Origin of the sequence: Beijerinckia sp. 28-YEA-48, assembly GCF_900104955.1 — a bacterium.
GTDB lineage: Bacteria > Pseudomonadota > Alphaproteobacteria > Rhizobiales > Beijerinckiaceae > Terripilifer.
In genome coordinates, this window is the sequence record NZ_FNSI01000001.1 from 4,386,364 (window position 1) to 4,501,045 (window position 114,682).

At 61.6% G+C, this 114,682-nt stretch carries 110 protein-coding genes and 1 riboswitch (2 of these 111 running past the window's edge); of the genes, 62 read left to right on the plus strand and 48 right to left on the minus strand.

The window, feature by feature from the left end; all coding sequences use genetic code 11:
* Positions 1-415 carry the beginning of a 2-hydroxyacid dehydrogenase gene (locus BLW50_RS20575; RefSeq protein ID WP_090706019.1) on the minus strand. The gene continues 581 nt to the left of window position 1, outside the view, so the window shows 415 of its 996 coding nt (coding positions 1-415); the start codon lies at positions 413-415; its stop codon lies beyond the left edge, outside the window.
* A gap of 271 nt (positions 416-686) precedes the next feature.
* Here BLW50_RS20575 and BLW50_RS20580 point away from each other — a divergent pair, with 271 nt between their 5' ends.
* From BLW50_RS20580 to BLW50_RS20600, 5 genes are all read left to right on the plus strand, one after another.
* On the plus strand, positions 687-1,178 hold the full coding sequence (locus tag BLW50_RS20580) for an SH3 domain-containing protein (protein WP_090709451.1): 492 nt from the start codon (positions 687-689) through the stop codon (positions 1,176-1,178).
* 173 nt (positions 1,179-1,351) lie between these two features.
* Positions 1,352-1,876, plus strand: coding sequence for a 3-hydroxyacyl-[acyl-carrier-protein] dehydratase FabA (gene fabA, locus BLW50_RS20585; protein ID WP_090709453.1), 525 nt, complete (start codon positions 1,352-1,354; stop codon positions 1,874-1,876).
* Positions 1,877-2,014: 138 nt separating this feature from the next.
* The gene (gene fabB / locus BLW50_RS20590) at positions 2,015-3,238 is read left to right on the plus strand and encodes a beta-ketoacyl-ACP synthase I (protein WP_090706022.1); all 1,224 of its coding nucleotides are present in this window, start codon (positions 2,015-2,017) and stop codon (positions 3,236-3,238) included.
* 54 nt (positions 3,239-3,292) lie between these two features.
* Positions 3,293-4,105 carry an enoyl-ACP reductase FabI gene (gene fabI, locus BLW50_RS20595; RefSeq protein ID WP_170850274.1) on the plus strand — a complete coding sequence of 271 codons (813 nt, stop codon included), beginning with the start codon at positions 3,293-3,295 and terminating at the stop codon, positions 4,103-4,105.
* A gap of 37 nt (positions 4,106-4,142) precedes the next feature.
* Positions 4,143-4,823: a Rossmann-fold NAD(P)-binding domain-containing protein gene (locus BLW50_RS20600; RefSeq protein ID WP_090706029.1), complete on the plus strand. Its 681-nt coding sequence runs from the start codon at positions 4,143-4,145 to the stop codon at positions 4,821-4,823.
* Positions 4,824-4,829: 6 nt separating this feature from the next.
* Here the strand turns inward: BLW50_RS20600 and BLW50_RS20605 are convergent, their stop codons facing one another.
* Positions 4,830-5,732 carry a LysR family transcriptional regulator gene (locus BLW50_RS20605; RefSeq protein WP_090706031.1) on the minus strand — a complete coding sequence of 301 codons (903 nt, stop codon included), beginning with the start codon at positions 5,730-5,732 and terminating at the stop codon, positions 4,830-4,832.
* Between the two features lie 163 nt (positions 5,733-5,895).
* Here BLW50_RS20605 and BLW50_RS20610 point away from each other — a divergent pair, with 163 nt between their 5' ends.
* Both BLW50_RS20610 and BLW50_RS20615 read left to right on the plus strand, forming a co-directional pair.
* On the plus strand, positions 5,896-7,644 hold the full coding sequence (locus tag BLW50_RS20610; RefSeq protein WP_090706033.1) for an amidohydrolase family protein: 1,749 nt from the start codon (positions 5,896-5,898) through the stop codon (positions 7,642-7,644).
* A 121-nt stretch (positions 7,645-7,765) separates the two neighbouring features.
* Positions 7,766-8,479: a YczE/YyaS/YitT family protein gene (locus BLW50_RS20615; protein WP_090706035.1), complete on the plus strand. Its 714-nt coding sequence runs from the start codon at positions 7,766-7,768 to the stop codon at positions 8,477-8,479.
* Positions 8,480-8,626: 147 nt separating this feature from the next.
* On the opposite strand, the gene BLW50_RS20620 is transcribed toward BLW50_RS20615, so the two are convergent.
* The gene (locus tag BLW50_RS20620) at positions 8,627-9,745 is read right to left on the minus strand and encodes a glycosyltransferase (protein WP_210186109.1); all 1,119 of its coding nucleotides are present in this window, start codon (positions 9,743-9,745) and stop codon (positions 8,627-8,629) included.
* A gap of 189 nt (positions 9,746-9,934) precedes the next feature.
* On the opposite strand from BLW50_RS20620, the gene BLW50_RS20625 reads away from it, so the two are divergent.
* Together BLW50_RS20625 and BLW50_RS20630 are read left to right on the plus strand one after the other, a co-directional pair.
* Positions 9,935-10,810, plus strand: coding sequence for a Spy/CpxP family protein refolding chaperone (locus tag BLW50_RS20625; protein ID WP_139267697.1), 876 nt, complete (start codon positions 9,935-9,937; stop codon positions 10,808-10,810).
* 150 nt (positions 10,811-10,960) lie between these two features.
* Positions 10,961-12,802 (plus strand): hypothetical protein, encoded by a 1,842-nt coding sequence (locus BLW50_RS20630; RefSeq protein WP_090706042.1) that lies wholly within the window; start codon positions 10,961-10,963, stop codon positions 12,800-12,802.
* 203 nt (positions 12,803-13,005) lie between these two features.
* Here the strand turns inward: BLW50_RS20630 and pnp are convergent, their stop codons facing one another.
* The 9 genes from pnp to rimP all read right to left on the minus strand — a co-directional run bounded on the left by pnp (position 13,006) and on the right by rimP (position 23,534).
* A complete protein-coding gene (gene pnp / locus BLW50_RS20635) occupies positions 13,006-15,171 on the minus strand; it encodes a polyribonucleotide nucleotidyltransferase (protein ID WP_090706044.1) in 2,166 nt (721 codons plus the stop codon).
* Positions 15,172-15,368: 197 nt separating this feature from the next.
* On the minus strand, positions 15,369-15,638 hold the full coding sequence (gene rpsO, locus BLW50_RS20640; RefSeq protein WP_090706046.1) for a 30S ribosomal protein S15: 270 nt from the start codon (positions 15,636-15,638) through the stop codon (positions 15,369-15,371).
* Positions 15,639-15,842: 204 nt separating this feature from the next.
* Positions 15,843-16,124 carry an SH3 domain-containing protein gene (locus BLW50_RS20645; protein ID WP_090706049.1) on the minus strand — a complete coding sequence of 94 codons (282 nt, stop codon included), beginning with the start codon at positions 16,122-16,124 and terminating at the stop codon, positions 15,843-15,845.
* 79 nt (positions 16,125-16,203) lie between these two features.
* Positions 16,204-17,109 carry a tRNA pseudouridine(55) synthase TruB gene (truB, locus tag BLW50_RS20650; protein ID WP_090709455.1) on the minus strand — a complete coding sequence of 302 codons (906 nt, stop codon included), beginning with the start codon at positions 17,107-17,109 and terminating at the stop codon, positions 16,204-16,206.
* 1 nt (position 17,110) lies between these two features.
* Complete coding sequence (rbfA, locus tag BLW50_RS20655) at positions 17,111-17,596, minus strand: 30S ribosome-binding factor RbfA (RefSeq protein ID WP_090709457.1); 486 nt, start codon at positions 17,594-17,596, stop codon at positions 17,111-17,113.
* Positions 17,597-17,687: 91 nt separating this feature from the next.
* On the minus strand, positions 17,688-20,375 hold the full coding sequence (gene infB, locus BLW50_RS20660; protein ID WP_090709459.1) for a translation initiation factor IF-2: 2,688 nt from the start codon (positions 20,373-20,375) through the stop codon (positions 17,688-17,690).
* Between the two features lie 32 nt (positions 20,376-20,407).
* Entirely contained in the window at positions 20,408-21,106 is a 699-nt protein-coding gene (locus tag BLW50_RS20665; RefSeq protein ID WP_244544329.1) for an RNA-binding protein, read from the minus strand.
* A 24-nt stretch (positions 21,107-21,130) separates the two neighbouring features.
* Positions 21,131-22,732 (minus strand): transcription termination factor NusA, encoded by a 1,602-nt coding sequence (nusA, locus tag BLW50_RS20670; RefSeq protein ID WP_090706052.1) that lies wholly within the window; start codon positions 22,730-22,732, stop codon positions 21,131-21,133.
* 58 nt (positions 22,733-22,790) lie between these two features.
* Positions 22,791-23,534 carry a ribosome maturation factor RimP gene (gene rimP / locus BLW50_RS20675; RefSeq protein ID WP_090706055.1) on the minus strand — a complete coding sequence of 248 codons (744 nt, stop codon included), beginning with the start codon at positions 23,532-23,534 and terminating at the stop codon, positions 22,791-22,793.
* Between the two features lie 282 nt (positions 23,535-23,816).
* Here rimP and BLW50_RS20680 point away from each other — a divergent pair, with 282 nt between their 5' ends.
* Complete coding sequence (locus BLW50_RS20680; protein ID WP_170850275.1) at positions 23,817-25,010, plus strand: multidrug effflux MFS transporter; 1,194 nt, start codon at positions 23,817-23,819, stop codon at positions 25,008-25,010.
* On the opposite strand, the gene BLW50_RS20685 is transcribed toward BLW50_RS20680, so the two are convergent.
* Positions 25,007-25,810, minus strand: coding sequence for an alpha/beta hydrolase (locus BLW50_RS20685; RefSeq protein WP_090706060.1), 804 nt, complete (start codon positions 25,808-25,810; stop codon positions 25,007-25,009). The genes BLW50_RS20680 and BLW50_RS20685 overlap by 4 nt on opposite strands.
* A gap of 88 nt (positions 25,811-25,898) precedes the next feature.
* Here BLW50_RS20685 and BLW50_RS20690 point away from each other — a divergent pair, with 88 nt between their 5' ends.
* The 4 genes from BLW50_RS20690 (at position 25,899) to BLW50_RS20705 (ending at position 30,872) form a co-directional block, all read left to right on the plus strand.
* Positions 25,899-27,125 carry a glycosyltransferase family 4 protein gene (locus tag BLW50_RS20690; protein WP_090706062.1) on the plus strand — a complete coding sequence of 409 codons (1,227 nt, stop codon included), beginning with the start codon at positions 25,899-25,901 and terminating at the stop codon, positions 27,123-27,125.
* 146 nt (positions 27,126-27,271) lie between these two features.
* Positions 27,272-27,799, plus strand: coding sequence for a translation initiation factor IF-3 (gene infC, locus BLW50_RS20695; protein WP_090706064.1), 528 nt, complete (start codon positions 27,272-27,274; stop codon positions 27,797-27,799).
* Between the two features lie 319 nt (positions 27,800-28,118).
* The gene (locus BLW50_RS20700) at positions 28,119-29,588 is read left to right on the plus strand and encodes an MFS transporter (RefSeq protein WP_090706067.1); all 1,470 of its coding nucleotides are present in this window, start codon (positions 28,119-28,121) and stop codon (positions 29,586-29,588) included.
* A gap of 114 nt (positions 29,589-29,702) precedes the next feature.
* The gene (locus tag BLW50_RS20705; protein ID WP_090706069.1) at positions 29,703-30,872 is read left to right on the plus strand and encodes an MFS transporter; all 1,170 of its coding nucleotides are present in this window, start codon (positions 29,703-29,705) and stop codon (positions 30,870-30,872) included.
* Positions 30,873-30,913: 41 nt separating this feature from the next.
* Here the strand turns inward: BLW50_RS20705 and BLW50_RS20710 are convergent, their stop codons facing one another.
* Positions 30,914-31,879, minus strand: coding sequence for a class 1 fructose-bisphosphatase (locus BLW50_RS20710; protein ID WP_090706071.1), 966 nt, complete (start codon positions 31,877-31,879; stop codon positions 30,914-30,916).
* A gap of 322 nt (positions 31,880-32,201) precedes the next feature.
* Here BLW50_RS20710 and rpmI point away from each other — a divergent pair, with 322 nt between their 5' ends.
* The 9 genes from rpmI to BLW50_RS20755 all read left to right on the plus strand — a co-directional run bounded on the left by rpmI (position 32,202) and on the right by BLW50_RS20755 (position 40,431).
* Positions 32,202-32,402, plus strand: coding sequence for a 50S ribosomal protein L35 (rpmI, locus tag BLW50_RS20715; RefSeq protein WP_090706073.1), 201 nt, complete (start codon positions 32,202-32,204; stop codon positions 32,400-32,402).
* Between the two features lie 49 nt (positions 32,403-32,451).
* Positions 32,452-32,817, plus strand: coding sequence for a 50S ribosomal protein L20 (rplT, locus tag BLW50_RS20720; protein ID WP_090706075.1), 366 nt, complete (start codon positions 32,452-32,454; stop codon positions 32,815-32,817).
* Positions 32,818-32,975: 158 nt separating this feature from the next.
* Positions 32,976-34,058: a phenylalanine--tRNA ligase subunit alpha gene (gene pheS / locus BLW50_RS20725; protein ID WP_090706077.1), complete on the plus strand. Its 1,083-nt coding sequence runs from the start codon at positions 32,976-32,978 to the stop codon at positions 34,056-34,058.
* A 10-nt stretch (positions 34,059-34,068) separates the two neighbouring features.
* On the plus strand, positions 34,069-36,498 hold the full coding sequence (pheT, locus tag BLW50_RS20730; protein ID WP_090706079.1) for a phenylalanine--tRNA ligase subunit beta: 2,430 nt from the start codon (positions 34,069-34,071) through the stop codon (positions 36,496-36,498).
* A gap of 18 nt (positions 36,499-36,516) precedes the next feature.
* Entirely contained in the window at positions 36,517-36,930 is a 414-nt protein-coding gene (locus BLW50_RS20735) for a hypothetical protein (RefSeq protein WP_090706081.1), read from the plus strand.
* 226 nt (positions 36,931-37,156) lie between these two features.
* Complete coding sequence (locus BLW50_RS20740) at positions 37,157-38,059, plus strand: amino acid ABC transporter substrate-binding protein (RefSeq protein WP_090709463.1); 903 nt, start codon at positions 37,157-37,159, stop codon at positions 38,057-38,059.
* A gap of 88 nt (positions 38,060-38,147) precedes the next feature.
* Positions 38,148-38,882 carry an amino acid ABC transporter permease gene (locus BLW50_RS20745; RefSeq protein ID WP_090706083.1) on the plus strand — a complete coding sequence of 245 codons (735 nt, stop codon included), beginning with the start codon at positions 38,148-38,150 and terminating at the stop codon, positions 38,880-38,882.
* The gene (locus BLW50_RS20750) at positions 38,882-39,574 is read left to right on the plus strand and encodes an amino acid ABC transporter permease (RefSeq protein WP_090706085.1); all 693 of its coding nucleotides are present in this window, start codon (positions 38,882-38,884) and stop codon (positions 39,572-39,574) included. Before BLW50_RS20745 ends, BLW50_RS20750 begins: the two co-directional genes overlap by 1 nt.
* Before the next feature lie 119 nt (positions 39,575-39,693).
* Positions 39,694-40,431, plus strand: a complete 738-nt coding sequence (locus BLW50_RS20755; protein WP_090706087.1) for an amino acid ABC transporter ATP-binding protein — start codon at positions 39,694-39,696, stop codon at positions 40,429-40,431.
* 189 nt (positions 40,432-40,620) lie between these two features.
* Here BLW50_RS20755 and BLW50_RS20760 read toward each other — a convergent pair whose 3' ends face one another.
* From BLW50_RS20760 to BLW50_RS20775, 4 genes are all read right to left on the minus strand, one after another.
* On the minus strand, positions 40,621-43,014 hold the full coding sequence (locus BLW50_RS20760; RefSeq protein WP_090706090.1) for an acyltransferase family protein: 2,394 nt from the start codon (positions 43,012-43,014) through the stop codon (positions 40,621-40,623).
* Positions 43,014-43,172, minus strand: coding sequence for a hypothetical protein (locus tag BLW50_RS30760; RefSeq protein ID WP_170850276.1), 159 nt, complete (start codon positions 43,170-43,172; stop codon positions 43,014-43,016). The genes BLW50_RS20760 and BLW50_RS30760 overlap by 1 nt, the downstream gene beginning before the upstream one ends.
* A gap of 186 nt (positions 43,173-43,358) precedes the next feature.
* Complete coding sequence (locus BLW50_RS20770; protein WP_090706094.1) at positions 43,359-44,288, minus strand: methylenetetrahydrofolate reductase; 930 nt, start codon at positions 44,286-44,288, stop codon at positions 43,359-43,361.
* A gap of 17 nt (positions 44,289-44,305) precedes the next feature.
* On the minus strand, positions 44,306-45,763 hold the full coding sequence (locus BLW50_RS20775) for a hypothetical protein (RefSeq protein WP_090706096.1): 1,458 nt from the start codon (positions 45,761-45,763) through the stop codon (positions 44,306-44,308).
* 213 nt (positions 45,764-45,976) lie between these two features.
* Between BLW50_RS20775 and recF the strand changes: the two genes are divergently transcribed.
* The 3 genes from recF to gyrB all read left to right on the plus strand — a co-directional run bounded on the left by recF (position 45,977) and on the right by gyrB (position 51,540).
* Complete coding sequence (gene recF / locus BLW50_RS20780; protein WP_090709465.1) at positions 45,977-47,098, plus strand: DNA replication/repair protein RecF; 1,122 nt, start codon at positions 45,977-45,979, stop codon at positions 47,096-47,098.
* 44 nt (positions 47,099-47,142) lie between these two features.
* The gene (gene recQ, locus BLW50_RS20785; protein ID WP_090709467.1) at positions 47,143-48,957 is read left to right on the plus strand and encodes a DNA helicase RecQ; all 1,815 of its coding nucleotides are present in this window, start codon (positions 47,143-47,145) and stop codon (positions 48,955-48,957) included.
* A 141-nt stretch (positions 48,958-49,098) separates the two neighbouring features.
* A complete protein-coding gene (gene gyrB / locus BLW50_RS20790) occupies positions 49,099-51,540 on the plus strand; it encodes a DNA topoisomerase (ATP-hydrolyzing) subunit B (RefSeq protein WP_090706098.1) in 2,442 nt (813 codons plus the stop codon).
* 3 nt (positions 51,541-51,543) lie between these two features.
* On the opposite strand, the gene BLW50_RS20795 is transcribed toward gyrB, so the two are convergent.
* Positions 51,544-52,344: a TIGR02391 family protein gene (locus tag BLW50_RS20795; protein ID WP_090706100.1), complete on the minus strand. Its 801-nt coding sequence runs from the start codon at positions 52,342-52,344 to the stop codon at positions 51,544-51,546.
* 267 nt (positions 52,345-52,611) lie between these two features.
* Here BLW50_RS20795 and BLW50_RS20800 point away from each other — a divergent pair, with 267 nt between their 5' ends.
* The 4 genes from BLW50_RS20800 to BLW50_RS20815 all read left to right on the plus strand — a co-directional run bounded on the left by BLW50_RS20800 (position 52,612) and on the right by BLW50_RS20815 (position 56,350).
* Positions 52,612-53,058 (plus strand): DUF1810 domain-containing protein, encoded by a 447-nt coding sequence (locus tag BLW50_RS20800; RefSeq protein ID WP_090706101.1) that lies wholly within the window; start codon positions 52,612-52,614, stop codon positions 53,056-53,058.
* Positions 53,059-53,215: 157 nt separating this feature from the next.
* A complete protein-coding gene (locus BLW50_RS20805) occupies positions 53,216-54,238 on the plus strand; it encodes a uroporphyrinogen decarboxylase family protein (protein ID WP_090706104.1) in 1,023 nt (340 codons plus the stop codon).
* A 118-nt stretch (positions 54,239-54,356) separates the two neighbouring features.
* A complete protein-coding gene (locus tag BLW50_RS20810; protein WP_090706107.1) occupies positions 54,357-55,541 on the plus strand; it encodes a CaiB/BaiF CoA transferase family protein in 1,185 nt (394 codons plus the stop codon).
* Between the two features lie 14 nt (positions 55,542-55,555).
* The gene (locus tag BLW50_RS20815) at positions 55,556-56,350 is read left to right on the plus strand and encodes an enoyl-CoA hydratase (protein ID WP_090706110.1); all 795 of its coding nucleotides are present in this window, start codon (positions 55,556-55,558) and stop codon (positions 56,348-56,350) included.
* 74 nt (positions 56,351-56,424) lie between these two features.
* Here the strand turns inward: BLW50_RS20815 and BLW50_RS20820 are convergent, their stop codons facing one another.
* The 5 genes from BLW50_RS20820 to BLW50_RS20840 are packed head-to-tail and all read right to left on the minus strand — an operon-like array spanning position 56,425 to position 60,962.
* Positions 56,425-57,567: a thiolase family protein gene (locus tag BLW50_RS20820; protein WP_090706112.1), complete on the minus strand. Its 1,143-nt coding sequence runs from the start codon at positions 57,565-57,567 to the stop codon at positions 56,425-56,427.
* Positions 57,564-59,045 carry a class I adenylate-forming enzyme family protein gene (locus BLW50_RS20825; RefSeq protein ID WP_090706114.1) on the minus strand — a complete coding sequence of 494 codons (1,482 nt, stop codon included), beginning with the start codon at positions 59,043-59,045 and terminating at the stop codon, positions 57,564-57,566. The genes BLW50_RS20820 and BLW50_RS20825 overlap by 4 nt, the downstream gene beginning before the upstream one ends.
* On the minus strand, positions 59,042-59,611 hold the full coding sequence (locus BLW50_RS20830) for a biotin transporter BioY (protein WP_210186110.1): 570 nt from the start codon (positions 59,609-59,611) through the stop codon (positions 59,042-59,044). The genes BLW50_RS20825 and BLW50_RS20830 overlap by 4 nt, the downstream gene beginning before the upstream one ends.
* Positions 59,612-59,613: 2 nt before the next feature.
* The gene (locus BLW50_RS20835) at positions 59,614-60,234 is read right to left on the minus strand and encodes an energy-coupling factor transporter transmembrane component T family protein (protein ID WP_090706119.1); all 621 of its coding nucleotides are present in this window, start codon (positions 60,232-60,234) and stop codon (positions 59,614-59,616) included.
* Positions 60,231-60,962, minus strand: a complete 732-nt coding sequence (locus tag BLW50_RS20840; protein WP_244544330.1) for an energy-coupling factor ABC transporter ATP-binding protein — start codon at positions 60,960-60,962, stop codon at positions 60,231-60,233. Before BLW50_RS20840 ends, BLW50_RS20835 begins: the two co-directional genes overlap by 4 nt.
* 161 nt (positions 60,963-61,123) lie before the next feature.
* On the opposite strand from BLW50_RS20840, the gene BLW50_RS20845 reads away from it, so the two are divergent.
* Together BLW50_RS20845 and BLW50_RS20850 are read left to right on the plus strand one after the other, a co-directional pair.
* Positions 61,124-62,101 (plus strand): NADPH:quinone reductase, encoded by a 978-nt coding sequence (locus BLW50_RS20845; RefSeq protein ID WP_170850277.1) that lies wholly within the window; start codon positions 61,124-61,126, stop codon positions 62,099-62,101.
* A gap of 10 nt (positions 62,102-62,111) precedes the next feature.
* Positions 62,112-62,546 carry a YqaA family protein gene (locus BLW50_RS20850; RefSeq protein ID WP_090706126.1) on the plus strand — a complete coding sequence of 145 codons (435 nt, stop codon included), beginning with the start codon at positions 62,112-62,114 and terminating at the stop codon, positions 62,544-62,546.
* Positions 62,547-62,732: 186 nt separating this feature from the next.
* Here BLW50_RS20850 and BLW50_RS20855 read toward each other — a convergent pair whose 3' ends face one another.
* Positions 62,733-63,437, minus strand: coding sequence for a class II aldolase/adducin family protein (locus BLW50_RS20855; RefSeq protein ID WP_090706128.1), 705 nt, complete (start codon positions 63,435-63,437; stop codon positions 62,733-62,735).
* Between the two features lie 280 nt (positions 63,438-63,717).
* Between BLW50_RS20855 and BLW50_RS20860 the strand changes: the two genes are divergently transcribed.
* Positions 63,718-64,245: a DUF1993 domain-containing protein gene (locus tag BLW50_RS20860; protein ID WP_090706130.1), complete on the plus strand. Its 528-nt coding sequence runs from the start codon at positions 63,718-63,720 to the stop codon at positions 64,243-64,245.
* A 166-nt stretch (positions 64,246-64,411) separates the two neighbouring features.
* A complete protein-coding gene (locus BLW50_RS20865) occupies positions 64,412-64,762 on the plus strand; it encodes a RidA family protein (protein ID WP_090706132.1) in 351 nt (116 codons plus the stop codon).
* 3 nt (positions 64,763-64,765) lie between these two features.
* On the opposite strand, the gene moeB is transcribed toward BLW50_RS20865, so the two are convergent.
* The gene (gene moeB, locus BLW50_RS20870) at positions 64,766-65,563 is read right to left on the minus strand and encodes a HesA/MoeB/ThiF family protein (protein WP_090706134.1); all 798 of its coding nucleotides are present in this window, start codon (positions 65,561-65,563) and stop codon (positions 64,766-64,768) included.
* A 78-nt stretch (positions 65,564-65,641) separates the two neighbouring features.
* Here moeB and BLW50_RS20875 point away from each other — a divergent pair, with 78 nt between their 5' ends.
* The 4 genes from BLW50_RS20875 (at position 65,642) to BLW50_RS20890 (ending at position 70,128) form a co-directional block, all read left to right on the plus strand.
* Positions 65,642-66,316, plus strand: a complete 675-nt coding sequence (locus BLW50_RS20875; RefSeq protein ID WP_090706137.1) for a phosphatase PAP2 family protein — start codon at positions 65,642-65,644, stop codon at positions 66,314-66,316.
* Positions 66,317-66,440: 124 nt separating this feature from the next.
* On the plus strand, positions 66,441-67,679 hold the full coding sequence (locus BLW50_RS20880; RefSeq protein WP_090706139.1) for an argininosuccinate synthase: 1,239 nt from the start codon (positions 66,441-66,443) through the stop codon (positions 67,677-67,679).
* A 254-nt stretch (positions 67,680-67,933) separates the two neighbouring features.
* Positions 67,934-69,757 (plus strand): translational GTPase TypA, encoded by a 1,824-nt coding sequence (typA, locus tag BLW50_RS20885; protein ID WP_090709469.1) that lies wholly within the window; start codon positions 67,934-67,936, stop codon positions 69,755-69,757.
* 95 nt (positions 69,758-69,852) lie between these two features.
* Positions 69,853-70,128: a hypothetical protein gene (locus BLW50_RS20890; RefSeq protein WP_090706141.1), complete on the plus strand. Its 276-nt coding sequence runs from the start codon at positions 69,853-69,855 to the stop codon at positions 70,126-70,128.
* A 7-nt stretch (positions 70,129-70,135) separates the two neighbouring features.
* Here the strand turns inward: BLW50_RS20890 and mutM are convergent, their stop codons facing one another.
* A complete protein-coding gene (gene mutM / locus BLW50_RS20895) occupies positions 70,136-71,017 on the minus strand; it encodes a bifunctional DNA-formamidopyrimidine glycosylase/DNA-(apurinic or apyrimidinic site) lyase (RefSeq protein ID WP_090706143.1) in 882 nt (293 codons plus the stop codon).
* Between the two features lie 103 nt (positions 71,018-71,120).
* Between mutM and ubiE the strand changes: the two genes are divergently transcribed.
* The 8 genes from ubiE to dnaA all read left to right on the plus strand — a co-directional run bounded on the left by ubiE (position 71,121) and on the right by dnaA (position 79,391).
* Entirely contained in the window at positions 71,121-71,900 is a 780-nt protein-coding gene (gene ubiE / locus BLW50_RS20900; protein WP_090706145.1) for a bifunctional demethylmenaquinone methyltransferase/2-methoxy-6-polyprenyl-1,4-benzoquinol methylase UbiE, read from the plus strand.
* Between the two features lie 9 nt (positions 71,901-71,909).
* Positions 71,910-73,466, plus strand: coding sequence for a 2-polyprenylphenol 6-hydroxylase (gene ubiB / locus BLW50_RS20905; protein WP_090706147.1), 1,557 nt, complete (start codon positions 71,910-71,912; stop codon positions 73,464-73,466).
* Positions 73,467-73,506: 40 nt separating this feature from the next.
* Positions 73,507-74,742 carry a bifunctional phosphopantothenoylcysteine decarboxylase/phosphopantothenate--cysteine ligase CoaBC gene (gene coaBC / locus BLW50_RS20910; RefSeq protein WP_090706149.1) on the plus strand — a complete coding sequence of 412 codons (1,236 nt, stop codon included), beginning with the start codon at positions 73,507-73,509 and terminating at the stop codon, positions 74,740-74,742.
* On the plus strand, positions 74,739-75,209 hold the full coding sequence (dut, locus tag BLW50_RS20915; protein WP_090706152.1) for a dUTP diphosphatase: 471 nt from the start codon (positions 74,739-74,741) through the stop codon (positions 75,207-75,209). Before coaBC ends, dut begins: the two co-directional genes overlap by 4 nt.
* Complete coding sequence (locus tag BLW50_RS20920; protein WP_090706155.1) at positions 75,206-75,658, plus strand: RrF2 family transcriptional regulator; 453 nt, start codon at positions 75,206-75,208, stop codon at positions 75,656-75,658. Before dut ends, BLW50_RS20920 begins: the two co-directional genes overlap by 4 nt.
* Positions 75,659-75,715: 57 nt before the next feature.
* Positions 75,716-76,696 carry a cysteine synthase A gene (gene cysK / locus BLW50_RS20925; protein WP_090706157.1) on the plus strand — a complete coding sequence of 327 codons (981 nt, stop codon included), beginning with the start codon at positions 75,716-75,718 and terminating at the stop codon, positions 76,694-76,696.
* Positions 76,697-76,836: 140 nt separating this feature from the next.
* On the plus strand, positions 76,837-77,097 hold the full coding sequence (gene rpsT / locus BLW50_RS20930) for a 30S ribosomal protein S20 (RefSeq protein WP_090706160.1): 261 nt from the start codon (positions 76,837-76,839) through the stop codon (positions 77,095-77,097).
* 779 nt (positions 77,098-77,876) lie between these two features.
* A complete protein-coding gene (dnaA, locus tag BLW50_RS20935) occupies positions 77,877-79,391 on the plus strand; it encodes a chromosomal replication initiator protein DnaA (RefSeq protein ID WP_090709470.1) in 1,515 nt (504 codons plus the stop codon).
* A 218-nt stretch (positions 79,392-79,609) separates the two neighbouring features.
* Here dnaA and BLW50_RS20940 read toward each other — a convergent pair whose 3' ends face one another.
* Together BLW50_RS20940 and BLW50_RS20945 are read right to left on the minus strand one after the other, a co-directional pair.
* Complete coding sequence (locus BLW50_RS20940; protein ID WP_090706162.1) at positions 79,610-80,695, minus strand: polyamine ABC transporter substrate-binding protein; 1,086 nt, start codon at positions 80,693-80,695, stop codon at positions 79,610-79,612.
* 4 nt (positions 80,696-80,699) lie between these two features.
* Positions 80,700-81,866 carry an aminotransferase gene (locus BLW50_RS20945; protein WP_090706165.1) on the minus strand — a complete coding sequence of 389 codons (1,167 nt, stop codon included), beginning with the start codon at positions 81,864-81,866 and terminating at the stop codon, positions 80,700-80,702.
* Between the two features lie 76 nt (positions 81,867-81,942).
* Here BLW50_RS20945 and cobU point away from each other — a divergent pair, with 76 nt between their 5' ends.
* The 3 genes from cobU to BLW50_RS20965 all read left to right on the plus strand — a co-directional run bounded on the left by cobU (position 81,943) and on the right by BLW50_RS20965 (position 84,654).
* Positions 81,943-82,482 carry a bifunctional adenosylcobinamide kinase/adenosylcobinamide-phosphate guanylyltransferase gene (cobU, locus tag BLW50_RS20950; protein ID WP_090706168.1) on the plus strand — a complete coding sequence of 180 codons (540 nt, stop codon included), beginning with the start codon at positions 81,943-81,945 and terminating at the stop codon, positions 82,480-82,482.
* Between the two features lie 87 nt (positions 82,483-82,569).
* On the plus strand, positions 82,570-83,223 hold the full coding sequence (locus BLW50_RS20955) for a LysR family transcriptional regulator (RefSeq protein WP_090706171.1): 654 nt from the start codon (positions 82,570-82,572) through the stop codon (positions 83,221-83,223).
* A 402-nt stretch (positions 83,224-83,625) separates the two neighbouring features.
* A complete protein-coding gene (locus tag BLW50_RS20965) occupies positions 83,626-84,654 on the plus strand; it encodes a tripartite tricarboxylate transporter substrate-binding protein (protein WP_090706175.1) in 1,029 nt (342 codons plus the stop codon).
* A 52-nt stretch (positions 84,655-84,706) separates the two neighbouring features.
* Here BLW50_RS20965 and BLW50_RS20970 read toward each other — a convergent pair whose 3' ends face one another.
* Together BLW50_RS20970 and BLW50_RS20975 are read right to left on the minus strand one after the other, a co-directional pair.
* Positions 84,707-85,210 (minus strand): cupin domain-containing protein, encoded by a 504-nt coding sequence (locus BLW50_RS20970; RefSeq protein ID WP_090706177.1) that lies wholly within the window; start codon positions 85,208-85,210, stop codon positions 84,707-84,709.
* A 245-nt stretch (positions 85,211-85,455) separates the two neighbouring features.
* Positions 85,456-86,337: an ABC transporter substrate-binding protein gene (locus tag BLW50_RS20975; RefSeq protein WP_090706180.1), complete on the minus strand. Its 882-nt coding sequence runs from the start codon at positions 86,335-86,337 to the stop codon at positions 85,456-85,458.
* A gap of 15 nt (positions 86,338-86,352) precedes the next feature.
* Positions 86,353-86,549, plus strand: a riboswitch (cobalamin riboswitch).
* Positions 86,550-86,688: 139 nt separating this feature from the next.
* Here BLW50_RS20975 and BLW50_RS20980 point away from each other — a divergent pair.
* From BLW50_RS20980 to BLW50_RS20995, 4 genes are all read left to right on the plus strand, one after another.
* Positions 86,689-88,575: a TonB-dependent receptor plug domain-containing protein gene (locus BLW50_RS20980; RefSeq protein WP_170850278.1), complete on the plus strand. Its 1,887-nt coding sequence runs from the start codon at positions 86,689-86,691 to the stop codon at positions 88,573-88,575.
* Positions 88,576-88,673: 98 nt separating this feature from the next.
* Entirely contained in the window at positions 88,674-89,723 is a 1,050-nt protein-coding gene (locus BLW50_RS20985; RefSeq protein ID WP_090706186.1) for a FecCD family ABC transporter permease, read from the plus strand.
* On the plus strand, positions 89,720-90,505 hold the full coding sequence (locus BLW50_RS20990) for an ABC transporter ATP-binding protein (RefSeq protein WP_090706188.1): 786 nt from the start codon (positions 89,720-89,722) through the stop codon (positions 90,503-90,505). Before BLW50_RS20985 ends, BLW50_RS20990 begins: the two co-directional genes overlap by 4 nt.
* 21 nt (positions 90,506-90,526) lie before the next feature.
* Positions 90,527-91,003: an MmcB family DNA repair protein gene (locus tag BLW50_RS20995; protein ID WP_090706191.1), complete on the plus strand. Its 477-nt coding sequence runs from the start codon at positions 90,527-90,529 to the stop codon at positions 91,001-91,003.
* Positions 91,004-91,009: 6 nt separating this feature from the next.
* Here BLW50_RS20995 and BLW50_RS21000 read toward each other — a convergent pair whose 3' ends face one another.
* The gene (locus tag BLW50_RS21000; RefSeq protein WP_090706193.1) at positions 91,010-91,558 is read right to left on the minus strand and encodes an ActR/PrrA/RegA family redox response regulator transcription factor; all 549 of its coding nucleotides are present in this window, start codon (positions 91,556-91,558) and stop codon (positions 91,010-91,012) included.
* Positions 91,559-91,750: 192 nt separating this feature from the next.
* On the minus strand, positions 91,751-93,079 hold the full coding sequence (locus tag BLW50_RS21005; protein WP_090706196.1) for an ActS/PrrB/RegB family redox-sensitive histidine kinase: 1,329 nt from the start codon (positions 93,077-93,079) through the stop codon (positions 91,751-91,753).
* Between the two features lie 146 nt (positions 93,080-93,225).
* Here BLW50_RS21005 and phaZ point away from each other — a divergent pair, with 146 nt between their 5' ends.
* Positions 93,226-94,491: a polyhydroxyalkanoate depolymerase gene (phaZ, locus tag BLW50_RS21010; protein WP_170850279.1), complete on the plus strand. Its 1,266-nt coding sequence runs from the start codon at positions 93,226-93,228 to the stop codon at positions 94,489-94,491.
* 172 nt (positions 94,492-94,663) lie between these two features.
* Positions 94,664-95,383 carry a M48 family metallopeptidase gene (locus BLW50_RS21015; protein WP_244544331.1) on the plus strand — a complete coding sequence of 240 codons (720 nt, stop codon included), beginning with the start codon at positions 94,664-94,666 and terminating at the stop codon, positions 95,381-95,383.
* 33 nt (positions 95,384-95,416) lie between these two features.
* On the opposite strand, the gene BLW50_RS21020 is transcribed toward BLW50_RS21015, so the two are convergent.
* The 15 genes from BLW50_RS21020 to hslV all read right to left on the minus strand — a co-directional run bounded on the left by BLW50_RS21020 (position 95,417) and on the right by hslV (position 109,945).
* Positions 95,417-96,118, minus strand: coding sequence for a tRNA (guanine(46)-N(7))-methyltransferase TrmB (locus BLW50_RS21020; protein WP_090706200.1), 702 nt, complete (start codon positions 96,116-96,118; stop codon positions 95,417-95,419).
* Positions 96,119-96,253: 135 nt separating this feature from the next.
* Positions 96,254-97,441 (minus strand): methionine adenosyltransferase, encoded by a 1,188-nt coding sequence (metK, locus tag BLW50_RS21025; RefSeq protein ID WP_090706203.1) that lies wholly within the window; start codon positions 97,439-97,441, stop codon positions 96,254-96,256.
* A 211-nt stretch (positions 97,442-97,652) separates the two neighbouring features.
* Positions 97,653-98,120 carry a helix-turn-helix domain-containing protein gene (locus BLW50_RS21030; protein WP_090706204.1) on the minus strand — a complete coding sequence of 156 codons (468 nt, stop codon included), beginning with the start codon at positions 98,118-98,120 and terminating at the stop codon, positions 97,653-97,655.
* A 162-nt stretch (positions 98,121-98,282) separates the two neighbouring features.
* Complete coding sequence (gene lnt, locus BLW50_RS21035) at positions 98,283-99,950, minus strand: apolipoprotein N-acyltransferase (RefSeq protein WP_090706206.1); 1,668 nt, start codon at positions 99,948-99,950, stop codon at positions 98,283-98,285.
* 81 nt (positions 99,951-100,031) lie between these two features.
* On the minus strand, positions 100,032-100,529 hold the full coding sequence (gene ybeY / locus BLW50_RS21040; RefSeq protein ID WP_090706209.1) for an rRNA maturation RNase YbeY: 498 nt from the start codon (positions 100,527-100,529) through the stop codon (positions 100,032-100,034).
* Positions 100,526-101,599 carry a PhoH family protein gene (locus BLW50_RS21045; protein ID WP_090706211.1) on the minus strand — a complete coding sequence of 358 codons (1,074 nt, stop codon included), beginning with the start codon at positions 101,597-101,599 and terminating at the stop codon, positions 100,526-100,528. The genes ybeY and BLW50_RS21045 overlap by 4 nt, the downstream gene beginning before the upstream one ends.
* Entirely contained in the window at positions 101,592-103,028 is a 1,437-nt protein-coding gene (gene miaB, locus BLW50_RS21050) for a tRNA (N6-isopentenyl adenosine(37)-C2)-methylthiotransferase MiaB (RefSeq protein ID WP_244544332.1), read from the minus strand. Before miaB ends, BLW50_RS21045 begins: the two co-directional genes overlap by 8 nt.
* Positions 103,029-103,113: 85 nt before the next feature.
* On the minus strand, positions 103,114-103,785 hold the full coding sequence (locus tag BLW50_RS21055; protein ID WP_139267698.1) for a lysophospholipid acyltransferase family protein: 672 nt from the start codon (positions 103,783-103,785) through the stop codon (positions 103,114-103,116).
* Positions 103,786-103,966: 181 nt separating this feature from the next.
* Positions 103,967-104,449, minus strand: a complete 483-nt coding sequence (locus BLW50_RS21060) for a GNAT family N-acetyltransferase (RefSeq protein ID WP_090706217.1) — start codon at positions 104,447-104,449, stop codon at positions 103,967-103,969.
* Positions 104,446-105,174, minus strand: a complete 729-nt coding sequence (gene tsaB / locus BLW50_RS21065) for a tRNA (adenosine(37)-N6)-threonylcarbamoyltransferase complex dimerization subunit type 1 TsaB (RefSeq protein ID WP_348272860.1) — start codon at positions 105,172-105,174, stop codon at positions 104,446-104,448. Before tsaB ends, BLW50_RS21060 begins: the two co-directional genes overlap by 4 nt.
* Positions 105,175-105,332: 158 nt before the next feature.
* On the minus strand, positions 105,333-105,893 hold the full coding sequence (locus BLW50_RS21070) for a NifU family protein (protein ID WP_090706222.1): 561 nt from the start codon (positions 105,891-105,893) through the stop codon (positions 105,333-105,335).
* 86 nt (positions 105,894-105,979) lie between these two features.
* Entirely contained in the window at positions 105,980-106,474 is a 495-nt protein-coding gene (locus BLW50_RS21075) for a universal stress protein (protein ID WP_090706224.1), read from the minus strand.
* 221 nt (positions 106,475-106,695) lie between these two features.
* On the minus strand, positions 106,696-107,733 hold the full coding sequence (gene trpS, locus BLW50_RS21080; RefSeq protein ID WP_090706226.1) for a tryptophan--tRNA ligase: 1,038 nt from the start codon (positions 107,731-107,733) through the stop codon (positions 106,696-106,698).
* A 333-nt stretch (positions 107,734-108,066) separates the two neighbouring features.
* Positions 108,067-109,374 (minus strand): ATP-dependent protease ATPase subunit HslU, encoded by a 1,308-nt coding sequence (gene hslU / locus BLW50_RS21085; protein WP_090706227.1) that lies wholly within the window; start codon positions 109,372-109,374, stop codon positions 108,067-108,069.
* Between the two features lies 1 nt (position 109,375).
* On the minus strand, positions 109,376-109,945 hold the full coding sequence (gene hslV / locus BLW50_RS21090; protein WP_090706229.1) for an ATP-dependent protease subunit HslV: 570 nt from the start codon (positions 109,943-109,945) through the stop codon (positions 109,376-109,378).
* A gap of 218 nt (positions 109,946-110,163) precedes the next feature.
* Between hslV and hisB the strand changes: the two genes are divergently transcribed.
* From hisB to coaA, 7 genes are all read left to right on the plus strand, one after another.
* Entirely contained in the window at positions 110,164-110,757 is a 594-nt protein-coding gene (gene hisB / locus BLW50_RS21095) for an imidazoleglycerol-phosphate dehydratase HisB (RefSeq protein ID WP_090706231.1), read from the plus strand.
* Between the two features lie 17 nt (positions 110,758-110,774).
* Positions 110,775-111,251, plus strand: a complete 477-nt coding sequence (locus BLW50_RS21100; protein WP_090706234.1) for a DUF2628 domain-containing protein — start codon at positions 110,775-110,777, stop codon at positions 111,249-111,251.
* On the plus strand, positions 111,248-111,901 hold the full coding sequence (hisH, locus tag BLW50_RS21105; protein ID WP_090706237.1) for an imidazole glycerol phosphate synthase subunit HisH: 654 nt from the start codon (positions 111,248-111,250) through the stop codon (positions 111,899-111,901). The genes BLW50_RS21100 and hisH overlap by 4 nt, the downstream gene beginning before the upstream one ends.
* Positions 111,898-112,644 carry a 1-(5-phosphoribosyl)-5-[(5-phosphoribosylamino)methylideneamino]imidazole-4-carboxamide isomerase gene (gene hisA, locus BLW50_RS21110; RefSeq protein WP_090706240.1) on the plus strand — a complete coding sequence of 249 codons (747 nt, stop codon included), beginning with the start codon at positions 111,898-111,900 and terminating at the stop codon, positions 112,642-112,644. Before hisH ends, hisA begins: the two co-directional genes overlap by 4 nt.
* The gene (hisF, locus tag BLW50_RS21115) at positions 112,637-113,398 is read left to right on the plus strand and encodes an imidazole glycerol phosphate synthase subunit HisF (protein WP_090706242.1); all 762 of its coding nucleotides are present in this window, start codon (positions 112,637-112,639) and stop codon (positions 113,396-113,398) included. Before hisA ends, hisF begins: the two co-directional genes overlap by 8 nt.
* An 83-nt stretch (positions 113,399-113,481) precedes the next feature.
* On the plus strand, positions 113,482-113,808 hold the full coding sequence (locus BLW50_RS21120; RefSeq protein WP_090706245.1) for a phosphoribosyl-ATP diphosphatase: 327 nt from the start codon (positions 113,482-113,484) through the stop codon (positions 113,806-113,808).
* Positions 113,809-113,855: 47 nt separating this feature from the next.
* Positions 113,856-114,682 carry the 5' portion of a type I pantothenate kinase gene (gene coaA, locus BLW50_RS21125; RefSeq protein WP_090706247.1) on the plus strand. The gene runs 130 nt beyond the window's last position, so 827 of the gene's 957 nt are visible here — the first part of the coding sequence; the start codon lies at positions 113,856-113,858; the stop codon falls past the right edge of the window.

The window sequence follows — 114,682 nt, forward strand, 5'->3', positions numbered from 1 at the left end:
ACCAGCCGGCCCATTGGCCAGCGGGCACGATGTTGGCGCCTTCGACAATGCGGCGCGCGACGGCGAGAATCAGCGCCATGGTCATATCGGCCGTGTCGTCGGTGAGCACGCCCGGCGTGTTGGTGACGGTGATGCCGCGTTTTGCCGCAGCCACCACATCGATATTGTCGACGCCATTGCCGAAGTTGGCGATCAGCTTCAAACGCGGCCCGGCCGCTTCGATCATCGCCGCATCGATGCGGTCGGTGATGGCCGGCACGATCACGTCGGCGGTGCGCAGCGCTTCGGCAAAAGCCTCTGGCGCCATGGGCCCTTCGCCGAGATTGAGCTGTGCGTCGAACAGTTCGCGCATGCGCGTTTCGACGCTATCCGGCAGTTTCCGCGTCACAACCACGAGAGCTTTCCGGCCGGCCATAAATACGCTTCTCCGAGGCTGCCGCCACCTAACCATAATGTCAGGTGACATTGTCGATTCACCGAGATTTAACCGTAACGGGTGCAGATGAAAATCGCTCAATATTGTCCGGCCGCAGAAACCATGTCCAACCCATGGTCCTGCCTATCGGATCATCAGGTGGAAAGGAGCGTCCGGCGTGAATTCAGGCAGATCTGACGGACACGGCCTCAAAATGAAAACCAACATCGCTCCCGCCGGTATCGTTAAGGTTTCGCTGTTCGCGCCCCTGATGGCGGCCGCGTTTCTCGTCACCAGTCTGGTCACCAGCGCCAGCGCCCAACAGGTCGGCTCCGTCACCGGGCTGCCGCTGCCACGCTATGTCAGCCTGAAATCCGATCGCGTCAATTTGCGCGAGGGCCCGTCGAAGGAACACCGCACGGTCTGGCTGTTCCAGCGCGCCGGCCTGCCTGTCGAAATCACCGCCGAGTTCGACACCTGGCGGAAAATCCGCGACTCGGAGGGCTCGGAAGGCTGGGTGCTGCACTCGCTGCTGTCGGGACGGCGCACGGCCATCATCTCGCCGTGGAAAAAGGGCGCCGAAATGCCGCTCTTTGCCCGGGCAGCCGACAACGCCGACACGGTGGCCAATCTGCAGACGGGCGTCATCGCCAATGTGAAACGGTGCGATCGCGGCTGGTGCCGCATCTACGGCGTCGGATACGACGGCTACATGCAGCAGAAGCTGCTGTGGGGCGTTTATCCGGACGAGAAGGTCGAATAATCGCTCGGCCTCATTGACGCGCCCCGCCAAAACCCCGAAATAGCAGCGAATTGCGGCCATTTGGGCCGTCGCCCGTCCACCGGCGACGGTTTTCACCCTTGGCCACCCTGTGATAGGAAGGCGCGCGCTTGCCCGTCCGGGCGTCGATGCGTGATCGAGAAAGAGAAGCGATGATGGGCGAACGCCGCTCCAGTTTTGAATATGAGGACCTTCTGGCCTGCGGGCGCGGCGAACTGTTCGGCCCCGGCAATGCGCAATTGCCGCTGCCGCCGATGCTCATGTTCGATCGAATCGCTGAGATCGCTGAAACCGGCGGCGCCAATGGCAAGGGCCTGATTCGCGCCGAATTCGCCATCAAGCCCGATCTGTGGTTTTTTGGCTGTCATTTCAAAGGTGATCCGGTGATGCCGGGATGCCTTGGCCTTGATGCCCTGTGGCAGCTAGTCGGCTTTTACCTCGGCTGGCTGGGTGCGCCGGGCCGCGGCCGGGCGCTGGGGGTCGGCGAAGTGAAATTCTCCGACCAGGTTCTGCCGAGCGTCAAAAAAGTCGTCTATGGCATCGACTTCAAGCGCGTCTTCCGCGGCAAGCTGGTGCTCGGCATCGCCGACGGCTGGCTCGAAGCCGATGGCCGCAAGATCTACGAAGCCAGCGATTTGCGCGTCGGGCTGTTTCAGTCCAACGCCGCACCCGCGACTTAGGGCAAATGGCGTTTTGATCAAAACGCCATTTGCCAGGTTTTTTGTTTGACGCGTCTTTGTGACGTTTGACTTCGTCAAACTGCTAAACGCTATGTTCGAACAATATCCAGGCTTTATGGGTCTGGCCGGAGAAGTGGCATGAGACGGGTAGTGGTCACCGGGATGGGTATCGTTTCCTCCATTGGAAACAATACACAAGAGGTGCTGACGTCGCTGCGCGAAGCGCGGCCGGGGATCGTTCGCGCCGATAAATATGCCGAGCTCGGCTTTCGCTGCCAGGTTCATGGCGCGCCGACCTTGAAGCCTGAAGAGGTCGTCGATCGACGCGCCATGCGTTTCCACGCGACCGGAAGCGCCTGGAACCATGTGGCCATGGATCAGGCGATCGCCGATTCCGGCCTCGAAGAAAAAGACATCACCAACGAGCGCACCGGCATCATCATGGGGTCCGGCGGCCCGTCCGCCCGCACCATCGTAGAGGCGGCCGATACCACCCGCACCAAGGGGCCAAAGCGCGTCGGTCCGTTCGCCGTGCCCAAGGCCATGTCTTCGACCGCGTCGGCGACGCTCGCCACCTGGTTCAAGATCAAGGGCGTCAACTATTCGATCTCGTCGGCCTGCGCCACGTCGGCCCATTGCATCGGCAATGCCGCCGAAATGATCCAATATGGCAAGCAGGACGTGATGTTTGCCGGCGGCTGCGAAGAGCTGGACTGGAGCCTGTCCGTTCTGTTCGACGCCATGGGCGCCATGTCGTCTGGCTTCAACGATCGCCCGGCGGAAGCCTCGCGCGCCTATGACAAGGACCGCGACGGCTTCGTCATCGCTGGCGGTGCTGGCGTTCTGGTGCTCGAAGAATACGAACACGCCAAGGCGCGCGGCGCGAAGATCTATTGCGAGCTCGTCGGCTACGGCCTCAGCTCCGACGGCTACGACATGGTCGCGCCGTCAGGCGAAGGCGCCGAGCGCTGCATGCGCATGGCGCTATCGACCGTGAAAACGCCAGTCCACTATATCAACCCGCACGCGACCTCGACGCCGATCGGCGATCTCAAGGAAATCGAGGCCTTGCGCAATGTCTTTGGTTCGGGCGATAAATGCCCGCCGATTTCCGCGACGAAATCGCTCTCGGGCCATTCGCTTGGCGCGGCCGGCGTACAGGAAGCGATCTATTCGATTCTGATGATGCAGAACGGTTTCATCGCCGAAAGCGCCAATATCAAAGAAATCGACCCGGCCTTCGCCGACATGCCCATCGTCCGCACGCGCCAAGACAATGTGCAACTCGGCACGGTCTTGTCGAACTCGTTCGGATTTGGCGGCACCAATGCCGCTCTTGTTTTCAAACACATTGACGCCTGATGCACCAACGTCAGCCGCATTACGAGAAAGACTAAAACGATGCCAGCAGACCTGATGCAGGGCAAACGTGGTCTTATCATGGGTGTCGCCAACGACCACTCCATCGCCTGGGGCATTGCGCGCATGCTTGCCGCCCAGGGCGCTGAACTGGCGTTCACCTATCAAGGCGAATCGCTCGGCCGCCGCGTCACGCCGTTGGCGCAGAGCGTTGGCGCGACCATCATCGAGCCTTGCGACGTCGAGGATATCGCCTCGGTCGACGCGCTGTTCGAAAAGCTCAAGGCCAAATGGGGCGTGCTCGACTTCGTCGTTCATGCCATCGGCTTCTCCGACAAGAACGAGTTGAAGGGCCGCTATATCGACGCCACGACGCGCGAGAATTTCTCGCGCACCATGGTCATCTCCTGCTTCTCCTTCACCGAGATCGCCCAGCGCGCGGCGCCGCTCATGACCAATGGCGGCTCGCTGCTGACCTTGACCTTCGAAGGCGCGACGCGCGTGATGCCCAACTACAATGTCATGGGCATCGCCAAGGCCGGCCTCGAAGCCAGCGTGCGTTATCTGGCGTCCGACCTCGGCCGGCAGGGCATTCGCGTCAACGCTATCTCCGCCGGCCCGATGCGCACGCTCGCGGGCTCGGGCATCAGCGAAGCGCGGTCGATGTTCAACTATCAGACCGTCCATTCGCCGCTGCGCCGCAGCCTGTCGCTCGATGATGTCGGCGGCGCCGGGCTCTATCTGCTCTCGTCGCTGTCGAGCGGCGTCACCGGCGAAATTCATTTCGTCGATGCCGGCTACAACATTATCTCGATGCCCCGCCCGGAAGATCTGCGCGGCGACGACAGCCAGGATCAGGCGGCGGAATAATTCCGCTGTGCGGCAGCGTCCTCAGTAAAGGCCCGAAATGGCATTTCGTGTCTTGATCATTGGAGGCACGGGACAGGTCGGACATGCGGTGCTGCGCGCCCTCGTGGCCGAGCCGTCCTGCGCTGAAGTCGTGATGCTCAATCGCAGGGCGGCTTCGCCGAGCCCTCATTCCCGCGTGCGACAGATGATCTTGGATACGGCGGATGGCCAGTTTCCAGCCGAGGTGACCAAGATTGCACGGAGCATGATCGCGCGGGGTGATCCTGTCTACGGCGCCTCCTGCGTCGGCGTCGGCCAAGGCAGCATGAAATGGACTGAAGACGAGCTGAAGGCCCTTGAGATTGGTGTCGTGGGCGGATTTGCTCGCGGCTGTCATGCAGGCGGCATCACGCGGTTTTCTCTACTCTCGGCGGTCGGAAGCAGCGCGAAAAGCTGGATCCGTTACGCGCGGATCATGGGCCTCAAGGAAGAGACCATCCAGAAGATAGGCTTCCGACGCCTGACGATTTTTCGTCCAGGCATTATCGCAGGCAATGTGCACACCCCCGGCTACGTAGCCTGGTTGGGGCGTTTTATTCCGGGACCTTTTGGCGTCATTGAACAAGACGATATCGGACGCGCCTTCGTAGCTGAATTCATCGACAGTTCGGCCCCGAGCGGCACCGTCTATCTCGAAAACGAAGCGATGAGGCTGAGGTCTCGTGCTTTAACGCGATGACGAGCTCTAGTCTCCGGTGGCGCGCAAGGCGCTCATGAGTTCTTCGGCGACCATCAGGCTCGCCAAGCCGCGACCGCGCTTTTCGCGGTGGACGAGCGAGAGGACGTTCTTGCGGAAGAAGCGGTCGCGGATCGGCCGATAAGTCAGAACGCCATTGCGATATTCTTCGGCGATGTCGAACTTCGAGAGGAAAGCGATGCTATCGCCTGCGGTGGCGAGGCATTTCATCGCTTCGATCGAATTGGTGAGGAATGACGGCTCAACGACGAGCCCGGCCTCCGCGAAGGCATCCGCAACGATGCCGTGGATCAGCATCGAACGATCGGCGAAGATCAGCGGATAAGGCTGGCAGGCGGTGAGCGGCACAGCCTCCATTCCCGTTAGGGGATGTTCGGGCGAAAGCACCGCGCCAAGCCGCGTATCCATCCGCCAGAGCGTTTCAAGCTGCGGCGAAGCGGGCAGGTTGAAGGCCAGCCCCAGATCGGCCTCGCCATCCATCACCGCCTGGACGATGTCGCGGCTGAACATGACACGGATCGAAATCTTGATGCGCGGATGGCGGGCGCAAAAATGCGCCGCCGCCTTGGGCACGATGCCGCCGGCAAGACCGTTCATGGTGGCGATGATCACCTCGCCGGTTTGCAGCGCCTTGAGGTCGCGAATTTCGGCTTCAACTTGGCTGTATTCCTTCATCGTGCGGCGCACGTGGGCGATCAGGACATCGCCCGCCGGGGTCGGCCGCAGGCCGCGCGGCAGGCGCTCGAACAGCGGCTCACCCATCGCCTCCTCAAGCAGCAGCACATGCTTGTTGATGGCGGACGAGGCGACGTTCAGCCGCTCGCCAGCAGCGCGGATCGAGCCACAGCGCGCGACCTCGTCGATATAGCGCAGCACGCGCGAGTGCAGCATGGCCCATCCCTCCCGTACTGCTCTCGAAAAGCGAGCATTCTGCACAGAAAATACTGCTTTTCAGAAGCGGTCAACGGCTCTCATATCTCGGAACACAGCGGCAGCGGGCGGGAACCTTGAAAAAGGGAGCCTCACGAAAGCCGGCCAATCGCGGAGGACCCACATGAACCAGCATGTCTCGATCCAACATAATCAGGTCTCGGCCCAATACGACAAAGTACGGGCGATTTTCGAGATCCTGAACGGCCGGAAGGAAGCCGATCTGCTCTTGAAGAATCTGAACATCCTCGATGTTCACGGCGAGAGCGTCTATCGCGGCTCCATCCTTGTCTATGACAAGCGCATCGTGGCGCTGAACCCCGATGAATCCATCACCAAGGTGAAAGAGGTCTTCGACGGCAAGGGGCTCTATGCGATCCCCGGCCTCATCGACGCGCATCTACATTTCGAATCCCAGCTCGCCCATCCAACGGCGCTGGCCGCCGCCATGGTGCCCTGCGGCACGACCACGATCTATGCCGAATGTCTCGATCTCATCAGCGCGGCGGGCGAAGAAGGTGTCGAAGCGGCGAGAAACCTCTTCCGCGATTACGACAAACTGCCCTACCGGCTCTATGCCTTCGCGCCGGGCAAGAAGACGAGCGCCGCCGTGGCCGAAGCCATGCTCGAAATGGAGCCGGTGATCGGCCTCGGCGAATTCGAGCACTTCACCTACAGTTCCGGCGATGAGGATGACTTTCACAAGGCGGCGGCCGTGCGTGCAAAAAGCGGCTTCATGAACGGTCACTGGGGCGTGACCGCCCTTTCCGACATGCTCCTCAACTATCTGCCGGCGATCGGCGTCTCCAACAATCATGATGTCTGGAACGCCGATGATATCGAAAAAAGCGTCCGCTACGGCTTTCCAACGCATATCAAGTTCGGCGTCGGCAGCAGCGAGGTGATCAAAGTGCTGCTGCGCGCCATCGTCGACCGCAAATGGCCGACCGACAATTTCATGCTGTGCACCGACAATATCTCGGTCGAGCGCTTGCAGCGCATGGGCCACATGGACTGGATCATCTCACTGTGCGCGGAGATGGGCATCAATCCGATCCATGCAATCAAGATGGCGACCCTCAACACGGCCAAGTCATTCCACATGGAGGATCGGGTTGGTTCGCTCACCCCCGGCCGCTTCGCCGACATCGTGCTCACCGACAGTCTGTCGAAGATCAACCCGCTTTATGTGTTCAAGGATGGCGAATTGGTCGCGCAAGACCGCAAGCTGATCAAGAACGCGGACATCGATTATTCGGCCATGTGCAAGACCGGCGTTCGCGGCCTTGATGATTTGAAGGCGGAGCAGCTCGAGATCGTGCCGCTTGAAATTTCCGAAGACGGCAAGCGCGCCAAGGTCATCCTGTTCGATGTCTATGGCCGTGGCCATGCCAAATTCTTCCAGGAAATCTGGGTGCCGTTGCAGGACGGCAAAGTCATCGCTGAATACGAAGGCATCAAACTGAGCCGGCTCTCCGTCGTCCAACGCTATGCGAACGGTAAGCGCCATGTGGTCAACGGCCTGTTCAAGGGCGTCTATGTGGAGCGCGGCGCGGTTGCCACCTATTGGCCGGCGCCCAAGCCATATTTCGTCGTGGTGGGCCAGGACAGCGCCGAGATGCGCCATTGTCTTGGCGAAGTCGACGGCTATGCCGGCGCCTGCATCGTCACCGACAACAAGGCGCCGAAGGCGGTGATGCCGCTCGAAATCTATGGCGTGATGGCGAACATGAACGTCGACGAATTGACGGCAAGCGCCGCGGCCATCGATACGGCATTGGAGACATTGGGCAATCGCAACGAGGGCGAGCCGGTGGTCAACAAACTGCTCAGCCTGTTCATTTCCCTGCACCGGTTCCGGTTCATGGATTGACGTCGACAGCGCGGGCGCTGACGCGCCCGCGCATTTTCGTGACGCGCATTTTCTTGGGGAGCAATGTCGTAGCGACAGCAGATCTACATGATTTGACCGCGCGGCAGAGAGGGAGAGGACAATGGAACACAATCCTGAAGCCGACGCTGGCGTTGTCGATACGGGTAGCCTGACGCGGCGCTGGATCGTTTATGTGGTCGGCATTTATGTGCTGACCATCGGCGTGGCGCTGGCGATCCGCGCCGGCATCGGCATTTCACCGCAAAGCAGCCTGACGCGGACGATGACCCTGATCTATACGCCGCTGAGCCAGGGTACCTATAATTTCATCCTCGAACTGATCATGCTGGCGCTGACTTATCTGGTGCTGCCGAAAGACTTCAAGCTGCAGAACTTCGCGTCGCTGATCCCCGCCTTCGTGCTGGCGGTGTTCCTCGACTTCAATCTGCATCTCACCGCGGCCATCAAGCCGGAGGTCTATCAGCTGAAGTTCGCGCTTCTGGCCTTTGCCGATGCGCTGCTCGCCTTCGGCCTTTTCCTGATGATCCGCGCCAATCTCGTGCTCATGCCAATCGACATGTTCGTCAACACGCTGTTCAAGCGCACGGGCTGGAAATGGGGCAACATCAAAACCTGTTTCGACTGCACGCTTCTGCTGCTCTCAGCCGCGATCGGTTTTGCCTTCCTTCGCGATATCCCCTTCATCCGCGAGGGCACGGTGGTGAATGCCGTCCTGGTCGGCCAGTATATCCGGCTCTACTTCTTCCTCTTCAAGCGGTTCGGGGCCACGAAAACCGCCGCGGCACCAACCCAACTCGATCCCGTCACGAAGTAAGCCACGGGCACAAACGAAGGCCTCCGATTAAAGCGGAGGCCTTGCTTTGTTACAAAGCCAGAGCAAATCACGTTTTGGGGTAATTTACCTGGATTCTGTCATTTGGACGCGTCTTCATGGCACTCGACTAAGTCGAGCTGTGACACGCTATAGACGCCGGCGGCCGGCGAGGCCGGAGATCGCCAGATAGAGGATGCGTTTCTGTTCGACGCGTGATCGCGCCAGGGAATCGAGGATGAGGCCGCAGGTCATCATCAAGCCCGACAACAACATCAAACCGGTGCAGAGAATCGCCGTCGGCAAGCGCGGCACGAGACCGGTCTCAAGCCAGGTTTCGGCCAAAGGCACGGCCAGCACGACCGCGAGCACGGCCAGTGCGCCGGCCAACAGGCCGTAGAAAAACGCCGGCCGCGTCTCCTTGAGGAGATAAGCAAAGGTGCGCAGGATTTTGAGCCCGTCGCGAACGGAACGCAGCTTCGAGGCCGAGCCTTCCGGCCGCGCGCCATAGGGCGTGGCGATTTCGGCGCAAGGCAATTTCAACTGACTGGCGTGAACCGCAAGCTCGGTTTCGATCTCAAAGCCTGACGACAGCGCCGGAAAACTTTTCACGAAACGGCGCGAGAACGCGCGATAGCCCGAAAAGATGTCGCCATAGTCGGCGCCGAACAACGAGCAATAGAGGAAATTGAACAGCCGATTGCCGACCGCATGACCGGAGCGATGGGCATCCGCCATGATATTGGCCCGCGCACCGACCGCCATGTCGATCCGTTGGTCGACGACCTTGGCCACAAGCGCCGGCGCCGAACCCGCATCGTAAGTGCCGTCGCCGTCGACCATCAGATACACATCGGCATCCACATCGGCGAACATGCGGCGCACGACATTGCCCTTGCCGGCCTGCGGCTCGAACATGACTTCCGCGCCCGCCGCGCGCGCGACGTCGGCCGTAGCGTCCGTCGAGCGATTGTCGAAAACGATGATGCGCGCGTGCGGCAGCACAGCGCGGAAATCGGCGACAACCTTGGCAATCGTCTCCGCTTCGTTGAAGCAGGGAATAACAACCGCGACAGATGGCGAAGGTGAGGCGGAGGCTGCTGTTTCGCCGCGCCGCGCGGCGCCATCAAAATGACGCGTCGCGGTGTCGAGATGCGGAAAGGCCAAGCGCAAGGCTTCGGCCAACGCCGCTTCTTCGGGCAAACCTGCGCGGATGCCGCCGGACTGCGGAGTCTGGTCTGCCTCACGAATCGGTAGAGGTGCGGGCAATGAACGCTCCGGCTGAGAGATTTTGCAGCGCAATGAACCTTGATCATCGACGGCAAACGTTGAAACTCGATGAATCGGAAGGAACGCGATCGATGGAGGATCGTTCATAAAAATGGACGAAGCTTAATTTGAAGCCATGTGCCATCGAATCTAGCCTTCGCCGACATATCCCTGAAAGGAGACGGGTTCATGCCGCACTTCCTCCGCGCATCGTCCACCACCAAAAAGATCGTCTTTCCGTTGGCCTTCGGCGCCTTCGCGCTGGTGGCGGTCCATGCCGGCGCGCAACAGGCATCACCTCCGCCCGGCCCCCCGTCCGCGACCGGCGATCTGGCCAAGCCGGGTGGCGGCCCCGACGGCGCCCGGCCCGATGACAGCCGCAACCGTCCGCGATTTTCGGAAGAAGACCGGACGGCGTTCTTCAACGCCCGCCTCGCCTCGATCCGCGCCGGCCTGATGCTGACCCCCGATCAGGACAAGATGTGGCCGCCGGTGGAAGCCGCCGTGCGCGACCTGATCAAACTGCGCGGCGAACAGCGGGCACAGTTCCAAGCCCAACGGCAGGCGCAAAGCCAATCCTCGGGCCAATCTCAAGACCCGGCGCAGGCCCAACAATCCAATCCGCTGGAACGTCTGCGCCTGCGTGGCGAAGCGCAGATGAAACATGGCGAAGCGGTCAAGAAATTCGCCGAAGCGGCCCTGCCGCTCTATTCCAGCCTCAACGATGATCAGAAGCGCCGGTTGCGCTTTCTCGGTCGGGGTCTTGGCCAAGGTATGATGGGCCAAGGCATGCAGCAGCAAGGCATGCAACAGAACGACCGTCGTGGCCCGAACGATCGTGGATACGACGGGCGCGGCGAACGGCGCTGGCGCGATATGGATCAACGGCGCGGCGGCTATCGTGGCCGCGACGATGACGACCGCGATGACCGCCGTGGCTATGGTGATCGCCGTGGCTCCAATGACTTTCAAGGCTATCGCCAGCGCTCGCGGCAAGACTCACAAGACAGCAGCGACGGCTTCGACCGCGGCAATGGCATCGAGGACTGGCGCGACCGGTTCTGACCTATTCGCCTGGATCCGAGAGCTGGGAGCCGAGAGCAAAGCGCACTCAGCTCCCAGGGTTCGACTTAAGCTGGCAGCAAGGATTATCGCCGATGATTTGAAGCGTGCGGGCGCCGACAGGCCGCACGCTCCAGACACACGGATCAACCCTTGGGATCGCTTTCGGGATCGCCCGCGCCACATTCAGCTTCAATCTCAAGCTCGGTCGTCCCTGGCCCGCATCCCTCGCAATTCAGTCTGATCGGGGCAACGCCGCTGCTGGCGCTGATCGCCGCGCTGATCGTATTCGTGTTCTTTCGCCAGGCCTTCGTCGAGGTCTGGCAGACCGGCCGTTTTTACGACACCGACGACGCCATGCGCATGGTGCAGGTGCGCGACCTGCTGGCCGGCCAGGGCTGGTACGATCTGGTCGCCCACCGCCTGAATCCGCCCGATGGCATGCTGACGCACTGGTCGCGGATCGTCGACATTCCGCTCGCCGCGCTGGTGCTGTTCTTCTCCCTGTTCACCGATCGCCATCAGGCTGAAATTTTAACGCGGCTGGCGTTCCCGCTGCTGATGCACATTGCTTATTTCGCCACGCTCCTGGCGCTGGCGCGCCGGCTCACCGGCGACATCGGCGTCGTTACGACCCTCTTCCTCGCCATCTTCGCCACGATCACCAATGTGCAATTCGTGCCGGGACGCATCGATCATCATGGACCGCAGATTCTGCTGCTGGTTTTGATGGCATGGATGACCGTGCGGCTACTTCTCGATGGAGATAGACACGCGGCCTGGTGGCTTGGCGCTGAGATCGCTGTTTCCTTTGCGATCTCCATCGAGAACATGCCGTTTATCGCCGCGCTGCTGGCGGTCATCGCGACCGCCTGGGCCTGCGGGCTTGCTCCTGTGCAACGCACGCTACGGCCGCTGGGCTTCTCATTGTTGGTGTTGGTGCCGGTGGCCTTTGCCGCAACTGTGCCGCCCACACGCTATTTCGACCCTGTCGCCGATGCGTTCGGCCTCTCCTTCGTCGTCCTCTTGATGCTCGGCGGCGCGGCGGCGGTGGCTGCGGGCGCGATTGAAATCCAGGCGCGGCGCCTGAGATGGATCCTGCTCGTTGCCTTCGGCGGGATTTGTCTGGCGACGGTCGTCATCGCCTTCCCCTATCTGCTGCACGATCCGTTGACCACGGTCGATCCGCTCGTTCGACGGCTGTGGCTATCGCGTGTGCGGGAAGCGCGCCAGCTGCTGCCGATGCTGCTGCAGAATCCGCTCGGCTGGATTCACTACGTCGCGCCCTTGTTCTGCGGCGTGATCGCCGCCGGCTTCGCGATCTACACAAGTGCCGGCGAGAAGCGCTGGTCCTGGATCGCCATCGCCGCCCTGATCGTTGTGGGGAGCCTCGGCACGTTCTGGCAGATTCGCGTCATCACCTCGGTTCTACCCTTCGTCGTGATTGTCGGAGCCTGGGCCGTGACCGCGCTCAGCGAACATCTGATGCGTACTGGCGGCCGATACATCGCGCTCAAAGCAATCCTGCTTGCGACCCTGTTCAGCAGCTTCACCTGGGAAACGATGGCACGCCCGCTTCAGGCCAACGATCCGACCGCACCCCAGCAGGCCGATGACAGCGATGCCTGTTACGCCTCGTCGTCCTATGTCGCGCTCGGCAACCTGCCCGCGCAATTGACACTGTCGACGATCGATCTCGGCCCGCATGTGCTGGCCCATTCGCCGCATTCCGTCATCGCCGCCTCCTACCATCGCAACAATAACGGCAATCACCTGTTGATCGAGGCGATGATCTCCGATCCCGACATCGCGCGTGTGCTGATCGAAGGCGCCGGCGCGAAGCTGCTCGTCTTCTGTCCGGCGGCGCCCGAGTTCAAAGGCTATATCAAGGAAGCGCCGCACGGGTTGGCGGCGGCGCTGCGCGACGGCATCCCCACTTGGCTCACGCCCGTCGGCGACCAGACGGCACCGATCAGGATCTTGGCGGTGCGCTAGAGCAAATCACCTTTCGGTAGAAACGTGATTTTGCTTAGATCCTCTTATTTAGACGCGTCTTCATGGCGCTCGACGATTCCGTCGAGCTGTGAAACGCTATAAATTCCGCCCCGCAAGCAGCAAATCTCGATAATAAAAATCCCGGCACAGATGCTGCGCCGGGATTCAATTTTTAGCTGATGGCTTTTAGCCGATGGCCTGGCTTATTCGCCGGCAGCCGGCTCGTCGGCAGCCGCGGACTTGCGTTCCGCCGCTTCCTTGGCCTCGATGTCTTCGCCCGTCTCCTGATCGACAACGCGCATGGACAGACGCACCTTGCCGCGATCGTCGAAGCCGAGCAGTTTCACCTTCACCTTGTCGCCTTCCTTGACGACATCGGTGGTCTTCTGCACGCGGTTCTTCGACAGCTGCGAGATATGGACGAGACCGTCCTTCGAACCGAAGAAGTTGACGAAAGCTCCGAATTCCATGGTCTTGACGACCGTGCCTTCGTAGATCTGGCCAACTTCCGGATCGGACGCGATCGACTTGATCCAGTTGATCGCCGCCTTGATCGAATTGCCATCCGAGGAGGCAATCTTCACGGTGCCGTCGTCCTCGATGTTGACCTTGGCGCCGGTCTTCTCGACGATCTCGCGGATCACCTTGCCGCCGGTGCCGATCACTTCACGGATCTTGTCGGTCGGGATCTTCATGGTTTCGATGCGCGGCGCGAATTCGCCGAGCTCGGAACGCGCCGTGTTGAGCGCCTTGGCCATCTCGCCGAGGATGTGCAAACGGCCATCCTTCGCCTGACCGAGAGCGACCTTCATGATCTGCTCGGTGATGCCGGCGATCTTGATGTCCATCTGCAGCGAGGTGACGCCGTTTTCGGTGCCCGCCACCTTGAAGTCCATGTCGCCGAGGTGATCCTCGTCGCCAAGAATGTCAGAGAGCACCGCGAAGCGCTCGCCTTCAAGGATGAGACCCATGGCGATACCAGCGGTCGGCCGCTTCAACGGCACGCCGGCATCCATCAGCGCCAGCGACGCACCGCAAACGGTGGCCATCGACGACGAACCGTTCGACTCGGTGATCTCCGAGACAACGCGGATCGTGTAGGGGAATTCCGCTGCGCTCGGCAGCATCGGGCGAATGGCACGCCAGGCGAGCTTGCCGTGGCCGATTTCGCGGCGGCCGGGCGAGCCCATGCGGCCGGTTTCACCGACGCTGTAGGGAGGGAAGTTGTAGTGAAGCAGGAAGCGCTCCTTGTAGGTGCCTTCCAGCGAGTCGATGTACTGCTCGTCCTCACCGGTGCCCAGCGTAGCAACGACCAGCGCCTGGGTTTCGCCGCGGGTGAACAGCGCCGAACCATGGGTGCGCGGCAGAACGCCGACCTGCGCCAAGATCGGACGCACGGTCTTCACGTCGCGGCCGTCGATGCGCACGCCGGTGTCGAGAATGTTTCCGCGTACGACCTTCGCCTGCAGATCGTGGAAGGCTTCGCCAACCTTCTGCTTGTCGAATTTCGCCTCGCCGCCTTCCGGCAGCAGAGCGGCATTGACCTTCGCCTTCGCGGCGTCGACAGCCGCATAGCGCTGCTGCTTGACGGTGTGCTTGTAAGCTTCGCGCAGTTCGGCTTCGGCAACGACGGCGACGGCCTTCTCGACTTCGCTCTTGTCGACGACCTTGAGATCGCGCGGTTCCTTGGCGGCCTTTTCGGCGAGACGGATGATCGCGTCGATCACCGGCTGGAAGCCGCGATGGCCCACCATCACCGCTTCGAGCATGACCTCTTCGGACAGTTCCTGGGCTTCCGACTCGACCATCAGCACGGCGTCCTGCGTGCCGGCGACAACGAGATCGAGACCCGATTCCTTCATTTCGTCGAGGGTCGGGTTGAGCTTCAGCTCACCCTTGATCCAGCCGACGCGCGCGCCGCCGATCGGGCCCATGAACGGAATACCGGAAATGGTCAGCGCCGCCGAAGCAGCAACCATCGCCAACACGTCCGGATCGTTTTCGAGATCGTGCGAGAGCACGGTGACGACGACCTGGGTGTCGTGGCGATAGCCTTCGGGGAACAGCGGGCGGATCGGACGGTCGATGAGGCGCGAGACCAAGGTCTCCTTCTCCGACGGGCGTCCTTCACGCTTGAAATAGCCGCCGGGAATGCGGCCGGCCGCGAAGGCCTTTTCCTGATAGTTGACGGTGAGCGGGAAGAAGTCGACGCCCGGCTTCGGGGCCTTGGCGGAAACGACGGTGGCGAGAACGGAGGTCTCGCCCCAGGTGGCGAAAACCGCGCCATCGGCCTGGCGCGCGATGCGGCCGGTTTCGAGGACGAGCTTGCGCCCGGCCCAATCCAGGGTTTCGCGATGAATTTCGAACATGAGTCAGTCTTTCATGGTTACGGGAACGCAAAAGGCCATGAGCAAGACGGCGAGAAGCTGTCAGCGAGACGTCTGGTCCCAAGTCCGACAACTTCCGGCAATCCTGCCATGGCGCTATTTCTTTCCCGGACTGGGTGACGGCCCCATGCCACCACCCAAACTCCCCGCCTGCCCTCAGGCGGGGGTAGCATTCTTCGTTAGCGACGAATGCCGAGGCGCTCGATGAGCGTCTTGTAACGCGGCTCGTCCTGCTTCTTGACGTAATCGAGAAGCTGGCGGCGCTGGGAGACCAGCTTCAACAGACCGCGACGCGAATGGTTGTCCTTCACGTGGGTTTTGAAGTGGCCGGTCAGGTTGGCGATACGCTCGGTCAGGATAGCGACCTGGACCTCGGGCGAGCCGGTGTCATTGGCCTTGGTGGCGTATTCCTTCACAAGCTCCTGCTTGCGTTCAGCAGTAATCGACATCGGCGGTCCTTCTTAAAGAGAGTAAAATGCGGCCAACCTCAATAAAATCAGTTTGTTCCGCTTTGATTTCGCCGTCGGGGCCGGGCCGGGATGTCGTCCAGCGCGGTCACGCTCATGCGAAACGCCGCAGGATCATTCCCGCCGCGTTGGCGCGCTTATACACGAAATCCAGCGCCACGCCAGTCCGGTAGAAATCCGGCCAAGTCAGTAGCAGCTGACGAATTCGCGATAGACCCAGCCGACCGGGCGCCCGTCCATCCGGCTGATGAAGGCCCAGGTGCGGCCCCCGGCATCACTGTCCGTCGCCGTCATCTGCACCTGCGCGCCATTGGGCAGTTTGCCGACGACCTTGCCCTGGGGCGCGGTCCGCACATTGAGCGGCGTTCCGGTGGGATCGGTGACCTTGCAGCGATCACCTGCGGCAAGGGCTTCGGTGGCCAAAACGGCGCTGAGGCCAGCAGCGACTAAGAGTGCGGTCTTTCTCATGGGATACCTCCCGAGGCGTCCGAGCACGCCGCGAGAGGGATCCTGCGCAGCGCGAGGCAAAACCGCCTCGCGATTTGCCTTAAAACGGCAAATTAAATACGCGGCTTGGTACAAGCTCGCCGTGCTCAACCGCACCGAAGGCGACAGGGACGCCGCCGCAGGCCGCATAAGCGACACCGTCGGCTGGCGCATCACGGCCGCGCAGAATGAGCGACTGGCCACGGCGCAGCCGGGCGGCGCTGTCACGATCGACCACCACGCAGGGCAGTTCCGACAGGCCCGCTTCCACCGACAGCATGAAGCTGGCGGCCTCGGCAGCCGCCTCTTCGATCTCGGCCAGCGCATCGGAATCATCTTCGTAGAACGGACCGACGCGGGTGCGGCGCAGGGCCGTCACGTGGCCCAGGCAGCCGAGCAGGCGGCCGAGATCGCGGGCGATGGCGCGCACATAAGTGCCCTTGCCGCATTCGGCTTCCAAAACGGCTTCGTCCGATGTCAACGAGACGAGGCGCAGCGCATGAATGGTCACTTCGCGCGGCGCGATCTCGAAGGTGGCGCCATCGCGCGCCAGATCATAGGCGCGTTCGCCAGCGATCTTGATCGCCGAATAGGCCGGCGGCGTCTGCATGATCGTGCCGATGAAACGCGGCAGTTGCGCTTCCACATCCTCGCGGCTCGGGCGCAGATCGGAATGGCGGACCGCCGTGCCGTCAGCATCGTCGCTGTCGGTTTCGGTGCCCCATTGGACGGTGAAGCGATAGGCCTTCTCGCCATCCTGCACGAAAGGAACGGTTTTTGTCGCTTCGCCAAAGGCGACCGGCAGCAGGCCGGACGCCAGCGGATCGAGCGTGCCAGCATGACCGGCCTTCTTGGCGTTGAAAATGCGCTTCAGGCGCGACACCGCGTGGGTCGACGTCATACCAATCGGCTTGTCGAGGATGATCCAGCCATTGACCTCGACACGTTTTGACTTCGGAGCGCTCATCTCACTCTCCGCGCCCCGGCGCGTCGGGCGCCTGAGCGCTGTCATCGGCGTCGGGCGCAACATCTTCGGAATCTTCGCCCGTCTCTTGCTGCGTATCCTGGCGCAAATCCTGGCGCACTTGCGGCGAATTCAGCAGCGCGTCGATGCGCGATGAGTTCTCGAAACTGTCGTCCACTTTGAAGCGGACGTCGGGCGCGAATTTCAGATTGATCTTGCGAGCGACTTCGCCACGCAGAAACTTCTTGTGGTGCTCGAGCGCCTTCATGACCTCGACGGAATCCTTGCCGCCCAGCGACAGGACGTAAATCGTCGCCAGTTTGAGATCGGGGCTCATCTTCACCTTAGGGACGGTGACCACATGCGCGTCGATAACCGCATCATTAAGCGCTCCGCGCGCCAGCAGTTCCGACATGGCATGACGAACCAATTCACCGACGCGCAACATGCGCTGGGAAGGTTCTCCGCCCTTTTGATGGACTCGGGACATGACATTCTCCAACGCGCGGGAATTTCTCCCCGCGCACACAAATTCAGTCAACTAGCGAATTTTCTTGGTGCGTTCCTTTGGAACGAAGCGCTCACAGAGAGCGCTTCACTTCCTCCACGCGATAGCACTCAATGACATCGCCCTGGCGCATGTCTTGATAATTCTCGAAGGCCATACCGCATTCCTGGCCCGCGAGGACTTCCTTCACTTCGTCCTTGAAGCGCTTCAGAGTCGACAGCTTGCCTTCGTGGACGACAACATTGTCGCGGATCAGGCGCACGCTCGCGCCACGCTCGACCCGCCCGTCGGTAACGCGACAGCCGGCCACTTTGCCGACCTTGGAAATGTTGAACACTTCCAGGATCTGCGCATTGCCCAGCATTTCTTCGCGCAGTGTCGGCGATAGCAAGCCCGACATTGCGCTCTTCACGTCATCAACCAGGTTGTAGATGATGTTGTAGTAGCGGATTTCGATGCCGAGCCGCTCCGACGCGTCGCGCGCTTCCTTATGCGCACGGACGTTGAAGCCGATCAGCACGGCGCCGCTGGCTTCCGCCAGGGTGACGTCCGATTCGGTGATACCGCCGACGCCGGCATGAACGATCCGCGCCGCCACTTCGTCGGTGCCGAGCTTGTCGAGCGCCGCGATGATGGCTTCGACCGAACCCTGCACGTCGCCCTTGATGACAAGCGGGAATTCCTTCAGGCCCGCCGACTTCAGCTGGCTCATCATCTCGACGAGCGAGCGTCCGGCACCGGCGCCACGCGCCGCCGCCTTATCGCGCTTGAGACGTTCGCGATAATCGGTGACTTCACGCGCACGCGCTTCCGATTCGACGACGGCCACACGGTCACCCGCGTCCGGCGCGCCGGCAAAGCCGAGCACTTCCACCGGGAACGACGGCCCGGCGGTCGGCACATTCTTGCCCTTGTCGTCGAGCAGCGCGCGAACACGGCCCGATTGCGAACCAGCAACGATGATGTCGCCAACCTTCATCGTACCGCGCTGCACGAGCACGGTGGCGACCGGACCACGGCCGCGATCAAGGCGGGCTTCGATGACCGTGCCTTCGGCAGGACGATCGGGATTGGCCCTCAGGTCGAGCAGTTCGGCCTGCAGCGCAATGGCTTCGAGCAGCTTGTCGAGGTTCTGGTGCTTCAGCGCCGAGACTTCGATTTCCAGCGTATCGCCGCCCATGCTTTCGACCTGGACTTCATACTGCAGCAGCTCGGCACGCACGCGCTCAGGCTTGGCATCGGGCTTATCGATCTTGTTGATCGCCACGATGATCGGCACCTTCGCGGCGCGCGCATGGCTGATCGCCTCGATCGTCTGCGGCATGACACCGTCATCGGCGGCAACGACGAGAACGACAATATCCGTGACCTTGGCGCCACGGGCGCGCATGGCCGTGAACGCGGCGTGGCCCGGCGTATCGATGAAGGTCACTGGCACGCCATTGGGCGCGATGACCTGATAGGCACCGATATGCTGGGTGATGCCGCCGGCTTCGCCGGACACCACGTTGGCGGACCGGATCGCGTCGAGCAGGGAGGTCTTGCCGTGATCGACGTGACCCATGATGGTGACGACAGCCGGACGCGGCAGCATATGATCGTCGACATCCGGCGTATCGAAGAGACCTTCTTCGACGTCGGATTCGGCGACGCGCTTGACGGTATGGCCGAGTTCCTCAGCCACCAATTGCGCCGTGTCAGCATCGATCACATCGGTGATCTTATGCATCTGACCCTGCTTCATCAGCAGCCGCACCACATCGACGCCACGCTCCGACATACGGTTGGCGAGCTCTTGAATGGTAATGGTTTCCGGCAGAATGACTTCGCGCAACAGCTTTTCCTTCGGCTGGCCGAAAGCCTTGCCTTGCAAACGCTGCTGCCGGCGCCGGAACGACGCTTCCGAGCGCATGCGCTCGCCTTCTTCGGCGGTCGCGCTGGTCACTGTCAGGCGGCCGCGATTCTTCTGCTCGGCGCCACGGGTCGGGCGAACGGGCAACACCACTTTGACGGGCACGCCCGGGCGGCGAATGATCCGCTTGGCTTCTTCTTCGTTGGCGAGCGCGGGCCGGGGCGTGGCGGGCGCCGCAGCCATGGCCGCCGTGGCATCGGCCGGGGCCGAAGCCGGCGGGCGACGGTTGAGCGTTGATGGCGCCGGGGCCGGGGGGCCGCCAGGCTGGCCGTCCGTGCCGAGACGGCGCTTGGCCTCGTCCTCGGCGCGGCGCTTGGATTCGGTTTCCTGCAGGCGGCGTGCGTCTTCCTCGCGCTTGCGCGCTTCGGCAGCATCCCGCTCAGCCTTTTCAGCCGCTTCGCGCTCGGCGCGCGCCTTGGCCTCGATCTCGGCGATGCGACGCTCTTCTTCCTCGCGGCCGCGTGCATCGGTGAGCGCGCGCTCACGAATCTCGATCTCTCGATCGGTCAGCGTGCGCAGCACGACACCACTCGGCGCCCGGTTGTCGCCACCATGTTCATGGCGGCCCGAGTGCGGACGCGTGGCGCGACCCGACGGCGTCGCCGTGGGTGCAGCCGGAGGCGGCGTGACAGGCTTGGCGGGCGGCGCGACAGGTGCCTCGGCCCGAACGCTAGGCTTAGCAGCCGGCGGGCCGACAACACGAGTCTTCACCTTTTCGACGACGACCTGCTTAGTGCGCCCGTGCGAAAAGCTTTGCCGCACAGTGCCCTGTTCCACCGGACGCTTGAGGGTCAGCGTCTTCGATGCAACGTGCAGGGTCTTATCGCCAGAATCTTTCGTTTCACTCATACGTTTCATATCCCCGGGGCCATGCCCGAAATTCAGTCGTCCCGTCCACCGAAAGATGAGTCGCCGTGCGCGGTGTCATTTTTGATCTGACCCGCGTCGTGAACGCCGGAGAGATCGCCACGATAGCGGGCCAATCGCCCGCACCGACCAAGGAATGCCAAACTAGCGGCGCCCTGCCGGAGCGCAGCATGTATCACATTTGTCCGACCCAATGCCAAATCCAATTGCGACGACTGAAATAAATCGACAATCGGAACCGTTTCTGCCGCGCCGCCCATGGATCGCCGCAGGGCCTGCGCCATTTTTCTACCCCCGTCCGACCCGCCATCACGGGCCTGGAGCAGGCCGACAACGTCGCGGCGCGCGATCTGCGCTTCGACTTTAGCGGCCCCCAACACCACCAGACCGGCCTTATTGGCCATGCCCAAGCTTTGCAGAGCATCCCGCTCCAGCAGGACATCCACGTCCTCGGCCAGGGTTTCCGGCGCCTTGACCGCGGCTTTCAGCCCGCGGGCGAAAGCCCCGCCCCGGATCCCCTGGCGAACGATGGCGGCATCCGCGGAAACCCAGACGCCCCGGCCAGGGAGCCGGCGACGAATATCAGGAACCACCTCGCCAGCCGGGCCGGCGACGAAGCGGATCATCGCTTCGGGCGACAGGCGCGCACGGGTGACGACGCAAGTCCGTTCGGGACCCGCCTCCTCATCCATGTCGTTCGGCCGGGCCGTCACGACGCGCACTCCGCCTGAGGCCGATCAGCTGGCCTGTGCCGAATCGTCGGTCGACGGCTCATCAGCCGCCTCTTGCACCGGCGCTTCGATCCAGCCCGCCTTGACGCGCGCATTCATAATCAGGGCCTCGGCCTCTTCACGCGTCATTTCGAGACCATCGAAATAGCCCGCATGCTTGGTCGTCTCGCCATCCTTGCGCTCGCTCCAACCGACGAGATCATCGGTAGCGCAACCAGCCAGGTCTTCGATTGTCTTGACGTCATTCTCACCGAGCCGAACCAACATAGCGGATGTCAGTCCGTCGATTTCACGCATTTCATCGGCCACGCCGAGCTCCTTACGCCGCGCATCATTGGCGGCTTCTATTTGGGCCAGATGTTCACGGGCGCGGTTTTGGATTTCCTGCGCCGTTTCTTCGTCGAAGCCTTCGATCGAGGCCAGTTCGGCGATCTCGACAAAAGCCAGTTCCTCAACCGAACGGAAGCCTTCCGAGGCCAACAGCTGGCCAACGACTTCGTCGACGTCGAGCGCATTCATGAAGGCATTGGTGCGCTCAACAAATTCCTTCTGACGGCGCTCGGATTCTTCGGCCTCGGTCAGGATGTCGATATCCCAGCCTGTGAGCTGCGAGGCAAGCCGCACGTTCTGGCCGCGACGACCAATGGCGAGCGACAGTTGTTCGTCTGGCACAACCACTTCGATGCGCGATGAATCTTCGTCGAGAACCACCTTCACCACTTCCGCCGGCTGCAAGGCGTTGACGATGAACGTCGCCGCATCGGCCGACCAGGGGATGATGTCGATCTTTTCGCCCTGCAATTCGTTGACGACCGCCTGGACGCGCGAACCGCGCATACCGACGCAAGCGCCGACCGGATCGATCGAGGAATCGCGCGAGGTGACGGCGATCTTGGCGCGCGAGCCCGGGTCACGGGCCACCGACTTCACCTCGATGATGCCGTCGTAAATCTCCGGCACTTCCTGGGCGAACAGTTTCGCCATGAACTGCGGATGGGTGCGCGACAGGAAAATCTGCGGGCCGCGCTGTTCGCGCCGCACGTCGTAGACATAAGCGCGGACGCGATCGCCCGGGCGGAACATTTCACGCGGCACCAGCTCGTCGCGACGGATGATTGCTTCGCTGCGGCCGAGATCGACGATCACATTGCCGTATTCGACACGCTTGACGACGCCGTTGATGATATCGCCGATGCGGTCCTTATATTCTTGGTACTGGCGATCGCGCTCGGCTTCGCGCACCTTCTGCACGATGACCTGCTTGGCGGCCTGCGCGGGAATGCGGCCGAATTCGAACGGCGGCAGCGTTTCAGCGATCCAGTCACCAACCTGCGCGGCCGGGTTCTTCTTGTGCGCGTCGACGAGGAGAATTTCCTTGGCGTCGTTCTCGACCTTGTCGACCACCAGCATGAGGCGCGAATAGCGCGTCTCGCCGGTCTTCGGATTGATCTCAGCCCGGATCTCGGTTTCCTGGCCATAGCGCGAACGCGCGGATTTCTGCAGGGCATCCTCAAGCGAGCTCAGCACGATTTCGCGGGGAATCATCTTTTCCCGTGCGACCGCGTCGACGATCTGCAGCAGTTCAAGTCGGTTGGCGCTAACGGCCATAGGTCTGCTCCTCGATATCGGCTCGGTCCGAGCCGGGGGATTACTTCAGTCTGTTACTTCACTTGCGATTGCCCGAACCCCGAAACGGGTTCGGCTTGGCAGCCGCTTGTTTTTGAACCTTTTTCTGCGCGAACCGGCCCGGTCCACGGCGCGGCGCCTCAGCCGCTTCTTCATTCTCATCCGGATCGGACGCAGCGATCTTGCCGGCCCGCAGCGCCTCGCGGATCAATGCATCGGTGAGGACGAGGCGGGCTTCCTCGATGTCCGACACCGGCAGAACCACGTCCGCCTCTTCTTCCGCCTTGGCATCGATGCGGCGCAGCCGGATCGTCGCGTCGCGGCCAGCCCCATCAACCCCTTCGATCCAACCGCGAAAGCGCTTGCGGCCGAAATGCAGGCTACCGGTTTCCATCCGCGCTTCGTGACCGATGCCACGAACGAAATCGGACAGGCGCACCAGCGGCCGGTCGATCCCCGGCGACGACATTTCCAGGCGGTAGGCCTGGGTCAGCGGCTCTTCGAGGTCGAGCACCGGCGACAGGGCCATGCTGGCCTTCTCGCAATCATCGACGTTCATCGTCCCGTCGGCCCGCTCAGCCATAATCTGCAGCGTAACCTCTTGATTAGTCGATATCTTCACCCGAACCACACGATAGCCGAGATCAGCCAGCACGGGGCCAGCCAAGTTTGCGACACGGGCGGCAACCCCCGTCTCTTGGATGAGGCGCGGTTCCGCGAGGTCTGTGGTTTCAGGCGCCGGTCGGGCAGGCTGCCCTTCGGGTCCGCCGGACGTCTCGGTCAATATATGGGCTCCGGTCAGGCATTAAAAAAGAGCGGGTCCCGGAGGGCCCACTCTCAATAATGACCCTCAAAATGACGGTCCAGATGAGTAGTTGTGGGAGGCTTTTACTCCCAAACGGTGCGTCGATCAAGAAAAAGCTGGCCCGACGTTCCCGCGCGGCAGCGATGCCGCACAAGCATGGCCATCGGCATGGTCCTCCAGCTTGTCCCATCGACTTGTCACGCCCGCGCCTCTAAAGCTCGGCCCTGCCTGCCTGGCTTTCCCCGAGAAAAGTTCCTCCCTTTGCCGCTGAAACCAAACACGTTCGCGCTGACCTTTGTCCTCGCGCTGATGACCGCGATGGGTCCGATCGCCACCGACATCTATGTGCCGTCGCTGCCGCAACTGGCGCAAGAGTTCGGCGCTTCGACGACGAAGGTCCAGTGGACGCTGTCGGGCTATCTGATGGGCTATGCGGTGAGCCAGATTTTCTATGGCCCGCTGTCCGACAAGCTCGGACGCAGACCTCTGCTCATTGCAGGCTTCGCGATTTTTCTCATCGCCACCTTCGCCAGCATGATGGCGACGTCGATCGAAATGCTGATCCTCGCGCGCATCCTGCAAGGCGCCGGTGGCGCCGGCCCGATCATCGTCGTGCGCGCCATCGTGCGCGATCTCTACGAGGGGCCGCGCGCTGGGCAGCAGATGTCGGTAATGAGCTCGATCATGGGCGTGGCACCGATCGTCGCGCCGCTGATCGGCGGCATTCTCGCCATCTGGTTCGGCTGGCGCGCCAGTTTCGTTGCCATGTTCGCAATCGTCGTCGTGCTCATCACAATCGCCATTCTGTTTCTGCCAGAAACCCTGCGCCGCACCGATAAAGCGCCGCTGTCGCTGGGCGAGATCTTTCGCAGCTTCCGCGTCGTTTTCGCCAACCCGCGTTGGCGTGTCTATGGCGCGCTGAACTGCCTGGGACACACAGGCTTGTTCGCCTTCATCACCGCTTCGCCTTTCATTCTGCAAACGATCTACGGGCTGACGCCGCTGCAGTTTGGCGTTTTCTTTTCGATCTGTTCGATGGCCTTCGTCGGCGGTGCCTGGATCGGTTCGCGGCTCGTCATGCGGCGCGGCCTCGATGGCACGATCGCGATCGGCGTCGCCTGTTTTCTCGTCGGTGGCATTTTGCAGGCGCTCGGCCTGTTTCTGTTTCCCCGTGAGCCGATCGCGTTGCTGATTCCGGAGATGATCTATTTCGCCGGCGTCGGTTTCGTCGTGCCGCATTCCATCGCCGCCGCGCTATCGCCCTTTCCCGAACGCGCCGGTGCGGCGACATCTTTGCAGGGCTTTCTGCAGATGATGTTCTCGGCCTGCGTCGGCCTCGGCGTCAGCACGCTGCTGGGATCAAGCGCCGTGCCGCTCGTCGCCGTGACAGTGCTGCTTGGCACGAGCGCGGCAATCCTGTTTGTCGCGTCGGCGCGCATCCGCCGGCGCCGCTAAGATGCAATGCCCTCAATGGCCGCGAGCAGACGCGCGATGTCTTCTTCGCGCGACAGGCGGTGATCGCCGTCCTTGATCAAGGTGACGGCGACGGGATCGCCGGCGAGATGTTCGACGAGTTGCATCGCATGGCTCCAGGGCACGTCCGGATCCTGCATGCCTTGCAGGATATGGACGGGGCAGTGGCTGCGAATGGCCTGGCCGAACAGGAGATGGCGGCGGCCGTCCTCGATGAGGGCACGCGTCACCGGATAGGGATCGGGCGCATATTCGGACTGGCGCAGCCAGACGCCCTTTTCTTCAATGTCGCGGCGCGCCGCTTCCGGCATGTTGCACCACATCAGCGCTTCGGTGAAATCGACAGCCGGGGCGATCAGCACCAGGCCAGCGAGACGGTTGGTTTCGCCGCTTTCCGCGAAAGCCTTGGCCGCCAGCAGGGAAATCCAGCCGCCCATAGAGGAACCGACGAGAATCTGCGGCCCTTCAGTCAATTGGCGGATCATGGCGAGGCTGTCCTCCAGCCATTGGCCGATGGTTCCGTCCTCGAACCGCCCCTCCGATTCGCCATGGCCGGAATAGTCGAAACGCAGGAAGGCACGACCATTGCGAGCAGCCCAGGCGTCGATGCGCTCGGCCTTGGTGGAAAGCATGTCGGACTTGAAGCCGCCGAGCCAAACGACCCCAGGTCCGCGGCTTGGCTTGCTTCCTGCCCGTTGCCGGAAGGCCAGACGACGTGTATCCGGCGCAGTTCCTACAGTTACAAATTGTGGATGGGTCTCAATCAGATCTGTCACATTCATTGCCAATGGCAGGTCCGGCGGCCCAAAACAGGACGGGGTGGCGGCCAGACGGGTCGGTTCGCCAGCCTTGTACACGAATAGGAAAGCGATGCCATACGGCCCGCATGATCTGATCGAAACCGGCCACTTTCCGGCGCTTGCCGGCCGCACGGTTCTGCAGATCATTCCAGATCTCAACGCCGGCGGCGCCGAGCGCACGACGATCGATATCGCCAAGGCGCTTAACGAGGCTGGCGCCCGTGCGCTGGTCGCCAGCCAAAGCGGCCGGCTCGTCAGCGAATTGCAGGCGTGCGGTGGCATCTGGATCCCGTTTCCGGCGAAAACCAAGAACCCGCTGTCGATGATCTTCAATATCCGGCGGCTGGCGGCGCTGATCTCGCGCGAACGCGTCGATATCGTCCACGCCCGCTCGCGCGCCCCCGCCTGGGTGGCCCTGGGCGCGACCCGGGCCATGCGCACCCCCTTCGTCACCACCTATCACGGCGCCTATGCCGGCACGTCGAACATCAAAATCCGCTATAATTCGGTGATGGCGCGGGCCGACTATGTGATCGCCAATTCCGAGTTCACCAAGCGGCGCATTCTCGAGCTGCATCCGTTCGCCGCAGACCATGTCACCGTCATCCATCGCGGCACGGATTTCCGCGCCTTTACGCCGACAGCTGTAGATCCGGGCCGGGTGCGGCGGTTGCGCCAGCAATGGGGCGTCGAGCCGGACGAGCGCATCGTGCTGCTGGCGGCGCGGCTGACCGGCTGGAAAGGCCAGACCGTGCTGGTCGACGCGGCTTCGATCCTGCGCCGGCAGGGGCTGAGCGGCGTCAAATTCATCCTGGCGGGCGACCCCCAGGGACGTAATTCCTTCGTCAAGGACCTGGAAAGCCGGATCGCGGCGGCCGAACTTACTGACGCGGTCAAGCTTGTGGGACATTGCGACGACATGCCCGCCGCCTTCATGGCCGCCTCGGCGGTGGCCGTCCCCTCGACCGAGCCGGAGGCCTTCGGCCGCGCCGCCGTGGAAGCCCAGGCCATGGGCGCCCCGGTGATCGTCACCGAACTCGGCGCCGTGCCGGAAACCGTGCTGGGGCCACCCGACAGTCCGGCGCAGGAGCGCACCGGCTGGCGTATTCCGCCGGGCGACCCGCAGGCGCTGGCCGATGCCATTGCCGAAACGCTGTCGCTGGGCGCCATCGAGCGGGACGCGCTCGCCACCCGGGCCCGCCAGCATGTCGAGAAACATTTCTCGCTCGACCACATGTGCAAGCAGACCCTGGCGTTGTATGAACACATCATTCTTCCGCAAAGACACGGTTTCTAAGGCCGCGCGCCCCGCCAAGGTTGACTTCCAGCCCGACAGACCCGATTCTATGATCGGGTCCGGGTCCTGCCCAAGCAGGTGGAAGCCGTCTTAGCGACGCCCGGGTCCGGCTTATTCACAAAAGGAGTTTTGCCATTCGCCGTCCAATGAAAGCCCCCGTGGGTCCCCAGAAAGAAGGCCCCCGGACTAATCGGGAAATCCGTGTCAACGAAGTTCAGCTTATCGATGCCGAAGGTCAGAATCGGGGCAAAACCCCGATAGCCGAAGCGATGCAGCTTGCCGAAGAGGCTGGTCTCGACCTCGTCGAAATCGTTCCGAACGCTGAACCGCCGGTCTGTAAGATTCTCGATTTCGGCAAGTTCCGTTTCACGGAACAGAAGAAAGCCGCTGAAGCGCGCAAGCGCCAGAAGGTGGTCGAGGTCAAGGAAATCAAGCTTCGGCCCGGCATCGACGAACACGACTACGAAACCAAAATGAAAGCCGTGAAGCGGTTCTTCGACGAAGGCGACAAGGTGAAGGTCACCCTGCGTTTTCGCGGCCGTGAAATGGCGCATCAGGAACTCGGTTATCGCCTGCTCGAGCGCGTACGCCACGAAAATCTCGCCATCGCCAAATGCGAAGTCGAGCCCTCGATGGAAGGTCGTCAGATGGTGATGATCCTGTCGCCGAAATAACGGCGCGCGCATAGCGGCGCATTTGCATCCGCCAACGGGCTGAGGGGCGCGTGTCCCGCTCGGCCCCCTGGCGGGATCGCATTCTCCGACATCATTCTTTTCGACACCACTTTCCGACATGGCTGCCGTGCGTCCGAAGCAAATCGTGCTTCTCCGAAGCGCGATTTTGCCTTCGATCTTCCATTTTGACGCGTCTTTGTTGCGTTCGGCGATTCCGCCGAACTGCAAAACGCTATGCTACGGCACACATCACTCCATGGACTCTTTCGCTCCCTCGGCCAATCGTCCTATGACGGGGCCTTAGGCAGAACAGAGTCACGTGGAAACGCTCACGACACCCGCGCCAGCCGCATCGCAACTGACGCACCGCGAAACCTTATGGATCGTGGCCGGCGTGCTGTTGCCGGTGTTCATGGCCTCCCTCGATCAGTCGCTTGTGGCAACCGCGCTGCCGACCATCGGCCGCGAGTTTGACGCCACCGGCCAATTGTCCTGGGTGGTGACCGCATATCTCCTGACCTCAACGGCGGCGACGCCGCTCTACGGCAAGATCAGCGACACGCGCGGACGCCGCATGACCATGATGGTCGGCATCGGCATTTTCGTTGTTGGCGCAATCGCCTCGGCTTTGGCGCCCAATATCACCAGCCTCATTCTGGCGCGCGGCCTGCAAGGCATCGGCGGCGCCGGCCTGGTGGCGCAGGCGATGACCGTTCTCGGCGATATCGCGCCGCCGAAACAACGGGCGAAGTACTACACCTATTTCTCGATCATCTACACGACAGCCGCCGGCATCGGTCCGGTGATCGGCGGCCTGTTCGCCGAACATCTGCACTGGTCGCTGATCTTTTGGATCTCGGTGCCGATGGGCATCGGCGCCTTCCTGATAACGAGCAAGTTGCTGCGCAAGCTGCCGCGCTACGAGAAATACCATCGCCTCGACATCGCCGCCGCCGTCCTCATCGTTGCCGCCAGCTCGACCTTGATGCTGGTGATGAATACGGGTGGCAAGACCTGGCCATGGCTGTCGATCGAGATCGTCACATTCAGCCTTGTCTCTGTGCTGCTGTGGGTTCTGTTCCTCCGGCGCCTCTTGCGCACGGCGGAACCGCTGATCCCGCTTGGCATCCTCCGCAATCCGATCGTGCGCTGCGCGATCGTCGCCAACTCCTTCGGTTGGGCGGCGATGATCGGCCTGAACATCTATCTGCCGCTTTATCTGCAAACCGTGCTCGGCAAGACACCTTCTGAATCGGGCCTCAATCTGATGGTGCTGATGGTGACGGTGAATGCGAGCGCGCTCGTTGGCGCGCAAGTGGCGGCGCGGATGGAGCATTACAAACTCTATCCGCTGGTGACGCTGTTCATCTGCATTCTCAGCATCGCCTGGCTCGCCGTGCGGGTCGATACGATTTCGATGCTGGAATTCGAACTGGTGCTGGCGCTCGCGGGCCTCGGCTTTGGTCCGGTCGCGCCGGTGTCCAGCGTCGCTTTGCAGAATGCGGTGATGATGCATCAGCTCGGCACCGCCGTATCGGTGATGAGTTTCGCGCGCAGCCTGTTCGCCGCCGTGCTGGTGGCGGCACTTGGCGCCATCGTGCTGCATGCGGTGGGCACGGACACGCTGACCGGCGCCGCGGCCACGCTTGAGGCCAACCGCGACGGCGCCACCGCGGCCTTCCGTACCCTATTCTGGGTCACCGCCGGCAGCCTGGTCATCGCTTTCCTCGGTCTGCTGCTGATGGAGGAGCGACCCCTGCTGACCTCCAACGACGCGCGGGTCGGCTGAAAGTGGCTGGCCAAATGTGATTTCTAAATGTGATCTGCGTCAAAGCGCCATCCGCCAACTGGTCTATGAGCGGACACAAGCGCGCGGCAGCTCCGCGCTAACTGGATTGATCCGATGAATTTCCTGCTGCCATTCTGTGCCTTCACCAGTGCCGTCGCCACGCGCGCGATGGATCCCTTGGTCTCGTCCCTGGCGCAGGAGTTCGGCATCACCATCGCCACGGCGGCGGTGGCCGTCACCATGTTCGCGTTGCCCTATTCCATCGGCCAGCCGATTCTCGGTCCCGCCGGCGATCACTACGGCAAGATCCGCATTCTCAAGATCTGCCTGTGGGTGCAGACGTTAAGCCTGATCATCGTCGCCGTGGCGCCGACGTTCGAACTGCTGCTCGTCGGCCGCTTCATCGGCGGTATTGCCGGCGGCGGCCTGATGCCGATCGCGCTCGCCATCGTCGCCGACAAGGTGGCGCCGTCGCAGCGCCAAGCGGCAATCGCGCGCAATGTCACCGGCTCGCTCTCCGGCTTGATCCTCGCGGCCAGCGGCGCCGGCCTGATGGCAGTGTGGCTGAACTGGCGCGCCATTTTCGGCGTCGCCACGGCGATCTCGCTCACCGCCGCGATTCTCGTCGCGATGCAGCTCAAGGAAACCGTTGTGGCGACGCGGCACATCCGCCTGTCGGATGCCTTCGACAGCTATCGCCAGATCATCACCAAGCGGCGCGCCTGGATCTGTTTCATCGCCGTGATGTTCGAAGGCCTCGCACTGTTTGGCATGTTCCCGTTCATCGCACCGGTGCTGCAATCGCGCGGCATGGGCGGCCCGGCGGAAGCAGGCTTTCTGATCACCGCCTGCGGCCTCGGCTCGCTCGTCTTCACCTTGGTGGTGCGGCGGTTGTTGCGGGTGATGTCGCGCTATGGGCTGATGATTTCAGGCGGCGCGCTGGCGATGATGGGGCTGTTGGCGTTGGCACTGGCCGCGCCCTTGCCGTGGCTGGCGTTTTTCTTCGCTTTGTCGGGCTTTGGCTACATGATGGTGCACAATTCCATCCACGCCGAGGTGTCGGAACTGACCGACACGGCGCGCACGTCGGCCTTCGCCTTGCATTCCTGCTTCTTCTTTACCGGCCAGGCGATGGGACCGCTGATTTTCGGCGCCGGCATGCAGCTGATGGGAGCATCCGGCATTCTCATGGCCTATGCCGCCATCCTATTCCTGATCGGGCCGATCATTTCGGTGCTGCTGCGCCGGGTGCGTGCATTGGGAAGCGGCGCGCTGGCCCACTGAGGGGACAGCGTTTCACAGCCCGACGGAATCACGCCTGCGGTTCACCCGTTCGACAGGTTGCGCACCAATTCGACTTCGTTGGCCGAACCCAGCACCACCGCGACGCGCTGGTGCAGCGCCTCGGGCTTGGTATCGAGAATGGCGATGCGTGCGTCGGTGGCTGCACCGCCGGCCTGTTCGACCAGAAGCGCCATCGGATTGCCCTCGTACATCAGACGCAGCTTGCCCGGCCGCTCCGGCTCGCGCTTGTCCCACGGATACATGAAGATGCCGCCGCGCATCAGGATGCGATGCACATCGGCCACCATCGAGGCGATCCACCTCATATTGAAGTCCTTGCCGCGATCGCCCGTCTTGCCCTTGAGGCAGCCATCGACATAGCGCTGGATCGGCTCGGCCCAATGGCGCTGGTTCGACATGTTGATGGCGAATTCCTTGGTGTCCTTGGGGATGCTCAGGCGCTCGTGGGTGAGAAGCCACGCGCCGCCGGCGCTCAACGTAAAACCAAAGACGCCATCCTTGAGGGTAAGGACGAGCATCGTCTGCGGCCCGTAGATCGCATAGCCCGCCGCCACCTGGTTGCGGCCCGGCAACAGGAAATCCGCCTCGGCCGGCACGCGACCGGCGGGCGCGGGCAGCACCGAAAAAATCGTGCCGACGCTGACATTGACGTCGATATTGCTGGAGCCATCGAGCGGATCGAAGGTCACCAGAAAACCACCCTGGCGGCCCGTGGCTTCGATCGTCTCCAATTCCTCGGAGGCGAAGCCCGCGACCGCGGCGCAGGCCCGCAGCTTGTCGCTGAGCATGTCATTGGTGATGACATCGAGTTGCTTCTGCTCTTCGGCCTGCACATTGATATGGCCGGCGGAGCCCAGATTACCGGCGATCGCGCCGGCCGAGACAACACGGCTGATCTCAACGCAGGTCGCGGCCACGGCGGCGATGACGGATTTGAGTTCGGGCGCCGACGGATGACCGTCGAGGAAATCGTTGAGCGTGTTCACGGCGTTCCTTCTGGGCTCAAGACCACTGGGCGACGGGAGGGGGTACAATCAATAGCCCCACGCTCGTACCCAACTGCGCTTGAGCCGTCGAGTGCTCTACCGACCGATCGGCCCCATATCGCCTTCCCCGCGGGCTCTCCCCCTTGCTTTTCCTCCCGCTTTCCCCTTATAAGCCCGGCTCTGAACCGCCCGGCCAGTAAGGGCTGCCGTGGCGGTTCTTTTCGCTCACTTCCGATGCGAATAGCCGAAACCGGCCGGAATTTCCGGCTGCGTCGAGGCAAGTAATTGAAATTGGGACGTTATCGTCCCGCAGGAGAGCAAAATGCCCAAGTTGAAGACGAAATCGGGCGCCAAAAAGCGCTTCAAAATCACCGGCTCCGGCAAGGTGGTTTACGCCCAGAGTGGCAAGCGCCACGGTATGATCAAGCGCACCAATAAGCAGATCCGGAACCTGCGCGGCACCGCGGTCATGTTCAAGACCGACGGCGACAACGTCAAAAAGTACTTCCTGCCCAACGGCTGACGTTTCGCCTTACCGCCCTGTTCAAGCTTAAGTTTTAAGGAGATCTGCCATGGCTCGCGTTAAACGCGGCGTTACCGCCCATGCGAAGCATAAGAAAGTCCTCGACGCGGCAAAAGGCTTTCGTGGCCGCCGTAAGAACACCATCCGCGCCGCTAAGGCTGCCGTCGACAAGTCGATGCAGTATGCCTATCGCGACCGTAAGAATAAGAAGCGCACTTTCCGGGCCCTGTGGATCCAGCGTCTGAACGCCGCCGTGCGCGAACTCGGCCTGACCTACAGCCGATTTATTGCCGGCCTCGCGAAGGCGGGCATCGAGATCGACCGCAAGGTGCTGTCCGAAATGGCCATTCACGAACCGGCGGCCTTCAAGGCCATCGTCGAGAAGGTCAAGGCGGACCTGCCCGCAGCGGCGTGATCTGACGGACGGCGCGCATATGCGCCGTCCCTCCGTCTTTTCGAGGCCCCTTCGCCCGCGCGGTTAACCCCGCGCGGCGAAACGTTGTGCGGCCTGAGGTCGTCTCCCAAGGCCGTGTTGAGCGCTGGTGCAAACCGGTTTCATCGTCAGGCGGGAACATGTCCGACCTTCTCTCTCTCGAATCCACCACCCTTGCCGCCATTGCCGGCGCCGCCGATGAGGCAGCGCTCGAAACCGTGCGCGTCAGCGCGCTTGGCAAGAAGGGCTCTATCTCGGCGCTGCTCGCGACCTTGGGCAAAATGTCGCCGGACGAGCGCAAGAGCGCTGGCGCCGCCATCAATGCCCTGAAGGACAAGGTGAGCGAGGCGCTGACCACGCGCCGCACCGTCCTCAAGGACGCGGCGCTGGAACAGCGGCTCGCCTCGGAAACCGTCGACGTCACTCTGCCGGTGCGCGACGCCGCCAGCGAGCGCGGCCGCATCCATCCCGTCAGCCAAGTGATGGACGAACTCACGGCCATCTTCGCCGACATGGGTTTCTCGATCGCCGAAGGCCCGGATATCGAGAGCGATGATTACAATTTCACCAAGCTGAATTTCCCCGCCGGCCATCCAGCGCGCGAAATGCACGACACGTTCTTCTTCCAGCCCGACGCCAATGGCGAGCGCAAACTGCTGCGCACCCATACGTCGCCGGTGCAGGTGCGCACGATGCTGTCGTCACCGCCGCCGATTCGCGTCATCTGCCCGGGCCGCACCTATCGTTGCGACAGCGACCAGACGCACACGCCGATGTTCCATCAGGTCGAAGGCCTCGTCATCGACAAGGGCGCGCATCTTGGCCATCTGAAATGGGTGCTGGAAGAATTCTGCAAAGCCTTCTTTGAAGTGCCGAATGTGAAGATGCGCTTCCGCCCGTCGTTCTTCCCGTTCACGGAACCGTCGATGGAAGTCGACATTCAGTGCCGGCGCTCGGGCGGCGAAATCCGCTTCGGCGAAGGCGAGGATTGGCTGGAGATTCTCGGCTGCGGCATGGTGCATCCGAACGTGCTGCGCAATTGCGGCCTCGATCCCGATGTCTACCAGGGCTTTGCCTGGGGCATGGGCATCGATCGCATCGCCATGCTCAAATACGGCATGCCTGACCTGCGACCTTTCTTCGAAGGCGATGTCCGTTGGCTGTCGCACTACGGCTTCAAGCCACTCGATCTGCCGAGCCTGGCCGGCGGCCTGAGCGCTTAAGGAGAGACCCATGAAATTCACCCTCTCCTGGCTCAAGGATCATCTCGACACCACGGCCTCTCTTAACGAGATCGTCGAGACGCTGACGCGCATCGGCCTTGAGGTCGAACATGTGGTCGACCCCACCGAAAAGCTGAAAGACTTCACGATCGCTTACGTGATCGAAGCCAAGCAGCACCCCAATGCTGACCGTCTGCGCGTCTGCATGGTCGACACCGGCTCCGGCACGCCGGTGCAGGTGGTGTGCGGCGCGCCCAATGCGCGCACCGGCATGAAGAGCGTGTTCTCCCCGCCGGGCACTTACATTCCCGGCAAGGACATCACGCTCGGCAAGGGCGTGATTCGCGGCGTCGAATCAAACGGCATGCTGTGTTCGGCGGCCGAATTGCAGCTGTCGAGCGATCATGACGGCATCATTGATCTGCCCGAAGATGCGCCGGTCGGCACGCGCTATGTCGACTATGCCAAGCTCGGCGATCCGATGATCGAGATCAATCTGACGCCGAACCGGCCTGATGCCACCGGCGTGCACGGCATCGCCCGTGATCTGGCAGCCGCTGGCCTGGGCACGTTGAAGGATCACGCGATCAAGCCCGCCGATGGCAGCTTCCCTTGTCCGGTGAATGTGACGCTCGACTTCGCGGCCGAAGATAAGCATCTGGCGCCGCTGTTCGCCTTGCGGCTGGTGCGCGGCGTCAAGAACGGCCCCTCGCCCGAGTGGATGCAGCAGCGCCTGAAGGGCATCGGCCTGCGTCCGATCAATGCGCTGGTCGACATCACCAATTACGTCACCTTCGATCGCGGCCGGCCGCTGCATGTGTTCGACGCCAAGAAGGTGAGCGGCAATCTCACCGTGCGCCGCGCCAAGGATGGCGAAGAGGTTCTGGCGCTCGACGGCAAGACCTATCAGCTGAGGAGCGACACGGTCGTCATCGCCGATGACAAGGGCGTCGAATCGATCGCCGGCATCATGGGCGGCGAACAGTCGGGTTGCGACGACGCCACCACCGACGTGCTGATCGAATCAGCGCTGTGGGATCCGATGAACATCGCTCGTTCCGGCCGCACGCTCGGCATCGTCACCGATGCGCGCTATCGTTTCGAGCGCGGCGTCGATCCGGCCTTCTGCGTGCCCGGCGCCGAGCTCGCCACCAAACTGGTGATGCAGTTCTGCGGCGGCACACCATCGGAACTGATCGTTGCCGGCGAACAGCCGAAAAGCGACACCGCCATCGACTTCCCGTTGAGCGAAGTGCAGAGGCTGACCGGCCTCGAACTCGACTCCCCGGAAATGATCCGCACCCTGGAGAAGCTCGGGTTCGGCGTTATCAGCCAGTCGACCAATGCCGACCGTATCATCGTCAAGGTACCGTCATGGCGGCCTGACGTGGAAGGCAAAGCCGACATCGCCGAAGAAATCGTGCGCATCGCCGGGGTCGACAATGTCGCCTCCGTGCCGCTGCCACGCCTCGATGCCGCCGTTGCCAAGCCGATTCTGACGCTGCTGCAGAAGCGCACGCGCCAGGCGCGGCGCGCGCTCGCATCGCAAGGCCTGGTCGAAGCGATCACCTGGTCCTTCGTCAGCAAGGAACAGGCGGAAGCTTTTGGCGGCGGACAGCCGGCATTGGCGTTGGCCAATCCGATCGCTTCCGATCTTTCCGATATGCGCCCGTCACTGCTGCCCGGCCTGTTGAAGGCGGCGCAGCGCAATGCCGATCGCGGCTTCGGTGATGTGGCGCTGTTCGAAGTCGGCCAGATCTTCAAGGGCGATGGCGAAAAGGATCAGCGTATGGCCGCCGCCACAGTGCGGCGCGGCGGCAGCGGCCGGCAGTGGAGCGCCAAGGCGACCAGCGTCAGCGTGTTCGACGCCAAGGCCGATGCCATGGCGATGCTGGCGGCACTCGGCGTGCCGCTCGGCGGCCTCAACATCGTCTCCGGCGGGCAAGCCAATGTTCCCGCATGGTTGCACCCCGGCCGTTCCGGCACGATGCAGTTTGGACCGAAGAACGTGATCGGCTGGTTCGGCGAATTCCACCCGCGCGTGCTCGAAATGCTCGATGTGGCCGGCCCGGTGGCGGGCTTCGAGATCATTCTCGATGATCTGCCGGCGCCGCGCGCCAAGCCGACCAAGGTGAAAGCGAAGCTCGAACTGTCGGATTTCATGCCGCTGGAACGCGATTTCGCCTTCATTGTCGATCGTAATGTCAAATCGGCTGATATCCTGCGCGCTGTTCAGGCAGCGGAAAAGGTGCTCATCTCGGGGCTCAACGTCTTCGACATCTATGAAGGCGCTGGTATTCCCGAAGGCCGCAAATCGGTCGGTGTCACCGTCACCTTGCAGCCGCGCGAGAAGACTTTGACGGACGCCGAGATCGAAGAGGTTGCCGGCCGGATCGTCGCCGAAGTGGCGAAGAAAACTGGAGCCACGTTACGAGGCTGATTGGCGAGGCTGAGCTGAATGCGGATCGCGGCCTTCATCGTTACAGGTGTTCTGGCTTGCGGTTTGACGGCCTGCGTTCTCTTGACGCCACAAGCCGCCTTGGCCCAGCGCTCGCCGACCGATTGTGACAAGCTGACGAACGACGACGCCTACAACAAATGCCTGGCCTCCTTCGGACCGAAGCGTGGCCAGCATGTTCCATCTGGCAGCACCGCCTATCCCGATGCGGTCGACGCGCCGCCCCGGGCTGGCGCGTCGACTGCCCCAAATGCCCGAAGTGTCCGCGAAGGAAGTGGCACGCGCGCAAGGCGTGCCAGCGGCCGCCGAAACCTTGGTTATCGGGGTCTGCGCGGCAACGGAAGCACCGTCGTCGTGACACAGCTCAAAGGCGGCCGTCTGCGCTTCCAGATCGTCATGCCGCAGCGGCGGTAGGATCAGCGCGGCGCAATCTCGGCTGTAGCCTTTCGTATCATGCCCAATACACCGGCAGTGTGACGCGGGATCAGCCATGCCCCAGACTGGGAAACATGTGGCCCGGTCGTGCGTTGATGACAGGGGGAAAGCCGGGACATCGACGTGTCGCGTCGCAACTGTGATGTCGCCGCTTTTCAAATTGCCCGTATGCACCCATAGTCACGTCCGTGAAATGGAGGTTCGGATGAGGAAAGTTCTGATCGCAGCGACCATAGCCTTTGCTGCCATGGGAGCGGCGGCACAGGCCGACGGCACCTTAGATAAGATCAAATCCAGCGGCATCGTGACCCAAGGCGTGAGAGAATCCTCAGGGTTGGCCTATACGTTGGGCAATGGCGTCTACACCGGCTATCACTACGACGTCTGCCAGAACATTATCGCCGATATCAAGAAGAAGCTGGGTCTCCCAAAACTGGACATCCGCTACCAGCCCGTGACCTCGCAGAACCGCGTGCCACTGGTGCAGAACGGTACGGTCGATTTGGAATGCGGCTCGACGACGAACAACACGGCCCGTGCTCGTGACGTCGATTTTGCCACGACCGTCTATATCGAGGAAATCAAGATCGCCGTCAAAGCCAGCTCAAACATCGGAAAGCTGGAGGATCTGAACGGCAAGACGGTGGCCACCACGACGGGAACCACATCCGTACAAACGCTGCGCAAGAACAAGAGAGGCAAGGATCTCAAGTTTAGCGAGGTCTTCGGCAAGGACCACGCCGACAGCTTCCTGCTGTTGCAGAGCGGACGCGCCGACGCCTTCGTCATGGATGCCTCGATCCTCGCCGCGAACATCGCGCGGGCGCAGAACCCGAAAGACTACAAAATTCTGCCCGAGGTGCTGGCCGTCGAGCCGATCGCGATCATGATCCGCAAGAACGATCCGGAGTTCAAGAAAGCCGTCGACGAGAGCATCGCCGAACAGATCAAGGCTGGAACGATCGCCAAGCTCTATGACAAATGGTTCATGCAGCCGATCCCGCCAAACAATGTCACCTTGAACATGCCGGCCTCCGACGCCACGAAAGAGGCCTGGGCCAATCCCAACGACAAACCCACCGAAGACTACAAACAGCCTGGTGAATGAGCCCTTCTATCAGGCACGGCTTGCGCCGTGCCTGATGTCTCTTCGGCGCTGAACAAAGGCGTCGCGCGGTTCGAGCTGGCAGGTTTTCATGGCGTATTGGCAGGATGTCTGGGATCGCTGGCAATTCCTCTGGGATGACCGGGGAGACGGCGTCACTTACTGGCAATGGATGTTTTCCGCCTGGGGCTACACGGTCTCGGTCGCGGCTGTGTCCCTGGTCATCGCACTGGTAATCGGCTGCCTGGTCGGCACCTTGCGCACGGTCTCGCAGCATCGGGTCGTCTCGGCGCTCGCCAATGCCTGGGTGGAACTGTTCCGCAATATTCCCGTGCTCGTGCAGCTCTTCCTCTGGTTCTTCGTCATTTCGGAAATCGTTCCGGGCATGAAAGGCGTTCCCAGCTTCGTTCTGGCCTGTTGCGCCCTTGGCTTTTTCACTTCCTCCCGCATCGCCGAGCAGGTGCGCGCCGGCATCCAGGCACTGCCGCGCGGGCAGAGCCAAGCCGCGCTCGCCATGGGATTTACCCAGTTTCAAACCTACCGCTATGTGATTTTACCGCAGACGTTTCGCATCATCATTCCGCCGCTGACCAGCGAAGCGATGAATATCGTCAAGAATTCTTCCGTGGCTTTCGCCGTGTCGATTCCAGAGCTGATCAGTTTCGCCATGCAGACGCAGGAAGAAACCTCGCGCGGCATTGAAGTTTATCTGGCCGCAACCATTCTCTATGTCATCACCGCTTTGGCGATCAGCTTGATCATGTCCATGATCGAAAGGCGGATGCGCGTTCCCGGTCTCTTCTCGCAAGACCAGGGAGCTCATTAATGCAGGCGCTGGATTTTTCCTTCTACACCTGGGCGAACATATCCGCCTATTTGCTCAGCGGCCTCTATTTCAGCGTCGGCCTGACGATCGCCGCCACGATTGGCGGCATAACCCTGGGCACGATCATCGCCTTGATGCGTCTGTCCGGGATCAAGCCGTTGGAATATGCGGCGATCTGGTATGTGAACCTGATGCGCAGCATCCCGCTGGTGATGGTCATCCTGTGGTTCTTCCTGCTGATGCCATCGGCCTTTTATAATTTGTTCCCGGCGGGCATCGGTCAGAAATATCGCGCCGAGATTTGCGCGCTTATCACATTCATCATTTTCGAAGCCGCCTTCTTCAGCGAGATCGTGCGCGCGGGCATTCAATCCCTACCACGCGGTCAAAGCATGGCCGGCCAGGCGCTTGGCATGACCTATGCGCAGAACATGCGTTACATCGTTCTGCCGCAGGCAGTCCGCAACATGCTGCCGGTCTTCCTCACCCAGACCATCGTGCTTTTTCAGGATACGTCCTTGGTCTATGCCATCGGCGCCTACGACATCCTCAAAGGCTTCGAGATCATGGGCAACACGTTCGGACGGCGCGTCGAGACCTATCTGCTCGCCGCCGTCGTCTATTTTATCATCTCGTTTTCGCTTTCCATGTTGGTCAAGAGCTTGAACGAGAAGATCCGCATCGTGCGCTGACTAGAGCAAATTGCGTTTCGACAGAAACGCAATTTTGCTTAGTACCTTTGTTTTGACGCGTCTTTGTGGCGTTTGACTAAGTCAAACTGCAAAACGCTATGTGAGGGACGTCGACTGTCATGATCGAGATGAAGAACGTTTCCAAATGGTATGGCGCGACGCAGGTCCTCGATGACTGCTCGGTCAACATCAACAAGGGCGAGGTCGTGGTCGTCTGCGGCCCCTCGGGATCAGGCAAATCGACGCTGATCAAGACCATCAACGCGCTTGAACCGATCCAGAAAGGCGAGATCTGGGTTGATGGTTCGCCTGTCCATGACAAGGCCACCGATTTGCCGAAGCTGCGTAGCCGGGTCGGCATGGTGTTTCAGCATTTCGAGCTGTTTCCGCATCTCACCGTCACCGACAATCTGACCATCGCGCAGATGAAGGTTCTGGGGCGGGGCCAGGACGAGGCCAAGCAACGCGGCCTCAAAATGCTTGAGCGTGTCGGCCTCACGGATCACAAAAACAAATTTCCCGGACAACTCTCCGGCGGCCAGCAGCAACGCGTCGCCATCGCCCGCGCGCTGTCGATGGATCCGATCGTCATGCTGTTCGATGAACCCACTTCAGCGCTCGATCCCGAGATGGTGGGGGAAGTGCTCGACGTCATGGTCGGCCTGGCCGCCGAAGGCATGACGATGATGGTTGTGACCCATGAGATGGGCTTTGCCCGCAAGGTCTCCAATCGCGTCATTTTCATGGATGTCGGTGGCCATATTCTCGAAGATACCAGCAAGGATGAGTTCTTCGACAATATCGAGGCCCGGCAACCGCGCACACGGGAATTCCTCAATAAGATCCTGCCGCATTGAGGGCTTAGGCCGCGACCTTGGTGTCATCCCGTACACGCGCAGCGTGATCCGGAAACCAGGGGTGAGCGACGCCATGCTCATCGTGGTTTGTAGAACACGTATCGATGCCGGCCGAGGCTCTACCGTTTGCCCCTGGATACCGGATCGCCTGCGGCGTCCGGTATGACACCAAGATTGTAGTACGCGCGTCTAATTCACCGGCTTGCAGTTCATCGTCGGATCACGCCCCAGCTCGCTCGCCAGCTTATCGAACATGGTCGTGGCGATGATGTCCGAGCCCTTCTGGGTGAAGTGGACGATATCGACGAACAGATCCTTATCCCACTCACCATCGAGATGCGGGCGCGTATCAACGAAGGGCGTCCCGGTGCGCTTGGCCACGGCTTCCACCATGCGGTTATGCGCGGCGATGGCCGGCAGAATGCGCTCGATCGGCTGGAAGACGCGGCCGTAGAAATCGATCACTTCGTGCGGCGAACTTTCGTTGACGACGGCGGAAAGATTGGCGAGCACGACGCGGAAACCGTTGTCGACGCCCATTTTCACCAGCTCCGAATAGAGCTTGTCGTAGGTGTCGAGGAACTGCGTCTGCTTCGGCGTGCGATTATAGTCTTCGAGGCGTGCCTGATAGCCCTGCATGGCAATGCGGAAGCTGGCTTCGCCCAGCAGCGGCGATCCGCGCATGTGAAAAACCGGCTGTCGCGGCATGGCGGCGATTTGCGGATCGACGATCGCGAGCCCGTTATAGCCGTGATAGGAAATCACCATGTCGGGATGCAGCGGCAGGATGAAACGCTTGACGCGTTGCAGATTGTCGGAGAGGCCGGCAGCCGGCACGCCGGCGTTGATGACTTCGATTGGACGTTCGCAGACAAGCCGCGTACTGAGCTGCTTCTGCAGCACTTCCGGCCAGGTGGTCTCGCCACGGCGGAACATGGTGCCGAACACCGGCGATTCGCCGACGACGAAGATGCGATAGCGATTGCCCTTGTCGGCCGTCATGTCGGCGCCACGGAAGCCGAGATTGTTGATCGGCACGTCAGCATCGAAGAACTGGCCGCGCGCATTGGGCTCAAGAATGAAGGGCAATTCGCCCTTCGGATCGGGCGCCTGGATTTTGGCCAGAACGCCGCGGCCCCATTCGGCGACATATTGCGCCCACCACATGCGGAAGGCATCGGGATCGCCCTTGGCGTCGCGGAAGGAATAGACGGGCTCAGCGCGCGTCAGCACCGCGCCGACCGAGGTGCGGGCGAAATAGGCGTCGGCCATAGGCAGCAGAACGGCAAACAGCAACAGGGTCAGCGCGCCGGTGCGCGCCAGTCCGAAACGCCAGAGCCCGCTCAGCATCAACAAGGCGGTGAACAGGCCGAGGAAAACGAGCAAGGCGAGATAGAACGAAACACGCCAAGCCTCGAAGAAGAAATAGCGCGTCGCGATCGCCGCGATGACGAAGCCAACCAATGTCAACAGCAGCGCCAGCCAGGGCGTGGCCGGGCGCCTGGCCTTGGCGACCATCGCCACAGCCGCGCGGCCACGGCCAAGATAATGCGGGCGTGCCGCCAGAATCGGACCTTCGAAAGCGAAGAAGAAAATGGCGCAGAAGGCGACGAGAACAACGACGTAGAGAACGAGCTGCACGGTGAGCGGCAGATGCGCAACGCTCGGGCGCAGCAGCAGGATCGCCAGGGTGTGGAACAGGTAGATCGTGTAGGAGACCTTGCCGAGGAAGAAGCAGGGCTCGGCGATCCAAGCCAACCGATTGAAGGCCGCGCGATAGACATAGAGCGTGACGATGACGCTGGCGCCCAGAAGCGCTGCCGCGAAGGGGTAAAGCTCTTGCGCGATGCGGTTGGTATCGACCGTGGCCTGCCAGCCGATAACGCCAGCGAGGGCCGCGGCGGCAAGCGCGATGACGATCGACAGCACGCCGCCAAAGCGACGCAGTGCCTTGTCGATCGGATCGATGGCGCAATAAAGCAGGAAGCCGAAGGCAATCGCATCCAGCCGGAACAGAGTGACGCGGCGCACGTCCGCATCCCAATGGCTGAAATCGCCGAAGACCGAGCGCGCCACGGCGCTGGCGACAGCCAGCAGCACCATCAAGGTGATGAAGCCGCGCGCCCGCAAGCGGGCGACATTGGCGGCGACGACGATCACCGCCGCGACCACATAGAAACATTCCTCGACCGACAGGCTCCAGGCGACGGCGAAATAATCCTGCGCGTCGGACAGTGGCCGGAACAGATTCTGGATGTAGAACAGATATTGCGGAAACGAGGCGGCGCCGAGATTGCCGCTGACCACGGTAAGCGTGATCAAGGCGACGAGATAGGGCGGGATGGTGCGCATCCAGCGCCGGATCAGGAAGATCCAAGTGTCGGCCAGATGCGAGGAGGTGGCGCAATGAATGAGCTGCGGCGCCAGCACGAAGCCGCTCAACACGAAGAAAATCTCCACCGCCAGGATGGAGATGACATTGGCCACCGGCCAATCGGTCGAGCCGAGCATCACATAATGGGGGATCGCGACCGCGAGGGCCGCGACACCACGCAACAGATCAAGCGACGCGAGCCTGTGCATCAGCGGCCGGGATTGCTGTAGAGGAAGGGCACATCGATCTGGCCGCTGACCAGGACGAAAATGATCGCATAGAGCAGGGCGACAAGGACCACGGCAGCGAACAGGCTGCCGCGCAAATTATGTCCATAGGTCTGCCAAAAGATCTGAAATGGGTGCAACGGCCGCTCCGGCAGGCCGACAGGCGGCCTGAACGCGGCTTTCAATATAGCGTTTTGCAGTTTGACGGAATCGTCAAACGCCACAAAGACGCGTCAAAATAGCAATTCGAGGCAGAATCGCGTCGATGGGAACGCGGTTCTGCCCCGTGAAAGTCGCGCGCCAAGGCTAGCCGAACCGGGCCAGCGTCAGGCCGGATCGAAACCACCGTCCTTATTCAGCCTGATCGCGCCTGATATGGCCGGCTGGACCCATTTGGCGGTGGCCCCAATGCCGCCGAAAGCGAACAAATGCGGCGTGACGCCGTCGATCTGCTTGGCAGCGACCGCCGCCGCGATAGTGCGGATGATCGGATCGGGCGAAACCGCCTTGAAAGCATGGCGAACCAGGCCGCTGCGGGAGGCCAAAGCCTCGGCGGAGGCCTTCACGCCACATTTGCGGGCATAGTTGAGCCAGGTCATCAGGCTGGTCGGGCCAGCGAGGCCAACCCGGACGGGCGCATGCACGCCACGTTGGCGCAGCCAATGCAGCCAGGCGATGATGGAACGGGAATCGAAGCAGAATTGCGTGACGATATGCGGCTCAAGGCCGGCCTGCTGGGCGGCGGCGAGCTTGGTGACCAAATTGGCCTCGATCTCGTCTTCACCCATGGCCGGATGGCCATCGGGGAAGCCGGGCAGGCCGATGGCTTTCAAGCCCCGGCGCTGGAACAAGCCGTTCTCGATCACCGACAACGCCGTCTGGATTTCGCCGACACCGTGTTCCGCGTCACCGCCAATGAGCAGCGCCGTGCGCACGCCGGCTTCATCGACCATGCGGCCGACATGACGCTCGAGCACATCGAAACGCGGGAAGTGCCGCGCCGACAGATGCGGCACCGGCTCAAGCCCGGCCTGGCGGATGGCCACGGCGGCGGCCATCATTTCGTCGAGCGGACGATGCGGCAGCATGGTCAGATAGACCTGCGTGCCGGGCGCCAGCGTCTTGCCTAGCGCTGCGACGTCGCCGGCGGAGGGACGCGTCGCCTCGAAGGAACAATCGCGCATGAAGGCCGCGATCTGGTCGACGGTGGCGTCGATCGGATCGGGAGGCTTTGCCGCAACGGGAGCCGTGCTCATGTTCGAACTCCGCTACGCTAATCGCGCCGCTTCGAGATCACATAGGATTCATCGTAGAACCACAGGCCGTTGTTCTTACGCAGAACGTCTCGCGTCGCTTCAAGATAAGCGTCGTTGGCGACAACGGGACCTAAGCGATCGTCTTCGACTTGCGCGACATAGATCGCCGCGTTCCAGGCCGCGAACAATGTCGACGTACCAATCGACGCGCCTTCCACCTCGGTCGGCAGAGTGTGCATGTGATATTGAAACAGCGATTTGCCGTCGGCATTGGCGTTGAAATTGTAATCGCGCGCCGCCGGCCCCAACTCGTGTTTCACCTGTTTCAAGAGGTCGTGACGGTTATTGGTAGTGAACGGATTATCGTTGGGCCAGACCTTGTCGATGATTTCCATGCCTGGATCATTGCCGCAGGAATGGATGCCGATGAGGCGACCGCCGGGGCGCAGCGCGCGCGTCAGCGGCGCGATCACGCGCTTGGCCTTGAACTCGACGCTGGCGCGGGCGCGATAGGGCTGCGAGGCAATGACGAGATCGTAATCGGCCGGCGTCTGGCCGAGACGCGGAATGATCGGATCGAGCGCGAATTTGTGGTCGTCGCGATAGAGCACCAGGACCACCGGCCGATCATAAACCGAATTGCCGGTACGCGGGCTGGTGCGGGCGTTCCAGTTCTGCGCCAGGAACGGTTCCAGATCGGTGATCTGCTTGTCGAACGTATGGGCGGTGTCGCCCGTCAGCTTCACCTCATGCCAGACGAGACTCGACGCGGCGCTCATGGACTTCACCGTCAGCCAGGGCGCATCGGCATATTGCAGATTGGTCAGCACCAGCACGGTAGAGGGATGTTCGCAGAAGCGATCGACCATGCGCCGCAGCGACAGGCGCACGTCCTCAAGGCTGATTTCCTTGCCAACGACATAGAACGGCATCGTCGGATAGCGATCGTGCATCGAGCGCATCACATGGGCGAGCACGCTGCCGTCGCCGACGCCGGCATCGAACAAACGGAAGGCCGGCGGCTTGGGATGCACGTTGGTCAATTCCTGCGAGATGCGGTTGGCGACTTCCCATTTCTCGCTGCAGGTGTTGACGAACAGCAGGTATTTTTGCCGATTGTCATAGAAGCGGAAATTACGCTGGCCGTTGTCATCTTGTTGGCTGGCCGGCTTGTCGCCTCCGGGCGGTGGCGGCGCCGAGAGCGGCGGGGCGGGCGGCGGCGGTGGCGCCACAGGCCGAATCGCCGCCGGGACGGCAGGCGTCATGACCGTCATGCTGCGGGCCCGGCTCGACGGTGTGTAATTGACCATAAAGCCACGGATCTTATCGAGCGTGTCGGTGGTGATCCGGCCACCATTGCGCAACCGGCTGACCAGCTTGCCGTCGTTGATCGCGGCGCGGCCGAACGTCGACTCGGCCAGACCTGCCAAGCGGCAAAAATCGCTGATTTCCGTCAAAAGCTGCTGAGCGCTCATCAGTCTCCTCCCAGATGACCTCAAACTTCTATTCGAGGGGAAGGTTAGTCCCGGCAAAAAAGTGGGACAACAGGATTATATCCCACTTTCTGAGTGGGCATAATTTGATACTGCGTCCCACTCTCCGCCATTAGCCCTGGCGGGGCATTTGTGCCAAACAGGCGCATGCTTCTGTCCGAATCGCCTCAGCGCCCGCAGGCGGCCGCGCGACCAATGGTGCGACGGCTAAAGCTGAGTGATTTCCGCTCCTACGCCGCCCTCGATCTCGAGGTGAATGGCGATCTGGTCGTGCTGTTCGGCGAGAACGGCGCCGGAAAAACCAATGTTCTGGAAGCCTTATCGCTGCTGACCGCCGGCCGCGGGTTGCGTCGCGCCGATCTTGATGAGCTGGCGCGGGAAGGCGGCCCAGGCGGTTTCGCGATTTCCTGCGAATTGGATGGCGCCCTTGGCCATGTCCAGATCGGCACCGGCGTAACGCCGGCAACACCTGATGAGCCCAAACAACGGCGCTATCGGCTCGACCGCGAGCCCCTGCCGACCGCCCGGGCTTTGGCCGACCACCTGCGCGTGGTCTGGCTGACCCCCGCCATGGACGGTCTCTTCACCGGCTCGCCCGGTGAGCGCCGGCGCTTTCTCGACCGTCTGGTTCTGGCGGTCGATGCCGAACACGGCGGCCGAGTGAACGCCTTGGAACGGTCGCTGCGCAACCGCAACCGCCTGCTCGAAGACGGTACCCGCTCCGGCGCCTGGATCGACGCGGCCGAGCGGGAGACTGCGGAAGTGGCCATCGCGGTCGCCGCCGCGCGCCACGAAACGATCAGCCGCCTGGCCGCCCTCACCGCCGCCGGCCGCGAGGCCAACACTTTGTTTCCATGGGCCGAAGTCGCCTTGAGTGGCGCCGTTGAAAGCCTGGTGGCGGAGCGCTCGGCGCTGGAGGCCGAGGACGCCTATATGGAAATCCTGCGCGAGAACCGCCATCGCGACGCCGCCGCCGGCCGCACCCTGATCGGCGCCCATACCAGCGACCTGGTCGTCCGCCATGGCCCCAAGGACATCGACGCCGCCCGTGGCTCTACCGGCGAGCAAAAAGCGCTGCTGATCGGCCTCGTTCTGGCGCATGCCCGGCTCGTCAGCTCCATGTGTGGGATATGTCCCATCGTTCTACTCGATGAAGTGGCGGCGCATTTCGACCCGCAACGGCGCGCCGCGCTGTTTGCCGAATTACGGACCTTAGGCGCGCAAGTGTGGGTGACTGGCGCCGATCCGGCGCAATTCGCCGATCTCCAGCAGGCTGACCTTCTGCATGTCACGCCAGGGCGGATCACCCGCGCATGACATCCTCCGCAGCCGTTTCCAAGACTCTTTCCAAGAATCCCTTGATGCATCCCCCCGCAAATCAGCCCAAACCGCGCGAGCTGCTGAAATCCGTGTTCGGCTACGATGGCTTCCGCCCGGGGCAGGAGCAGGTGGTCGAGGCGGTCATCGCCGGCCGCTCGGTTCTGGCGGTGATGCCAACCGGCAGCGGCAAGTCGATCTGCTATCAGCTTCCGGCCCTGCTCGAGGATGGCGCCACCATCGTCATTTCACCGCTGATCGCCCTGATGCGCGACCAGGTGCGGCAGTTGCAGCAATTGGGCGTGGTCGCCGCCTCGCTGAACTCGCTCAACAGCGAAGAGGAAATCGACGAAGCCTGGGCCGGTATTCGCAGCCGCAAGCTGCGCATGCTGTTCATCGCGCCCGAACGCCTGGCCATGCCGGGGCTCGCGGCCCGGCTCGCCACCGCCGGCTTCGCACGCATCGCCGTCGACGAAGCCCATTGCATTTCCGAATGGGGCCACGACTTCCGGCCGGAATATCGCGATCTGCGCTCTGTTGCGGCCACCTTGGGCATCCGCCAGATCATCGCCTTCACCGCGACCGCCGACGAGGCGACGCGCAAGGACATCGCTTCACGCCTCTTCGACGGCGAGCCCGAACTGTTCCTGCACAGTTTCGACCGGCCAAACCTGCGCCTGCGCTTCGCTGCGAAAGATCAGCAGCGCCAGCAATTGCTTAATTTTCTCGCCAGCAAGCGTGGCCAGAGCGGCATCGTCTATTGCGCCTCGCGCAAGAAAACCGAGGATTTAGCGCAGTTTCTCAACGCGCAGGGCCATTCCGCCGTGTTCTATCATGCCGGCATGGAGCAGCGGCTGCGCAACCAGGCGCAGGATCGCTTTCTGCAGGACGAAGGCATGATCGCGGTGGCGACCATCGCCTTCGGCATGGGCATCAACAAGCCGGACGTGCGCTTTGTCGTGCATGCCGACATGCCCGCCAGCGTCGAAGCCTATTACCAGGAGATCGGCCGCGCCGGGCGCGATGGCCTGCCCGCCGACACCCTCACCCTCTACGGCCTCGACGACATGGCGCTGCGGCGCCGGCAGATCGACGAGCGCGACATTTCGCCGGAGCAGCGGCGTATCGAGCATCGCCGCTTCAGTTCCATGGCCATGCTGTGCGAGGCGACCTCCTGCCGGCGGCAACTGCTGCTGGCCTATTTCGACGAACAGAGCCCGCCCTGCGGCCAGTGCGACTGCTGCCGCAACGAAATCCGTCTCGCCGACGGCAAGATCGAAGCGCAAAAGGTGCTGTCGGCCGTGGCGCGGACGGGGCAGCGCTTCGGCGTCGGCTATCTCACCGACATTCTCAGAGGCACCATGACGGATGCCATCCGTCGCAATGGTCATGACAGCCTGAAGACCTTCGGCGTGGGCCAGGACCGGGCCAAGGCGGCCTGGGCCTCGGTGATCCGGCAGCTGTTTGCCGCCGGCGCCCTGGTTAACGCCAGCGAGGAATTCGGCGGGTTTGCCCTGTCGGAGACGGGGCTGGAGATTTTGCGCGGCGAGCGACCCTTTATGCTGCGGGAAATACCCGTTTCTGAGGCGCCGAAGGGCGCCAGAAAGCGCCGGGGCATCGGCAGCGACAGCCCGGACGAGGACAATGCGGTGCTGGCGGCGCTGCGCACCTGCCGGCGCGAGCTGGCCCGCGAGCAGGGCGTGCCGGCGTTTATGATCTTTGCCGACCGAACCTTGATCGAAATGGCCGAAAGACGGCCCGAAACCCTCGGCCAAATGGCCGAAATCTATGGCGTCGGCGAGCGTAAATTGAAGCTTTACGGTGACGCCTTTCTGGAGGCTCTGGCGGGGCTGCCGTAGCGCCTTCGAATCGGTCGTTTAGAGACGCTGGAAGATACGGTTTTACGTGCATTTCCTAGCGGTTTCAGGGTATGTTACGGGATCGAATCGAGGCCGGCCTCCAGGCTGAGATTTTCCGCCCATTTCAGAGAATTACCCTTCATGGCCGAGCCCGCCGAAAACACTGATCCCGCAGCCTATGGCGCGGACTCCATCAAGGTCCTGCGCGGCCTCGATGCGGTGCGCAAGCGGCCGGGCATGTACATCGGCGACACCGATGACGGCTCGGGCCTGCATCACATGGTCTATGAGGTCGTCGATAACGCCATCGACGAGGCGCTGGGCGGCCATGCGACGCTCGTCACGGTGACGCTCAACCCCGATGGCTCCTGCACCGTGACCGACAACGGCCGCGGCATTCCCACCGCCATTCATTCGGAGGAAGGCGTCTCGGCGGCCGAGGTCATCATGACCCAGCTGCATGCGGGCGGAAAGTTCGACCAGAATTCCTACAAGGTCTCGGGCGGCCTGCACGGCGTCGGCGTCTCCGTCGTCAACGCGCTGTCGACCTCGCTCGAGCTGCGCATCTGGCGCGACGAGAAGGAACACGTGGTTCGCTTCTCCCATGGCGACGTGGTGGCGCCGCTCGTCGTTGTCGGGCCGGCACCGCTGATCGATGGCAAGCCGAAGCGTGGCACCGAAGTGACCTTCCTGCCGTCGCCGCAAACCTTCACGATGATCGAGTTCGACTATGCGACGATCGAACATCGTCTGCGCGAACTGGCGTTCCTGAACTCGGGCGTGCGCATCGTCCTCACCGACATGCGCCATGCGGAAACCAAGGTCGAGGAATTGTTCTACGAGGGCGGGCTCGAGGCTTTCGTGCGCTATCTCGACCGCGCCAAGCAACCGCAGATCGGCACGCCGATCTTGATCCGTGGCGAGCGCGATCGCATCACCGTTGAAGTGGCGCTGTGGTGGAACGACAGCTATCACGAGAATGTTCTGGCCTTCACCAACAACATTCCGCAGCGCGACGGCGGCACTCATCTCGCCGGCTTCCGCGCCGCGTTGACGCGCCAGCTCACCGGCTATGCCGAATCTTCGGGCATCACCAAGAAGGAAAAGGTTGACCTGACCGGCGACGATTGCCGCGAAGGCCTGACCTGCGTGCTCTCGGTGAAAGTGCCAGACCCGAAATTCTCGTCGCAGACGAAGGATAAGCTGGTCTCCTCGGAAGTGCGGCCCGTCGTTGAAAGTCTCGTCAACGAGATGCTCGGCCAATGGTTCGAGGAACATCCGCAGGACGCGCGCTCCATCGTCACCAAAGTGGTGGAAGCAGCACTGGCCCGTGAAGCAGCGCGTAAGGCGCGCGAACTGACGCGGCGCAAGGGCGCGCTCGATGTCGCCAACCTGCCCGGCAAACTCGCCGACTGCCAGGAACGCGATCCGGCCAAATCCGAACTGTTCATCGTCGAGGGTGATTCCGCCGGTGGCTCGGCCAAGCAGGGGCGCAACCGCGAATATCAGGCGGTGCTGCCGCTGCGCGGTAAAATTCTCAACGTCGAGCGAGCGCGTTTCGACAAAATGCTGTCATCGCAGGAAATTGGCACGCTGATCACGGCTTTAGGCACCGGCATCGGCCGCGACGACTTCAACATCGCCAAGCTGCGCTATCACAAGATCATCATCATGACGGACGCCGACGTCGACGGCGCCCATATCCGTACCCTGCTGCTGACCTTCTTCTTCCGGCAGATGCCTGACCTGATCGAACGCGGCCATCTCTACATCGCCCAGCCGCCGCTCTACAAAGTGAAGCGCGGCCAGTCGGAGCAATATCTCAAGGACGAGCGGGCGCGCGAAGACTATCTGCTCGACAACGGCCTTGATGGTGCGCTGCTGCGCCTCGGCAATGGCGAAGTGCGCAGCGCCGCCGACCTGCGCGCCCTGGCCGAAGAAGCGCGTCTGGTGAAACAGATCCTGGCACAGTTGCACTCGCGCTACGATCGCGTCGCCGTGGAACAGGCCGCCATCGCTGGCGCCTTGCAGCCGATCGCCGCCATGGGCGACCTCGCCGAGGAACGGACGCAGGAGATCGCCCGCCGTCTCGATGCGCTGTCGGAAGAAACCGAGCGTGGCTGGCAGGGCGTGATCGAAGGCGATCGTTTCGTCTTCAGCCGCGAAGTGCGCGGCGTGCGCCAGGCGAGCGTGCTCGATGCCGGCCTCTTGGCCTCGGCCGAGGCGCGCAAGCTGAACGACCACGCCTCCTCGCTGCATGCGGTCTACGCCCAGCCGGCCATATTCCAACGCCGAGCGGACGAAACACGTGTCGCCGGGCCGAGCGCTTTGTTCGACACCATCATGGCCGCCGGCCAAAAGGGCATCAGCCAGATGCAGCGCTATAAAGGCCTGGGCGAGATGAACCCCGAACAGCTCTGGGAAACGACGCTCGACCGCAATGTGCGCTCGCTGCTGCAGGTGCGCATCAAGGAAGTCTCCGACGCCGACAGCGTCTTCGTCCGCCTGATGGGCGATGTCGTCGAACCGCGTCGCGAGTTCATCCAGGAGAATGCGCTCAGCGTCGCCAATCTCGACGTTTAATTGCTAGGTCCTAGGTAACATCGTCGCCTTATCAAGACGACGATGAATCAAAGACACCAAGGACATTAGGTCCTCTGCATCTTCTCTGCTCATCTTCCAATTCAGCTTGGCTTCGTGCGCCGCTGGGTTACGAAACATCCCGAATGTTCCTTTCACCAAGCTCACAAATCCTTTCTGCTCGTCGACTTCACTTTTGGTAGCGCGCCGGTTGATAGCCAGTATTGGAAGGTCACCCCCGAGCGCACGATCGATAAGAACAGCTCCATCGTCCAAGAGACCTGTACGCACACGCAGCTTATCGCCAATGCTTTTGACAGCTTCCAAAACCGCATGAAAATAATTATCTGTCAGCAACTCAGAACGGCAGAACATAGCAACATCAGGATGAATATCGCGGCTTAATAGATCAGCTCGCAATTCTCGCGCGCGCCGCTCCGCTTCAGAAAGCGTCCCTGCTGTATCTATTTCAACGAGATCTCCTGTCTCTTTTACGACAAGGCCCATCAACATTAAGGCTTGATTGAGCCGAGCCCGAAGCCTCTCAAAAGCTTCTCGCTTTCCAACCCAGCGAGTCGGTTTCATTGCTGTACGTATAAATGCGAGAATGCCTGTACGGTTCGATCGCGCGTTCTGATCGTAAGTAAGGGCATCACTCAGCCGAAGGCGTTTCGTGACGGAAGCATTAACATCATTCATTCGTAACGATGAGAGCAGCCGCCCTATCTCACTTCCTGTTAATCCAATCTCGGTATCACCGAGTGCTTCCGCAATCGCTTGAATTTCAGCCGCTGTAAAAAATGCCATTTCTCCCCCGCACTAGCCAATCAAAATCGGTTCTCAGCGAATTCCTGATACGGTCTTGCTGATGTTTTTTGTTGAAGCTCTCGATTCGATTATCATCGGAAAATCGCAGATTGGGGGGCGGTAGCGCAATAGTTGCCAGAGCCGAGGAATTGCGCGACAGTCCCCGCCTCATCTGCCAAGATCGAGAATCTATCAGTTCTGATCAGAACCAACTCTTTTGTTTTGACGCATTTTCTGCACGCGAGCCGGGAGACCTTTCGCTTGGAAATGCCACCGCCAAACATAAACGACCCGTTCAACCTGCAACGGTTCATCGACGCCCAGAAGGACGTCTACGAGACAGCGCTCGGCGAATTGCAGGCCGGGCGCAAACAGAGCCACTGGATGTGGTTTATCTTTCCGCAGATCGCCGGGCTCGGCGCTAGCGCCATGGCGCAGCGCTATGCGATCACCTCGTCGGAAGAAGCGCACGCCTATGTGCATCATCCTGTGCTTGGTCAGCGCCTACGCGCGTGCACGCTCGCCCTGAATGCCCATGCCGAGCGCACGGCGCGCGAAATATTCGGCTCGCCTGACGACCTGAAGTTTCGCTCGTCGCTGACGCTTTTCAGCGCCGTCACGCCGGATGAATCGGTCTTCGATGAAGCGCTGGAAACCTTCTTCGACAGTGTGCCGGATCCGTTGACGACCGAGAAGCTCGAAAGCGAAGACTGAGGCCTCGGCCTCGTTCTGATAAGCGAGCTTGGGAATGCGCTTGCTTCCGGCATCGTCGATGGGATAAGTCCCACCCTCGATAGCCCCCCTGTTGCTCGCATCAGCGAATAGGACAACAGTGCGTGGGATGCTCCAGCCGCCGGATTGGGAGGAATGCATGCTGCTGCCTACGACGATCGTCGGATCCTATCCGCAACCAGACTGGCTGATCGACCGGAGCAAACTCGGCAAGCGGCCGCCGCCGCGCGTTCGCGCGAAAGAGCTGTGGCACATCGATCCGCAATGGCTTGAAGAAGCGCAGGACGATGCGACCTTGATCGCCATCCGCGATCAGGAGCGTGCCGGCATCGACATCATCACCGATGGCGAGATGCGCCGCGAAAGCTATTCGAACCGTTTCGCCACGGCGCTGGAAGGCGTCGACATCGACAATCCCGCCGTCGTGCCAAGCCGCAGCGGCAATCCCGATCTGGTGCCGCGCGTCATTGGCAAGATCAGGCGTAAACATGCGGTGGAACTGCGCGACGTGCAGTTCCTGCGCAAGAACACCGACAAGCGCATCAAGATCACTGTGCCTGGCCCGTTCACCATGTCGATCCAGGCGAAGGATTTTCACTACAACGACGAAGCCGCCGTGGCGATGGACTATGCCGCCGCCGTCAACGAGGAGATCAAGGATCTCTTCGCCGCTGGCGCCGATATCGTCCAGATCGACGAGCCTTACATGCAGGCGCGCCCCGACCAGGCGCGCGCCTATGGCGTCGATGCGATCAACCGCGCCGTCGAAGGCGTGAAGGGCACGACCGGTGTGCATCTGTGTTTCGGCTATGCAGCGCTGGTGAAGAATAAACCGGCCGGCTATTCCTTTCTGCCCGAACTCGAACGCTGCAATGTCGATCAGATCTCCATCGAAACCGCTCAGCCGGTGCTCGACTTCAAGGTTCTCGAACAGCTACCGAGCAAGACCATGGTCATCGGCGTGATCGATCTCAACGACATGACGGTGGAAACGCCTGAAGTCGTCGCCGAGCGCATTCGCCGCATTTTTCCCTTCGTCCCGGCCAAACGCATTGTCGTCGCGCCCGATTGCGGCATGAAATATCTGCCGCGCGATGTCGCTTTCGGCAAGCTGAGGGCGATGGTGGAAGGCACCCGGATCGTCCGCGCCGAACTCTCCTAGCCAAAATCAAATTGCGTTTCGCCAGAAACGCAATTTGATTTAAGATCTTTGTTCGACGCGTCCTGTCGCGTTTGATGAGTCCATCAAACGGCAAAACGCTCTAACAAAGAAGACCATCATGGTGGACGCGCCGCTACCGCTCTCTCGCTACAAGGTCCTCGACCTGACGCGGGCGCGCGCCGGGCCGACCACGGCACGCCAGCTCGCCGACTGGGGCGCTGACGTCATCAAGGTGGAAATGGCCGAGGGTGGTGAGGGCGGCGGCTTCGACGGCCATCGCGATTCCGCCGATTTCCAGAACCTGCATCGCAACAAGCGCAGCCTGACCATCGATCTCAAGAGCGACGACGGCCGGCGCATCTTCAATCGTCTGGCCGAAAACGTCGATGTGATCGTCGAGAATTTTCGGCCCGACGTGAAACATCGCCTGGGTATCGATTATGAGTCGATCCGCGCCCTCAATCCACGCATCGTCTACGGCAGCATTTCCGGCTTCGGCCAGGATGGCCCCTATGCGGGCCGTCCCGGCGTCGATCAGATCGCGCAGGGGATGAGCGGGTTGATGTCGGTCACCGGCCTGCCCGGCCAGGGCCCGGTGCGCGCCGGCGCCGCCGTCGCCGACATGTCGGCTGGGCTTTATCTCTCCATCGGCATTCTGCTGGCGCTGATCGAACGCGAACAGTCCGGCCAGGGCCAGTGGGTGCAGACCTCGCTGGTCGAATCGCTGATCGCGGTGATGGATTTCCAATCGGCCGCCTGGTTGTTCGACCGCAAGGTTCCGGTCCAGGCTGGCAACAACCATCCCTATTTCATTCCGACCGGGACCTTTCCAACCAAGGACGGGCACATCAACATCGGCTCGGGCACCCAGTCGTCCTGGGCGCGGTTGTGCAAGGCTCTTGGCGCCGAAGATCTACAGCACCGCCCCGCCTATGCCGATGCCGAGAAGCGCCGCGAACATCGCGACGAGCTGAACGAAGAGCTATCCGCCATTCTGAGCACGCGCAGCAGCGCCGAATGGGTCGAGGCGCTGAATGCGGCCAGCGTGCCGTGCGGACCGATCTACAGCATCGACCAGGCTTTCGCCGACCCGCAGGTGAAACATCTGGGCATCGCCACGCCGATCAAACATCCGCGCCTGGGCCGTCGCGAAATCGTCGGCCAGCCGATTCACATGTCGCGCACACCCTGGCAGATGCGCCGCGTGACACCGGATGCCGGCGAACATTCCAGCGAAATCCTGCGCGAACTCGGCTTCAGCGACGACGAGATCGCCGGACTGCGCGACCGCAAGATCATCTGAACAGGACTAAACTCATGAACGCCTCGAACGGCAAAATGATTGGCGACAAGGACGGCGCCATCGGCTGGATCATCTTCAACGATCCCAAGCGGCACAACGCCATCAGCCACGAAATGCGCCTCGATCTCCTCGGCATCCTCGGCGACTTCGAGAATGACGACGCCATCCGGGTGGTCGTGCTGCGCGGCGCCGGCGACAAATCCTTCGTTTCCGGCGCCGATATTTCGCAGTTCGAGGGCTATGCCAACAATCCGGAACGGCAGAAAGATATGGCGGCCACGACCGCGCGCCTTTTGGATCGCTACGACACTTACCGCAAGCCGCTCATCGCCATGATCCAGGGCTATTGCCTGGGCGCCGGCGTTGGCACGGCGCTCGCCGCCGATCTGCGCATCGCCTCTGACAAAGCCCAGTTCGGCATTCCGGCCGGACGACTTGGTGTCGCCTATCCGCTGCACTCCGTGCGGCGGCTGATCGAAATCGTCGGCTCCAGCAACGCCACCGAAATGCTGTTCACCGCCAACCGCTATGCGGCGGCAGAGGCGCTGGCAATGGGCCTCGTCAACAAAGTCGTGTCTACGAGCGAGCTGGAAGCGACCGTGCGCACTTTGGCGATGACCATTGCCGACAATGCCCCACTCACCGTGCGAGCGTCCAAGATCGCCATTCGCGAAGCGATGAAGCCCGCGGCAGAATGCGACTTCACCACCGTCGCCGCGGCCGTCGCCGCCTGCTTCGCCAGCCAGGACCATGCCGAAGGACGCAAGGCGTTCGCGGAAAAGCGCAAGCCGGTTTTCAACGGGCGGTGAGCGGACGATTCAGAAAGAGCCTGCGCCTCATCCTGAACCGCGCAGCAGGCGATCCGGGAAGACACCGAGAGCATTCACGCCTTCTCAACGATGAGCGCGCTGCCAAGCCCCCCGGCGGCGGCGATGGTGGCGAGGCCGCGTGCACCGGCCTCTTCCCGTTGCAACTCATGAAACAGACGCACGGCGAGGATGCCGCCTGAAGCGCCGATGGGATGGCCACGTGACAGCGCGCCACCACCGCGATTGATGCGGCTGGAATCAAAGCGTAGCGCATCGACCGTGCCGAGCGCCTGTGCTGCGAAAGCTTCCATGATTTCGACAGCCGAGATTGCGTCCGCAGTCGTTTGCACCTGCGCCAGAACCGCTTTCGCCGCTTCCGTACTCATCAGGCCCGGCAGCACCGGATCGCCGGCCACGCGCTTGGCCGCAACGATACGAACGGCGCTCGCCCCCTTTAGCTTCTTCAAAGCCGCGTCGGAGACAACAGCCAGAACCGCGGCGGCATCGGCTTCGACGGCAATGGTCGCGGCAGTCAGCGCATGAGCGCCCGCGCCCGCTAAAGCTGGCAGGCGTGCGCAGGTTTTTTCTGAAAGTCGGCGGCCAAAGGCATCGTGATCGAGGCCCGCGACAGGGACGATCTCCCGGTGCAAATGCGCGCGCGCGGCAAGCGTCTTGGCGTGGCTCTCGATCGCAAAGGCCTCTTGACGACTGCGGGAAATGTCGAGCCTTACGGCTAGGTCATGGGCCGAGGCGATCATGTCCGGATCGCGATCAGCCCAGGGCGTGAACGGCGGGCGCTGATATTCGACCGCTTCTTCATCGTCACGCAGCGGCCGACGCAGGCGCAGCGGCGAGCGGCTGAAACTTTCAACGCCGCCGCACAGGATCACATCTGCGGTGCCTGCCAGAATGCGCTCGGAGGCGGCAATGATGGCATCGAGTCCGGCGCAACATTGCGTGTCGATGGTCTGCGCCGGAACGCGCTGCGGCAGGCCCGCCGCCAAGCCGACGACGCGGGCCGGATTGCCACCGCCATAGAGCGCATTACCAAGGATGATCTCGTCGACGCTGTCAGGCGCGATGCCTGTCTCTTCAAGGATAGCGCCGATCAGCGGCGCGGCGAGATCGTGGACGCCAAGTGCCGCGAAGGCGCCGTGGCGCGGCGCCACCGCCGTGCGCTTGGCCGCGACAATCCAAGCGGTCCTTGCCCCGGTCACGGCAGCCGCTCCAAAACGCCACTGTCGAGCCGGCGCTTCAACTCGGCGAAATCTGTTTTCCCGGAACGGGTCATCGGCCAATCCGCGGTTTGATAGACGTGGCGCGGGATCATGGTCAGAGGCAGGCTCTCCCGGCAATGGGCGATCAGAGCGCTAGCCGAAACGGGGGCGTCCGTCTTGACGATGGCCACGAGCCGCAAGCCGCGCACCGCATCAGGCTCACCCAGAACGGCGGCGGCAGTTACATCGGGATGGCGCGCCAGCACGGCTTCAACGCCTTCGGGACTGATGTTCTTGCCCGACGAGATGATCATCCGGTCGGCGCGGCCAACCAGATGCAGAAAACCCTTGGTGTCGAGAAAACCGACATCACCGACGGAGATGGCGTCGCCATGGCGCCGCAGGAGCGTTTCGCCCTGCGGCGCATAGCTCATAAAAACCATCGGGCTGGCGACGTAAACAAGCCCGGTCTCGCCGGCGGCAAGCGCCTTTCCATCGCCATCGCGAATGCTGAGCGTAACGGAGCTAAAAGCGCGGCCAACGGAGGTTTCCGGCGCGCCTTCGCTTTGCTTGCGCACGGCGATGAAGCTCAACTCGGACGCGCCGTAGAATTCAGCAATCTCGGCCTGCGGAAAAGCCTGGCGCAGCAGGGCGTGATCATCAGCACCGAGCTTGGCGCCCGACGAGAGAATCACGCGCAGCCCCAGTTGCACACCCGATGCCAAGGCGCTTTCCGCCATCAGACGAAGCTGCGAGGGCACACCATAGAGGATCGTCGCGCCATGGTCCTGGCCCTGGCGGATGGCGCGGTCTGGCCGAAAGGCACGGGACATCAACAGTGTTGCGCCGACATGCACCGCATGGGCGGCCGCATAGAGAAACAGCGAATGGGTCATCGTGCCTGGCGCCAGCAGGACATCATCGGCGGTGACGCCAAACTCTTCCTGTTCGACGGCGAAACTTTCGAGCCAGGAGCGATGATGGCGGCGATAGCCTTTCGGCAGGCCGGTCGAGCCGGAGGTGAAGCCGACATAGAAGGGGGCGAGATCGCTGACATCGCGTGGCGACGCCAGGACATCGTCGGTCTTGGAAAAGGCAGCCATCAGATCATCGACGTTCGGATGGTCCGAGGGCACGTGCATAAGATGCGGATGGATCAGGCGTTGGCCGCTGATCAAGAGATCGGGACGCGCCCGATCGACGATCGACTGGCCCATGGGGGCGGGCCAGTCCGGATCCAGAATCTGCGCCTCGCGGCCGGTGGCGATGGTGGCCAGAAACAACGGTATGAAGCCGGGGCAATTCCGCAGTTGAAGGGCGACGGATTGTCCGCGCGGCACAGCCGCATCGATGCGATGCGCCAATTGATCGCGTTGCTTTAGAAGTTGCGACCAAGTGATCTCCGTCGCATCACAGACGACCGCGAGACCCGAAGGCCTTTGCGCCGCATGGTTCGCGATCGTCGATCCGATGATCATGGATAAGACCTTGGATCGGACTTTGCTGCCGCCGCGATCGTCTGATCCGGCATCAGCGAAGCAAGATAGGCGCAGGCCAGCGCCTTCAACACATCGCCCGGCACAAAGACGAGATCAGCCAGCAGCGCCTGCTGCCAGGACATGCTGGTCTTCCAGACAAGACCGGCGATGCCGGCAAAATGGATGACGACTACACCGCCGAGGAAACAAGCCAGCAACGCGCGCAGGAAAACACCTTTGCCGCTTCCTAACCGCATCAGCCATCCGACCACGAAAGCGCCAATCGGATAGCCGATCAGATAGCCGGCCGACGGGGTGAACAGAACGCCCAATCCGCCACGGCCACCAGCCAGCAGCGGCGCGCCCAAGAGCACGACGAACAGAAACAGCGCGACACTGGCAAAGCCCAACCGCGCACCGAGAAAAACACCGGCCATCATCACGCCGAGAGTCTGCAAAGTGATCGGCACGCCGCCGGCAAGGGGAATGTCGAGACGGGGGAACAGACCAAGCGCCGCCATCAAAGCGGCGAACAGGCTGACGCGAACCATGTCACGCAATTGCACGTCTATTTCCTCTTCTCGGTTGTCAGGTTCATTTCAAAGCCGCGCGCCACCAAGGCTTCAGCGGCATGATCGGCCAGGCGCAGAACATCGCTGAGGAAAGGCGCCAGAAGACGCAGCGGCGGCCGCCGACCAGTGCGGGCGCGCCAGGCTTCCTCTCGCTTGTTCCATTCGCTCATGATCACCGGAATGAAGCGCAGCATCAGAGCGACCGCGAGCGCCAGCCGGCGCTCGTCGAGCCCGAGCGGGCGCAGCAGCCTGAATAAAGGCTGCAACGCATCCATCATGGCGAGCATCGGCGTCGTCGCGGTGACGAGATCGGCGAGCGCGATCATCGCCACCAGACGCAACAATGTGGCGAGCGCCATCTCCCAGCCCGACGTATAAATTTGCAGAAGAGCAATGCCGATCAGGAAGGGCGCCAGTGGACGATAGAGTTTCAGGCGCGCGCCAGCGGCGGAAATGGTGAAGACATAGAGAGCAAGAATAACCACACAAGCGACGAGGAGCGGCGGCCACTGGCTCATCCAGCCAAGCAAAATCGAAGTGACCGCCAGAACGGCGAGCTTAGGACCGGCGTTGATCCGATGCAGCCAGGTCTGCTGAGCCACATGCGGCGCGATCATGCGATGGCCTGCGCGTCGCAATGGGCGCGATAGGCCCGCAACACAGTCTCGGGTGTGCCATCGCCGGCGATCTGTCCATCATCGAGCCAGACGATCCGGTCGAAATCCTGCATGGCGTCGAGATCGTGGCTCGCCATGACGATCTGCTGCGGCAAATTGAACAACAGCCGCAGGAACATGTTGCGGGCCCGGAGATCAAGGCTCGAGAACGGTTCGTCGAGCAGGACCAGCGCCGGCTCGCAGACGAGAATGGCGAGAATGCACAAATGCTGCTTCTGGCCGTCGGACAGTTCGGCAACTGAGCGTTCGCACCAATCGGCGCAATTGTGACGTAGCAGAAAGGCGCGCGCCGCCGCCGTCGCTTCAGCCGGCCCCATGCCGCGCTCGCGCAGGCCAAAGGCGATTTCCTCAAGACTGGTTGGGAAAACGATCTGATGCTCGGGATTTTGAAAAATGAACCCGACACTGCGCGGCAATTGCGCTCGGCTGGCTTTCGTTTCCAGACCATGCACGGTCACGTGGCCCTGGTCGGGCAGCAGGAGCCCATTGAACAGCCGCAGCAGCGAGCTTTTGCCGGCGCCGTTGACACCGATCAGGCCAATGCGGCGCTCGTCGAGTTGCAAACTCAATTGATGCAGCACAGGGCGGCCATTGCGCGCCAGCGTTACATCCTTCACGTCAATGGTCATGTGCCGGGTCGCGCCGCCTGAATATGCTGCTGTATTCACAGCTGCGCGCCCTTCTATCAAGCTGGATGCCGCAGCGCAAAACAACTCGGGGCGGTGGTCCGGGGAACTTTATTTTCGAGAACTTGTTTCACCTGACGGGGCATGTATGGATTTCCCAATATCAATTTCCAAAGGGCGATCGGCCCAAATGCGAGGAAACCATGCTGGCTGGCTGGTATGAACGTTGTGGTCCGGCCGATGAGGTGATTTCCGTCGGCGAGATCGAAAAGCCGCTCGCCGGTCCGGGCGAAGTGCTTGTCCGCGTTCATGCCTCCGGCATCAATCCGTCCGACTACAAGCGCCGCGCCAACGTAAAGGCCGGCATGGAATTCCCACGCATCGTGCCGCATTCGGATGGCGCCGGCACCGTGGCGGCGCTCGGCCCTGGCGTCAGCAATTATCGCGTCGGCGACCGGGTGTGGATGTTCAACGCGCAATGGGCCCGGCCGATGGGCTCGGCGGCGGAATTCGTCAGCCTGCCTGCCACGCTGATCCGGCCGCTGCCGAACTGCGTCAGTTTCGAGGAAGGCGCGTGCCTGGGCATTCCAGCCATGACCGCCTATCATGCGATTTTCCGCGACGGCCCGGTGAAGGGGCAAACCATCTATGTACCGGCGGCGACAGGCCGTGTCGGCGCCTATGCCATTCAATTCGCTCGCTGGGGCGGCGCCCGCGTGATCGCCAGCACCGGATCGCGCGACAAGATGGATGCGATCAAAGCACTTGGCGCCGATGTGGTTCTCGACCGCAACAGCGATCTGTCGAAAAGCATTCTAGAGCATGCGGATGGGCGCGGCGTCGACCGCGTCATCGAGATCGATTTCGGCCATCAGATCGGCTTTGACGAGCAAATCGTGGCTGAAGGCGGCACGATCGTATCATATGGCGCGGCCGCGCCCGGAAAAGCCGAGATCACGCTGTCTCCCAGGCGCGCGCGCAACATGTCGGTGCATTTCATCTTCGTCTATATGTTGTCGGATGCACAGAAGCAGACGACCTGCGATGGCATTCTGCAGGCGATCCGCGACAAGGCCTTGCGCCACCGGATCGCCGGCACGGTGCCGCTGATGGATCTGGCGCGCGCCCATCGCGAGGCGGAAAGCCAGGCGGGCACCGGCCATATGGTCGTCACTCTGTAACAACGACCCAATGATCGCTGGTGTTTACGCGACTTTGTTCGCCACGGCCTTCCTGGCCGCGACCATCCTGCCGTTCTCTTCCGAACTGGTGCTGGTCGGATATTTGGCCACGAGCGACCGGCCTTGGGCGATGCTGATCGCCGTGGCCAGCCTCGGCAATGTGCTGGGATCGATCACCAATTGGGCGCTGGGACGCGGGCTCAATCTGTTTCGCGAGCGGCGCTGGTTTCCTGTTGATGCCCGTGCGCTGGCCCGCGCCGAGCGCTGGTATCACCGCTATGGCCGCTGGTCCTTGCTGTTGAGCTGGGTGCCGATCATTGGCGATCCCCTGACGGTGATCGCAGGCTTTCTGCGCGAGCCGCTGTGGATTTTCATTTTGATCGTCGGCGTGGTGAAAGTGGCGCGCTATTTGGTAGTGGCGGCGGCTGTGGCGGGGTTTGTTTGAGCGAACACCGTTGGTGTCATCCCGGACCCCAAAGGCGATCCGGGATCCTGTGTGTTTGGGATGTGGTAGAGATTTTAAAAGTGGTTGCGGCGTAGACATAAACTACAATGGCAAGCAACGTATCGCTCGCCCTGGATCCCGGATCACTTGCTGCGCAAGTGTCCAGGATGACACGAGGGTGCGAGACTAACCTCGCAGCTGCCGGCGCGCCTTGCGCACCAGATAATCGAAGTTGATCTTGTGCTGTTCCGGCCGGCAGATCTTGTCGTGCAGACGCATGATGTCGTCGCGCGGAAATTCGGCGCCGACCGAACCGGTGGATTCGGCGAGGATCTGAATCTGCGCCGCGTTTTCCAGCATGATCGTCAGAATCACGCATTCCTCCAAAGTACCGCCAACGGTTGCGACGCCATGGTTTTTCAGGAAAGCGGCTTTGGTGCCACCAAGCGCTTTGGCGACGCCGGCACCCATGTCCTTGGAGCGAATGAGGTCGATCGTGTCGCGGTAGACGCCGATGCCGTCGGCGAAGACGGCGCTCGGCTGGCTGATCATGCGCAGGGGCCGATCGGTGGCCGACAGGGCGACCGCATGGGTGGGATGAGCATGGATGACCGAATGCACATCGGGCCGGATGCGGAAGATTTCGGAATGAATATAGACTTCGCTGTGGCGCGGACCACCGCCGGCGATCTTCTCACCTTCGATGTTGCAGGTGACGATATTGTCCATCGTCATCTCGTCGAAACCGAAACTATGCGGCTTCATATAGAAGAGTTCCGTCTCGCCCGGCACGCGGATGGACACATGCCCACGCGTGAAATCGCCGAGGCCGGCGGCCTCGAGCACCAGGCCCGCATCGATCAGTTTCTGTTTAGCTTCGTCCTTGGTCATTGTTTCCTCCGGCTCCGTGATCGGCCTTACCACCGCTGGTGAACGATTTGGCGGCGCGTTGCAACCCGGCTGGAGCGATCAACTGGTTTTCTTCTGGTGCATGGAATGTTCTTTTGTTCTTCTTATCCATTTGAAATAGATGATAAATATTTGCAGTTATCCACCTGATATACGCCCTTTTTCCAGAGCTTATGCAGAGGCTTGTTCCGTCTCGCCGCCGGCTTGCTTTCGGCTGTAAATCCGAGGCAATGTCGCCGCGATTTGGCCGGGAGGAACAACAATGACAATCTCACTTTACGAGGCATCGGTGCCTGTCTTCACGCAGCTGCTCACCGGCGTCTCGGCCCTGCTCGACAAGCTGTGCGAACAGGCGGCGGCAAAGAAAATCGACCCGGCGCTTTTCCTCAACGAGCGGCTCTATCCCAATATGTTCACCTATGGCCGGCAGATGCAGGCCATGTGCGACTGGGCCAACAACACCACCGCTTGGCTCGCCGGCATCGATCCGCCCAAATTCGCTAATGACGAGAGGACGATCGCCGACTGGAAGGGACGCATCAAGCGGACGCTCGACTTCATCGGCACGGTCGACGCCAATGCGATGAACGGCGCCGAGGACAAGGACATCGTCTATCCGGCGGCCGGTGGCACCCGTCATATGAAGGGCAAGGATTTTCTGCTGCATCAGGCGCTGCCTCAGTTTTATTTTCACGTCACGATCGCCTATGCGATTTTGCGGGCCCGCGGGATCGACTGCGGCAAGCGCGATTTCGTCGGCCCGATCCCGCGCATGACCCAGCTCACGTAAGCGCAGATTAAACCCTGAAAAATGTGAGCCCGGTTCACTAGCGAACCATTGGCTCGCGCTGTACCACACGCCCCTGGATTCCCGCTCGCGCTTATGGCGCGTCGGGAATGACACCAAGAAATTTCCAAGCGGCTGAACCGTTCACCCAAAGCAAAAGGATCAAGTCATGATTAAGCGTATCGAATCTGGCGCGCGTATGAGCAAGGCCGTGGTTCACGGCAACACGGTCTATCTGGCCGGCCAGGTCGCCGACAAAGCCAAGGGCAAGAGCGTCGGCGAACAGACGACCGAGATTCTGTCGATCATCGATGGGCTTTTGGAAAAGGCCGGCACCGACAAGACGAAGATCCTCTCCGTCAACATCTGGCTGACCGATATGTCGACCTTCGGCGAGATGAACGCCGTGTGGGACACGTGGGTTGTCGCTGGCCAGACACCGGCTCGCGCGACGGTGGAATCGAAGCTCGCCGCCCCCGACTACAAGGTCGAGATCGCGGTCATCGCCGCCATCGCGTAAAGATCAGATGGGACCGGCCTTTTCGCCATTGAGCGGATTGGCCGGATCCCATTCGTACTGCATGGTCTCGAAGCGCATAGACCAGGCATCGACCAGCAGAAAGCGGCCGATAAGGGCATCCCCGAAGCCGACGATCTGGCGCACAACTTCCATCGCCATCATCGCGCCCATCGTACCGGTCAGCGCGCCGAGAACGCCCGCTTCCGAACAGGTCGGCACCGTGCCCGCCGGCGGCGGCTCGGGAAACAGACAGCGATAGGTCGGATTGGGCTTGCCATCTTCGCCGCGCTCGAACGGACGCAGGGTCGTCAGCGAGCCATCGAACACGCCAACCGCCGCCGTGACCAGCGGCTTGCCCTCGAAAAAGCAGGCATCGGACACCGCATAGCGCGTGTCGAAATTGTCCGAGCCATCGGCGATCACATCATAATCGCGCACCAGCGCCCGCGCGTTCTCCACATTCAGCCGCACCACGTGCGACACGAAGGCGACGTGCGGATTGAGACGGCCGACCGCATCGCGCGCACTGTCGAGCTTCAAGCGACCGACATCGGCGGTGTTGTGGATCACCTGGCGCTGCAGATTGGAGAGCGCGACGGTGTCATCATCGACGACGCCGATTGTGCCAACACCGGCAGCGGCGAGATATTGAATGAGGGGGGAGCCCAGGGCGCCCGCGCCGATGACCAGAACACGCGCGCTTTTAAGCTTCTGCTGGCCTGGACCACCGATGCCGCGCAGCACGATATGGCGCGCATAGCGTTCGATTTCCTCTTCGTTCAATTTTTCAGGCTGTGTCATGGCCGCAAACACTCAGCTACTCCCCTGCCGTCATCATACGCTTCCCGCAGGGCGTGATCTCGTTTAGAGCAGGCAACCATGTTCAGAACGCTCCTTCTTCTGCAAGTCGCGGCTATCGCATTGGTCGCTCTGGTTTTTGGCCTATGGCCGCAGCTCGATCTCGATGCGGCCCGCGCCTTTGTCGGCAGCGACGGACTGTTCATCGGCGCGACACGGGCCGGCGTTGCATTGCGCTATGTGTTTTATGTGGCGCCGCTGGCGCTGGCGATCATTCTGCTGCTGCTGTGGCTGATCGCCAAGCGGCGCACGCTGCGCTGGCCGGTGCCCAGCAATAAAGCGATGGCCTTCATGGTCATCTGCCTGGCGCTGGGACCAGGGCTTCTGACCAATGTCATCCTCAAGGAACATTCGCACCGTCCCAGACCGTTCCATGTGGCCGAGGTCAACAAGGGCGGCATCTGGCCGTTCCGGCCCTGGTACAAATTCGACGGCCAATGCCAGAGCAATTGCTCCTTCGTCTCCGGCGAGGCCTCATCCTCCATGTGGACCCTGGCGCCGGCGCTGATGGCGCCGCCGCCCTTCCAGGCCGCCGCCATTGTCGGGTCGATCATCCTGACCATCGCCACTGGCTTGTGGCGCATGGCGCTCGGCGGCCATTTCCTGTCCGACGTCCTGCTCGGCGCCTTGCTGACCAGCCTGCTGATCACCCTGGTCTATGGAGCGATGTTTCGCCGCCGGCCGCCGCCCGCTTAAGGCCAGTTTCGGGTCTATCCGCCCCTTGCGCCCGCCCCGCGCCTTACTATAGTCCCGGCCGATCCAAATCCGCCGCGCGCGAGCCTTCGTTTTTGCGCGACCGTTTCCAGAGAGTTTGCAGCCCATGTCGAAGCCCAAGTCCGATATCAAGCGCGTCGTGCTCGCCTATTCCGGTGGCCTCGACACCTCGATCATCCTGAAATGGCTTCAGACCGAATATGGCTGCGAGGTCGTGACCTTCACCGCCGACCTCGGCCAGGGCGAGGAGCTGGAACCAGCCCGCCAGAAGGCGCTGCTGCTCGGCATCAAGCCGGAAAACATCTTCATCGAGGATCTGCGCGAAGAATTCGTGCGCGACTATGTGTTCCCGATGTTCCGCGCCAATGCCCAGTATGAAGGGCTCTATCTGCTCGGCACCTCGATCGCCCGGCCGCTGATCGCCAAGAAACAGATCGAAATCGCCCGCAAGGTCGGCGCCGATGCGGTCTGCCATGGCGCCACCGGCAAGGGTAACGACCAGGTGCGCTTCGAGCTTGGCTATTATGCGCTGGAGCCGGATATCAAGGTCATCGCGCCGTGGCGCGAATGGGACCTGACGTCGCGCACGGCCCTGCTCGCCTTCGCCGAAAAGAACCAGATTCCCATTGCCAAGGACAAGCGTGGCGAGGCGCCGTTCTCAGTCGACGCCAATCTGCTGCACGCCTCCTCAGAGGGCAAAGTGCTGGAAGATCCGGCCCTGGAAACGCCGGATTACGTCTATTCCCGCACGATCGACCCGGAAAAGGCGCCCGATCAGGCGACTTACATCACGATCGACTTCGAAAAGGGCGATCCGGTCGCCATCGACGGCCAGAAAATGTCGCCGGCGACCCTGCTGACGCGTCTGAACGAACTCGGCCGGGCCAATGGCATTGGCCGGCTCGATCTGGTCGAAAACCGCTTCGTCGGCATGAAGTCGCGCGGCATGTATGAGACGCCGGGCGGCACGATCCTCTATTTCGCCCATCGCGGCATCGAATCGCTGACGCTCGACCGTGGCGCGGCCCATCTCAAGGATGAGCTAATGCCGAAATATGCCGAGCTGATCTACAACGGCTTCTGGTTCTCGCCGGAGCGCGAGATGCTGCAGGCCTTGATCGATCGCAGCCAGGAATTCGTCACCGGCCGGGTCCGCCTGAAACTGTACAAAGGCAGCGCCTGGGTTGTCGGCCGCGAAAGCAAGTATTCCTTGTATGATCAGGATCTTGTGACCTTCGAAGAGGGTGCGGCGGCCTATGATCACCGAGATGCGGCGGGCTTCATCAAGCTGAACGCGCTGCGCCTGCGGACCCTGGAGAAGCGTAACCGCAAGACGAAGGGCTAGCCGCTAAGCTGCGTTTCTTTCAAAACGCGTTTTTGCCCCCTAGGTCTTTGTTATGACGTGTCTTTGCGATGCTAGGCATCGTCAAGCTGTGCAATGCCGTGACTTCTTTTTGCGGCACTGCACTCTTTCGCGTTCCCAAAGCCGCTAATTTCGTATATGGGAAGCCGCGTCCGCGTTGCGCCAAGCCTCGCGGCGCGTCCGTTTTCGCGCGTTCGGCGCTGAAGAGCGGCCTCTCCAACGAGATCACACGACCTATGAAACTGCGAAATATCGCCATCATCGCGCACGTCGATCACGGCAAAACCACGCTGGTCGACCGTTTGCTTCAGCAGTCCGGGTCATTCCGCGACAATCAACGCGTCGCTGAACGCGTCATGGATTCCAACGACCTGGAAAAGGAACGAGGCATCACCATTCTCGCCAAGGCGACTTCGGTGGTGTGGAAGGACGTCCGGGTCAACATCGTCGACACGCCAGGCCACGCCGACTTCGGTGGTGAGGTCGAGCGCATTCTGTCGATGGTCGACAGCGCCATCGTCCTGGTGGACGCGGCCGAAGGGCCGATGCCGCAGACGAAATTCGTCGTCGGCAAGGCGCTCAAGATCGGCCTGAAGCCGATCGTCTGCATCAACAAGGTCGATCGGCCGGATGCGCGAGTGACCGAGGTGGTCAACGAAGTGTTCGATCTGTTCGCCGCCCTTGATGCGACCGACGAGCAACTCGACTTCCCGATCATCTACGGCTCGGCCAAACAAGGCTGGATGGCAGAGTCCCCGGAAGGTCCCAATGATCAGGGCATGGCCGCACTGTTCGATCTCGTGCTGCGCCATGTTCCTGAACCCACCATCGAAGCAGGTGCGTTCCGCATGCTCGGCACCCTGCTGGAAGCCAATCCTTATCTCGGCCGGGTCGTCACCGGCCGAGTTTTTGCAGGGACCATCAAGCCGAACCAGGCGGTGAAGGTTCTCGACCATACCGGCAAAGTGGTGGAAACCGGCCGCGTCTCGAAAATTCTCGCTTTCCGCGGTATCGAGCGCCAGCCAATCGACGAGGCGGAAGCAGGCGACATCGTCGCCATCGCCGGTCTGGAAAAGTACAACGTCGCCGATACGCTGTGCGCCCCTGAGGTGAGCGAACCGCTGCAGGCGCAGCCGATCGATCCGCCGACCCTGTCGATGACCTTCATGGTCAACGATTCGCCGCTCGCCGGCACTGAGGGCGACAAGGTGACGAGCCGCGTCATTCGCGACCGTCTGTTCCGCGAAGCGGAAGGCAATGTCGCCCTGCGCGTCGAGCCCGCACCGAACTCCGATGCCTATATCGTGTCTGGTCGTGGCGAATTGCAACTCGCCATTCTGATCGAGACCATGCGTCGCGAAGGGTTCGAGCTGTCGATCTCGCGGCCGCGCGTGGTGTTCCAGCGCGGTGAAGACGGCGAAACGCTCGAGCCGATCGAGGAAGTCGTCATCGACGTGGATGAAGAACATTCCGGCGTCGTCGTGCAGAAGATGGCCGAACGCAAGGCTGAGATGATCGAAATGCGCCCCTCCGGCGGCAATCGTCTGCGCCTGGTGTTCCACGCCCCGACGCGTGGCCTCATCGGCTATCAGGGCGAACTGCTCACCGATACCCGTGGCACGGCGATCATGAACCGCCTGTTCCACGAATATGCGCCTTACAAGGGTGACATTCAGGGCCGCCGCAACGGCGTGCTGATCTCCAACGAAGCGGGCGAAGCTGTCGCCTACGCGCTGTGGAAGCTGGAAGATCGCGGCCCGATGATGATCGAGCCCGGTTGGAAGGTCTATCGCGGCATGATCGTTGGCGAACATACCCGCGACAACGACCTTGAGATCAACGTGCTGAAGGGCAAGCAGCTCACCAACATTCGCACGCAGAGCAAGGACGAAGCGGTGCGCCTGACGCCGCCGATCCGCATGACCCTCGAAAAGGCGCTGGCCTATATCGAGGATGACGAGCGGGTGGAAGTGACGCCGAAGTCGATCCGGCTGCGCAAGGCGATCCTCGATCCGAACGATCGCAAGCGCGCCGAGCGCTCGAAGGAAGCCGTAGCCTAAACCATTGTTGTCCCTGGCTTAACGGGACAGCAAGATTCCTGTCCTAGCGTGGATGTCTGCGGTTTGCCGCAACAACACGCTAGGATGGCTCTGCGGTGCTCACAATCAACCCCAACAAGCGGCGCAGCCCCCTGGCCAGGCAACAGGCCTCGTTGGAGCGCTCACGCGTCGGCATCGGGGAAGAGCCAGCCCATCCAGAAACGTCACAGCCGCCTACGGATGCTCCGTCGCGCGAAGCGGCGCAGCACTTGATCCAGACGCTCTGGACGACCCTGCCGCCTGCCGGGTCAACCTGGAGCCTGGCACAACGCCAAGCCTGGTTGCGATCGGCCGAACAGGTCTTCGCCCTCGTCTACACGCGCGAAAGCTGATCCGTCTTCAGCGCTGGCACTTTGCGCAAAAGAACGTCGAGCGGCCCGATTGCACGATGCGCTGGATGGTGCCGGTGCATTTCGGGGTCGGACAGGGCGTACCTTCGCGATCGTAAACCCGGAACGAATGCTGAAAATAGCCGAGCGTTCCGTCCGTCTGGCGATGATCACGCAGCGACGAACCGCCGGCCGCCACCGCCTCCATCAACACATCACGGATCGACACCGCCAGCAGATCGGCTTTGCCGGCCATGAGGCCCTTGTTCTTGGCCAGCGTTCCTGCGGCGCGGCGCGGCGACAACCCCGAACGATGCAGGGCTTCACTGACATAGATATTGCCGAGGCCAGCGATCAGCCGCTGATCCAACAGCGCCGCTTTCAACGGCGCTTTCTTATCCGCAAAAACCGTGGCGATCAGGGTGCCGTCCAGCTCATTGCCCAAGGGCTCGATGCCCATGCTGGCGAACAGCGGATGGGCGGCCAGCTCGTTGCGTGCGATGAGCTGCATGAAGCCAAAGCGGCGCGGATCGTTGTAGATAATGCGCGCGCCGTTCGACATTTTGAACGTCACATGATCGTGCGCCGCCGCCTTGGAACGATCATATTGAAACGCGCCTGGTGTCGCCTCCTCACCGTCTCGCTCAATGCGGAATGAGCCACTCATGCCCAGATGCATGACCAGCACGGTGCCATCATCGAGATCGCCGACGAGATATTTGGCGCGCCGGCCCAGGCCAACCAATTGCCGCCCTTGAAGCCGTTCGACGAAACGCTCAGGGAAGGGAAAGCGCAGATTGGGACGCCGCTGCTCGACGGCGGCGAAGGTCTCGCCGGTCATATGCGGCTCAAGGCCGCGACGGACGGTTTCGACTTCGGGAAGTTCAGGCATGGCGTTCCGACGCGTCAGATGTTCACGATGACATAAAGTAAGGACTGACTTACATAGCCTCCAGGCAGCAGGCGCGCTATGGTCTTCGCCGCCGGAGATAGTCATGCAAACCGACCAAAAACCAGCCGAAACCACCGATTCCGACATTGATTTCGGCTTTTCGCGCGTTCAGCTCGGCGAAAAGCAGGGGCTAGTCAACGACGTCTTCCATAAGGTGGCGGGCCGTTACGACCTGATGAACGACCTGATGTCGGCCGGGCTGCACCGGATCTGGAAGGATATTCTGGTTGGACGGATCGGCCTGAGCCAGAGCCGACGTTTTCGCCATATCGATGTGGCGGGTGGCACCGGCGACGTCGCCTTCCGCATCGCCGACGCCGGCGGCCCCGATACCCGCGTTACGGTCGCCGACATCAATGGCGCCATGCTCGATGTCGGACGCGAGCGCGCCATCAAGCGGCATCTCGACGGCCAAGTCGATTTCGTCGAGGCCAATGCGGAAGAACTGCCCTTCGAGGACAATTCCTTCGACGGCTATACGATCGCCTTCGGCATTCGGAACGTGCCGCGCCGCGACAAGGCGCTGCGCGAAGCCTGGCGCGTGCTGCGCCGGGGCGGGCACTTCCAGTGCCTGGAGTTTTCCGAAGTCGACGTGCCGCTGCTCGACAAATTCTATCGCACCTATTCCTTCACCGCGATCCCAGCAATCGGCAAGGTCATCACCGGAGACGGCCAGCCCTATCGCTATCTGGTGGAATCGATCGCGCAATTCCCGCCGCCGGAAACATTCCGCCAGATGGTGGAGGATGCCGGCTTCCAGCGCGCCCGCTTCCAACGCCTGAGCGGTGGCATCGTGGCCATTCATTCCGGCTGGAAGCTGTAGGACCCCCCTTTGTTTCAAGCAGTCGGTCATATCTTTCGTCTGGTGCAGGCCTCCTATGTGATGGCGCGCGAAGGCGTGTTCTCGGACGTCGATGCCAGCATGCTGCCGCCGCCGGCGCGCGCGCCGTTGGCGCTGGCCAAGCTGATCGCGCGGCGCACGAGCGGCGGAACCGGCTCGCGCTTGACGCGCGCCATGGCGCGCCTTGGCCCGTCCTATGTGAAACTCGGTCAGTTTCTGGCGACGCGGCCCGATATCGTCGGCATGAATTCAGCGCGCGAGCTCGAAGCCCTGCAGGATCGGATGCCGCCCTTCCCGCGCGACGAAGCGGTCAGGGTCATCGAACGATCGTTCGATAAGAAGCTCGCCGACATCTACGCCGACTTCAGCGAACCGGTGGCGGCGGCCTCAATCGCACAGGTCCATAAAGCAACGGTCTCCGACGCAACCGGCACGCGCGAAGTGGCCGTCAAAGTGCTGCGGCCCGGCATCGAGCGGCGCTTCGCGCGCGATCTCACCGACATGTTCTTTGCCGCGCGCATCGCCGAACGTTGGTCGGCGGAGGCACGACGCCTGCGCTTCATCGGCATTGTCGAAACCCTGGCGCGCACCGTGCGCATGGAAATGGATTTTCGGCTGGAAGCGGCCGCCGCGTCCGAATTCGGCGAGAATGTCGCCAAGGACCACGATTTCCGCGTGCCCGATGTCGATTGGAATCTAACCGCCAAGGATGTGCTGACCTTGGAGTGGATCGACGGCGTGCCACTGTCCGACATCGCCGCGCTCGAACGCAGCGGTTTCGATCGCCGGAATCTCGGCCGCATCGTCATCCAATCGTTCCTGACCCATGCGGTGCGCGACGGCCTGTTCCATGCCGACATGCATCAGGGCAATCTGTTCATTGATCGCGACAGCCGACTTGTCGCGGTCGACTTCGGCATCATGGGCCGGCTCGGCCCGAAGGAACGGCGTTTCCTCGCCGAAATCCTGTTCGGCTTCATTACGCGCAATTACCAGCGCGTCGCCGAAGTGCATTTCGAGGCGGGCTATGTGCCGTCGTCGCAGCGCGTCGCCGATTTCGCCCAAGCCATTCGCGCCATCGGTGAGCCGATCCATTCGCGCAAGGCCGATGAAATCTCGATGGCGAAGCTTTTGACTTTGCTGTTTGAGATCACCGCCCTCTTCGAAATGAAGACGCGCACCGAACTGGTCATGCTGCAGAAGACCATGGTGGTCGTCGAAGGCGTGGCGCGCTCGCTCGACCCGCACCTTGATATGTGGGCGACAGCCGAACCGGTCATCGGCGAATGGATCAAGGAGAAGCTCGGCCCGGTCGGCATCATGCAGGAAGCGGGACGCGGCGTCACCAATCTCGGCAAGATCGCCTTTCAGCTGCCGGACCTGCTCGATCGCGCCGAAGCCCTGGTGCGACGGCTCAACGATGATCAGTTCCTTTTCGATAGCGAGCGCGCGCTCGAAAAGGCCGCCGCGTCAGCCGGCGAACACTGGAAATGGATGGGCATATGGACGGTCGTCATCCTTCTGGTCGTGGCGTTGATGGTGCGCTAACCTCGCGTTTTGCCCAATTCTTTCGGCCCTTGGTGGGAACATGCTGACAGGCAAGCGGATTCTCCTGGTGATCGGTGGCGGCATCGCCGCCTATAAGGCGCTTGACCTGATCCGGCGCCTGCGTGAGCGCGGCGCCACGGTGCGCGCCGTGCTGACGCCAGCGGCCAGCCATTTCGTCACGCCGCTCTCGGTGGCCGCGCTCTCGGGCGAGAAGGTCAGCGAAGATCTGTTCTCGCTGACCGACGAAGCCGAGATGGGCCATATCGAACTGTCGCGCGACGCTGATCTTTTGGCTGTGGTGCCGGCCACCGCCGACCTCATCGCCAAGATGGCCAATGGTTTGGCGAACGATCTCGCCTCGACCTTGCTGCTCGCCACCGACAAGAAGACGATCGTCGCGCCGGCGATGAACCTGCGCATGTGGCTGCATCCGGCAACCCAGCGCAATGTGCAGCGGCTGCGCGAGGACGGCGTTGCCTTTGTCGGCCCGGTCGATGGCGCCATGGCCTGCGGCGAGTTTGGACCGGGACGGATGAGCGAGCCGCTGGAGATTGTCGCTGGCATCGAAGAGATGCTCAAGCAGTCGACCGTCATTGCGCTGCCAAGCGGCGAAACCTCGAACGCACTGCGCGGCAAGCATGTGGTGATTACTTCCGGCCCAACCCATGAGCCGATCGATCCGGTGCGCTACATCGCCAATCGCTCGTCGGGACGGCAAGGCCATGCGATCGCCGCAGCCGCAGCCGCGGCCGGCGCCAAAGTGACTTTGATCAGCGGCCCGGTTTCAATCCCCGATCCGGCTGGCGTGCACACCGTGCATGTGGAGACCGCCGAGCAAATGTTGCAGGCGACGCGCCAGGCGCTGCCCGCCGATCTGTTCATCGCCGCAGCCGCCGTCGCCGATTGGCGCGTGGCCACGGCGAACGACAACAAGATCAAGAAGGGCAAAGAGGCGCCGACGCTCACCTTCGCCGAAAACCCGGATATCCTGGCCACAGTCGCGGCGCTGACGAAAGGGCGGCCACAGCTCGTGGTTGGCTTTGCAGCGGAAACCGAAAAGGTCGAGGACTATGCGCGCCAGAAGCTGGCACGTAAGAAATGCGACATGATCATCGCCAACGACGTCAGCCCGGGAACCGGGGTGATGGGTGGCGATGAAAATACAGTTCACATCGTCACGACGACCGGCATAGAAACATGGCCGAAAATGAAGAAGGACGAAGTTGCAGTGAAACTCGTTGCCCTGCTGGCCCAACGCCTTGAGGCCCGCTCATGAACACCATTCGCGTTCCCGTCATCCGCCTGCCGCATAGCGGGGGGCTCGACTTGCCGCGTTATCAAAGCACTGGCGCGGCCGGACTGGATCTTGTCGCCGCCATTCCCGCCGATGATCAGGTCTCGATCGCGCCTGGCCAACGCCGCCTCGTGCCGACAGGCCTGGCGATCGCTTTGCCCGATGGCTACGAGGCGCAGGTTCGCCCCCGCTCCGGCCTCGCCCTTAAAAATGGCGTGACGGTCCTGAATGCTCCGGGTACGGTCGACAGCGATTACCGGGGGGAAATCGGAGTGATCCTGATCAATCTGGGCGATGTGCCCTTCGTTATTGCTCGCGGCGATCGCATCGCGCAGATGGTGGTCGCACCCGTCAGCCAGCTTGAGTTCGAAGAGACATCGGCGCTGGCAACATCGGAGCGTGGCGCCGGTGGCTTCGGGTCGACAGGCGGGCGGGATGGCGCCAAATGATCCTGTTATCGCGTCGGGCTGTTCTGGCCATAGCGGCCGTCGTCGATATCGCGCTGCATGCGCGCCCGTCGCCCGTGGCAGCCAAGACGCTCGCAGGCCGGCATCAGCTGCCGCCCCGGCATCTTGAAACACTGCTGCAAGCCCTGGTCCATGCTAATATCCTCAAAGGCGTGCGGGGACCGCGCGGTGGCTATGAACTGGCCCGCGAGCGGCGGCGCATTTCGGTCGGCGAAATCGTCCGGGCGGCTATGTCCGAGACCTTCGACGACCAGAGCGAAGATCGCACCGCCTCGCCGCTGGTCGATAAAGTCATCGTTCCGCTGATCGCCGACGCCAGCAAGGAGCTCCTGGCCATTCTGGACCGGTCGACAGTGGAAGATCTTTGCCGGCAGGCCGAGACCGCATCGGCGGTCAGCGATGCCAAAGCGACGATTGATTTTACGATCTAGCTTTGGTATTTTATTATTTCGACAGTATTTATATGGTAATATCGAAGGAGGGTTCCGATGGCCGATGCAAAGCAGGATCAAGGGACCAAGGTGCCCGGCCGCGGCCGGATCTATGATTCCATCACCCAGACCATCGGCGACACGCCGATCGTCCGCCTCAACCGCATCGCCGCCGAGGCTGGGGTGAAGGCCAATATCCTGGCCAAGCTTGAGTTCTTCAACCCGATCTCGAGCGTCAAGGACCGGATCGGCGTCGCCATGATCGATGCCCTGGAAGCGGCCGGCAAGATCCAGCCTGGCAAGACCACCCTGGTCGAGCCGACGTCTGGCAATACCGGTATCGCGCTCGCCTTCGTGGCGGCGGCGCGCGGCTACAAACTGATGCTGGTGATGCCGGAATCGATGTCGATCGAACGGCGCAAAATGCTGGCCCTGCTCGGCGCCGAACTGGTGCTGACGCCTGCGGCGCAAGGCATGAAAGGCGCGATTGCCAAGGCTAACGAGATCGTCGCCGCAACGCCGGGCGCTGTCATTCCGCAGCAGTTCGAGAACCCGGCCAATCCGGAAATCCACCGCAAAACCACCGCCGAGGAGATCTGGAACGACACCAAAGGCACGGTCGACGTGATCATTTCGGGAATCGGCACCGGCGGCACGATCACGGGCGTCGGCCAGGTCCTGAAGCCACGTAAGCCTGGCCTTAAGATTGTTGCCGTCGAACCGGAGGATTCCCCAGTGCTCTCAGGCGGCCAGCCCGGCCCGCATAAGATTCAGGGCATTGGCGCCGGTTTCGTCCCTGCGATCCTGGACCGCACCGTGATTGACGAAGTGGTGACGGTGGGCAACCAGACCGCCTTCGACACATCGCGAAAACTGGCCCGGCTGGAAGGGGTTCCGGTCGGTATTTCGGCGGGGGCCGCCGTGGCCGCCGCCCTGGAAGTGGGCGCCCGGCCCGGGATGGAAGGTAAAAATATCGTTGTCATCCTTCCCGATTTCGCCGAACGCTACCTTTCGACGGCCTTGTTCGACGGACTCTGAGCCGGCACCGCAGCCAGACTCAGAAGCGTTGACGCCGATGGCTATTGCGCCTAAAAGGGCCCGCAAATGGCGGGTCTTTATTTGACCCGCCGCTGAAATTCCTGCCGGGCGGATGTCCGGCATTTTTTCGAGGACAACACATGGCTAACACCGCGTCGGCCCGCAAGGCTGTCAGAAAGATCGCGCATCGTACCGCGGTCAACCGCTCGCGCCGCAGCGCGATGCGTACCTATGTTCGCAAGCTCGAAGAGGCCATCGCTTCCGGTGATGCCACTGCCGCCAAGACGGCGTTCGACACTGCAGCCCCTGTCATCATGCGCGCAGCGCAGAAGGGCATCCTGCACAAGAACACCGCGTCGCGTAAGGTTTCGCGTCTTGCTATTCGCGTGAAGGCACTCTGATTTCAGACTGCGATCGCGTCTATCATTAGAATGGATTGAGAAGCCTGGATCGAAAGATCCAGGCTTCTTGTTTTGTGATTGTCACTTCGTCGTCACGCGGCATTTGCAACGCGCATTTCATCGAGCAAATAATCTTTCAAAGAATCAGCGTTTTGGGCCCCAAGATTTCTGTGTTCTCGGTGTGAGCCTGTTGCGAGAGTGACTCTGCCGCAGCAACATCTCGTGCGACGTTCTCAGCGCGTCAATTGCGACGGAAATGCGTAAATTTCTTGTCGCGCGGAATCAGCCATTTATCCGCGTCAATCTAAAAGCCGCACACGCTTGAATATTTATTTCAGCCCGCGCCTCGGCTTTATGTTGCGTGTTGTTCACAGCAGTGAATAAGTTGATCCAACGGCGCGGGCATGCTGCACGAGAATGTTCATCGCTCGGTAGCGGACAAAACATTTCAGCAAGAGTTTAAAGAGGCAGACGCGTGTCGTTGGAACGTGCAAGTGATGACTGTTGCCGGCTCGGGACAAGCCGGCAGCGGGGGCCAAACAAATGCAGATCAACTGCAAACGGAGACGGGGACATGGCGGCGAACTTTCATTTAACCATTTATCGTTTCGAACGTACTGCGCTTTCAGCTTTGCCGAGTTCGCTCGCGTTTAGGTCTTGACGCCGAACATCATTCGTAGCTGATCGCTTCTCAATTTCAGCACAGAAACCAATCATCATCACCGTGCGTTGCCGTCTGGCTATGCCAGGCGCAAGACGGATATTCTTTGGACATCGCCATGACACTCAACTCGCAACCCGCCTCAGATCACCACGCGCTTCGTCAAGCCGGCGAAACACCGCCGCGTGGCGAAACGAGTGTTGCCTGGGAACGCGTCTGCCAGCGTCTGCGCAGCGAAGTCGGCAAGGACATTTATAATTCCTGGTTCGCGCGCCTCGAATTCGAGCGCATGAACGACACGACGCTGTTTTGCACGGTGCCGACCAAATTTCTCAAAAGCTGGATTCAGTCGCACTATCTTGAGCGCCTGACGTTCGCGGTGAGCGCCGAATTCCCCGGCATGACCCATGTCCTCGTCGACGTGCGCTCAAGCGCGCGACGCCCGGTTCTTGTCGGCCAGCCGCAGAACGCGATTGGACTCGTTGGAGATTCGCACAACGACGTATCGCCTGTGCGCAGCAGCGGCGCTGTCGCGCCGACGGTACGGCGCATCGATACCGCGCCTGCGGAAGTCGAAGTCAACGACGCCTTCGCCGGCGCGCCGCTCGACAAGCACCTCACCTTCGATTCCTTTATCGTCGGCATGCCCAATCAGCTCGCCCATGCGGCCGCGCAGAAGGTCTCGCGCAGTTCGCGCGACGAACCGACGCAGTTCAATCCGCTCTACATTTATTCCTCGGTCGGCCTCGGCAAGACCCATCTACTGCAGGCGATCGCCCATTCGGCCAGCGCCAATGGACAGAAGGTCATTTACCTGACCGCCGAGCGCTTCATGTACAGCTTCGTCGCGGCGCTGCGCACGCAGACGGCGATCCAGTTTAAAGAGAAGCTGCGCGGCATCGATACGCTGGTCATCGACGACGTGCAGTTCCTGCGCGGCAAATCGATTCCGCAGGAGTTCTGCCACACGCTGAACGCGCTGATCGATGCGCGCCGCCAAGTGGTGATCGCCGCCGATCGGCCGCCGTCAGACCTGGAGACGATCGACGAGCGCACCCGCTCGCGCCTGGCCGGTGGCCTGTGCGTGCAGATGCGTCCGTTCGACGAGAACCTGCGCCTCAAGATGGTCGAATCGCTTGTCGCAACAGCCAAGACCGCGCATCCGAGCTTCAACGTGCCGGAAAGCGTCTTCAAATATGTCGCCAACGCCATTCAGACCAATGGCCGCGATCTCGACGGCGCCATCAACCGGCTCATCGCCCATTCGACCTTGGCCGGTGCGCCGCTGACGGTGGAGATGGCCGAAAGTGCTATTCGCGACCTGGTGCGCACCAGCGAGCCCAAGCGCGTGCGGATCGAAGACATCCAGAAGCTCGTCGCCAATCACTACAACGTGTCGAAGTCCGACATTCTGTCGTCACGCCGCACGGCCACCGTGGTGCGGCCGCGCCAGATCGCCATGTATCTGGCCAAGGTCCTGACCCTGCGCTCGCTGCCGGAGATCGGCCGCCGATTCGGTGGCCGCGATCACACCACAGTGCTGCATGCGGTGCGCAAGATCGAAGCCCTGTCGAAGAGCGACAATCCGCTGTCGGAAGAGCTCGAACTGTTGAAGCGCATGCTGACTGATTAGTGGTCAAAAGCCTTCTGGTCATGACCTTGATGTCATCCCGGACATCTGCGCAGCGAATGATCCGGGAACCAGGGGCAAGGGGTAGAGCCTGAGACGGCTGCTACCTTTTTGCAGGCATAGCCAAACGAACAGCAGCACGTACTTTGCCACTGGATACCGGATCACGCTTAGCGTGTCCGGTATGACACCCGGGGCGTCCTGCTATCGTTCCTTGAAAATCACCGCGACGTCTTAATCCGAGTCCATTCGCGCGTCACGAATCGCTGCAACGTCTGCTCGTAAGGCGCCACGGTGAAGAGGCGGCGCATGGTCGCCTCGTCCGGATAGATCGACTTGTTGTCGGCGATCTCCGGCGCCAGCAGAGCCTTGGCTTTCAAGATGCCGCTGGCGAAATTGGTGACGGTGCTGTTGCGCGCCGCTACATCTGGCCGCAGCAGGAAATTGATGAAGGCATAGGCTTCGTCGACATGCTCGGCATCTTTGGGGATGGCGAGATTGTCCATCGACATCAGCGTGCCCTCCTTCGGGATCACATAGTCGATGACGACACCGTTGCCCGCCTCACGCGCCCGGTTGCGCGCCTGAAAGCTATCGCCAGCCCAGGCGACCGCCATGCAGATGTCGCCGTTGGCGAGGGCATTGATATATTCGGATGAGTGGAATTTACGGATATAGGGCTTGACCTGCATCACGAGGTCGGCAGCCCGTTTGATTTCGTTCTGGTTGCGCGTTTCCGGGTTGAGGCCAAGATAACGCAACGCGATCGACAGAATGTCCTCGGGGCTATCAAGCATATAGACGCCGCAGTCAGCGACCTTCTTGATGTTCTCGGGCTTGAAGATCATGTCCCAGGAATCGATAGGGCGGTCGCCGAGGCGCGCCTTGATCTTCTCCACGTTAAACGCGATGCCGGTGGTAAACCACATATAGTTGACGGAATATTCGTTGCCGGGATCATAGGCCGAGAGGCGCGTGGCGATCTCCGGCCAGATTTCCGAACTGTTTGGCAGTTTCGACCGATCGAGCTTCTGATAGATGCCGGCCTTGATCTGCCGTTGCAGGAAGGTACCCGAGGGCACCACCACGTCATAGCCGCTCTTGCCCGCCAATAGCCGCGTTTCCAAGGTCTCGTTGGAATCATAGGTGTCGTAGACGACCTTGATGCCGGTCTCCTTGGTGAACGCGTCGAGCAGCTTCTGGTCGACATAGTCGGACCAATTGAAGACATTCACCACTTTGGTCTGAGCCAAGGCCGGTGTGGCAAGCGCCAGCAGCGCGACGAAAGACGTAAGGAGTTTCCGCATTTTCTTAGTTTCCCGATAGTCCAAAGGCGGGGGCGGCCTGGCGCAGGCGTTCAAGGGCGCGGTCCTGCGTTTCATCTTTTTTGGCGAAGCAGAAGCGCACGGCGTTGCGATAGACGTTTTCCGCATAGAAAGCGGACACCGGTATCGTCGCCACGCCAAATTCACGCACAAGCTTCTGCGCGAAGGCGACGTCGTCGGAAATGGCGAGTTCACTGATATCGATGGTCACGAAATAGGTGCCCTGGCTCGGGATCACCTTAAAGCCGACATCCTTGAGGCCGGCGGTGAAGCGATCGCGGCTCGCCTGGAAGGTCTGGCGCATGGTGGCGAAATAGGCTTCGTCCTTCATCAGCCCGTGCGCCACGCCAACCTGCAAGCTCGGCGCCGTGGTGAAGGTGATGAACTGATGCGCCTTGGACAGGCCCTTCATCACCGCAGGTGCGGCCGCCACGAGACCGACTTTCCAGCCGGTGAGCGAAAAGATCTTGCCGGCCGAGCCGATCTTGACGGTGCGCTCGCGCATGCCAGGCAGGCTCATCATCGGGATGTGTTGGCGACCGTCAAAAACCAGATGTTCCCAGACCTCGTCGCAGATGGCGATGGCGTTGTAGCGGACGCAGAACTCCGCCAGCAGTTCGAGCTGCGCGCGCTCATAGACAACGCCGCAGGGATTGTGCGGGTTGTTGAAGACCACGGCCTTGGTTTTCGGGCCAAAGACGCGCTCCAGATCGGCGCGCGCCATGGTCCAGGACGGCGGCTGCAGGTTGACGAATTTCGCGACGCCGCCGGCGCGCTGCACGAGCGGCAGGTAGGCGTCATACATCGGCTGGAACAGCACGACTTCATCACCCGGCTCGATCACAGCCATCAGGGCGCCAGCCAAAGCCTCGGTGGCGCCCGACGTCACCATGACCTCCGTGGTTGGATCGAGATCCAGGCCCTGGAAACGGCTGTAATGGGCCGCTATGGCCTGGCGCAGCTCCGGCAGGCCCATCATTGGCGGATATTGGTTCCAGCCGTTAAGGACGGCATCCGCCGCGGCGCGGCGGACGTCCTCGGGGCCGGGGTCGTCGGGAAAACCCTGGCCGAGATTGATCGCATTGAGATCACGGGCGAGCCCGGACATGACGTCGAAAATGGTGGTCGGCAGGTCGGCGAGTGTGGGATTCATTGCGCTTCTAAAACAGTCCTGGACGATGTGGTGGGTTCCTAGCATAGGCACCTGAACAGAAAAGGAAACGGAGCGGATGGCTGCACAATCGACCCTGGCGACCCAGGCGACCCTAGTGCTCGGTGGCGCCCGCTCCGGCAAAAGCCGTTTCGCGCAGCAATTGGCCGATGCGAGCGGCTTGCGGAAGCGGATCATCGTCACGGCCACGGCCGGTGACGCCGAGATGGAGCGCCGCATCGCCCATCACCGGGCCGAGCGCGCGGCGGACTGGACCACCATCGAAGCCCCGCTCGCCCTGCCCGAGGCGATCACTTCAGCCGCCGCGGCCACCCATCTGGTTGTCGTCGACTGTCTGACGCTCTGGCTCGCCAATGTGATGCTGGCCGGACACGACGTGGAAGCCAAGAGCCAGCAATTGACCGCTGCGGTCGCCGCCTGCCCATATCCGCTGGTGTTGGTCAGTAATGAAGTGGGCTTCGGCATCGTGCCCGACACCGAGCTTGGCCGTGCCTTCCGGGATGCCCAGGGGCGTCTCAACCAGATGATGGCGGCGACTTGCGCCAAGGTGGTGCTGGTGGTGGCTGGGCTACCGCTCCAGATCAAGCCGCAGGGGTGAGAGGTCCCTTGTTTGGTACTGTCTTGGATGGCACCCTAGCCGCCAAGCTGCCGGACCGAGCTGCTGTATGAGGAGACGAAATATCCAATGGATCGGCTGAGGGCGCTACGGCTTTTTGTCCAGGTTGTGAAAGCGCGTAATTTTACCGCCGCCTCAAGCCAGCTCAACATCTCCCGCTCCTATCTCAGTCGTGAAATCAGCGCGTTGGAAACGGCGCTCGGCGTTCGCCTGATCAACAGAACAACGCGGCATGTGAGTCCGACGGAAGTTGGCCGCATCTACTATGAACGTTGTGCCAAACTTCTCAATGATCTCGACGAAGCCGATTTTGAGTTGGCCGCCAATCATGGTGAGCCGCGCGGTCACATCCGACTGTTGGCGCCAAAATCTTTCATGGTTTTCGCGCTTCCCGACGCCATCGTCTCTTTTTCGAAAAAATATCCAGACGTTGAGATGACGGTTCTGCCGTTTGATCGCAAAATTGACCTGGTCCAATCCGGCATTGATTTGGCTCTGCGCTTTGGCGACCTGAGTGATTCAACTCTGGTCTGTCGCAATTGGCGGCGTTCAATCTCCAGGTCTGCGCGACGCCGCGCTATCTTGAGCAGCACGGATTGCCGAGAACACCCCAAGATCTGCTCGCCCATAACTGTTTGCGGCACACCATTCATACCAACAATGCGGGATGGGTTTTCCAGTCAGCGGATGGGCCCTTGGAGGTCAAGGTTTCGGGCAGTCTGATCGCCAGCAGCTCAATGTTCTTGCGCGAGTGTATTTTGCGGGATCTCGGTATCGGCGTCGTGCCGAGATATAGCGTTGCCTCGGATATCAAGCAGGGCAGGTTGATCACAATCCTGGACGAATTCCCTGTCGGCCCGCTCCCTCTCTATGGAATATACGCCGGCAACCAGCTGTCCCATCGGGTGCGGTTGTTCATGGATCATCTTGCATCGTGGTTTGGATCTGAGCGACTGGAAGTTTAGCTGCCAGGCTCCCCATTGATTGTCCTTTCGCAGCGCGGCATCCGCAGCGCGCTTATCGTTCGCTGAATGGCTCAAAAGGGAACAACACTGTTTCCAAAAGCCATGCCAAACGCGTTTTTAAAGACGCTAATCTGGGCGAAAGACATCAGGGAGGATTGATATGATCCGCGTCGGTCAAACCAGCGTTCTGGCAGGCCTGCTGACCTTTGGCTTGGCCGCTTCTTCGGCGACTTCCGCCTTGTCTCAAGAGCAGAAGGATTACGCCGGCCGTCAAATCCGTTTCGTATCAACAGGCGGCCCGGGCGGCGCCTTCGATACTTACATGCGGACGCTCATCCCGCCGATGGAAAAATACCTGAACGCCACGCTCCTGCCGACCTACGAACTGCTCGGACTGGCCGCGATCGATCGCGTCGTCAACGCGCCAAAAGATGGCAGCACCATCGTGCTGCTCAGCGGCGAAGGCATGATGACATCCTTCCTTTATAAGATGCCGGGCGTCCGCTACGACCCTCGCAAGATGGAATGGATAGGTCGCGTCGCCGATGAAAAGAAAGTCATCGCCGTTTCTCCCACATCCAGCTTCAATTCCCTCGCTGACCTCGTCGCCTCAAATCGCAAAGTTCTTTGGGGCTCGGTCAACAATTCAGACAGCAATAGCGATGCGACGGCGGTTATGGCCTACGTGACGGATATGCCGGCCAAGATCGTCCTTGGTTATGGCGGCTCCTCGGGCGTCAATTTCGCCCTGGCGAATGGAGAAGTCGATGGCCGCGTGGCTTCCCACGACTCCGCCGCCCTTTTCGTGCGGGCAAAGCAATATAAGGTTCTGGCGACGGTCGGCTTGTCGCGATCAAAAATGTTTCCTGACATTCCGACGATCGCGGAAGTGAGCCCGCTGTCCGATGATAAGAAGTTAATTTTGGAATGGCGCGCCAATATCGCCGATTTGGGACGCGTCATGATCACGACGCCGGGAACGAGGCCCGCACTGTTGTCGCTGTTGCGCAAGGCCCTGGAAAATGCGTTGAATGATCCTTTGGTGGTGGAGCGGCTGAAGGAACAACAATTGGTGCCCGCCTTCGCCAACGCCGAGGAGACCGTCAAGCTGGTCGAAAAATCCCTCACCATGTTGGACGCGCCGCACATGGAACAGGTGCGGAAGATCGCATTGGAGCGATATTATTGAACATGAGAAGGCGGGCGTAATCCCGCCTTCTCCCGAACGCTATTTTTCCGTTCTATTTTTTCTCCGCAGCGGAATAGAATTCTCCCGTTCCCGGCACGAAGCGTTGCGCGGAAACGTCCGTGCGCCCACCGTCCCTTGCGTGTGGCGCATAGGCGGCCACTTGAAGAAGTTCGAGCTCTTCCTCGCCGGCGCTTTCAAACCAATATCGCGAAAAACGCGGCGTCACCGTGCCTTCGTTGGGACCGAACTCGCCAATCAGCACATCATTGGGTCCGTAGAAGCGGACACGTCCCTTGAGCACCATCCAAAACGTATCGACCCGGCTGTGATAGTGAAGATTGTTTTCGCCACCGCCCTTTTTGACAATTTGCACGACGGCCTTGAACAGATCCGTCCGGTGCAGCGCGACGAACCCTTTCCCCGTGCTGACCCCTTCCGGCTTCTCATATCGGAAATTGCCATATCGCTTTTCGGCGTCCAGGTGCTTTGCTTCCAGCTCATCTACACGGGCTTGCTCATCTGCCGGGGCTGGCGCGGTGATGCTCTCAGGGGCCATTTTTCTCTCCCAATTTGCGTGACCAGCCGGCGCGGTCCATTGGCGACAGGCGACGTCGCAAACGCTGGACTTTTGTTTTCTGCGCCAACCAGCGATCCATGAGCAGTCTAGCTGAAACACCTGTTTCCGCTATGCAGCAATCGGTGACATGACTGTTGACTGAGTTGGAACCTCTGTTGGTTGAGGCTGAAGCGCGCTTGTGCCGGCCCGCTCCCTAGCGGTGTTCAACGCGTCTGGGACGGCATTCACCGCACCTTGGCTTTGATCTCCTGCGCCAAACGGGCCGCCAGGGCGGGAATGGCCGGGCCCGGGCAGATGGTGAGCAGATCGGGCACGACCAGGCGGCGCTCAGGCGGATAAAGCCGACGCAAGGCCGGGTGTTCGAGCAGGGCCTCGCCCTGGTCCTCCGGACGGTCGTGCGCCTCGGCCACCATGAGATAATCGGGCCGGGCCGCAACAACCCGCTCAAGATCGACGAAGCCGCTCGCCATGAGGCCGACGTCGCCGGCGGCATTGCGCAGGCCCGCCTTAACGGCGAGATCGCCGGCTAGGCCAGCATGCAGAACATAGCCGCGCCGGTGCAAGATGAGGAAACTGCGCTGCGGCACTTCCCCAGCCAAGGCGGCGAGGGCGCCCGTGCTTTCATCAATGGCCGCCACCAAAGCCGCGCCCCGGTCGGGGTGGCCAAAGCGTGCCGCCAGCGCAGTGATCTCGCGCCGGGTCTCGTCGAGACTGACCCAAGAATCAACGACAGCGAACGGCCGCGCCTTGGCGGCGAGGAAATCCCGGGTGAGGCGATTGTCATAACGGCCCAGAACGACGAGATCGGCCGAGAGGCGAATCAGTTCCTCGGCCGCGCCGGTGTTGCGCGGCAGACCAGCGGCCTGCGCCGCGAGAAAAGAAATCTCCTTGTCGGCGGCAAAGGGACTGAGCGAGACGATCTGATCGCGATCGGCCAGGCTCAGCACAAGCTGATCGGCGCAAAGATTCGCCGATACAATCGAGGGTTGTTGCGACGGTTGTTGCGCCTGCGCCTCATCAGCCATGACGAGCATGGCGACGAGCGCCATGGCCTTCATGCCACACCTGCCAGAGTTACGGCCGGAGCCGGCCTTGCCACCTTGCATTCGCAGAATCGCCTCTGTACGGTCATAATTGTTGGTGCCCCAGCGATGGGGTGAAACGGGAATGCGGTGAGGGAAACCGATGCCGCAGCTGCCCCCGCAACTGTAAGCGATGAGCTGACTTCGCACCATGTCACTGGGTGATCACCCCGGGAAGACGCGAAAGCAGCGACGATCCGCGAGCCAGGAGACCGGCCAACATCTTCGTTTTCTCTCAAGCCGTCGGTGGGATGGCAGGAGGCTATAGTGATGCATCGTTCCCCTGGTAACGCCGCCATTCTGGCTGGCGTTTTTTGTTTATCCGCGCCGGTTCTGTCAAACTCAGCTAGCGCGCAAAATGTCCCGCCAGGGTATGTGCCGCTGCCAACGCTGGTCATCACCGCCAACCGCACACTACTGCCGATCGAGCGGCTGGGCGCCAGCGTCACTGTCATTCCAGCCGAAGAGATTCAGAACTACGGCACCAAGAGCCTCGCCGACGTGTTGCGCGGCACGCCGGGCCTCAACATCACCGAAACCGGCGGCCCCGGCTCCTTGTCGAATGTCTCGCTGCGCGGCTCCACCCCCGGCCAGACGCTGGTGCTGATCGACGGCATTCGCATCGGCGATGCTTCGAGCACCGACGGCTCGCTCGATTTCGGCGCGCTGTCGGCCATCGATATCGACCGCATCGAGATCGTGCGCGGCCCGCAATCGGCGCTTTATGGTTCCGACGCCATGGGCGGCGTCATCAATGTCATCACCCGCAAGGGCGAGCGCAAGCCGCGCCGCAGCGTGCAGGTGGAAGCCGGCACTTACGGCACGATTTCAACGACGGGCACGCTCTCTGGTGCGACCGACACGGTCTCCTATGCCTTCTCGCTGACCGGCTTTCACTCCGATGGCTTCTCGCGCTACGGCTATCGCATCGGCCGCATCACCAGCACGCTGACGCAACCGCTGGAAAACGACAAGACCGACAAATTTGCCGGCTCGGCGCGGGTGACATTCACGCCGTCCGACAGTTTCTCCGTCGATGTCGGCTTGACGCGCTTCGCCGATGTCGCGCGCTTCGACAATCCCGGCGCCTTCATGCCGGCCGACAAAGACACACGCTTCAACAAAGGTCGACAATTCGTCACCACTGCCTTCGTGCGCGCCAATTTCGATCCGTTCGGCGGCCTGTTGAAGAATTCACTGACCGTCTACTCGAGCCTCATCGAGCGGTTCAACCGGCTGGAGCAGTCGTGCTTCGACACGTTCTTCAACAGCTATAACTGCGACACGACCTTCCGCTCGCGCCGCGTCGGTGTCGAATATCAAGGCACGGCCAATCTCGGCACATACGGCCAGTTCATCTTCGGCGCCAAGTCGGAACGCGAAACCGCGTCCTCGCGCGAGGATTGGCTGCAGGCGCCTTATACGATCTCCATGCCCTTCTGGGGCACGCAGATCACCAATTCGGTGTTCGCACAGCACAGCATCACTCTGTTCGACCGCCTCGACCTGACACTTGGTGGGCGCATCGACGCCATCGACAACAGAACCGTGTTCCCGACCTGGCGCGCCACCGCTGCCTATCGCTTCGACGAGACCGGCACGCGGCTGCGCGTCAGCGCCGGTACCGGCGCCCATGCCGCCTCGCTCTATCAACGTTTCAGCATTTACGGTCTGCCGAGCCTGCGGCCGGAACAGAACTTCTCTTATGAGGCCGGCATCGACCAGACCTTGTTCGATGGCCGGGTGAAAGCCTCGGCCACCCTGTTCGACAGCTGGTATCGTAACCTGATCGACTTCAATCCGGCGGCCAATTTCTTCATCGGCCAATATTACAATGTCGGCCACGCCCGCATTCGCGGCGTCGAAGCCTCGATCGATGCGGTCATCGTTCCCGACACCTGGCGCGCGCGCGTCACCTTCACCGGCATGACCGCCGTCGACGAAGACAAGCAGATCGGCCTGTTGCGCCGGCCGCGCCAGCAGGGCAGCCTTTCGGTCATCTACACCGGCATCCCGAACCTGGAGGTGGAAGGCCGCGTCTACGTCGCCTCGGCCCGGACCGACATCAGCAACGACTTCCCCTATGGGCGTGTGACCTTGCCGCAATATGGCCGGGGCGATATTCGCGCCAGCTACAAGTTCAATGATAATGTGACCGCCTTCGCCCGGCTCGAGAACGTGACCAACGCGCGTTATCAGGAGATCCGGGATTATGGCGTGACCGGCCGCGCCATCTACGCCGGCTTGAAGGTGACATGGTAGAATCGACCACCACAGCAAATCGCGTTTCAACAGAAACGCGATTTTGCCCAAAATCTCTTATTTTGACGCGTCTCCATGACATTTGATGAGGTCATCAAATGCTGAAACGCTACGCAGCACCGTCTAAAACAGTCAGGCTCCGGACGGCTTCGGCCGCCTCCGGAGCCTTTCTCATTGTGCTGTTTGCCGCGCTGATCGTCGTTGCTGTTCTGTCCCTGATGCTCGGACCGGCGCATCTTTCGCTGCACGAACTTGTTCTCGGCCTGACCGGCGAAAGTGAAACCGCTGCGATCATTCTGCGCGAGATCCGGCTGCCGCGCGTCATTCTCTCGATTTCCATCGGCGGCATGCTGGGCCTCGCCGGCGCGGCGGTGCAGGGACTGAGCCGCAATCCTCTGGCTGAGCCGGCTGTGCTGGGCACGCCACAGGCGGCGGCGCTCGGCGCGGTGCTGATGATCTATTCCGGGTTGGCGGATGCCTTCTCGCTGGCGCTGCCGCTCGCCGCCATACTCGGCGCCATGCTCGCCATGCTGGCGACCTTGCTGGTCGTGCGCCGCGTCGGTGGGGTGATCTCGCTGCTGCTGATCGGCCTGATGATCGGCAGCCTGGCGGCCGCCGCCATCTCGCTGATCCTGTCGCTCTCCTCCAATCCCTATGCGGTGACGGAAATCGTGTTCTGGCTGATGGGCTCGTTCACCGATCGCTCGATGTGGCACGTGGCTTTGTCGCTGCCCTTCATCATCGTTGGCGCAGCGGCATTGTTCTGGTGCGGACCCGCCTATAAAGCGCTGACCTTGGGCGAAGAGACGGCGACCTCGCTCGGCTTCGATGTCTGGCGCGTGTCGCTGATCACCAGCGCCGGCATTGCGCTAGGTGTCGGCGCCGGCACGGCGGTCGCCGGCGCGATCGGCTTCGTCGGCCTGCTCGCGCCACATATTGTGCGGCCGTTCGTGCGCTCGGATGCGCAAGCGATCCTGCTGCCGTCGGCGCTGGTCGGCGCCATCCTCACCACGTCGGCCGACATCATGGTGAAACTCATTCCAGCGACGAGCGAGATCCGGGTTGGCGCGCTGATGGCCGTCATCGGCGCCCCTTGCTTTCTCTATCTCGTCATCGCCCGTCCCTACCGGCTGGACGACCGCGCATGAGTGGCAGCAGCTATATCATCGTCGACCACCTCGGCGTCGCGCTCGCCGGCCGCAAGATCATCGACGACCTGTCGCTGTCCCTGGAGGCCGGCCAGTTCGTCGCCTTGATCGGCCCAAACGGCTCGGGCAAGACGACCTTCCTGCGCGCGCTCGCCGGCCAAATGGCGATATCGGGATCGATCACCCTCAACGGCACGGCGCTCGCCAGTCTATCTCTACCGCAACGCGCCCGCGCCATCTCCTATCTGCCTCAGGACATGCGCCAACCAATCTGGCCGGTGCCGGTGCGCGACATCGTCGCTTTAGGACTGATGCCGTTCGACGCGCGGGCGGATGGCAACGATCCGGCCATCGAGCAGCAATTGCAGGACCTCGATCTGCTCGAACTGGCTGAGCGCGGCGTCGAGCGGATTTCCGGCGGCGAGCGCATGCGGGCGCTTCTGGCTCGCGCCCTTGTCGGGCCGCAGCCGATCGTGTTGCTCGACGAGCCGTTGAATTCGCTCGATCCGGCCCATCAGCTGCGCGTGATGGATCTGCTGCAAAAGCGCGCGCAAGCCGGCAGTCTGGTGATCGCGGTCATCCACGATGTCGATTTCGCCGTCCGTTACGCGACCCGAATTCTCGCCTTCAAGGACGGTCGCCTTGCCGCCGACGGGCCACCGCGGCGACTGATCAAGACCGACGTGCTCGGCGAGATTTTCGGTGTGTCGATGGCGCGTGCGCAAACGCCGGATGGACCTATTCTTGCCATGCGTCCGCATCGGGATTTAGATCGCGCCTGAATAATCAGGTCTGCCCTCGTGATGAATCCCGATTCTCCCGTTCCGCCCGAAGACAAACGCCAATCGGCCCATGCGGCCATGGTGATGCGCGGCGTACAGCGCTTGATGCGCGCCCATCGGTTGGAATCGCTCGTCGAAATGCCGCTCAACAACGGCCGGCGCGCCGATGTGATCGCGCTGCGCGGCGATGGCCGCTTTCATATCGTCGAAGTGAAATCGAGCATCGCCGATTTTCGCACCGACAAGAAATGGCACGAGTATCGCGACTATTGCGACCATTTCTCCTTCGCCACCCACGCGGAAGTGCCCTTGGAGATTTTTCCGGAAGAGTGCGGATTGATCGTCGCCGACAAATTCGGCGCCGAGATCATTCGGCCACCGTCGGAACATGTGCTCAATGCGGCGCGGCGCAAGGCCATGCTGATCGCCTTCGGCCTGCAGGCGGCCAGCCGCCTGCATTTACTCTACGATCCGACGCGCGATCCCATCAGTGGGTAGGCAGCGTTAGCGCGGCGCGCGCTTCGCCAGAATGCGCTGCAGGGTGCGGCGGTGCATGCTCAAGCGACGCGCTGTCTCCGATACGTTGCGGCCGCACAATTCGTAGATGCGCTGAATATGTTCCCATCGCACCCGGTCAGCCGACATCGGATTCTCGGGCAGCTGAGCCTTGTCGTGGGTGATGGCCATCAGCGCGTTGTAGATCTCGTCGGCATCGGCGGGCTTGGCGAGATAGTCGAAAGCGCCGAGCTTCACAGCTGTCACTGCCGTGGCGATATTGCCGTAGCCGGTCAGGATGATGCCACGCGCTTCCGGACGGCGTTCCTTAAGCAGCGAAATCACGTCGAGGCCGCTGCCATCGGTCAGTCTGAGATCGATGATGGCGAAAGCGGGCGCACGCAGCTTGATCGCCTCGATGCCTTCGGCAACGGTCTCGGCGACCGCGACGTCAAATCCGCGCGCTTCCATGGCCCGGCACAGGCGGGTCAGGAATGGCTTGTCGTCGTCGACAATCAGAAGGGATTTATCGTCAGACTCGGTTTCCGGCGTGGTCATTTTGCGCTTGGTTCCTGATTTTCAGCTTATAGCGTTTTGCAGTTTGACGAAGTCAAACGCCACAAAGACGCGTCAAAGCAAAAGATCGACAGGGCAAAATCGCGTTCCGAGCGGAACGCGATTTGTCCTCGGGTCGGTATTTTAGCCCGTGACGGTCAGGAATTTAGCCGAAATGGGGCGGGAATTGCACGTTCAATCGGCGATAATCGCGTTGTTGGACATCGTGCCACGCTCGAATTCCTCGCGCGCCCAGCGAATTGAAACGCGGGCGCCAGAGGCGGGCGCCACCCCATTGCCCATGGAAATCGTCGCTCCGGTGCGTTCCAACAGGGTTTTGGCGATGAAAAGGCCAAGGCCGAGGCCAGAGCCGGGCTCGGATTTGGCGCGCCGGTCATCGTGGCCGCGGGAGGTGATATAGGGGTCGCCGAGCTTGGTCAGCACGTCGGCGGAGAACCCAGGGCCGTCATCTTCGATCGTGATGCCAACCTGATCCTCGGTCCAATTGGCCTTGATCAGGACTTCCGACTTGGCGAAATCGACCGCGTTTTCGACGAGATTGCCGAGGCCATAGAGCAGGCCAGGGTTACGCCGGCAGGTCGGTGGCGTGCCCGCTCCGTCGATTTCCGATTTCAGCTCGACGCCAAAATCGCGCGATGGCTCGAGCGTTTCCTCAAGCAGTTGCGGCAGCGACAGCACATCCCAATGCTGCGCCGGCTCGTTGCCGAGCGAGGTCAGCTTGCCAAGAATGGTGCGGCAGCGCTGCAGCTCGCTGGTCAGCAATTCCATATCTTCACCGACCGGACCTTCAGCCGGCAGCTGTCGCCGCAGTTCCTTCACCACCAGTGTGATCGTGGCGAGTGGCGTACCCAGCTCATGGGCAGCAGCGGCGGCCAGGCCATCGAGCTGTGTCAGATGTTGCTCGCGTGCAAGGATAAGTTCGGTCGCCGTCAACGCGTCGGACAGACGGCGCGCTTCCTCGGCGACGCGGAAGGCATAGAAGGTGATGAAGCCGGCGCCCAGCACCAGCGCGATCCAGACGCCAATCTTGTAAAGATAGGGCAGTTGCAGAACGGGGCCCGGATACCAGGGCAGGGGGCGCTGGAAAAAGCCGAGGAAGGTGGCGCAGGCCACCATGAGCAGGACGAGCGCGACGGTGCGCGTCACCGACAACGACACCGCCGAAATCATCACGGGGGCCAAAAACAAGATCGAGAACGGATTTTCGAGGCCGCCGGTGAGATAGAGCAGCGCGGTGAGCTGCAGCATATCGAAAGCGAGCAGCAGCGTCGCTTCACGTTCGGCGAGGCGGTGGGTCACCGGATAGCGCAGGCGCAAGCCAATGTTGAGCCAGACGGAGGCCGCGACGGCGGTGACGCACAGGGCGATCGGCAGCGGAAAGTTAAGGCCAAAGGCCGTGATCAATAAAGCGGCCGTTTGCCCCGCAATCGCCAGCCAGCGCAGACGAATAAGGGTATCAACGCGAATTCGGCCGGTGGATTCCTGAACGAGGGTCTGCGTCATAGGGCACTTCGATAGTAATTCCGCCCGATCATGGCATGCTCCGGATGGGCCGGCAGGCGCGAATCAATGGCTGATTGTCCCTGCTGACAAAATAGGCTATTTTGCACTGCAATATAGCTTGGCTATTGGGCGGAAACGGGTTGTCCATGAATCGATTGTCTTATCAGCTTTACGAGATGGCGCATCTTTCGTTCGCGCCGGCGCGGTTCGTTTCGGACGCCACGCGGCTTCTGCTCAAGAACCCGCTCAATCCCTTTACGCACACGTATGTCGGCCGCAACATCGCCGCCTCCGCTGAATTGTTCGAGCGGTTGACGCGGCGTTACGGCAAGCCGGCCTTCGGCCTCGACACGACGACAATCGACGGCAAGACCGTCCCTGTGCGTGAAGAGATCGTTTGGGAGCGACCGTTCTGCGGCCTCATCCATTTCGAACGCCAGGGCCCTGTGCCAAAGGCGGCGCGGACGCGCCTGCTGATCGTCGCGCCGATGTCGGGCCATTACGCCACTTTGTTGCGCGGCACGGTCGAGGCTTTCCTGCCCGATTTCGACGTCTATATCACCGACTGGGCCGATGGCCGGATGGTGCCGCTGTCGGCGGGACGGTTCGATCTCGACGATTACATTGACTATGTGACCGCGATCTTCAAACATCTGCACGAAGCTGACCCGCACACACCCGTCCATGTTCTGGCTGTCTGCCAGCCGGCGGTACCGGTTATTGCCTCCATCGCCCTGCTTGAAGCGTCGGGACAGCCCTACTATCCCGACTCAATGATCCTGATGGGTGGCCCGATCGATACGCGCCGCAGTCCGACGGCGGTCAACACCCTGGCCGAGCAACGTGGCACCGATTGGTTCCGCCGCAATTGCATCCATTCCGTTCCCTTCCCTTATCCAGGCTTTGGACGCGAAGTCTATCCGGGCTTCCTGCAACTAACTGGTTTCATGGCGATGAACTTTGATCGCCATTTCAATGCTCACGTGGACATGTTCCGCAATCTCGTCAAAGGCGACGGCGACACCTACGAGAAGCAGGAAGATTTCTACGACGAATATATGGCCGTGATGGATCTCGACGCGGCCTATTATCTACAGACGATCGAGACCGTCTTCGTGAAGCACGAGTTGCCGAAAGGCGAGATGAAACATCGCGGCCAGCTGATCGATCTGAAGGCGATCAAGCGCGTCGCCTTGATGACCGTCGAGGGCGAGAACGACGATATTTCCGGCGTCGGACAGACGCAGGCCACCCATGACCTGTGCCCGAGCATTCCCGACGATCGTAAGCTGCACCATTTGCAGGAGCATGTCGGCCACTACGGCGTGTTCAACGGTTCACGCTTCCGCCGCGATATAGCGCCGCGGATCAAAGAGTTCACACGCGCCAAGGAGCGCTGGAACAAGTCTTAAAGTCTGTTTTATTTGGAGTCTGTTTTGCTTGGAATCGGTTCCGCCTGATTGAGGCCGAACCGTGGTTCCGCGCGCGAAAAGGCGACGGTAGCGCGTCGGACATTTCTTGCGGTATCATATGGCAATGGCGCTCTTTTCGAATCGCACCTCTGTTCCACCCGCCGCGACGCAAATGCGTATCGCGGATAAGAGTGCGACTTACGTTGTCACGTTGAAACGCACAGCAGCGACGCGACGCTTCACACTGCGCGTGCGCAACGCCACACGCGATGTAGTGCTGACGATTCCGCAACGCGCCTCACTGATCGAAGCGCGTGACTTCGCCGAGAAACACGCTGCCTGGATCGGCGAGCGTCTGCAGAAACTTCCGCAGCCCTTGCCCTTCATCGATGGCTGCATCGTGCCTCTGCGCGGCATCCCGCATATCATCGAACATCGACCCGGCACGCGCGGCACCGTTTGGGTGGACAGCGCGACGACACTGAGCGGACCAGCACTGGCGCTATGTGTCGCCGGCAAGGCGGAGCATCTGGCGCGACGGGTGCAGGATTATCTGCGCGCGCAAGCCATCGCCGATCTCAATGTCGCTGCCGGCGCCCATGCCGGCAAACTCGGGCTGACGCCGAAACGGATTTCGATTCGCGATTCGAAAACACGTTGGGGATCATGTTCCGCCGACGGCTCGCTGAATTTTTCCTGGCGCATCATTCTGGCGCCGGCTTTCGTTCTCGATTATCTCGCCGCCCATGAAGTGGCGCATATGGTGCACCTCAATCACTCGGCGAAGTTCTGGGCGCTCACGCATCGTCTCAGTGCCGACACCGATCGTGCCGAAGCGTGGCTCGATGCCTATGGCACGCAACTGCATCGCTACGGCCAGCAGGCGGAGTGATTCGTTTTCATTGACACTGAAGCACGGCGAGAATCAGCGCTTCACGAACGTCAGGTACACAGGCTTGCGGCCAGCAGCGATGGCCTTGGCCTCATAGCGCGTGCCCGGCCAATCGGCCCAGGGCGTCAACCAATCGCTCGCCGCCGACGCCTGCCAGTCGAACAGGCCTGAGCGCAGAATGCGCGCCAGCGCCCAGGCGCTGTAGTCGTCGATGTCGGTGGCGAAATGCAGTTCGCAGCCGGGGCGCAAGGCTCGCGCCAGTTCCTGCACCGACTCATCGGAAATGAAGCGGCGCTTCTTCTGATGGGTCTTCGGCCAGGGGTCGGGATAGAGAATGGCGATGCGGCCGAGGCTGGCCTCGGGCAGCGCCTTCAACACCTCAAGCGCATCTCCGCTATGAACACGCACGTTGTCGAGCTCGTCCTCCTCGATGAGCGCCAGCAGCTTGGCGACGCCATTGATGAAGGGCTCGCAGCCGATGAAGCCGATCTCGCGACGGCTCTTGGCGTCATGGGCGAGATGCTCGCCACCGCCGAAGCCGATCTCGAGCCACAGGTCGTCGAGCGGCCGCGCGAAAGCGCTCAGCGGCTTTTGTGCCAAGGCTGATGGTACGACGGTCACTTGCGGCAGGAACTCGTCCACCAAAAGGCTGTGGTGGCTGCGCAGCTTCTTGCCCTTGCGGCGCCCGTACAGAGTCGGGTGGAAGCGCTCCCCCCGTGGCATGCGTTCAGTCATGTCTTTTCGTCAAACACCGGCTCGCCAAACATCCGCGCGGTTTGAGCGGAGCCAAGGGCGCGCGTCAAGGGATCGCTTCATGCAAAGAGGGGCGCCGCAAGGCGCCCCTCCCAAATGATCGTCAACGAGATCGGATCAGAACAGCTTCTTGAGCTGATCGGCGATATCGGTCTTCTCCCAGGAGAAGCCGCCGTCGCTGTCCGGCGTGCGGCCGAAATGGCCGTAGGAGGACGTGCGGGCGTAGATCGGCTTGTTGAGCTGCAGGTGCTCGCGGATGCCGCGCGGCGAGAGGTTCATGACTTCCATGAGGACCTTCTCGAGCTTGTCCGGGTCAACCTTGCCGGTGTCGTGCAGGTCGGCATAGATCGACAGCGGCTTGGCGACGCCGATGGCATAGGCAAGCTGGATGGTGCAGCGATCGGCCAGGCCGGCGGCGACAACGTTCTTCGCCAGATAGCGCGCGGCGTAAGCGGCCGAACGGTCAACCTTGGTCGGGTCCTTGCCGGAGAAGGCGCCGCCGCCGTGCGGGGCCGCACCGCCGTAAGTGTCGACGATGATCTTACGGCCGGTCAGGCCGCAGTCGCCATCGGGACCGCCGATGTAGAACTTGCCCGTCGGGTTGATGTGCCAGACGGTATCCTTGTTGATCCAGCCTTCCGGCAGGGCCTTACGGACATAGGGCTCGACCAGGTCGTGGATCTGCTTGGAGGTCAGATCCTCGATCGTGTGCTGGTGGGAAACGACGATTTGCGTCACGCCGACCGGCTTGCCGTCTTCGTAGCGGACGGTGACCTGGCTCTTGGAGTCCGGGCCGAGGCCCTTTTCGGTGCCGGCATGGCGCGCCTGCGAGATCAGGTGCAGGATCTTGTGCGCGTAATACAGCGGCGCCGGCATCAGCTCGGGCGTTTCGCGGCAGGCGTAACCGAACATGATGCCCTGGTCGCCAGCGCCTTCGTCCTTGTTGCCGGCGGCGTCAACGCCCTGGGCAATGTCGGCCGACTGGGCGTGCAGCAGCACTTCGATCTCAGCATTGGCGTGATGGAAGCCATCCTGCTCGTAGCCGATGTCCTTGATGGCGTGACGGGCCGCCGCGATGATCTGATCCTTGGAAATGTTCGGGCCGCGGACTTCGCCGGCGATCACGACGCGATTGGTCGTCGCCAGGGTCTCGCAGGCTACGCGGATCTGATAGGGGTCGAGCTTCGCCTTGGCGCCTTCGCGGAAGAACAGATCGACGACTTCGTCCGAAATCCTGTCGCAGACCTTGTCCGGATGACCTTCCGACACAGACTCACTGGTAAAAAGATAGTTCTTACGGGCCACGAGGCGTTCTCCGAGGCTGAGTGGTTGCGTGATTTGGACCGTTGAAGCGGCCGCCGTTTAACGCAGGATTCCTCTCCCTATGCCAAAGGGCGGGTCTTTTTGGCAGCGAGCGTTCGTTTGGTCAAGCGCAATTGGCGATTTCGTTCTGTAAAGCGAACACGGGCACGTTCCCATGGGCCACACTTACACGTGTGACAGAACTTGGGAGGGATCAGAACTTGGGAGGGTTCCCGCTGTCGTCCTGATGCTCGGCGGCCAAATCGGTCGCCACGTCCGCAGCTACGTCGGCGGCCACGGCGACGACGAGATCAATGATGCGTTTGCGCAGATGCGGACTCTTGATGCGCACGAAGGCCTTGTTGAGCTGGATGCCCTCGGCTGTGGCAATGAAATCGGTGACCAGCGCCGAGGAGACAATCTCGCCCGCATGGGCTTGGCCTTCCGCCGTGCCGGCCGGCGCGCCGTCAAAGAAATAAGACGGCGGCACGTCGAGGATCTTGGAAATTTCCTGCAAACGGCTGGCGCCGATGCGGTTGGCGCCCTTTTCGTATTTCTGCACCTGCTGAAAGGTCAGCCCCAGGGCATCGCCGAGCTTTTCCTGGCTCAGACCGAGCAGTACCCGGCGGAGCCGAACACGACTTCCCACATGTTTGTCGATGGGGTTCGGGACCTTCGCCATGCGACGCACCCACGAAATAAAGAAGAGAAAAAGGTCTCTTAGGGCCTAACGCGTTTTCTTCACGCGAACCGTGGCCACTTGGCTCTAAAACACTATCGAGCGAGCCTCAGCGTCTTACGCGCATAGCCGTCACCCTGCAACTTCTATGAGGGGAATCTCGTTCTACGAGCCGAGCTGGCGCCGTTCCCAAAGCTTCAAAGCCGCCGCCAGAATGAAGAAGAAGAACCACAGCCCAGCCGGGGCCGAGCGGGCATGTCGTGCAAAAAAAGGTGCGGCAATGGGCCTGGGCAAGGAACTGTCGAGCACGCCGTCGACGCCCAAGGGCAATTGCTTGAGGATGCGGCCATAGGGATCGATCACCGCCGAAATCCCCGTATTAGCCGCCCGCACCATCGGCAGCCCTTCCTCGATGGTGCGCAACCGCGCCTGCGCCAAGTGCTGATAGGGGCCCGCCGTCTCACCGAACCAGCCATCGTTGGTGACGTTGAGCATCAGTTGCGGGCGCTCCGACTGGGATTCCTGCGGCACCACCTCGCCGGGGAAAATCGCCTCGTAGCAGATGAGCGGCGCTGCTGCCGGCAACCCCGGCACGCGCAAGATCGCGTGGCGGGTGCCGGCCTCGAAGCCCCCGGGAATATGGACGAACTGGCGCAGGCCGACCTTATCGAGCAGCCAGCCGAGCGGCAGATATTCGCCAAACGGCACCAGATGCACCTTGTCATAGGTAGAGACGATGGCACCGCCCGGCAGCACAACCTGGATCGAATTGTAATAGCGGCCCGCAGGGCGGCGCGACCCTGAGACACGATCGAGCTGCTCAAAACGCGCCGCGCCGGTCACCAGAATCGTCGACGCTGGCAGGAAGGTGCCGATCTCTTTCAATGCAGCCACATCACGCGACAGGATGAACGGAAACGCCGACTCGGGCCAAATCAGATGGGTCGCATCGGCGACGCCGGCGGTCTGCGGCGATGTCGCCCGATCGGACACCTCGAAATAGTGCTTGAGGATCGCCTCTTTATTATCGGAGCGGAACTTCTCGTCCTGCGGCAGATTGGGCTGCATGATGCGCAGCTTGACGTTCGGCTCCGAGGCCACCGCCGGCGCTGCAGCGCGCCAGAGGCCAAACGCCAGCAGCGCCGCGAGCAGGATCAGCGCCGCGATGATCGGCCACAACGGCCCGCGCCGGTTGAGTGCGTCGCGATCAGCCAAGGTCGCCGGCGCGGCGCAGACGAGCACAGCAAGAAGCGTCAGGCCGTTGAGACCGACGAAAGACGCGGCCTGCCCCAAATAAAGATCGGCGCCGAAGGCCATGCCGAAACTGTTCCAGGGAAAGCCGGTGAGAATATTGCCGCGTAGCCATTCCGACACCGTGAGCGCCAGGGCCAGAACGACGATGCGGCTCGGCCCGTTGCTCCAGAAGAGCCGCGCCAGGAAGAAACCGAAGGCGGTGAAGAAGGCGAGACCCGCTGGCAGACCGACAACACCCAGCGGCAAGGCCCAGGCGAACTGATCCGCTTCAACCAGAAAAGCGGCGCCCAGCCACCACAATCCAGCGACGTGATAGCCAAAGCCCAGCCACCAGCCGACCTTGGCCGCTTCCCAGCCATGGGCGAACGCCGACGCGCGGGCGCCGTCTTGCGTCTGCGCGGCAGAACCATCGATCAACCAGACCGCAGCGACCAAGGTGATGCAGAGAAAGGGGAATAAGGAGACGGGCGGCATCGCCAAAGCGCCCGCCGCGCCACAGACGAAAGCCAGAAGCGCCCGCGTCCAGCCAGCGGAGAGGACGAAACGATCGGCTGTTTTGTAGATCGCCGTTGTTGTCATGGGGCTCGGCTTTATCCGCGAATCGGTCGCCTCAACAGATACACGGGCTGCGCGACGTTTTCAGCTTACCGTTTGACCCGTTTAGGTCGTATCGCCATCACGATAGGGATCGGCAATCCCGAGTTTGGCCAGCGCCAATCGCTCGTGCGCTTCCATGTCCTCCGCCTCGTCATCGACCTCATGGTCGAAACCGACGAGATGCAGGCTGCCATGGACCAGCATATGGGCGAGGTGGTCGGCGAAGCTCTTCTTCTCGGCCTGCGCCTCGCGCACCACCGTATCGCAAGAGACGATGATGTCGCCCAAGGTCGGCGCGCGTTGCAGAGCCTTGCCGCTGGCGGCGGGAAAGGACAGCACATTGGTCGGCTGATCCTTGCCGCGCCATTGCTTGTTCAAGTCCTGCATGAAGCCATCGCCGCAATAGAGCACCGACACTTCGACGCCAGCTTTCAGTTTCACCTCAGCCGTTTCGAGCGCGATCGCGATGGCCCGCATCGTGAACGCTTCAAGATCGGGCCTGGACGGCCAAGCGTCCGCCCAGGCCTCGAACTCGTCACGCACATCAACAACGATATTCATTCGGCTCCGGATGCCTTCTTGCCGGCACTCTCATAGGCGGTGACGATGCGGCGCACGAGATCGTGACGCACCACGTCCACATCCTTGAAGACGATATGACCGATGCCTTCGACACCAGAGAGAAGCCGGATCGCTTCCTGCAAACCGGACTTCTGGCCCGGCGGCAGATCGATCTGCGTCGGATCGCCATTGACGATCATCCGCGAGCCCTCGCCCAGACGGGTGAGAAACATCTTCATCTGCATCGATGTGGTGTTCTGCGCTTCGTCGAGCAGAATGCAGGCATTGCTCAAGGTCCGTCCGCGCATGAAGGCCAGCGGCGCCACTTCGATCATGCCGGTGGCAAGACCACGCTCGACGATGCGGCTGTCCATGAAATCATGCAGCGCATCGAAGATCGGGCGCAGATAGGGATCGACCTTTTCGCGCATGTCACCAGGCAAAAAGCCTAAGCGCTCACCCGCCTCGACAGCGGGACGCGACAGGACGAGCCGTTCGACGATGCCCTGTTCGAGCAGAAGAACCGCGTGGCCGACCGCAAGCCATGTCTTGCCGGTGCCGGCCGGGCCTTCGGCGAAGACCAGCTCGTGTTGCCGCAAAGCATGCAAATATTCATGCTGCGAGGCATTACGGGCGCGCACCGCGCCTTTCTTGCGCGTGGCGATCTGCTGGAACGAGAACGGCGCCGACGCTGCCGCATCGGGAAACAGGCTGCCCTGTTCGACGCTTTCGGCGATGGCGCCGTCGATGTCGCCCAGTGCGACGCTCTGGCCGCGCAACGCTCGATCATAGAGCGCTGTCATGGCGCGCTGCGCCTTGGCGCAGGCATCCGGCGGGCCTTTGATGGTGACGTGATTGCCGTTGACATGAACGGAGACGCCGAGGCGCCGTTCGATCTTGGCGAGGTTCTGGTCGTATTGGCCGAAGGTGGCCGATGCGGCCCGATTGTCGGCCAAGGTGAAAGTGACTTCCGATCGTTCGCGATCGAAAACTTTCGATCTGAGTTCTCGCCCTGCCGCAGCATTCTCGATGGACGGCGGCGCGCCCGTACGACTGTCGTTGTCAGGCATTCGTTGTCTGCATGCTCCCGTGAGCCGCTGATCTTTCGTGTGTGACGATCCGGCCCTTCAGCGAATTCGGCCAGGTGCCTTCAATCGAGATCGAAGCAATGGTTCCGATCAATGCTTCCGCATCTTCGACGTGAACAGATTGCAGATAAGGCGTGCGGCCGATGGCCTGGCCCGCATGGCGGCCCTTCTTCTCAAACAGAACCGGCAGGATCTGGCCGACGGTGGCGCGATTAAACGCTTGCCGCTGCTGTTCGAGCAGCTCTTGCAGAACGGCCAACCGCTCCTGCTTCACATGCGCCTCGATTTGTCCGTCCATATCCGACGCCGGCGTGCCGGGACGTTGAGAATACATGAAGGAATAGGCGCTGGCGAAACCAATCTCGCGCACAAGGGCCAAAGTCGCCTCGAAATCCACATCGCTCTCGCCGGGAAAGCCGACGATGAAATCCGACGACAAAGCGATGTCGGGACGGGCCGCGCGGACACGTGCGATGATGTCGATGAACTCTTGCGCCTTATGCTTGCGGTTCATTGCCGCCAGAATGCGATCCGATCCCGCCTGTACCGGCAGATGCAGATAGGGCATCAATTGCGGAATATCGCGATGGGCGGCGATCAAGCGATCGTCCATATCGCGTGGATGGCTGGTCGTATAGCGAATGCGTTCGACACCCGGCAGCGCGGCGACGCGCTCGATCAGATCACCGAGCGACGCGACCCGGCCGGCATCGTCACCGTGATAAGCATTGACGTTTTGGCCGATCAGCGTGATTTCGCGCACACCGGCATCCGCCAAACTGCGCACTTCGTCGAGGATCGAAGCGATCGGCCGGGACATTTCTGCGCCGCGCGTATAGGGCACGACGCAGAAGGTGCAGAATTTGTCGCAGCCTTCCTGAACCGTGACGAAAGCCGAATAGCCACGACCGCGCAGGCGCTGCGGCGAAGGCGTCTGCAAGGTCTGGAATTTGTCGACGACCGGAAAATCCGTGTCGACCACACCGCTGCGCCGGGCGGCCTTGCTCAACAGCTCGGGGAAGCGATGATAGCTCTGCGGGCCGACGACGATATCGACGGCGCTCTGGCGGCGGATGATCTCATTGCCCTCGGCTTGGGCGACGCAACCAGCGACCGCTATCTGCATCGCCTGGCCGTTCAAGGCGCGCTCTTCCTTCATCTCGCGCAATTTGCCCAGTTCGGAAAAAATCTTTTCCGAAGCGCGTTCGCGGATGTGGCAGGTGTTCAAAACGACGAGGTCGGCGTCCTCCGGCGAGGCGGCTTGGCCATAGCCTTCGCCTTCGAGAATGTCGCCCATGCGCGTCGCGTCATAGACGTTCATCTGGCATCCGAACGACTTGATGAAAACCTTGCGCGCCTGCGGTGCGGCCGCGGCGGTCGCCCTCGCGTCTGACGTTTTCACCTCATTCATGCGGACAATCATTCCTTCAAACCTGGCGACATCAGTCTCCAGCAATTCTTGTACCTTTTAGGCGAGAATCGCGGAGGTGAGAACCTCACGCTGCGCGTCTCCAACGGTTCTGGCGAATATCTAATTGAATCATCGCCGCCATGGCTTTTCGATGGTCGCCTGGCCCCATCAGCCGGGGTGGCAAGTAATCGATCAGGCATTCGGTGGGGCCCGCCTTGAGCAACTGCCACAGGTGTGGGGCAAAGCCGGTATCTCCGTACCAGGCTATATTGGCGCGCCCGGCCCGGCCCAGCGCCAATCCGTCGCGCCGGTTGTAGTCGATGACGATCGGCTGGACGTAGACGGCTGCAACCTCGGGATGGGCTTTCATCAGGTCCCGGCACGCCTCGAAATGGGGCGAATGGAATTTCAGCAAATGGGTGCCGTCGCCGGTGGTCGCCTCGGCGAACAGGATGACCGGATCGCCAGCCTGCATGCGTTCGGCAATCTGCCTGTTGACCGCGGGAATCTGCCGCTTGCGGCCACGATCGACGAACAGGGCGCCCTGAACCTTGGCCAGCGGCCCCAGCAGCGGCCAGCCGCCGACCTCTTTCTTGGCGAGAAATGCGGTGAATTCAGTGCTGCCGAGAGCGACGATATCGACCCAGGAAATGTGGTTGGGAACGAGGAGCAGCGGCCGCTCGCGCGCCATTTCGCCGCGCGGCCGGACGCGCACCCGCAAGAGCGCGCACATCGTGCGGCAGAACAGCAGCGGCAACGCGGCACGTGCCGAAGGTCTAAAACGGATGAGCAAAAGATAAATCGGGCTAACAACGACGAGAAATAGCAGAATTGTCAGCACAAGCGCCACGGCGCGTAGAACCGGCACGAACGCCCCTTCGTCGAGAGCCCCAGATGCGAATATCGAAACTGAAAGCAGAAACGCTATCGGCCCTAAATCACAACAATTGCTTTGTCATGACAATGGCGTCAGTGCGCCCGCCATCGGCAGCGCGATAATAGCCCGGCCGGCGACCGACTTCGGCAAAGCCGTGCCGGCGGTAGAGCGCCAGCGCCGCCTCGTTGTCCTGCGCCACTTCAAGAAAGAGCGCGCTGACCCGCAACAGCCCAAGAGTTTCGGCATGTTTGAGCAGCAGATCGCGCGCCACACCACGGCGGCGATAGCTGGTGGCGACGGCGATGGTCAGGATTTCCGCCTCATTGGCGGCTTTGCGCGACAGGACGAAGCCGAGCAGGGCGTCGCTGGAACTATCGAAAATCCCATCGCTGACGACATTCTCCGACAGGATCAGCCGCTCGATTTCGACGGCATCCCAGGGATAAGCGAAACCATCCTTATGCAGGCGCGCGCATGCCACCGCATCAGCGGCTTCCAGGCTGCGGCTCTGGATCTGGAGGGCCCGGCGCAGAAAACCCATCATTCCGGCAGTCCGGCAGTGCGCAGCCTACGGATTGCGACGGGCTTGGCGTCGGGTGGCTTCAGATAGAACGGGCGCGCCGGCGCCGATGCCGGATCGGCGATCAGGCCAAGACGGGCGACCTGGCGAATGTCGGGGGCGGCGGACGGGCCGCAGACGATAGCTTCGGAGCCGATGGCCTGGGCTTCCGCCGCCAGCAGCGCGGCGCCCGACCCAACAAGGCAAAGCGAGCCCGCGCCAATGGCGCGCAGCGCCTCGCGCGGCGTCGATAGGCGCGGCGACAAAACCACATGGCCGCTGGCATCGAAGGCCTGGATATAAACATTGCCGTGACGCGCATCGATAGCGCAGGCGACGATCTGGCCTTGCTGCTGGCCGATCCAGGGCGCGGCGAAAGCCGAGAAGGTGGAGACGCCGACGGCCGGAATACCGGTGGCCAAGGCGATACCACGGGCGGCGGCGACGCCGACACGAATGCCGGTGAAGGAGCCGGGGCCAACCGCCACGGCGACACGGGTGAGAGCGGGGAAGCCACCGGGCGCGGCCGCCATCACCTCGGCGACAAGCGGCATCAGCGCCTCGGCATGACCGCGCTCCATCGGCAGGCTGCGGATCGCGACCAGCTCGTCAGCATCGCCGAGGCTGACACAAGCCGAAGCCGCTGACATCGATGTATCTATGGCCAGAATCATTGTCCCTGGCATAGCCGGCCGAAGCCTCCGTGTCATCCCGGGCGCGGGCGATCAGGGACCCAGAGCCAGCAACAAATGCTGATCAACGGCGGATAGGCGGCCCGCGATGAACACGACGCTCCACCCATCAGTTTCGGATCCCCGATCGCCTGCGGCGTCCGGGAAGGCACTGGAAGATTAGGCTCTTAAGCCGATCAGACCTGTTCGACGGCGCGCACTTCCGGCAGGAAGTGGGTCATCAGATTCTGAATACCGTGCTTGAGCGTGGCCGTGGACGACGGGCAGCCGGAGCAAGCGCCCTTCATGGTCAGATAGAGGGTGCCGTCCTTAAAACCCTTGAAGGTGATGTCGCCACCGTCACCAGCCACCGCCGGGCGGACGCGGGTTTCGAGCAATTCCTTGATCGTGGCCACCGTCTCGGCGTCCTCCGGGGCGAAGAATTCCTCGTCATCCTCGGTGATCGGCGCCTCGCCATCGTTCAACAGCGGCGCACCCGACATGAAATGTTCCATGATGGCGCCGAGGATCGAGGGTTTCAGGTGCTGCCACTCGCCACCCGATTTCGTCACCGAGACGAAATCCGGACCGAACATGATGCTCGATACATTGTCGATGGAAAACAAGGCTCTAGCCAGCGGCGAAGCGGCTGAGGACTCGAACGAGGTGAACTCCCGCGTGCCCTCGCCCAGCACGGTCTCGCCGGGCAAGAACTTCAGGGTCGACGGATTGGGGGTCGCTTCGGTCTGGATGAACATCGCGGAATTCCAAGCAAAAGCGCCGCCGTCTGGCGGCTTGATCTCCTACTATATGGAACCCCTGCCCGAACCAAACAAGCCGCTGATCAAGCCAAAGCCTCGATATCTTCGTCGCTGAGCGCCCCCGGCACGATCACCACCGGAATGGGAAACGTCCCCGCGGCCTTGCCCGCCATCATCGTGACCAGAGGACCCGGCCCGTCGGGACCGCTGGCGGCCGCCAGGACCAGAAGCGAGATGTCCGGATCCTCCTCGATCAGGCCGAGAATTTGTTCCAGCTTCGGCCCAAAGCGGACGACGCGCTCGGCCTCAACGTCAACAAGCTCGCGAGCCCGGGTCGCGGCGAGTTCCAATTGATCGTTGGCGCGATCCTCACCCTCTTGCCGCATCATCTCGCTGACCGCGAGCCATTCCTGCGACTGTTCCACTTCGACGATCGACAGCAGCATCATGATGGCTTTGGTGCGCGCCGCACGTCGCGCCGCGAAGGCGATTGCCTGCGCGCTCTCCGCGCTGCCATCGATGACGACGAGAAATTTGGGACGATGTCCCGTTTGATATGAACTGCGTCGTCCACCCATGGGCGCTCCTCGATGACACTTATCGATGTCGGGCCATTGTCATGGTGCCACCATGCTTGTGATCAAGCAAATGCGCAGCAGAGCGGGAAACGATGAATGATCGCATTTTAATCACGCGCCTCGGTATCATCCCGGACACGCGCAGCATGATCCGGGAGCCGGGACCACATGATGCCGGATCGCCTTCGGCGTCCGGAATGACACGGAGGTCGCCGCCAATGTCAGCGCCGGACGAAGCCGACGATGTCCTTAACCGCATTCATATTGCGCGCGGCAATGACTTCGGCGCGAGCCGCACCATCGTTCAGAATGCTGTCGATATGGCTGGGGTCGCTGGTGAGACGACGCATCTCGTCGGCAATCGGCGACAGCTTCTCGACGGAAAGATCGACGAGTGCGTTCTTGAAGGTGGAGAAATTGCCGCCGCCAAATTGCTGCAACACATCCGTCTTGTTGCTGTCGGACAGCGCCGCGAAGATACCGACCAGATTGTCGGCTTCCGGCCGCGTCTCAAGGCCTTTCGGTTCGGACGGCAACGGCTCCGGATCGGTTTTAGCCCTGCGCACCTTCTGCGCGATGGTGTCGGCATTGTCGGTGAGATTGATGCGCGAATAATCGGACGCATCGGACTTGGACATTTTCTTTGAACCGTCGCGCAGGCTCATGACACGTGTCGCCGGGCCTTGAATCAACGGCTCAGGCTGCGGGAAGAACGCTTCGCCAAAACCGTTGGCGGCAATGGAGCCTGAAAAATCGTTGTTGAATTTTTGCGCGATGTCACGCGCCAGCTCGAGATGCTGTTTCTGATCTTCCCCGACCGGCACATGGGTGGCGCGATAGATCAGAATGTCGGAGGCCATCAGCACCGGATAGGCATAGAGACCGACGGAGGCATTCTCGCGATCCTTGCCGGCCTTTTCCTTGAACTGCGTCATGCGGTTCATCCAGCCGATACGCGCGACGCAATTGAAGACCCAGGCAAGCTCGGCATGCTGCGGCACTTGGCTCTGATTGAAGACGATATGTTTCTTGGGATCGATGCCGCAAGCGATGAAGGCGGCGGTGACTTCGCGGATCTGCGCCTTCAGCGCTACCGGATCCTGCGGCATGGTGATGGCATGCAGGTCGACGACGCAATAGATGCATTCATGGGTCGTCTGCAATTCTACAAAGCGTTTAATCGCGCCCAGATAGTTTCCGAGATGAAGGTTTCCCGTCGGCTGCACGCCGGAGAAAACAAGCTGGGGGAATTCGGCCATTGTCGCGATCGCTCCGCTCGAGCGCTGCAGCTTCAGAACCGCAAACGCTTAGAAGGCCCGGTTTATGGCAATGGCCGGTTTCGAATGCAAGTGCGCCACATCACAACACAAATGTCATTTCCGACACATCGCGACGACAGATAGTTCATGCTGAAGCCTCTGTGTCATCCTCAGTACCGCAGGCGACCCTGGCACCAGGGCAAACGACGCCATGCTGTTCGTTAGCTGCATGGCGACAACAAAGTCACAACGCAACGCTCCACCGCTGGCCCCTGGTGCCCGGATCACTTGCTGCGCAAATGTCCGGGATGCACCCAGGCCGCGGCCGTGGCTTTAAAGAATAAAGCGGCTGAGGTCGGTATTGCGTGCCAGATCACCGATATTGGCCTCGACGAAGGCGGCATCGACGGTGATTTTCTCCCCGGATCGGTCGGGTGCCGAGAAGCTGACACTGTCCAGCACCCGCTCCATGATGGTCTGTAACCGGCGCGCGCCGATGTTTTCCACGGAGGTGTTGACCTGGGCGGCGATCCTGGCGATCGCCTCGATGCCGTCGTCGGTGAAGGCCAGCTCGACACCCTCGGTCTGCAACAGAACTTCATATTGCTTGACGAGGCTCGATTCCGGCTCGCGCAGAATACGCCGCAGGTCATCCTCGTCGAGCGAGGCCAGCTCGACCCGGATCGGCAGGCGGCCCTGCAGTTCGGGCAACAGATCGGACGGCTTGCTGACGTGGAAGGCGCCCGACGCGATGAACAGGATATGGTCGGTCTTCACCGCCCCATGTTTGGTCGCCACCGTCGTGCCTTCGATCAGCGGCAAAAGATCGCGCTGCACGCCTTCGCGCGACACGTCGGCACCGCTGCGGTTTTCGCGGGCACAGATCTTGTCGATCTCGTCGAGGAAAACGATGGCATTGCTTTCGGTCTCGCGAATGGCTTCCTGCACCACCTGATCCTGATCGAGCAGCTTGTCGCTCTCTTCAGCGATCAGCGGTTCATAGATCTCGCGCACGGTGGCGCGGCGCGGCTTGGCCTTGCCGCCCAGCGCCTTGCCGAACAGATCGTTCAGCGAAATCGCGCCCACGGACGCGCCTGGCATGTTCGGCAGTTCGAACATCGGCGTCGAAGGCCCGGTGGACGCCACTTCGATTTCGATCTCCTTGTCGTCGAGTTCGCCGTTGCGCAGCTTCTTGCGAAAGCTATCACGGGTTGCCGGTGAAGCGGTCGCACCGACCAGCGCATCAAGCACCCGCTCCTCGGCGGCGAGATGCGCCTTGGCGCGCAGATCCTTGCGCTTGCGCTCTTTGACAAGGGCGATCGCCACTTCAACCAGATCGCGCACGATCTGTTCGACATCGCGGCCGACATAACCCACTTCGGTGAACTTGGTCGCTTCCACCTTGAGGAAGGGCGCGCCTGCCATTTTGGCGATGCGTCGGGCGATTTCGGTCTTGCCGCAGCCGGTGGGACCAATCATCAAAATGTTCTTGGGCAGCACTTCTTCGCGCATCGGCGATTCGAGTCGCAGGCGGCGCCAGCGGTTGCGCATCGCATTGGCGACGGCCCGCTTGGCCTCTTTCTGTCCGACAATATAGCGGTCAAGCTCCGATACGATTTCGCGCGGCGAGAAGTCGGTCATGTCAAATGCTTTCGATCACCAGATTGGTGTTGGTGTAAACACAGATCTCCGCCGCGATGGCCATGGCGCGACGAACGATGGTTTCGGCATCGAGATCCATCGGCAGCAGCGCGCGCGCCGCCGCCAGGGCGTAGTTGCCGCCGGAGCCAACCGCCATGACACTGCCATGCTCGGACTGTTCAGGCTCGAGCACATCGCCATTGCCGCTGAGGAGCAGCGAGGCGTTGCGATCGGCGACGAGCATCATCGCCTCGAGCCGGCGCAAATAGCGATCGGTGCGCCAGTCCTTGCCAAGCTCGACGCAGGCGCGGACCAGCTGATCGGGATATTGTTCGATCTTGGCTTCCAGCCGCTCGAACAGTGTAAAGGCGTCGGCCGTGGCGCCAGCGAAGCCCCCGATGACATTGCCCTTGCCGAGGCGGCGAACCTTGCGGGCATTGCCCTTGACCACCGTCTGGCCGAGGCTCACCTGTCCGTCGCCGCCGACAACGACCTGGCCGCCCTTACGGACCATCAGAATGGTGGTGGCGTGCCAGCTCGCGGGGCCACCAGCATGACTGTCCTGGGACATATATTATAATCTCGCGGAAGAGGCCGGACCGGGCCGGCACAACGTCTGTTTAGGACCGACCATCTATGGCGCTGGGGCGACCCACGCAAGAGTCGTAGCCAGAATAGTCCAGGCTAAGAATAGTTAGGGGTGACCTGGTAAGGGTGATCTGGACCAAGGGTAGAAAAGCCGCCTTGGGATTGATAGAAGCCCGGCATCCCCTCGGAGAATTGAGCCGAATGCGTACCGCGACCATCACGCGCCAGACGAAAGAGACGAGCATTTCCGTCACCGTCAACCTCGACGGCACCGGAAAGACCTCGATTTCGACCGGAATCGGCTTTTTTGACCATATGTTGGACCAATTGGGCCGCCACAGCCTGATTGACCTCGAGGTCAAAGCCGATGGCGACCTGCACATCGATGACCACCATACGGTCGAGGACACCGGCATCGCGATCGGCCAGGCGCTGCGCAAGGCGCTGGGCGACCTGCGCGGCATCGTCCGTTATGCCGATGTGCGTCTGCCGATGGACGAAACCCTGACCCAGGTCGCCGTCGACCTGTCGGGCCGGGCCTTCCTGGTGTTCCGGACACAATTCTCGACGCCCAAGATCGGCACCTTCGACACCCAGCTGGTGCGCGAGTTTTTCCAGGCCTTCGCCATGAATGCTGGCATGACTTTGCATATCGAGACTGCATATGGCGTCAACGATCACCATATTGCGGAGTCCTGCTTCAAGGGCGTGGCCCGAGCCTTGCGAGCCGCCGCAACGATCGATCCGCGCCAAAAGGATCAAGTTCCCTCGACCAAGGGAACGTTGTCCGTCTGATATCATTTGAGTTTCGCATGCCTGTCTTCACCATTCACACCCCCTCCGCGAGCCCCTCCGGCGGCGACCCCGCCGCCGGCGCTGTTTTCGTGCGCGAGGGCTTTTCCCGCATGGCCTTCTTGTTTGGGCCGCTCTGGCTCCTGTGGAACCGGCGCTGGATCGTCTTTGGCCTGTGGTTTCTGGCTTTTGCCTGCGTTTTCTTCGCCATCCGCCGGCTGGACTTCAATCCGGCTTTGATGCCCGCCTATTATTTCGGCATCGGCCTGCTTCTTGGCCTTGAAGCGCCCGTTCTGCGCCGCGCCGCGCTCAACGGCCGGGGCTTCGCGCTCTCCGATGTCGCTATCGCTGAAAACCGGCGGGAAGCTGAGATCACCTGGTTTGCCCGCCGCCGCCCGGCTACGGCAGCGCCGGCTCTCGCCGCCGCGATCAACCCGGCGCGCGCCGTTCCCCCGGTTGGCCTGTTTCCCGACATGACGCCGGGTCCGCGGCCATGAACACTGTCGCCATCATCGACTACGGCTCCGGCAATTTGCATTCGGCGCGCAAGGCCTTCGAGCGCGCCGCGCAGGACAGCACCGCCAGCTCGACCATTATCGTCACCTCCGACCCGGACGTGGTGGCCGAGGCCGATCGCATCGTCCTGCCCGGTGTCGGCGCTTTCGCCGACTGCCGGCAGGGGCTCGATGCGACCACCGGCATGGTCGAAGCGCTGCAAGAGGCGGTGATCGCCAAGGGCCGGCCGTTTCTGGGCATCTGCGTCGGCATGCAGCTTCTCGCCACGCGCGGACTTGAACATGTGACGACACAAGGCCTCGACTGGATCGGCGGCGATGTCGTGGCGTTGCAGCCGTCCGATGCGGCGCTGAAAGTGCCGCACATGGGCTGGAACACGATCACCTTGAACCAGCCGCATCCGCTGTTCGATGGCATCGCCACCGGCGACAATGGCCTGCACGCCTATTTCGTTCATTCCTATCACCTGAGCGCCGCCTCAAAATCATTGGTTCTGGCGACAGCTGATTATGGTGGCGCGGTCACGGCGGTGGTCGGACGCGACAATATTATTGGTACGCAATTTCACCCCGAGAAGAGCCAGAAACTGGGCCTCGGGCTGATCGGCAATTTCCTGAGGTGGACTCCGTGATTCTGTTTCCTGCGATCGATCTGAAAGACGGGCAATGCGTTCGCCTTATCCATGGCGACATGTCGCAGGCCACCGTCTTCAATGACGATCCGGCCGCGCAGGCGCAGACCTTCGAGAAGCAAGGCTTCGAATATCTGCATGTCGTCGATCTCGACGGCGCGTTTTCGGGCAAGCCGATGAATGCGCTAGCGGTCGATTCGATTCTCAAGGCGATCAAGATTCCGGTGCAGCTTGGCGGCGGCATTCGCGATATGCGCACGGTCGAAGGCTGGCTCGAAAAAGGCGTGAGCCGCACGATTATCGGCACGGCAGCGGTGAAGGATCCGTCGTTCGTGCGTGAAGCAGCGCGTCTGCATCCTGGCCGTATCGCTGTTGGCGTCGATGCCCGCGATGGCCTTGTCGCCGTTGAAGGTTGGGCGCGCGTATCGCAACTATCGGCGCTTGATATCGGCAAAAGATTCGAAGACGCCGGTGTCGCAGCCATTATCTATACGGACATTTCACGCGATGGCGTGTTGATGGGCCTCAACATCGAAGCGACCCTGGCGCTGGCCGATGCGCTGACGATTCCAGTGATCGCGTCGGGCGGCCTCGCCTCCATGGCCGACGTTACCCGTATGTTGGAACCTGATTGCGCGCGCCTGGCCGGCGCCATCACGGGCCGTGCGCTCTATGACGGCCGCCTCGATGCGGCCGAGGCGTTGGCGCTGATCCGCGCGGCGCGGGAGAAGTCGGTTGCTTAAGTGCCGGGTCATTCCCTGTCTCGACGTCAAGGACGGCCGGGTGGTGAAGGGCGTCAACTTCGTCGACCTGCGCGATGCGGGCGATCCGGTTGAATCCGCCATTGCCTATGATGCCGCCGGCGCCGACGAATTGTGCTTTCTCGACATCACCGCCAGCCATGAAAATCGTGGCACCATTCTCGACGTGGTGCAGCGGACGGCCGAAGCCTGTTTCATGCCGCTGACGGTGGGGGGCGGCGTCCGCACCACCGACGATATCCGCAAGTTGCTCTTGGCCGGCGCCGACAAGGTGTCGATCAATACGGCGGCGGTGTTCAACCGCGAGTTCGTGCGCGAAGCGGCGGAGAAATTCGGCAGCCAGTGCATTGTCGTGGCCATCGACACCAAGCGTGTCGGCGACGGCAAATGGGAAATCTTCACCCATGGCGGCCGCAAGCCGACCGGCATCGACGCGGTGGCCTATGCGCGTGAGGTCGAGGCGCTCGGCGCCGGCGAGATCCTGCTGACCTCGATGGACCGCGACGGCACCCGCTCGGGCTTTGCCATCGACGTCACCCGGACCATTGCCGATGCGGTGAAAATCCCGCTCATCGCCTCCGGAGGCGTCGGCACTCTCGACCATCTGGTGGATGGCATTCGCGACGGCCACGCCAGCGCCGTGCTGGCCGCCTCTATTTTCCATTTTGGCGAGTTTACGATACGACAGGCCAAGGAACACATGGCGGCGGCGGGGCTTGCCGTCCGCAACGACTAACCGATCGATCTCCTGTTCGAAAAGGCGGCCTTCTGTTTGAACGGCAGCTTGTTTTTGAAAGGTATCTGGAAAGGTATCCGCGTTTGAGTGCGTTCACCCTGCAGGATCTGGCTGCGATCATCTCCCAGCGCAGCGGATCAAGTGCCGAAAAGTCCTATACAAAATCCCTGCTCGAAGGCGGTAAGCATCGGGTGGCGAAGAAGTTCGGCGAAGAGGCATTTGAACTGGCCCTGGCCACGGTCGACGGCACTAACGCAGACGTGAAAGCGGAAGCAGCCGATGTCCTGTATCACATGCTGGTTCTACTGCAGGCGCGCGGCATCCCTGTCGCCGACGTGCTGAATGAGCTAGAAACCCGGACCCAACAGTCGGGCCACCAGGAAAAGGCGTCGCGCGCGCCAGGTGGCTAGAGGTTGTAGAGAGAGTTCGTAACCCGCATCCGGCGGCGGAGTATTCCATGGACGAAATTTCCGGACTGGCGACATTGCCCAGCGACTTCTCGATCTACCGGCACTTCACCCGTGCCGAATGGGCGGCGCTGCGCGCCGACACGCCGCTGACTTTGACGGGCGACGATCTCGCCAAATTGCAGTCGATCAACGATCCGATTTCGCTGGAAGAGGTCATCGCCATCTACCTGCCGCTGTCGCGCCTGCTGGCGCTTTACGTGGCAGCAACCCAGGGGCTGTTCAAAGCAACGCAGCGCTTTCTGGGCGCCGACGGCAAGGTGCCCTACATCATCGGCGTCGCCGGCTCGGTCGCCGTTGGCAAATCGACCACGGCCCGCGTGCTGAAAGCGCTGCTGTCGCGCTGGCCCAACACGCCGAAGGTGGATCTGGTCACGACCGATGGCTTCCTGTTTCCCAACGAAGTCCTGGTTCGCGATCATTTGATGGACAAGAAGGGCTTTCCGGAAAGCTACGACGGCACGGCGCTGGTGCGCTTCCTGTCGCAGATCAAGGCCGGGCAGGGCAATGTCAAAGCACCGGTCTATTCGCATCTGACCTATGACATCGTGCCGGATCAATCCATCACTGTCGACCGACCCGATATTCTGATCGTCGAAGGCCTGAACGTGTTGCAGCCGTCGCGCCCCGACAGCGACATCGCCTTCGCCTCGGATTTTTTCGATTTCTCGATCTATCTCGACGCCAACGAGAATGATCTCCTGAAATGGTATGTGGCGCGCTTCATGCGCCTGCGCGGAACCGCCTTCCGCGATCCGCGATCCTATTTCAGGAAATACGCCGACCTCACCGACGATGAAGCGCGGCAGACCGCGAT

Coding starts and splice junctions, on each gene's coding strand:
- BLW50_RS20825 (WP_090706114.1), bottom strand. CDS start 59,045: ATGATCATCGGATCGACGATCGCGAACCATGCGGCGCAAAGGCCTTCG.
- trpS (WP_090706226.1), bottom strand. CDS start 107,733: ATGGCCGAATTCCCCCAGCTTGTTTTCTCCGGCGTGCAGCCGACGGGA.
- rpsO (WP_090706046.1), bottom strand. CDS start 15,638: ATGTCGATTACTGCTGAACGCAAGCAGGAGCTTGTGAAGGAATACGCC.
- cysK (WP_090706157.1), top strand. CDS start 75,716: ATGGCCGATGCAAAGCAGGATCAAGGGACCAAGGTGCCCGGCCGCGGC.
- nusA (WP_090706052.1), bottom strand. CDS start 22,732: ATGGCCGTTAGCGCCAACCGACTTGAACTGCTGCAGATCGTCGACGCG.
- BLW50_RS20745 (WP_090706083.1), top strand. CDS start 38,148: ATGGCGTATTGGCAGGATGTCTGGGATCGCTGGCAATTCCTCTGGGAT.
- moeB (WP_090706134.1), bottom strand. CDS start 65,563: ATGACACAGCCTGAAAAATTGAACGAAGAGGAAATCGAACGCTATGCG.
- BLW50_RS20875 (WP_090706137.1), top strand. CDS start 65,642: ATGTTCAGAACGCTCCTTCTTCTGCAAGTCGCGGCTATCGCATTGGTC.
- BLW50_RS21020 (WP_090706200.1), bottom strand. CDS start 96,118: ATGACTGAACGCATGCCACGGGGGGAGCGCTTCCACCCGACTCTGTAC.
- BLW50_RS20795 (WP_090706100.1), bottom strand. CDS start 52,344: ATGGCATTTTTTACAGCGGCTGAAATTCAAGCGATTGCGGAAGCACTC.
- recQ (WP_090709467.1), top strand. CDS start 47,143: ATGCATCCCCCCGCAAATCAGCCCAAACCGCGCGAGCTGCTGAAATCC.
- dut (WP_090706152.1), top strand. CDS start 74,739: ATGAACACCATTCGCGTTCCCGTCATCCGCCTGCCGCATAGCGGGGGG.
- BLW50_RS21030 (WP_090706204.1), bottom strand. CDS start 98,120: ATGGCGAAGGTCCCGAACCCCATCGACAAACATGTGGGAAGTCGTGTT.
- rpmI (WP_090706073.1), top strand. CDS start 32,202: ATGCCCAAGTTGAAGACGAAATCGGGCGCCAAAAAGCGCTTCAAAATC.
- BLW50_RS20690 (WP_090706062.1), top strand. CDS start 25,899: ATGCCATACGGCCCGCATGATCTGATCGAAACCGGCCACTTTCCGGCG.
- BLW50_RS20770 (WP_090706094.1), bottom strand. CDS start 44,288: ATGAGCACGGCTCCCGTTGCGGCAAAGCCTCCCGATCCGATCGACGCC.
- ybeY (WP_090706209.1), bottom strand. CDS start 100,529: ATGAATATCGTTGTTGATGTGCGTGACGAGTTCGAGGCCTGGGCGGAC.
- rpsT (WP_090706160.1), top strand. CDS start 76,837: ATGGCTAACACCGCGTCGGCCCGCAAGGCTGTCAGAAAGATCGCGCAT.
- BLW50_RS20805 (WP_090706104.1), top strand. CDS start 53,216: ATGCTGCTGCCTACGACGATCGTCGGATCCTATCCGCAACCAGACTGG.
- fabA (WP_090709453.1), top strand. CDS start 1,352: ATGGGCGAACGCCGCTCCAGTTTTGAATATGAGGACCTTCTGGCCTGC.
- BLW50_RS20920 (WP_090706155.1), top strand. CDS start 75,206: ATGATCCTGTTATCGCGTCGGGCTGTTCTGGCCATAGCGGCCGTCGTC.
- mutM (WP_090706143.1), bottom strand. CDS start 71,017: ATGCCTGAACTTCCCGAAGTCGAAACCGTCCGTCGCGGCCTTGAGCCG.
- BLW50_RS20985 (WP_090706186.1), top strand. CDS start 88,674: ATGCTGAAACGCTACGCAGCACCGTCTAAAACAGTCAGGCTCCGGACG.
- ubiE (WP_090706145.1), top strand. CDS start 71,121: ATGCAAACCGACCAAAAACCAGCCGAAACCACCGATTCCGACATTGAT.
- BLW50_RS20580 (WP_090709451.1), top strand. CDS start 687: ATGGCGGCCGCGTTTCTCGTCACCAGTCTGGTCACCAGCGCCAGCGCC.
- BLW50_RS20685 (WP_090706060.1), bottom strand. CDS start 25,810: ATGAATGTGACAGATCTGATTGAGACCCATCCACAATTTGTAACTGTA.
- BLW50_RS20625 (WP_139267697.1), top strand. CDS start 9,935: ATGCCGCACTTCCTCCGCGCATCGTCCACCACCAAAAAGATCGTCTTT.
- coaBC (WP_090706149.1), top strand. CDS start 73,507: ATGCTGACAGGCAAGCGGATTCTCCTGGTGATCGGTGGCGGCATCGCC.
- gyrB (WP_090706098.1), top strand. CDS start 49,099: ATGGCCGAGCCCGCCGAAAACACTGATCCCGCAGCCTATGGCGCGGAC.
- hslV (WP_090706229.1), bottom strand. CDS start 109,945: ATGTCCCAGGACAGTCATGCTGGTGGCCCCGCGAGCTGGCACGCCACC.
- BLW50_RS20610 (WP_090706033.1), top strand. CDS start 5,896: ATGAACCAGCATGTCTCGATCCAACATAATCAGGTCTCGGCCCAATAC.
- BLW50_RS20705 (WP_090706069.1), top strand. CDS start 29,703: ATGAATTTCCTGCTGCCATTCTGTGCCTTCACCAGTGCCGTCGCCACG.
- fabB (WP_090706022.1), top strand. CDS start 2,015: ATGAGACGGGTAGTGGTCACCGGGATGGGTATCGTTTCCTCCATTGGA.
- BLW50_RS21015 (WP_244544331.1), top strand. CDS start 94,664: ATGCGTATCGCGGATAAGAGTGCGACTTACGTTGTCACGTTGAAACGC.
- hisB (WP_090706231.1), top strand. CDS start 110,164: ATGCGTACCGCGACCATCACGCGCCAGACGAAAGAGACGAGCATTTCC.
- BLW50_RS20760 (WP_090706090.1), bottom strand. CDS start 43,014: ATGCACAGGCTCGCGTCGCTTGATCTGTTGCGTGGTGTCGCGGCCCTC.
- BLW50_RS20965 (WP_090706175.1), top strand. CDS start 83,626: ATGATCCGCGTCGGTCAAACCAGCGTTCTGGCAGGCCTGCTGACCTTT.
- lnt (WP_090706206.1), bottom strand. CDS start 99,950: ATGACAACAACGGCGATCTACAAAACAGCCGATCGTTTCGTCCTCTCC.
- BLW50_RS20755 (WP_090706087.1), top strand. CDS start 39,694: ATGATCGAGATGAAGAACGTTTCCAAATGGTATGGCGCGACGCAGGTC.
- BLW50_RS20750 (WP_090706085.1), top strand. CDS start 38,882: ATGCAGGCGCTGGATTTTTCCTTCTACACCTGGGCGAACATATCCGCC.
- BLW50_RS21000 (WP_090706193.1), bottom strand. CDS start 91,558: ATGACCACGCCGGAAACCGAGTCTGACGATAAATCCCTTCTGATTGTC.
- BLW50_RS20975 (WP_090706180.1), bottom strand. CDS start 86,337: ATGCAAGGTGGCAAGGCCGGCTCCGGCCGTAACTCTGGCAGGTGTGGC.
- BLW50_RS20740 (WP_090709463.1), top strand. CDS start 37,157: ATGAGGAAAGTTCTGATCGCAGCGACCATAGCCTTTGCTGCCATGGGA.
- BLW50_RS20845 (WP_170850277.1), top strand. CDS start 61,124: ATGCTGGCTGGCTGGTATGAACGTTGTGGTCCGGCCGATGAGGTGATT.
- dnaA (WP_090709470.1), top strand. CDS start 77,877: ATGACACTCAACTCGCAACCCGCCTCAGATCACCACGCGCTTCGTCAA.
- BLW50_RS20955 (WP_090706171.1), top strand. CDS start 82,570: ATGGATCGGCTGAGGGCGCTACGGCTTTTTGTCCAGGTTGTGAAAGCG.
- infC (WP_090706064.1), top strand. CDS start 27,272: ATGAAAGCCCCCGTGGGTCCCCAGAAAGAAGGCCCCCGGACTAATCGG.
- BLW50_RS21100 (WP_090706234.1), top strand. CDS start 110,775: ATGCCTGTCTTCACCATTCACACCCCCTCCGCGAGCCCCTCCGGCGGC.
- recF (WP_090709465.1), top strand. CDS start 45,977: ATGGTGCGACGGCTAAAGCTGAGTGATTTCCGCTCCTACGCCGCCCTC.
- BLW50_RS21075 (WP_090706224.1), bottom strand. CDS start 106,474: ATGGGTGGACGACGCAGTTCATATCAAACGGGACATCGTCCCAAATTT.
- hisH (WP_090706237.1), top strand. CDS start 111,248: ATGAACACTGTCGCCATCATCGACTACGGCTCCGGCAATTTGCATTCG.
- BLW50_RS21005 (WP_090706196.1), bottom strand. CDS start 93,079: ATGACGCAGACCCTCGTTCAGGAATCCACCGGCCGAATTCGCGTTGAT.
- hslU (WP_090706227.1), bottom strand. CDS start 109,374: ATGACCGACTTCTCGCCGCGCGAAATCGTATCGGAGCTTGACCGCTAT.
- truB (WP_090709455.1), bottom strand. CDS start 17,109: ATGAGCGCTCCGAAGTCAAAACGTGTCGAGGTCAATGGCTGGATCATC.
- rbfA (WP_090709457.1), bottom strand. CDS start 17,596: ATGTCCCGAGTCCATCAAAAGGGCGGAGAACCTTCCCAGCGCATGTTG.
- cobU (WP_090706168.1), top strand. CDS start 81,943: ATGGCTGCACAATCGACCCTGGCGACCCAGGCGACCCTAGTGCTCGGT.
- BLW50_RS21070 (WP_090706222.1), bottom strand. CDS start 105,893: ATGTTCATCCAGACCGAAGCGACCCCCAATCCGTCGACCCTGAAGTTC.
- BLW50_RS20600 (WP_090706029.1), top strand. CDS start 4,143: ATGGCATTTCGTGTCTTGATCATTGGAGGCACGGGACAGGTCGGACAT.
- BLW50_RS20835 (WP_090706119.1), bottom strand. CDS start 60,234: ATGATCGCGCCGCATGTGGCTCAGCAGACCTGGCTGCATCGGATCAAC.
- BLW50_RS21045 (WP_090706211.1), bottom strand. CDS start 101,599: ATGCCTGACAACGACAGTCGTACGGGCGCGCCGCCGTCCATCGAGAAT.
- BLW50_RS20810 (WP_090706107.1), top strand. CDS start 54,357: ATGGTGGACGCGCCGCTACCGCTCTCTCGCTACAAGGTCCTCGACCTG.
- phaZ (WP_170850279.1), top strand. CDS start 93,226: ATGAATCGATTGTCTTATCAGCTTTACGAGATGGCGCATCTTTCGTTC.
- pnp (WP_090706044.1), bottom strand. CDS start 15,171: ATGTTCGAAATTCATCGCGAAACCCTGGATTGGGCCGGGCGCAAGCTC.
- pheS (WP_090706077.1), top strand. CDS start 32,976: ATGTCCGACCTTCTCTCTCTCGAATCCACCACCCTTGCCGCCATTGCC.
- rplT (WP_090706075.1), top strand. CDS start 32,452: ATGGCTCGCGTTAAACGCGGCGTTACCGCCCATGCGAAGCATAAGAAA.
- BLW50_RS20860 (WP_090706130.1), top strand. CDS start 63,718: ATGACAATCTCACTTTACGAGGCATCGGTGCCTGTCTTCACGCAGCTG.
- BLW50_RS20735 (WP_090706081.1), top strand. CDS start 36,517: ATGCGGATCGCGGCCTTCATCGTTACAGGTGTTCTGGCTTGCGGTTTG.
- fabI (WP_170850274.1), top strand. CDS start 3,293: ATGCAGGGCAAACGTGGTCTTATCATGGGTGTCGCCAACGACCACTCC.
- BLW50_RS20940 (WP_090706162.1), bottom strand. CDS start 80,695: ATGCGGAAACTCCTTACGTCTTTCGTCGCGCTGCTGGCGCTTGCCACA.
- BLW50_RS20605 (WP_090706031.1), bottom strand. CDS start 5,732: ATGCTGCACTCGCGCGTGCTGCGCTATATCGACGAGGTCGCGCGCTGT.
- BLW50_RS20775 (WP_090706096.1), bottom strand. CDS start 45,763: ATGAGCGCTCAGCAGCTTTTGACGGAAATCAGCGATTTTTGCCGCTTG.
- BLW50_RS20645 (WP_090706049.1), bottom strand. CDS start 16,124: ATGAGAAAGACCGCACTCTTAGTCGCTGCTGGCCTCAGCGCCGTTTTG.
- miaB (WP_244544332.1), bottom strand. CDS start 103,028: ATGAATGAGGTGAAAACGTCAGACGCGAGGGCGACCGCCGCGGCCGCA.
- BLW50_RS20990 (WP_090706188.1), top strand. CDS start 89,720: ATGAGTGGCAGCAGCTATATCATCGTCGACCACCTCGGCGTCGCGCTC.
- BLW50_RS20800 (WP_090706101.1), top strand. CDS start 52,612: ATGCCACCGCCAAACATAAACGACCCGTTCAACCTGCAACGGTTCATC.
- BLW50_RS20850 (WP_090706126.1), top strand. CDS start 62,112: ATGATCGCTGGTGTTTACGCGACTTTGTTCGCCACGGCCTTCCTGGCC.
- BLW50_RS20855 (WP_090706128.1), bottom strand. CDS start 63,437: ATGACCAAGGACGAAGCTAAACAGAAACTGATCGATGCGGGCCTGGTG.
- infB (WP_090709459.1), bottom strand. CDS start 20,375: ATGAGTGAAACGAAAGATTCTGGCGATAAGACCCTGCACGTTGCATCG.
- BLW50_RS20865 (WP_090706132.1), top strand. CDS start 64,412: ATGATTAAGCGTATCGAATCTGGCGCGCGTATGAGCAAGGCCGTGGTT.
- BLW50_RS20970 (WP_090706177.1), bottom strand. CDS start 85,210: ATGGCCCCTGAGAGCATCACCGCGCCAGCCCCGGCAGATGAGCAAGCC.
- BLW50_RS20880 (WP_090706139.1), top strand. CDS start 66,441: ATGTCGAAGCCCAAGTCCGATATCAAGCGCGTCGTGCTCGCCTATTCC.
- BLW50_RS21060 (WP_090706217.1), bottom strand. CDS start 104,449: ATGATGGGTTTTCTGCGCCGGGCCCTCCAGATCCAGAGCCGCAGCCTG.
- typA (WP_090709469.1), top strand. CDS start 67,934: ATGAAACTGCGAAATATCGCCATCATCGCGCACGTCGATCACGGCAAA.
- BLW50_RS20615 (WP_090706035.1), top strand. CDS start 7,766: ATGGAACACAATCCTGAAGCCGACGCTGGCGTTGTCGATACGGGTAGC.
- BLW50_RS20945 (WP_090706165.1), bottom strand. CDS start 81,866: ATGAATCCCACACTCGCCGACCTGCCGACCACCATTTTCGACGTCATG.
- pheT (WP_090706079.1), top strand. CDS start 34,069: ATGAAATTCACCCTCTCCTGGCTCAAGGATCATCTCGACACCACGGCC.
- tsaB (WP_348272860.1), bottom strand. CDS start 105,174: ATGACACGGAGGCTTCGGCCGGCTATGCCAGGGACAATGATTCTGGCC.
- BLW50_RS20815 (WP_090706110.1), top strand. CDS start 55,556: ATGAACGCCTCGAACGGCAAAATGATTGGCGACAAGGACGGCGCCATC.
- BLW50_RS20995 (WP_090706191.1), top strand. CDS start 90,527: ATGAATCCCGATTCTCCCGTTCCGCCCGAAGACAAACGCCAATCGGCC.